We start from the raw sequence: 113122 nt of genomic DNA on the forward strand, positions 1-113122 counted from the left end.
GCCATGCCGGCGCCGGTGAGCGCGCGGACGAGGTTCATCGCGGCGCTGGCGTTCGCGTACGCGCGGACCAGGCGTGACGGGTCATGGACCCGGACGGACTCGTCGGCGACGATCGAGTTGACCATGTCGCCCCGGTACGACGGCAGGCCGAGCGCATCGGTGTTCGACGAGCGCGGCTTGGCGTACTGACCGGCGATGCGCGCGACCTTGACGACGGGCAGGCTCGCGCCGTAGGTGAGCACGACGGCCATCTGCAGCAGCGTGCGGATGTTGCCCTTGATGTGCGGTTCGGTGTTGTCCGCGAAGGTCTCCGCACAGTCACCGCCCTGCAGCAGGAAGGCCTCACCGCGTGCCACCTCGGCGAGCTTCGCCGACAGCGCCTCGACCTCGCTGGCCACCGTGATCGGCGGCACACTCTCGAGGACGGTGCGCATGGCCGACGCCTGGTCGGCGGGCCACTGCGGCTGCTGCGCGGCCGGCTTGGCGAGCGCGGCATCGAGCTGCTCGCGCATACCCGCGGGCAGCGGCGGAAGTTCGGGCAAGCGGTCGATCGGAACGTCGACAGTCCAGTTCACCACTACAGGATATTCGCCCCGTCGACCCCGGGTGACCGAAGGCCCCCTTTCGACAAGATCGACTCGGCACCCGGATGCCGCGGGGCGCCGGTGATACTCGTCACCGAACCGAGCGGAAGGCCTCGATCGCGTCGAACTTCGCGAGGTTGTGCCGGGCGTCCGCGAGGGCGTCGTGCGCGTCGTCGGGGACCGGCGGCAGCGGCGGGCAGCCGTGCACCTCCCAGTGCTGGCGGAGCTCACGCGTGTAGCGCGGCATGTTCGACGGCAGCTCGGTCATCGCACCCCACAGCTGGCAGAGCGCGACGTGGTCGTATGCCGCGACCCACGCCCACAGCTCGGGTTCGATGCCCGGGCGCGGCACGAGGAACTTCATCAGATCGTCACGGATGCGGGACCGGCTCTTCCACAGCGGCGACGACGGCGGCGGCAGCTTGGGCAGCACGTTCCGGCGTACCCATTTGCCGGCACGCTCGGGATCGAACTCGGTGGACACCGCGTAGTACTCGCGGCCGTCCTCGCAAACCACACCGATCGAGACGAGCTCGATTGTGCGACCATCCTCGATGAACTCACAGTCGTAGAAGTAGCGCACCGGGGGAGCTTATGCCCCGCGCGCCGGGGCACTCGACACCACGCCCCCTGTTCGTAGAAGGATGGCTTGGTGCGCACCCCCACCCCCGACTCCGCCGACCGGTCCCCCGCTGACGCAGCGGACTCGCCATCGGCGACGGTCCGACGGCGCTCACCGGTCGTCGTTCTCTCCCGCATCGCGATCGTGCTCGCGTGCGCGGTCGGCGCGGCGTACCACCTGTTCGGGATCCCCGGGCTGCGCGACGTCGGGTTCTACTACCGGATCGACCTCGACGTCTACCGGCTCGGCGGGTCGGTGTTCGCGGCCGGTGGTCCGCTGTACGGGGCGATGCCCCCGACCCAGTCCGGTATCGGGCTGCCGTTCACGTATCCCCCGCTCGCGGCCGTGGTGTTCAGCCCGATGTCGGCGATCTCGCTCGAGGCGGCGGGTGTGGTCCTCACGGCGCTGTCGCTGGTGGCCCTGTTCGCGACGCTGGTGCTGGCGCTCGCGTCCGTCGGGGTCTCGCCGCGCTCCACGCTGGTGTGGACGGCGCTGGCCGGCGCGGCCGCGGCCCTGACGTTGGAGCCGGTGTACTCGACGCTGGACTACGGCCAGGTGAACATCCTGCTGATGGTGTTCGTCGCCGCCGACTGCCTGGTGAAGAAGACGCCGTGGCCGCGGGGCATGCTGATCGGGTTCGTGGCGGCCGTCAAACTGACGCCCGCCGTCTTCGTCCTGTTCTTCCTGCTCCGCAAGGACTTCCGGGCGACGGTGACGACCGGTCTGAGTTTCGTCGGGTTCGGCGCGATCGGCTTCGTCCTGGCGCGGGCAGACTCGTGGAAGTACTGGACCGACACCCTGCTCGACTCGGGCCGGATCGGTGGACCCGCCTACCCCGCGAACCAGAGCATCACCGGCGTCCTCGCCCGGCTCGGTCTCGACCCGTCCGTCCGCAGCCTGCTGTGGCTGCTGCTGAGCGCCGCCGCGCTCGTGCTCGCCGGGTTCGCGATGTGGCGGGCGTTCGCTGCGGGCGCGACGGCGCTGGCGTTGTGCATCAACGCGCTGCTCGGCCTGCTGGTCTCACCCGTCTCGTGGTCCCACCACTGGGTCTGGGTGGCTCCGCTGCTGCTGCTCGTCGGCGTCGAGGCGTACCGGCGGCGGAGTCTCGTCCTCGGTGCCGGCGTGGTGGCCAGCTGGGCGTTGTTCGTGATCGCCCCGCACTGGCGCCTCGGTCACGGACGCTGGGAGGGTACCGGCTGGCCCGTGTGGGATCAGTTCGTCGCCTCGTCGTACGTGTGGTGGGCGCTCGCCGTCATCGTGGCGGTCGCCGTGTACCTCGGACGCCGTCGCGTCGGCGGTGGCACGGCCGTGACGGGCGCCCCGCAGCTGACCACCGTCCCCTGACGGTGCCGCGGCGGCGGAGGATTCCCACGCGGTGTCGCGCCACCAGCAGAACACGTACACCGTCAGCGAACCGACCAGCGTCACCACGACCCACATGGTCAGGGCGATGTCGACCCACGAGCCGATCGGCGGGTTGCCCGGCAGGATGCCCCGCAACGGGATGACCGCGAACAGCATCGCGGCCATCCAGCCGAGCATGTCGGTATGCATCCTGCGGCGCCGTCGCGCGGTCTGCACGGCGACGAAGGCCGCCAGCGCCGCGAGCACGATCATCATCAGCAGCAGGATCGTCGAGTACACGAGAGTGCCCCCGCCCCTGGCGAGTCGGACCGCCGTCCCCGTGCCGGTCGACGCGAACTCCGTTTCGATCGACACCGCTTCCGACTGGACCGTCCATCCTTCGATGTTGTCGGCGAGGTAGACGCGGCTGCGGTGGATCTCGACGCCGTCGCCGGTCCCGGTGTACACGTCGACCTCCATCGGCGTGACCTCGAACCGGTCGAGCGGCCACCGACCGGCCTGGCCCCGGACCATCAGCTGGGCGTCGACGGTGGTCGGAACGGAGCCGGCCGGGAACACCAATTCGGCGCGCGACGTGCTGGGCGCGAGATGCAGGCTGATCGGTACCGCGAGGGTTTCCCCGTCCGGACCGGTGAAGTCGGCGCCCGGATCGATGGTGACCTCGACGTCGAGTCGGCCGGTCGCGGGGTGCAGCGACGTCGGGGTGACGATCACGGACACCTCGTCGTGGCCGGTGTCGACCATGACGACCTCGTCCTGGTCCTCGGTGCTCGACGCGTACACGGCGAGGGAACCGCCGTAGAGGGCGGCCATCACGGCGACGACCAGCACCCAGAACAGCCGGGGCCGGTTTCGCCGGAAGGATGCGAGGGGCACGACTGGGAAGATACCGCGATCGCAAACCCGGAACCGTTCACCGCGCGAGCGCGTCGGCCACCGAATCCACCGGCGGGGAGCACACTTTCGGTCGGCGTCGGCTCATGACGTCGCGCGCGGCCTTCGGATACGCGGCCATCTCCCGGATCGTGTTCTTCACCAGCGTCGACCGACGGCCGCCGGCGCGGCCCGCGCGGGCACCGTCGACGTCGATGCCGGCGGCGCGTGCCAACGCGACGGTGCGCGGGAGGTGGAATCGTTGGGTGACGACGAGTGCGCGGCGGATCCCGAACGTGTGGGCGGCGCGCACGCACGTGTCGTAGGTGTCCAGTCCGTGTGGGTCCTCGACGATCCGGGCGGGGTCGACGCCCGCCGCGACGAGATAGCCGGTCATGGCCGAAATTTCGTCACCGGACTTCCCGTGGGCGTCGCCGGAGACCAGCACGACGGACGCGGTGCCGTCTGCGAGCACTCGCGCCGTTGCGTCCAGTCGCCCCTGGAGGAACTTCATCGGACGCCCGGCCCGTACCCGCGCGCCCAGCACGATCACGACCGGAGCGGCCGGCGCCTCCGACGGATCGTGCATCCGTCCGAGCGCGGCCACGCGAATCCACACGAACGGCAGACCCACGGCGACCACCGCAGCGGCCGCGGCGGCACGCATCACCGCGCGGGGAGTCAGGGTCGTGGGATCTCGGGGTTCGGACACACCCGGAGGCGACTATCCGGCGCGGGTGTCGGGCACGCGCGCGGCGTCGGCCGCGGACTCGGCAGCTGCCGGGGTCGGGTTCTTGAGCGTGGCGGCGTAGATGTCGACATACTCCTGACCCGACAGGCGCATCAGCTTGTACATCACCTCGTCGGTGACGGCCCGCTCCACGAAGCGGTTGCCGCCCATCCCCTCGAAGCGGGAGAAGTCGATCGGCTCGCCGATACGCACGGTCACCTTCGCCGGCTTCCACATGCGCGAGCCGATCGGGTTGACCTTCGCGGTGTCGATCATCGCGACCGGGATGACCTTGACCCCGGACTCGAGCGCGAGGCGGGCCATGCCGGTCTTGCCCTTGTAGAGGCGGCCGTCGGGCGAGCGGGTGCCCTCGGGGTAGATGCCGAGGAGTTTGCCCTCCCCGAGCACACGCAGACCCGCGTTGAGCGCGTCCTGCGCGGCGGAGGCGCCGGTCCGGTCGATCGGCACCTGGCCGACGGCCGAGAAGAACCACCGCTGGAATCGGCCCTTGAGTCCGTTGCCGGTGAAGTATTCGCTCTTCGCGAGGAAAGTGATGCGGCGATTGACTCGCAACGGAAGGAAGAAGGAGTCGAGCACCGCCTGGTGGTTGCTGGCGAGAATTGCCGGGCCGTCGGTCGGGATGTTCTCGGCGCCTTCGAGTTTCGGCCGCCCGAGGAGCAACAGCATCGGACCCAACAACACGTACTTAAACAGCCAGTACCACATGGCGTCCTTCCGTCCGAGCTCGATTCCCCCAGGTCTACCCAGGCCTCCACCTAGGGAATGACTGTACTCAGCAGTCCGGACCGCTGCCACACGCCGCCGCACGAGCCAGATCAGCCGCACCGATCATCCCGGCCGCCTCGCCGAGCAGAGTGTGCCGGATCCGCGCGAGCGGCCGGTGACCCGCACCGGTCGTCAGTCGCGCATAGTGCTCGCGGGCGTCGTCCAGGAACAGCGGTGCCGACATGCCGACGCCGCCGCAGATCACGATGAGGTCGGGGTCGAAGACATCCGAGACCGTCGCCAGTCCCACGCCGAGCCAGCGGGCGAAGTCGGCGAACGTCGCGAGCGCCAGCGGATCTCCGTCGGACGCGGCCGCCGCGATCCGTCGTCCCGTCAACGCGCCCGGATCGACCGCGACGGCGCGGGCCAGCACGGTCGACGACGACGGGTCCGCCGCGAGCAGTTCGAGCGCGGTGTCCACCAGCGCGGTCCCGCTGCAGTAGCGCTCCCAGCATCCCCGTTTCCCGCACGCGCACGCGCGCCCCTCGGGAACGACCTGCATGTGCCCCAGCTCGGGCGCCACACCGAAACTGCCCCGGTAGAGGCGGCCGTCGATCAGCAGCGCGGCGCCGATGCCGGTCCCGATCGCCACGATGACGACGTTGCGCCCGCCGGCGGCGGCACCGAACCGGCATTCCGCCCACGCGGCCGCGTTCGCGTCGTGCTCGAGGACGACGGGCAGACCGAGTCGCTGCCCCAACGTCCGGGCCACCGGCGCATCGACCCACGGCAGGTGCGGAGCGAATCGGACGGTGGTGCGGTCGGAATCGACGAACCCGGCGACCGCGAGACCGACTGCGGCGATGCGGTGCCGGTCGGTGAGTTCGCGAACGGCCCGCTCGATCCCCCGTTCGAGAGCGTCCGCCGCGTGCGGCGTCGGCGCGTGCGCCGTGTCGAGCACGTCACCGCTCGCGTCGACGACCGAGGCCCGGATGCTGGTACCCCCGACGTCGACGCCGACGGTGAGAAGTTCGGCGCTCTGCACACTGCCGATTGTGCCGACCGCACCCGTCGGGCGGTACGGCGGGTGCCGCGTGGCTAGTCCTTGATCGTGACGTCGATCGGCGTGTACGCAGAGGACGCAGGAGACCCGTAGGACCCGGACGACGGGCTCGACTCGGACGCTCCCGTGGTGGTGGGAGCGCCGGAGGCACCGGCCGCGGCCCGGTCGTGTTCGTCGAGGACCTGCCGCAGCACGATCAGCACCGCGGACCCCTGACCCGCCAGCAGGGTGACGAGGTCGTGCTGTTCGCCGCGGATCAGTGCGGCCAACGCGCAGAGCGGGCACCACGAGCAACTGCTACATGCGGGCTGGGCGCCGGCGTCCGGGCCACCGGAACCGGCCGAGCCCTCCGCGGCCTTCTGCAGGATCGGCTCGAGCCGATCGAGAACGGTCTCGGCGAGCGCCCTGAGTTCGGCTGCCAACTCGGCGTGCTCGCCGCTCACCGGGGCCACACCGCGGGGTCGGGAACGAACCGCACGACCAGGTCGGAGCCGTCGAAGTCGGCGTCGCGCACTGTGCAGCGACGCAGCACCGACGCCAGGCGCACGCGACGGCGTCGGCCGTCAGCCCCCACCAGCAAGTCGTCCTCCACTCGTCCCAGCGTCAACGTCCCGGGATCGACGAGCGGCAGGTGCATGCGCATCGCGTACACCGATTCGACGTCGCCCGAACCCGATTCGAGGGCGACGCGCACCGGGGCACAGTCCGTCCCGAGCACCTCGGACGGATCTGCCACACCCGCGTAGACCGCGCGCGCCACACCGCCGAGGGCATCCCACCCTATCGGCTCGCGCGCGAGGTGGTCGGCGGAGAGCACGGTCACCTCACCCGAGGCGGGCGCCAACTCGGCCAGAACCTCGCGCTCCGCGGCGCGGCGAGCGTCCCACCAACTCGCGGGCGCCTCGGACTGGCCATCGGAGTCCTGCTGGGGCGCAGTCTTGTTCACGACGATCGCATCGACGCGCAGCCCGGCGAGCGCGAGCGCGGACAGGGTCCGGCGCGTCTCGGCGAGCGCGACCCGCTCGGGAGTGGTCACCACCCGCACCGACGTCCGGTCGCGGTCCTGCAGCAGGTTCGCCGCCGCGGCGGTCGCGTCGAGCATCCGATCGAGCAAGGCAACGACGAAGGCCAGCCTGGCGTCGGTCGAGGTCGCGGCGGCGATACGCCGATGTTGTGGCCACACGCGGTCCACATATCCGGAGACCGATCCGGGAATCGCCAACGTACGCAGCGCATCCGCGGTCGGCGGACAGTCCACGACGACGACGTCCCACCGCGCCTGATCGACCAGGCGCACCACTTCGTCGAGTCCGAGCGCTTCCTCGACGCCGGGCAGCCCCGTCAACTCCTCGGGGGCCAGATCGGCGAACTGGGCGCCGTGATCGTGGGCACCGCCGAGGGCCAGCAATGCAGCGAGTCCGCGGTAGCGCTCCTCGAGCAGTGCCTGCGTGTCGATCTCGCGAGCATGTAGCCCGGGCCCGACCCGCACCTCCTCGCACCGCCTCACCGGTCGGCCGAGCACATCCGACAGCGAGTGCGCCTGGTCGAGGGACAACAGCAGGACCCGACGTCCCGCCTCGGCGAGCGTGACCGCCGTCGCCGCCGCCATCGTCGTCCGCCCGACACCGCCCTTGCCGACGAACAGTCGGACCTGGGTGACCCGGGCGGACCCGGCGGTGCTCAGCCCTCCACCCGCTTCTTCAGTTCCTTGAGCGCGGTGTCGGTGATGACCTTCTCAGCCTTGCGCTTGAACAGGCCGATCATCGGGATCGTCAGATCCACCGTCAGTTCGTACGTGACGCTGGTGGCGCCGCCGGGTTCGTGTTCGAGCGTGTAGGAGCCGAACTGCGCCTTCTGGATCTCACCGGACACCAGTTCCCAGCTCACCGACATCCCGTCGGGAGCCCACCGGTACCGGAGGACGTAGGTGTCCTTGACCATCCCGGCGTCCAGCACGAAACGGACCTGCTCGGCGCGGCCGTCGGGCCCCGTCGAGAGCACCTCGACGGACTTCGCGGCCTCCACCCATACCGGGTAGTCGTCGAAGTCCGCGATCACATCCATCACCCGCTCGGCGGGCGCGTCGACGGTGATCGACCTCTTGGTCTTCTCGGCCATGCCTCGGCGCTTCCTTTCAGAACGGCGCGACGTGCGCGTCACCGCACGTCCATCACACACGATTTCCGGCAGGACTCACAATCTCACTACTGCGGCGGTTCACCCGCGGCGCGTCCCGCCTCGAGCTGCTGCTTGAGCTCGAACGTCATCACCTTGCCAGCGAGCCGCCGGGCGTGGTTCATTCCGGCCAGGTCCAGGGATCCCACCGCCTGCGAGCTCACCCCGGTGGGCTCGGCGTGCAGGAAGTAGTGGACGACGGTGCCGTCCATCACCGGCTCGAGCCACACCTCCATCGTGCCGGTCAGGGGACCCGCCACCGTCCAGCGAACACCCTTCTCCGCACGATCCTCACGGACCTCGAGGACGAGGTCGGGCCACCACGCACGCCAGCGCGCGGGCACGGATACCCGGGCAGCCACCTTCTCCGGGGCTGCGGCGACAAATGTCTGGTCGGCGACCTGAATGCTGCTCACTCCCACAGCTTCACACACCGCTCTCGCGGCCCGTGATCTGGACTACACCTGGGTGGGATCGGATTCGCCAAGCCGCAGGTAGGTAGCCTTGCCGCGTGCTGCCCTCGGTCGGTCTATCGTGAGGACCAGCAAACCCTACTCGCCAGTATCCCTGCAGTGTCGGAGGTTGTCGTGCCCGAGTTCAGCGTTCCTGCCACGTTCACAATCCCGGAGGACGCATCCGCGGTCGACTCCGTCTTCGAATACTCGACGACCAGGCCCGGGCACGTCGTCTACCGGAGACTGGTCGGCGGGTCCTGGGTCGACGTCACCGCGCGCGAGTTCGCCGATCAGGTGACGGCGGTCGCGAAGGGTCTGATCGCCCGCGGCGTCCAGCCCGGCGATCGGGTCGCGCTGATGTCCGCGACCCGCTACGAGTGGTCGCTCTTCGACTACGCGATCTGGAGTGCCGGCGGCGTCACGGTGCCGATCTACGAGACCTCCTCGGCGGATCAGGTCAAGTGGATCCTCGAGGACTCGGGAGCTATCGGTCTCATCGTCGAGACCGGCGAGCATTCCGCGACCGTCGCGGAGGTTGCAGCTGCTGCACCCGCCCTGCGGGCCGTGCTCCAGATCGAGCCGTCCGGCACCGACGAGGGCGCGGTAGCGGTCCTCACCGAGCAGGGCAGCGACGTCCAGGACGGGGAGGTACAGGCCCGCGCGAAGGCACTGAAGGCAAGCGATCCGGCGACCCTGATCTACACGTCCGGCACCACCGGACGCCCCAAGGGCTGCCAGCTCACCCACTCGAACCTCATCGCCGAGTCCAAGGGCATCATCGATTCGAGCCTCGGCAAGCTGCTGACGACGCCCGGAGTGAGCACGCTGATGTTCCTGCCGCTGGCGCACGTCCTGGCGCGCGCGGTCAGCATCGCGACCTTCGACGCCGGCGCCACCCTCGGGCACACCAGCGACATCCCGAACCTGGTGCCGACGTTCGCCACCTTCAAGCCCGACTTCATCCTGTCCGTCCCGCGCGTGTTCGAGAAGGTCTACAACACCGCGCGCCAGAAGGCGCACTCGGAGGGCAAGGGCAAGATCTTCGACGCGGCGGCCACCACCGCGGTCGAGTGGAGCGAAGCCAAGGACAACGGTGGCCCCGGCCTGATCCTCAACCTCAAGCACACCGTGTTCGACAAGCTGGTCTACTCCAAGCTTCGGGCCGCGCTCGGCGGCAACTGCCAGCTCGCGATCTCCGGCGGCGCTCCCCTGGGCGCGCGCCTCGGCCACTTCTTCCGTGGCATCGGCGTCACGATCTACGAGGGCTACGGCCTCACCGAGACCACCGCCGCGTTCGCCGTCAACACGATCGGCAACCAGAAGGTCGGCACGGTCGGAAAGCCGTTGGCCGGCAACTCGGTTCGGATCGCCGAGGACGGCGAGATCCTGCTGTCGGGCCCGGTGGTGTTCTCCGGCTACTGGCGCAACGAGGAAGCGACGAAGGAGGCCATCGAGGACGGCTGGTTCCACACCGGCGACCTGGGCACCCTCGACTCGGCCGGCTACATCACCATCACCGGCCGCAAGAAGGAGATCATCGTCACGGCCGGCGGCAAGAACGTCGCCCCCGCGCAGCTCGAGGACCACCTGCGGGCCCACCCGCTCATCAGCCAGGCGATCGTCGTCGGCGACCAGAAGCCGTTCATCGGCGCGCTGATCACCATCGACGCCGAGGCGCTGCCCGGATGGAACGAGCGCAACGGCAAGGCCGCCGGAACCACGGTCGCCGAGCTGCTGAGCGACCCCGACCTGACCGCCGAGATCGACGACGCCATCGCCGAGGCCAACAAGCTCGTCTCGCACGCCGAGGCCATCAAGAAGTACCGCATCCTGCCGGTCGACTTCACCGAGGAGACCGGCGAGCTCACCCCGACGATGAAGCTCAAGCGGAACGTCGTGCACGAGAGCTTCGCGGACGACATCGAGCGGATCTACAGCAAGTAGTTTCCGCCACGACGAAGACCGACGCCCACCCTCCGCCCGGAGGTGGGCGTCGGTCTTCTCGTCGGATGGACGCGCCGTCAGCCCAGCAGGCGACGCAGCTTGCCCCCCAGCACGTCCCAGCGCCAGTTCGTCTTCACCCAGTCCCGCCCGGCCGCACCCATCGCGACGGCCCGGTCCCGATCCTCGAGCACCGAGATCACCGACTGCGCGACATCGTCCACGGACGTGCCGTCGACGACCAGCCCGGTCCGGTTCTCGACGACGGTCTCCGGCGCACCGCCGGAGCGGCCGGCGATCACCGGCACGCCGGTGGCCGACGCCTCGAGGTAGACGATGCCGAGTCCCTCGACGTCCAGCCCGGCGCCGCGGGTCCGACACGGCATCGCGAAGACGTCCGCGATCGTGTGGTGTGCCGCCAGCTCCGCGGCCGGCACGCCACCGGTGAACACGACGTGCTCGGCGACGCCGCACTCGTGGGCGAGCGCCTGCAGCCGCTCGGCGTAGGGCCCGCCGCCGACGATCACCAACACGGCGCCGTCGATGCGCCGCCGGATCGCGGGCAGCGCCCGGATCAACTGGTCCTGCCCCTTCCGCGGAACCAACCGCGACAGGCACAGGATCGTCGGCCGCTCCCCCAGTCCGTAGCGGGCACGCAGCTCCGCCCGCGCCGCCGGATCGGGCCGGAACAGGTCGGTGTCGACGCCGGACGGCAGGTGCTCGAGCGCCGCGTGCGACCCGAAGGCCGCCGCGAACCGACCCCGCGTGTACTTGCTGACGTAGGTGACGGCGTCGGTGTGGTCGCCGATGCGGCGCAGGGCCTGCCGCGCGCCGGGCAGCATGGACCAGCCCACCTCGTGCCCGTGGGTGGACGCGATCACCCGCTGCGCACCGGCCCGGCGGACCGTCGGAGCGAGCAGCGCCAGCGGTGCGGCGGCCCCGAACCACACGCTCGTGCACTCGTACTTCTCGACGAGCTTCGCCGCACGTCGCGCGACGAACGGCGTGGGCACCATCAGTGTCGTCGGGTGCCGCACCACCTCGTAGGGCTGCTCCGCGTCGAAACGGATGTGACTGTCGCCGCGCCATCTCGGCGCGTAGACGACCAGGTCGTCCGCGGGAAGCTGTGCCGCAAAGGCGTGCAGATACGACTGGATCCCACCGGGACGCGGTGGAAAGTCATTCGTCACCAACAGGGTTCGACGCATGTGTCCACCGTAGGTGCCGAAGTCCCGGGGTCAGGCGTCAGGGTCGGGCGTCAGGGTCGGGCCAACTGCCCCTTGATCCACGTGGCCCACGCCTGGACCAGACCGTCCGCCCCGGTGCCCAGGGTGGCACGGATCCGGCTGTCGAGATCGGCCGGGGTGACGGGCCCCTGGGCCAACTGCCGGTACAGCTCGTCCAGACGTGGTTCGCCGTACTCGGCAGCGATGAAAGTCGCCAAGGCCCAGGAGGACTCGTACGCCGCCCGGGCGGTGTCGCCGCCGGCACGGAAGTCCCCGTCCGCCGGCAGCGTCGTCGGCGGACCGGTCCGTGCGACCTCCGCCGCCAGGGTGGGCGCGAGTTCGGCGAACTGCGCCTCGATACCGCGGTAGCCGACGTAGTCGGCGTACCCCTCGAGCATCCACATCGGGGATCCGTCCTCGGTAGCGGGGCGGGCCGCGACGTGGGTGAGTTCGTGCCGCAGGACCGAGACCCGGGTCAGGTCCGTCAGTCGTCCCGCGGCCTCCGGGCTGAACACGATCCGCTGCCCGGACGCCGTGCCCGATCGACGATCCACCGCGTCGGACACCGCGACCGCCGCGATGTCGGCGCCACTGTGGTCCGAGCCGACGAGCGAGGAGAACTCCTCCTGCGAGCCGGCCACCACGACCACGGCCCTCCGCGACCAGCCGTCACCCCAGACGTCGGTCACGTGAGCGACGGCGTCGCCGAGGTCCGCCGCGATCAGGTCGATCATCGCCGACTGCTCGGGGTGACCGAGCACGATCGACGGGCGCCCCTCCTCGCCGGGCACCGTCCGGGTGATGACGGGACCGAAATCCCAAGGACCGCGCCATGTCTCACGGTCCGAGCCGGGCAAGGGCGCATCGTCCACGAGCTTCCACTCGTCGCCGCGCCGCGCCAGCAGCACCGAGACCGGCTTACGGGTCGACTGGGCGTCGGCGCCGGCGATTCCGTAGCGCAGGTACACCGCCGGGGCCCACACGTCCGAGGCGCCGAGCGCGTCGGCCACTCCCGACGGGACCGGCGTCTCGGGCCCGAGTCCGATGTCGTACGCGAACTCGGAGAAGGGCACCTGTGCAGCATTGTTCGCCCGCCGGACCTCCGAGTCGAGAAACCCGGGAGTCGCGTGCGGATCGAACAGCGCCGGAAGCGCCGCCGTGTCGCCCACCCGCACTGCACGCGCCCACTCGTCCAGCACTGCCTGGGCACCCACGCGGCGGCCCTCGTCGTACGGGTTCCCGACGGGCACCGCGGGGCCACGCAGCTCCGGCTCGTCGTCGCCACGGTCGAACATCGTCAGCGAGAGGACCAGCGCCACCGCGACGCCCAGCCCGACCAGACCCACCCACTCCCACCGACGCACACGCCGCCGGGGCGCGGGACTCGGTGAGTGATCTTCGTCGGACACGTCCGAGAGTCTAGGAGCCGCAGACGGGGATGGACCCGATACCCCTGGGTATCGGGTCCATCCGGCGTCGGTGTATCGAGTGCTCGGGCGGTGTTCTCAGTAGCGGCGGGCTCCGTAGAAGGGCATCGACGCCATGGAGTCGACCTTCACCGGGGTGCCGTACGTGGAGGCGTGCAGGACGTTGCCGTCACCGGCGTACAGGCCGACGTGCGAGGCGTCGCTGTAGAACAGCACGACGTCGCCCGGTTGCAGCTGACTCTTGTCGACCGGTGTGCCGCCGCCGGCCTGCGCCTGACTCGAGCGCGGCAACACCTTGCCGATCTGCTTGTATGCCCACACCACGAGCCCGGAGCAGTCGTACGCGTCGGGACCGGTCGCACCCCAGCTGTACGGCTTCCCCACCTGGGTGAGGCCGGCCTGCAACGCGGCCGATCCGGCGCCCGAGCCGAGGTTCGCCAGAATGCTCCCGGCGTCGACGCCCGGAGGGAAGGTCGAGCCGGCCAGTTGCGCACGCTCGGCGCCGGTGAGCTGGTCGAACGCCTCGGTCACCGAGTCGATCTGCTTCTGCAGCTCGCTCTGCTTGTTCTGGAGCTCGTCGCTGATCAGCTTGGCCTGCTCGGTCGCGGCGCGGGCCGCGTCGGCGGACGCCTGCGAGGCCTCGGCGGCGGCGGTTGCGTCGGCGGACGCCTGCTTGAATCCGGCGACGGCCTTCGAGGTCTCGTTCGAGATCGCGTCGAGCGCCGACATCTGATCGAGCAGTTGCTGCGGCGAGTCGCTCACCATCAGCGCGAACAGTCGGTTGGTGCGGGCACCCTGGTAGCTGGCGGCCGCGAGTTTGCCGACCGTGGGACGGAACTGGTCGATCCGGGATTCGGCGGCGGCCAGCAACTCACGGTCTCCGGCCAACCGCGCTTCGGCGTCCCGCTGGGCCGCCTGCTTACCGTCGAGGTCGATCTGCGCGTTGTGCAGCGCCTCGGTGGTCCGTTCCGACTCGCGCGACAGATCCGCGAGTCGCTCGAGAGCCTCGGTCGGATTGCTCATCACCGGATCCGCGCCGGCCGGGCCGGCGGGCAGTCCCACGAGGGTCAGGGAGAGCACTCCCGTCGCCATCGCGGCACACATCGAACGCTTCATCTTGTGGGAGGGCACAGCGGCGCGACTCTCCGTTTCTGGATTCGTCTCCACCACGCAGCGGTGGGGCCTGCACGGGATCCGTAAGGTCTCGAACAGGTTACGGAACGGCATATGTCCGTGTCTACCCGGGAGTAGGACAATTCGTACATCGTCGCGAAAGCCACGAACCGCCCGCGACGGACATGGGCAGAAACGAGTGCAGGGCGGACCCGACCACAGTCGGACCCACCCTGCACACGTCGAACGTCTAGCGCGTCACGCGTAGCGGCGTGCACCGTCGAACGGCATCGACGACACAGGCGCCAGCTTGACCGGCTGGCCCGCAGTCGATGCGTGGATGACATTGCCGTCGCCCGCGTAGATGCCCGAATGGCTTCCGCCGTAGAACGAGATCACGTCGCCGACCCGCAGATCCGACTGGGCGACGGCGAAACCGGCGGCAGCCTGGTCGTAGCTGGTCCGGGGAAGGTTCAGTCCGGCCTGCTTGTAGGCCCACTGGATCAGCCCCGAGCAGTCGAATGCGTCCGGACCCGCAGCGCCGTACACGTACGGTGCACCCAGCTTGGTACGGGCGGCCTCGAGGGCCTTCTCACCTGCAGTGACGATGGGCGCGAGCGGGGCCGGAACCGCCGCCGCACTGCCGGTCGCCACACCGGGAACGATGCCCTCGGGGATGGCCGGGGTGATGCTCGCGATCACGTCGTCGACCTGCTGCTGCGTCACGCCGGGGACCTCGACGGTGCCGACACCCGGGATGGCGATCGGGTCGGCAAGGGCGGGAGCAGCGGTGACCGTGACGGCTCCGACTGCGAGTGCGCCGGCAACGGCGGCGCGACGCGCGGAACGCGTGAAAGTAGATGACGCCACGAGAAAGGGAACTCCGTTTCTTCCGTTCATCCGCCGACCGAGTTAGCTGACGGGTTCGGGCTGGGAAGATCAGCCCTACCCGTCGACACCGCATCGCGGCTTCGACGGGATTCACCCCAGAAGAAACTTGGGTTCCCGGCTCGTTCCCTCCGGAGAGGTTCCGATTAGGCGGTCCCAGCGATGCCGTCCCGGGTGGGACGGCAAGACTCCGCTAGGTCTCAAGAAGATTACGAAAGCGCATCCACCGTGTCGACTCGAACGCGCGGAAATCGCCCCGTTTTTGCGATTTGCCGGGTTTGGACACGCTTCGATCGACACATGATCACGACGGGATAACGAGCGGTCCCTTTCGACTGGGCCGTCGACCGGATCCCGCGTTCGGCCCGGACCCGCCGGCACCCCGGACCGACCCCGCAGATCCGGCGTCCCCACTGGTCAACGCAGATCCACACGGTGCCGGCGGTGCGACCTCGCCGCCGCTGCCGCGCCGCCACACGGTGCGCGTGAGGCCGCCGAAACCGTAGTCCCGCAACGGAGATCACGCGCCGCGCCTGCGACGAGCCCGCAGGTCCGGTGTGATCCTCGTCTCTCTGCGCCGAATCGCATCCCCGATCCCCCGACTTCCGCTGTGCACCACCCACGTTCCGCGGGCGCTGTCGGTGGCGGTCTCTAGGGTCCCGAATCGTGAGTGCGCCGCGATCCGCCCGTTCGACGAACGGAACCCAACTGACGTTCGACGAGCTGGATACTCCGCTGCGCGAGACCACCTTCGTCGTCGTCGATCTCGAGACCACCGGTGGCAGCGCCGATACCGATGCCATCACCGAGATCGGGGCCGTGAAGGTGCGGGGCGGCGAGATCGTCGGCGAGCTCGGGACCCTGATCGACCCCGGACGCGCCATCCCGCCGTACATCGTCGAGATCACCGGCATCACCACCGCGATGGTGCGGGGCGCGCCCCGCATCGACGCGGTTCTGCCCGCGTTCCTCGAGTTCGCACGCGGCGCCGTGCTGGTCGCCCACAACGCGGGATTCGACGTCGGGTTCCTCAAGGCCGCAGCGGCCCGCCAGGACATCCCGTGGCCCAAGTTCCAGGTGCTGTGCACCGTGAAGCTCGCCCGCCGGGTCCTGAGCCGCGACGAGGCGCCGTCGGTGAAGCTCTCGGCGCTCGCGACCCTGTTCGGGGCCGAGACCACCCCGACGCACCGTGCGCTCGACGACGCCAAGGCCACCGTCGACGTCCTGCACGCCCTCATCGGCCGAGTCGGCAACCAGGGAGTGCACAGCCTCCCCGAGCTTCTCGACTACCTACCGCGGGTGTCGTCCGAGCAGCGCGCCAAACGCACTCTCGCGAGCCACCTCCCTCGTTCCCCCGGGGTCTACCTGTTTCGCGGCCCGTCCGACGAGGTCCTCTACGTCGGCACCGCGACCGATCTCCACCGCCGCGTCCGCACCTACTTCACCGGCTCGGAGACGCGGGGGCGGATGAAGGAGATGGTCGCCCTCGCCACCCGGATCGATCACGTCGAGTGCGCGCACCCACTCGAGGCCGGGGTCCGCGAGCTGCGACTGCTCAGCGCCCACGTGCCCCCGTACAACCGCCGATCCAAGTTCCCCATGCGCGGCTGGTGGGTCACGATCACCGACGAGACCTTTCCGCGCCTCTCGGTGGTCCGTACAGCGACGAGCGACGCGCTGGGGCCCTTCCGGTCCCGCACCGACGCCACGGACGCCGCGCAGACCGTGGCCGAGTTCTGCGGCCTGCGGACGTGCACGACGCGCATCCGCCGGGGGCAGCCGCACGGACCCAAGTGCCCGCCCCGCGACATCGGCGGGTGCCCCGCGATCTCCGACGACGAGGACGGATACGCCGTCGCGCCGACGCTGGCGCGGGCCTTGTTCCGCGGCACCGACGACACACCACTGCACCGCATGCGCGAGCGCATCGAGGAACTGGCGGCCGCCGAACTGTTCGAGAGCGCCGCCCGACTACGCGACCGCACCGCGGCCCTCGGCCTGGCCCTGCGGCGCATGCAACGGCTCGGGTCGCTCACCGCCGTCGACGAACTGATCGCGGCCCGGCGGGCCGCCGACGGCGGGTGGGAGTTCGCGGTGGTCCGCTGCGGCCGCCTCGCCGCCGCCGGTGTCGCACGACGTGGTGTTCCACCGATGCCGGTGGTCGAGGCGCTGGTCGCGTCGGCGGAAACCGTCCTGCCCGACCAGACCCCGCTGCGCGGCGCCTCTCCCGAGGAGGTCGGGCTCGTCGCACGGTGGCTGCACGCCGACGGCACACGCATCGTCCGCACCAGCGCGGGATACGGCGAACCGGCCGGCGGAGCGGGCTCGTGGGAGCACTGGTGCACGCTGGCGCGGGGTGCGGCACCGCCTACTGTGTTGGACGAACGACAGCACCGTGCCGCACCGGAGCACTGAAGGAGCACCATGATCAACGCCATCGTCATGATCCACGCCGAAGCCGACCGGATCCCCGAGACCGCACAGGCGGTGGCCGATCTCCCCGGCGTGTCCGAGGTCTACTCGTGCGCGGGCGACATCGACCTGATCGCGATCGTGAAGGTCCGCGACCACGCACAGATCGCCGAGGTCGTGACCGAACGGATCAACAAGGTCCCCGGTGTGCTCAAGACCGCGACGCACATCGCGTTCCAGTCGTACTCGAGCGCCGACGTGGAGGCGGCCTTCTCACTCGGCGAGTAGACCACCCGAGTCCCGGGGTTCCCGAGCCCCGGGACCATCAGGCTCGCCCGCTCAGCCGCGACTCAGCGCTGAGCGGCCAACTCCACGGTCAGCGCCGCCCAACGCTCCAGCAGGGCCGCCGCGGCACCGGAATCGATCGCCCGGGCGGCCTTCTCCATGCCCGCCGTCAGTGACTCCTCGAGGCTGCCGGACAGTCCGTCGTACGCGGCGATCGCGCCCGCCGCGTTGAGAAGCACCGCATCCCGCACGGGCCCCTCCTCGCCGGCGAAGATCCCGCGCGCCACCCGCGCATTGTCGACCGCATCGCCACCGCGCAGCGCGTCGAGCGGAACGCGGACGATCCCGAGGTCGGTCGGATCCAGCTTCTGGGCCCGCACGGTGCCGCCGGACACGACGTACACCTCCGACGTCGTCGATGTCGTGATCTCGTCGAGCCCGTCGTCCCCGCGCACCACCAGCGCCGAGTTCCCGCGTTCGGCGAGCACCCCCGCGACCACCGGAATCAGGTCGGGGAACGCGCACCCGATCAGGCCGGCCCGCGGGCGCGCCGGGTTGGTGAGCGGGCCGAGCACGTTGAAGACGGTGGGAATCCCGATCTCCTTGCGCGGTGCTCCCGCGAATCGCAGCGCCGGATGGAACACCGGGGCGAAGCAGAAGCCGATCCCGACCTCCTCCACGCACCGCGCCACCTCCCGGGCGCCGAGATTGATGTGCACGCCCAGGGCCTCGAGAACGTCCGCACCGCCACTCTTCGACGACGCGGCCCGGTTGCCGTGCTTGACCACCCGGACACCTGCCGCAGCGACGACGACCGACGCCATCGTCGAGATGTTGACCGTGTGCGAGCGGTCCCCGCCTGTGCCGACGACGTCGACGACGTCCGGCGAGACCGGCACGGTCTTCGCGTGCCCCAGCATCGCGTCGGCGAGACCGCGCAGCTCCGCGGGGGTGGCCCCCTTCATCTTCAGGGCGACGCCGAAGGCCGCGATCTGCGCCGAGGTCGCGGCGTCCGACATGATCTCGTCCATCGCCCACGCGGTGTCGTCGGCGGTGAGGTCACGACCGTCGGTGAGGGCTCCCAGGACCGCGGGCCAGCTCCGGTCAGTCGCGCCTGCCACTCGTTCCGTGCCTTGCGCTACTGCCTGCCGCACCATCACGACCCTTTCTGCCGGGCGCCCACCAACTGCCGGGTGGGCATGTCGATCCGCAGCTTAGTGCGCGTGCCACGGGTCACGACGCGGACGGCGGTTGCAGACCCTCCCAGCCGACCGCGGCACCGCCCCTGCGCTGTGCCAGTCCCGCCATTCGGGACCGCTCCTGCGAGCAGTGCAGGGCGTCGAGGATCTGGACGCGTTCGAGGACGACGGTGACCGTTCCGTCGCCGGCGGGTTCCGGATCGCCCGCCGGTTCGTAGCCGTCCTGGGCCGCAACGGCGACGGCATCCTGGACCTCGGCGTCGGGCAGTCGGAGATGGTGGCGGAGCACCGCCTCGGCCTCCGGGATCCACGCGGGGTCGCCCGCGGCGCCGCGTTCGAGGACCGTGGACGACGCCTCCGCGTCGTCGAACCCCGACACCACCACGACCAGATCCGGACGACTCCGATCGAGAGGGGCCGGCGAGCGCCGAGACAGAAGACCGTCAATCCAACGTGCGACGCCGCGCCTGAGTTCCATGCGCCTAGCCTGCCACGTTCACCGGGACCCGCCGACGCGAGCGGAGAACACCCTCTGACGTGGGCCGACGCGCCGAGGTAGGACCCGGGTACCCGCCTGTTACGACAAGGCGTCATACTTCTGAGCGTGACGAGCGCAGTAGGGACTTCAGGATCGGCAATCACCCAGCGCGTGCACTCGCTGAACCGGCCAAACATGGTCAGCGTCGGCACCATCGTGTGGTTGTCAAGCGAGCTCATGTTTTTCGCAGGGCTCTTCGCTATGTACTTCGTTGCGCGGGCGCAGGCGGGCGACAACTGGCCGCCGGAACCCGTGCATCTCAACCTGGCACTAGCGGTGCCGGTCACCCTCGTACTGATCGCCTCCTCCTTCACCTGCCAGATGGGCGTTTTCGCCGCTGAGAAGGGTGATGTCTTCGGACTGCGGCGGTGGTACCTGGTGACTCTTGCCATGGGCACGTTCTTCGTGCTCGGCCAGGGCTTCGAGTACGTCCAGCTCGTCAAGGAAGGGGTGACGATTTCGAGCAGCGTGTACGGCTCGGTGTTCTTCATGACCACCGGCTTCCACGGCCTGCACGTCATCGGCGGCCTCATCGCCTTCGTCTTCTTGATCGTCCGCACCAAGGTCAGCAAGTTCACGCCTGCACAGGCAACTGCGGCGATCGTCGTCTCGTATTACTGGCACTTCGTCGACATTGTGTGGATCGGCCTGTTCGCCACGATTTATTTCATCCGTTAGCCAGCTGGACGCCCAGGCAGCCCCCTGACGCTTCAGTCGTCCCGACATACCAAAGGGATACAGATGAGTTCATCCCCCCCTCCCGCAATCGAGGGTGACATGCCCCACCGTCCCGCAGCAGCTTCTGCCGCCAAGACGCGACGCCAGCGCAAGATGCGCCGTCGCGTCACCGGCGCGCTGATCCTCATGATGGGCCTGGTCAGCGCCGGCTTCCTCGCCTCCGCCTTGACGCCTGCACCGCAGGTCGCCACCGCGAGCGATGACTCTGCTGCACTGATCCGCGAAGGCAAGCAGCTCTACGACACCTCCTGCATCACGTGCCACGGCGCGAACCTGCAGGGTGTCCAGGACCGCGGCCCCAGCCTGATCGGTGTCGGTGAGGCAGCCGTGTACTTCCAGGTGTCGTCCGGCCGTATGCCTGCCGCACGCAACGAGGCCCAGGCCTCCCGCAAGACGCCGAAGTTCGATGCGCGCCAGACGGACGCCATCGGCGCCTACGTCCAGTCGCAGGGTGGCGGCCCCACCCTCGTCCGCGACGAGAACGGCGAGATCGCCCAGTCTTCGCTCCGCGGCAACGATGTTGCCCGTGGCAGCGAGCTCTTCCGGATGAACTGTGCCTCGTGCCACAACTTCACCGGTCGTGGTGGCGCACTGTCCAGCGGTAAGTACGCACCCATCCTGGACCCCGCCAACGAGCAGCAGATCTACGCTGCCATGGTCACGGGCCCCCAGAACATGCCCAAGTTCTCCGACCGTCAGCTGACGATGGAGGAGAAGGAGGACATCATCGCGTACATCAAGCATTCGGGCGAGGCGAAGAGCCCCGGCGGCTACGGCCTCGGTGGCCTCGGCACCTCGACCGAGGGCCTCCTTATGTGGGTTGTCGGCATCGTCGCTGTCGTCGGTGCAGCACTGTGGATCGGAGCAAGGTCATGAGCGACGCCGGCAGCGGCGATACGCCGAAGAAGTACGCGGACGACGAACTCGACCGGATGAGCCGGGACGAACTCGTCGAACTCGGTACCAATCTCGACGGCGTCGATGTCGCGTTCCGTCGGGATCGCTGGCCGGTCGAGGGCACCAAGGCCGAGAAGCGCGCCGAGCGCTCGGTTGCCCTCTGGTTCACGATCGCGGGCCTGGCTTCGATCGCGTTCATCGCGGTGTTCCTGTTCTGGCCGTGGCAGTACGTCGGTCAGGGCGACTCCCAGTACTGGGCGTTCAACCTGTACACCCCGCTCCTCGGCCTCACCATGGGTATCGCGATCCTCGGCATCGGTGTCGGCGCGGTGAAGTTCACCAAGAAGTTCGTCCCCGAAGAGATCTCGATCCAGGACCGCCACGACGGCGGCTCGGCGGAGGTCGACAAGAAGACCCTCGCCGCGCAGCTGAGCGACACCCTCGAGACGTCGACGATCGGTCGCCGCAAGGTCATCAAGCGCAGCCTGATCTTCGGCGGCGGCGCACTCGGCATCATGTCCGTCATGCCCCTCGGCGGCATGATCAAGAACCCGTGGGCCAAGGGCGACGACTCCCCGCTGTGGGTGTCGGGCTGGACTCCCCGCTACCCGGGCGAGACCATCTACCTGCGCCGCGACACCGGCCGTCCGCACGACATCGTGCTGGTGCGTCCCGAGGACCTCGACGCCGGCGGCATGGAGACGGTCTTCCCGTTCCGCGAATCCGAGCGTGGCAACGACCACGAGCTGTTCAAGGCCCTGCGTGGAATCCGAAACGCCGTCATGCTCATCCGTCTGCGCACCGCGGACACCGAGAAGGCTGTCAAGCGTAAGGGCCAGGAGAGCTTCAACTACGGCGACTACTTCGCGTACTCGAAGATCTGCACCCACCTCGGCTGCCCCACCTCGCTGTACGAGCAGCAGACCAACCGAATTCTGTGCCCCTGCCACCAGTCGCAGTTCGATGCGCTGCAGTACGGCAAGCCGATCTTCGGTCCCGCTGCTCGTGCTCTTCCGCAGCTGCCTATTACAGTGAACGAAGAGGGCTACCTCGTCGCCAACGGTGACTTCATCGAAGCCCTCGGCCCGGCATTTTGGGAGCGTCGACCGTGACCACTACCACTCAATCCCGAGTTGCCGCCCAAGCGGAGGCGGTCGACTCCCGCTACCATCTCGCCGCCGGAATGAAGCGACAGATCAACAAGGTCTTCCCGACCCACTGGTCTTTCATGCTCGGCGAGATCGCGCTGTACAGCTTCGTCATCCTGCTGGTCTCGGGTGTCTACCTGACACTTTTCTTCGATCCGTCGATGGCAGAGGTCGTCTACAACGGCGCCTACGAGCCGCTGCGCGGCATCACGATGTCGCGGGCGTACGCAACCACGCTCGATATCTCGTTCGAGGTTCGGGGCGGCCTGTTCGTCCGTCAGGTCCACCACTGGGCCGCGCTGATGTTCGCCGCGTCGATCATCGTGCACCTGCTGCGTATCTTCTTCACCGGCGCGTTCCGGCGCCCGCGTGAGGCGAACTGGGTCATCGGCTGCCTCCTGCTGATCCTGGCGATGTTCGAGGGCTTCTTCGGCTACTCGCTGCCCGACGATCTGCTGTCCGGCACGGGTGTCCGCGCGGCGCTCTCCGGCATCACGCTCAGTGTCCCGATCGCGGGTACCTGGCTGCACTGGATGCTCTTCGGTGGCGACTTCCCCGGCACCCTGATCATCCCGCGCATGTACGTCGCACACGTGCTCCTGCTGCCCGGCATCATCCTGGCCCTCATCGCCGCGCACCTCGCGCTGGTGTGGTACCAGAAGCACACGCAGTTCCCCGGCCCGGGCCGCACCGAGCAGAACGTCGTCGGCGTTCGCATCCTCCCGGTGTTCGCTCTCAAGGGCGGCGCGTTCTTCGCCTTCACGTTCGGCATCCTCGCGCTCATGGGTGGTCTGTTCGCCATCAACCCGGTCTGGAACCTCGGCCCGTACAACCCCTCGCAGGTTTCCGCGGGTGTCCAGCCCGATATCTACATGATGTGGACGGACGGCTTGGCGCGTCTGTGGCCGGCGTGGGAGATCTACCTGTTCGATCGCTACACGATCCCCGCGGTGTTCGCTGTCGCGGTGATCATGGGCCTGGTGTTCGCGGTGCTGATCGCCTACCCGTGGATCGAGAAGAAGTTCACCAAGGACGACGCACACCACAACCTGCTGCAGCGTCCGCGTGACGTCCCGGTCCGCACCGGCATCGGCGCGATGGCGATCTCGTTCTACGTCGTCCTCACGCTCTCGTGCATCAACGACGTCATCGCCTTCCACCTGGACATCTCGCTCAACGCGATGACCTGGATCGGCCGAATCGGCATGGTGATCCTGCCTCCGGTCGCCTACTACGTGGCCTACCGGTTCTGCATCGGTCTGCAGCGCAGTGACCGCGCAGTGCTCGAGCACGGTATCGAGACCGGCATCATCAAGCGCCTGCCGCACGGTGAGTACGTCGAGATCCACCAGCCGCTCGGCCCGGTCGACGATCACGGCCACCCGATTCCGTTGGAGTACCAGGGTGCCGCGATCCCGAAGAAGATGAACAAGCTCGGATCCGCCGGCAAGCCCGGCTCCGGTAGCTGGGTCTCCCCGGACCCGGTCGAGCAGAGCCAGGCCCTGGAGGCCGCCGAGCATGCTGCCGAGCACGAGCAGCTCAAGATGCTCACGGAGTACCAGGACCGCATCCGTGGAAACGGATCCGGAAACGGCTCCGGCGACGGCGAAGCGCACTAGTTCGCCGAGACCAACGGGAAAGGCCCCGAACCGATTACGGTTCGGGGCCTTTCCCGTTTCCGGCGGACGCCACTCCCCTACCCCGGCCGGGATGGCACGATCGGTAGGGTGACATCACATGGCCAGAAATCTCACGATCCGGCAAGCAACGACGGCTGACACCGCGAAGGCTGCCACGACCCTCGGTCGCGCCTTCGCCGACTACCCTTTCACCCGGCACACCGTCGATTACCGCGATCACGAGAAGCGTGTCCACACGTTGCAGCGACTCTTCCTGACCGAGATCGGCATGCGGTGTGGGAAGGTATGGGTGTCCGACGATGTGACCGCGGTTGCGGTGTGGACCACGCCGTCCTCGACGGGGCTGGATGTGGCGTTCGGATCGATCGCGGACGACGTCGCCGCACTGTACGGTGACCGAGCCGAGATCGCAGCCCGTGCGGACGAGGCTACCGAGATCCTGCGGCCGTCGGATCCGGTCTGGTTCTTGGCGACCGTCGGCGTCGATCCCGGGTCGCAGGGGCTCGGACTGGGACGGGCTGTACTCGAACCTGGTCTCCGAGAGGCGCGGCGGGAAGGCTTCGCGGCGTACCTGGAGACGTCGTCGCAGTCCAATGTCGGGTTCTACGAGAACCTCGGCTTCGAGGTGACGGGCAGTACGACACTGCCCCACGGTGGCCCGCAGGTGTGGGCGATGCTTCGCCCATGACGGGATGCGCTGTCCCGGCCGAGGGCCGGTGGACCGCGCCGTGGCCGTGTGTGCACGGCGAAGGAGTCGATCAAGCCCTGTCGACACTCGTGCAGAGTTCACCGATCCGGCAGATCACGCGATCGGTGTGCGGATCGATCCAGACGGGCACGCTGTCGGACCGACGGGGAACCAGCAGGTGACGACCGCGAGTGGGCCACTGGACGAACTCGTAGCCGGCCAACTCGGTCTGTGCCGTGTCCGCGACCCACACCGCCGCTTCGGCGAAAGAGGCGTCGATCGACAGGCCATTGCACACGCTGAACCCGCTTGTGCCGCCACTTCGATTCCACCCGATGGTGACGGCGTACTCGGCGCCGACGGACAGTTCCCACATCAGGCGAGCGGGCTGAACGTCCCGTCCGTGGCGCAGACAACGTAGGTCACGGGCAACCGCCGCGACAGCCTCCACCCACGCGCCTGGCGGGTCGATTCGCATCCCGGGGCTCTCGAAGTAGTCGGGTACGTCGTCGACGATCACGAAACGCCACAGGAGACGGTCCTCGCGCTCGAACTCGGAAATCGGCAAGCCTGCTCCTCCCGGATCCGATACGACTCGGATCCACCGGCATCGTCTTTCGGCGGTCGCGGACACCGCAACCGGACACCGAGTACACCGAAACGGCTGAAGGCGCCGAACCCGAAAAGGGTTCGGCGCCTTCAGCCGTAGTTGTGGAGCGTCCGAGCTAGTGCTTCTCCGGACCGAGGTGGTACTCGAAGACCAGACCAGCGGAGGACGCCAGAACCAGGATGACCGCAGCAACGATCATCCAGGGCTGGAAGAACGCCAGCGAGATCGCGGCGAACCCGGCGGCACCGGCCAGCAGGATGGGCCAGAAGCTACCCGGGCTGAAGAAGCCCAGATCGCCGGACCCGTCGGAGATCTCCGCCTCCTCGTAGTCCTCGGGGCGCGTGTCCAGACGACGGGCGACGAACCGGAAGTACGTGCCGACGATCAGGCTCAGTCCGGCCGAGAGAACGATTGCGGTCAGGCCGGCCCACTCGATTCCGGTCCGCGACATCGAGGTGAAGACACCGTAGACGATCGCGACGAGAATGAAGAACACCGTCAGGATCTCGAAGAGCTTGGCTTCGATCTTCATATCAGTTCTTGTCCTTGGTCAGAGATTCTCGGGATTCGCGGGTCAGTTACCGCTGGTCGATGCTTCGCGCACCGTGCGGTCGGTGTTGAACGGCGAGGTCGAGGTCGCGGTGGGCGACTCGCCGATCGATGCGAGCGCCTCGGCAGTGTTCAGACCCTTGCCGCCCTCCTCGACGGACTTACGAGCCTCGATGTACTGCTCGAACTTCTCCGGCGTCACAGCGCGGACCTCGAAGTTCATCATCGCGTGGAAGGTGCCGCACATCTCTGCACAGCGGCCCACGAACGCGCCTTCCTTCTCGATCTCACTGATCTGGAAGACGTTGTCCGAGTTGTTCTCCTTCGGGTTCGGGTTCACGTCACGCTTGAACAGGAACTCCGGAACCCAGAACGAGTGGATGACGTCCGAGGACGCGAGCACGAACTCGATGCGCTTGCCGGTCGGCAGGACGAGGATCGGAACCTCGTTGCTGGTGCCGACGGTCTCGATCTTGTCGTAGTGCAGGTAGGACAGATCCTGGGTGTTCTTCCCGTGGATCGGGCCCGTCTTCTCGCGGCCGTGCTCGTCGAGGCCCTCGGGCTTCGACGCCGCAAGCGCAGCAGCGGTGGCAGCCTCGTCGGTGCCCTCGTACTTCGCCGTGCCGTCGCCGAGATCGATCGTGCGGTAGCCGAACTTCCAGTTCCACTGGTACGCCGTCACATCGACGACGACGTTCGGATTGTCCTTCTTCTCCGTGACGTAGTTCTGCACGACCACGGTGAAGTAGAAGAGCACAGCGATGATCACGAACGGAACTGCCGTGTAGAACAGCTCCAGCGGCACGTTGTATGCCGTCTGACGGGGGAACTCGGGCGAGTTCTTCTTCTTACGGTGGAAGATGACCACCCAGAAGGTGAGACCCCACACGATGACACCCATGACGAGGGCGGCGATGACCGACCACGTCCAGAGTTCGCGCATGCGCTCTGCCTGCGGGGTAATTCCCGAGGGCCACCCGAAGCGAAGCACCGAGTTGTCGATTGAACATCCCGACAACAGCATGGCAGCTATGCCCAAAGATGCTGCCAGCCCGGCTCGCCGAAGGATCCGACCTTGCGCCACGTTCACGCCTTCCTGATCGCCGCAATTCCACTAGGGCACACCCGAAGGGAAGGCCCAATTACTACGCAGCGTAGACCAAAGGCGTCGATCCTCCACTGTCGGGTCGGCACCCGTGTTGCAGTCAGGACCATCGACCCTCCACCGTACGCGCGCGACCTGGGATTCAGCTGAGTTCGGAGACCGCGACGACGGTGCAGGCACGATCCGGGCACGGAAACTGCGGCATACTTCCCTGGGGAAAATCGGACCGTCTCCGGAAGGCCGACTCCCTACCCACAATCGACTCTGAATCGAGGTACTGGACGCCGTGTGCGGACTGCTCGGACTACTCACCACCGACGGCACCAGCGACGACGCCGTCGCGCGCGTCGATGCGGCCATGCACTGTCTGCGTCATCGCGGGCCCGACGAACACGGCACCTGGCACGACGACGACCTGGTGTTCGGCTTCAACCGGCTGTCGATCATCGACATCGAGCACTCGCACCAGCCGCTGCGGTGGGGTCCTCCGGAGAACCCGGAGCGCTATGCGCTGACCTTCAACGGGGAGATCTACAACTACCTGGAGATCCGCGCCGAGCTCGCAAAAGACCACGACGCCCGGTTCCGCACCGAGGGCGACAGTGAGGCCATCGTCGCCGCGTTCCACTACTGGGGCGCCGACGCCGTCCGCCGGCTGCGCGGCATGTTCGCCTTCGCGGTGTGGGACACCGAGACCCGTGAGCTGTTCGTTGCGCGCGACCCGTTCGGAATCAAGCCGCTGTTCATCGCCACCGGCACGGGTGGCACCGCGTTCGGCAGCGAGAAGAAGAGCCTGCTCGAGCTGGCGGACGTCATCGGTATCGGCACCGACCTGGATCCGCGGGCGATCGAGCATTACACGGTGCTGCAGTACGTGCCCGAACCGGAGACGCTGCACGCGCAGATCCGTCGACTCGAGTCCGGCTGCTACGCACGCCTGTCACCGGGCACGGCCCCCGAAGTGACCCGCTACTTCACGCCGAAGTTCCCGGCCGTGCCGTTCGCCGCCGGCGGCGAGCAGGCCCGCTACCGCGAGATCGCGGAGGCCCTCGAGGATTCGGTCGCCAAGCACATGCGCGCCGACGTCACCGTGGGCTCGTTCCTCTCCGGCGGCATCGACTCGACCGCGATCGCGGCGCTGGCGATGCGCCACAACCCGAACCTGATCACCTTCACCACCGGCTTCGAGCGGGAGGGCTACTCCGAGGTCGACGTCGCCGCGGAGTCGGCCGCCGCGATCGGCGCCCGGCACGTGGTCAAGGTGGTCTCCCCCGCCGAGTTCGCGGCCGCGATCCCCGAGATCATCTGGTACCTGGACGATCCGGTCGCCGACCCGGCGCTGGTGCCGCTGTGGTTCGTTGCGAAGGAGGCCCGCAAGCACGTCAAGGTGGTCCTCTCGGGCGAGGGCGCGGATGAGCTGTTCGGCGGCTACACGATCTACCGTGAGCCGCTGTCGCTGAAGCCGTTCGAGATGCTGCCCGGAGCGCTGCGCAAGGCGGCGGGCAAGCTGTCCGAGCGAATTCCCGAGGGCACGCGTGGCAAGAGCCTGCTACACCGCGGATCGATGACCCTCGAGGAGCGCTACTACGGCAATGCGCGCAGCTTCAGCGACGCCCAGCTCCGTGCGGTGCTGCGCGACTTCCGCCCGGAGTGGACACACCGGGACGTGACGGCGCCGATCTACGCGCAGTCCCGCGACTGGGATCCGGTGGCGCGCATGCAGCATCTGGACCTGTTCACGTGGTTGCGCGGGGACATCCTGGTCAAGGCCGACAAGATGACGATGGCGAACTCGCTCGAGCTGCGGGTGCCGTTCCTCGATCCCGAGGTGTTCGACGTCGCGTCACGCGTCCCGTTGGATCAGAAGATCACGAAGTCGACGACGAAGTACGCACTGCGCCAGGCACTCGAGGGCATCGTGCCGCCGCACGTGCTGCACCGCGCGAAGCTCGGTTTCCCGGTGCCGCTGCGGCACTGGCTCGCCGGCACGGAACTGTTCGATTGGGCACACCTGCAGATCGCCGAATCGCAGACCGACCACATCTTCGACAAGGCAGCGGTCACCCGGATGCTGAACGAGCACCGCGAGGGTGTGTCGGATCACAGCCGACGACTGTGGACGGTCCTGTGCTTCATGGTGTGGCACGGAATCTTCGTCGAGAAGCGCATCGTGCCGCAGATCCAGGAACCGGTCTACCCGGTCAGCCTGTAGGCGCTCCGCGCCCGTGCGCCTTTCCGGTAGCTGGAGCAACCAGAAAGGCGCACGGGTGGCGCAGCCGCCTTACGGGAGCAGCGTGGAGATCTCGTCGGCCGCGGCCTTGCCGTACGCCTCGGTGAGGCGCTTGATCGCGTCGTCGCGCTGGAACGTCCACTCCTGCGTGCCGACGGTCTCGAGGACGTAGACGGCCACCAGGGAGCCGAGCTGCGCGGACCGCTCGAGGCTCAGACCGACGGAGTGCGCGAGCAGGAAACCGGCGCGGAACGCGTCGCCGACACCGGTCGGGTCGACCTTCCCGCGCTCGGGCACGACACCGACGCGGACCCAGTTGCCCTCGCTGTCGACGATCTCCACGCCCTTGGAGCCGAGGGTGGTGACGCGCAGCCCGACCTGGGCGCGGATCTCTTCCTCCGACAGCCCGGTCTTCTGCTGCAGCAGGCCCCACTCGTACTCGTTGGTGAACAGGTACTTGGCACCGGCGATGAGCTTCTTCGCGTCGTCGCCGGACAGGCGGGCGAGCTGCTGCGACGGGTCGGCCGCGAACGGGATCCCGAGCAGGCGGCACTCGTCGGTGTGGCGGACCATCGCCTCGGGATCGTTGGCCCCGATCAGCACCAGGTCCAGACCTCCGGCGGACTTGGAGAGGGCGGCGAGTTCGATGTCTCGGGCCTCGCTCATCGCGCCCGGATAGAACGACGCGATCTGTGCCATGTCCTCGTCGGTGGTGCACACGAAGCGGGCCGTGTACGCCGTCTCGGACACCCGCACGCCGCCACAGTCGACGCCGTTGGATTCGAGCCACGCGCGGTACTCGGCGAAGTCGGCACCGGCGGCACCGACCAGCAGCGGCGAGCCCCCGAGCACACCCATCGCGTAGGCGATGTTGCCGCCGACGCCGCCCCTGCGGATCACGAGATCGTCGACGAGGAAGCTCAGCGAGATGTGCGCTAGCTGGTCGGCGAGCAGTTGCTCGGCGAAGCGGCCGGGGAACCGCATCAGGTGGTCGGTGGCGATGGAACCGGTAACCGCAATTGTCACGCGCGGATGCCTTTCAGCTCGGATGGCCTCGAATGGCCCCGTTGGGCGGAAACGCAGTCTGACGCGGAGCCCGCCGGTGAAGGCAGACTCCGCGTCAGAGTGCGTCGAGAGGGTTGTTCGGGACTCAGTTGAAGGAGTCGCCGCAGGCGCAGGACCCCGTGGCATTGGGGTTGTCGATCGTGAAGCCCTGCTTCTCGATGGTGTCGACGAAGTCGATCGAGGCGCCCTCGACGTACGGCGCGCTCATCCGGTCGACCGCGAGGTTGACGCCGCCGAAGTCGACGATCAGGTCACCGTCGAGGTTCCGGTCGTCGAAGAACAGCTGGTAGCGCAGTCCCGCACAGCCACCCGGCTGCACGGCGATGCGCAGCGCGAGGTCGTCGCGCCCTTCCTGATCGAGTAGTGCCTTCGCCTTGGCGGACGCGGCCTCGGTCATCTTGACGCCGTGGGTGGCGGTCTCGTTCTGCACAGTCATGGGCTCTCCCTGTCGCTCGTGCCAAACCCGTGATCGCTTCAACGGTACTCTGCGGACCTCTATTCCTCATGTATCGGCCCGATCCGAGTGAACCCCGACGCACCCCGCCGAGCGTCGGCAACGCGCGACGTCAATGCCTCGAGCAGGGGGCCGGCTCCGCTCATGGCGCGTTCGACGGACCCCGCGAACTCGGTGATCGAGAACGCTGCGACGATCCCGGCCGCGCGGACGGTGTCCCGGTCCACCGCGACCTGGCCGGCGATCACGACAGTCGGCACCCCGGTCCGGTTCGCTGCGGCGGCGAGCGCGGTGACGAGCTTGCCGCGCAGCGACTGGTGGTCGAACTTGCCCTCACCGGTGAGCACCAGATCCGCCGCCTCGAGCTGCCGCGCCTGTCCGGTGCACTGCGCGACGATCGCCGCGCCCGGTTCGCGACGAGCACCGAGCGCGAGGAGCGCCGCGCCCAGGCCTCCGGCCGCACCCGCCCCCGGCAGGTCGCGGACCGGGCCCGCGCCGGACGCGTCCAGCTCCGCCGCCCATGCGGTGTTGCGCCGCTCGAGTTCCTCGACGGCGCCGCGGTCGGCACCCTTCTGCGGACCGAAGACTCGCGCGGCTCCGTGCTCACCGAGCAGCGGGTTCTCGACGTCGGTGGCCGCCACCAGCTCGATCGTCGCGAGCCGCAGATCTGCCCCGTCCGGACCGCCCAGCGCGGCGATCATTCCGCGACCGCCGTCGGTGCAGCAGGACCCGCCGAGGCCGACCACGATCCGCCGGGCGCCCGCGTCGATCGCGGCCGCGATCAACTGCCCCACCCCACGACTGTGTGCGTCGAGGGCGCTGCGAGGGGACGGCGGACCGTCGAGCAGCCCCAGCCCGACGGCCTGCGCCGATTCGATGTACGCGGTGTCGTCGGCGAGGACCCAGCTCGCGTCGACCGGCCGGCCCAGTGGTCCTTCGACCCGAACGGACCTTGCTCCCCCGACGGTGGCAGAAATCACGTCCACGAATCCGGGGCCGCCGTCCGACTGCGGCGCGAGCACGACGACGTCGTCGGGCCGCGCGGTCGCCCACCCGGATGCCATCGCCGCGGCCGCCTGTACCGCAGTGAGGGTTTCGCCGAACGAGTCGGGGGCGATCAGCACACGCATCTGCGGAGTGTATGGCGCTCCCCCGACCTCGGCATTTCGGGGCCGCTCCTGGCGGTTCACAGGTGGTCGGTTTCGCCAGCGCGGCGGTTATCCCATAGCCTGGATGCGTGAAGCTGCTACGCCGAGGCGACTCTGACAATTCCGACAAACGCGATGATGCTGTCGCCGGAGAGATCATCGAGTCGACCGCGACGACCGCGGAGGCGATCGACACCCCCGGGGCCGAGACCCCCGGCAAGGGCCGCCCGACACCCAAGCGCCGCGAGGCCGAGGCCAAGCGCCGCGGCCCCGTCGCACCCGCTCCGCTCACCGCCAAGGAGGCCCGCGCCCGCCGCAAGGCCAACCGCGGTTCCAAGGAGGAGCGCAAGGCGGCCGCCGCAGAGCGTCGTGCCGACTCCGCCGATCGCCGCGCCCGCATGCTCGCCGGCGAGGACAAGTACCTGCTGCCGCGCGACAAGGGCCCGGTCCGCGGGTACGCCCGCGACCTCGTCGACAGTCGCCGCAATCTGGTCGGCTTGTTCATGCCGCTCGCGCTGGTGCTGATCATGGCGATGTTCCTGAGCCCGGTCATCCAGAACTACGTCACCCTCGCGATGCTGGTGATGATGCTGTTCATGGCCGGCGAGGGCTACTTCCTCGGCCGTATGATCAACAACAAGGTGCGCGAGCGCTTCCCCGACAGCGTCGACGGCGGGTTCAAGCTGGGCTGGTACGCGTTCGTGCGCGCCTCGCAGATCCGCAAGATGCGCGCCCCGAAGCCGCGGGTCGGCCCCGGCGACGCCGTCTGACCCACACGCCGTATCGGGCCGGTCCTCGCAGTGCGAGGACCGGCCCGAGTCGATTGGTAGCGTCTACCCCCGTGCCCTCCCCCGATTCGCCCCGCCCCCGCCGCACGCTCGTCCTCGGCGGCGCCCGGTCGGGCAAGTCGGCGCACGCCGAGGGCCTGCTCGACGACCTCGACGCGCCTGACGCCTACGCGCCGGTGCGGTACGTCGCGACCGCGCGCCGGTATCCGGACGACCACGACTGGGAGTCCCGGATCGACCAGCACCGCAGTCGTCGTCCGGCGTCGTGGACCACGGTCGAGACCGGCAGCGACGGCGACCTGATCGACGTCCTGTCCGATCGGGACCGGCACCCGCCGACGCTCGTGGACGACCTGGGTACGTGGCTCACCGGTGAACTCGACGACGCGAACGCCTGGGACGCCCCCCGCGGCACCGTCGAACCGAACATCGACGCACTGGTCCGCGCGGTCGCCGCGTATCCGGGCCGACTGCTGCTCGTGAGTCCCGAGGTGGGCCTGGGCGTGATCCCCGAGACCCGCTCGGGTCGGCTGTTCCGCGACGAGATCGGCGCCCTCAATTCCCGGCTGGCCGCAGTGTGCGACGACGTGATCCTCGTCGTCGCGGGCATCGCCATGACGCTCAAATGATCGGCGCTCAAATGAAAGGCCTAGCGTGACAAGCGAATTCGTGAGTCCATCCGCCCCCCACTTCGAACCTCCCGTCCCGCCGGACGCGGAGATCCGGGATCAGGCCCAGGCTCGCCAGTTGCTGCTGACCAAGCCGACCGGATCCCTCGGACGGCTCGAGGAACTGTCCGTGTGGGCGGCCGCCTGCCAGGGTGTCTGCCCGCCGCACGTCTTCGCCAATCCCCGTGTCGTCGTCTTCGCCGGCGACCACGGCATCGCCCGTGGCGGCGTCTCGGCGTACCCGCCGGAGGTCACCGCGCAGATGGTCGCGAACTTCCGTGACGGCGGGGCCGCCGTCAACGTCCTCGCGTCGATCGCCGGCGCCGCGGTCCGCGTGGTGGATCTGGCAGTGGACGCGGACACGGATCCGTCGGTGTCCGCCTACAAGGTCCGCCGCTCGTCGGGGTCGATCGACCGCGAGGACGCGATGACGCACGAGGAGACGCTGCGCGCGATCGCCGCGGGCCGCGCGATCGCGGACGAGGAGGTGGACTCGGGCGCCGATCTGCTGATCGCGGGTGAGATGGGCATCGGGAACACCACGCCCGCGACGGTCCTCATCGCCGCCCTCACCGACACCGAACCGGTCGCCGCCGTCGGACGCGGCACCGGCATCGACGACGCCGGTTGGATGCGCAAGACCGCCGCCGTCCGCGACGCCCTGCGCCGCGCCCGGCCCCACGTGCGAGACGCGGTCGGCCTGCTGCGCACCGTGTCCGGCGCCGACCTGGCGGCGATGGCCGGTTTCCTTGCGCAGGCCGCGGTCCGCCGCACCCCGGTGATCGTCGACGGTCTCGTCGTGACGTCGTCGGCGCTGGTGGCGGAGGAACTCGCGCCCGGTGCCCGGGAGTGGTGGGTGGCCGGCCACCGGTCCACCGAACCCGCCCACACGATCGCGTTGCGACACCTCGGACTCGACCCGATCCTCGGCCTGAACATGCGCCTCGGTGAGGGTTCCGGTGCCGTCGCGGCGCTGCCGGTCCTGCAGGGTGCGGTGGCGACGCTGGCCCACATGGCCACCTTCGACCAGGCCGGCGTGAGCAACAACACCGACACCGACACCGAACCGACGGAATCGAACTGATCGTGCGCGCCGCGGTGACCGGCCTGTCGCTGGCGCTGTCGTGGCTGACGGTGCTGCCGGTCCGCGGACCGCACGACATCGGCCACGACGAGGGTCGTCAGGCCATCGGTGCCGCACCGGTCGTCGGGGCGCTGCTCGGTGCGGCCGCGGCCGGTGTGCTCTGGATTCTGCTGTGGGCCGGACTCGATCCCGCACTCGCCGGACTGCTGACCGTCGGCGCGCTGGCCCTGGCAACCCGCGGCATGCACGTCGACGGACTGGCCGACACCGCGGACGGCCTCGGCTGTTACGGCGCGCCGGAGCGAGCCCGTGAGGTGATGCGCAGCGGCGGCGCCGGACCGTTCGGTGTTGCCGCACTGGTCGTGACGATCGGCGTACAGGCGCTGTCGTTCGGCACCCTGGCCGCGGCCCAGCAGTGGGTGGGTGTGCTCGTGGCCATCGCGGCGGGCCGGGTCGCGGTCGTGATCGCTTGCCGCCGTGGTGTTCCCGCCTCGAGCACCCGCGGCTTCGGGGCTCTGGTCGCCGACTCGCAGGGCCGGTGGGCCATCGGACTCTGGGGACTGGCACTTGCTGTCGCGGCCGTGTGGGCGGTTCCCGAGCGCTGGTGGCAGGGGCCCGTCGTGATCGTCGTGACCCTCGTCGGCGCGACCCTGCTGGTCCGCCACTGCGTCCGCCGATTCGACGGCATCAACGGCGACGTGCTCGGCGCCGCACTGGAATTCACCGCCTCGGCAACGGCGATCGGCTTCCTGCTCGGAGGCTGACGCCGAACGCGATCGGGCCCTCCCGCCGAAGCGGAAGGGCCCGATGTCGGTTCGATCGATTGCTCAGCGCAGCTTCGTCATCCAGCCGTGGGTGTCGGCGAAGGTGCCGCGCTGGATGCCGGTGAGGGTGTCGCGCAGCGCCATCGTGATCTTGCCCGGTTCGCCGTCGGCGATGGTGAACTCTCCCTCGGCGGACTTGACCCGGCCGACCGGCGTGATGACGGCGGCGGTACCGCACGCGAACACCTCGGTGATCTCGCCGGAGGCGGTCTTCTCGCGCCACTCGTCGGTACTGATCTTGCGCTCCTCCACTGCGAAGCCGGCGTCGGTGGCCAGCGTCAGCAGCGAGTTGCGGGTGATGCCCGGAAGCAGTGACCCGGACAGCGACGGCGTCACCAGGCGCGCATCGGGACCGGAGCCGAAGACGAAGAACAGGTTCATCCCGCCCATCTCCTCGACGTACTTGCGTTCGATCGCGTCGAGCCACACCACCTGGTCGCAGCCCTCGTCGGAGGCCTGCGCCTGTGCGAGCAGCGATGCCGCGTAGTTGCCGGCGAACTTGGCGGCACCGGTGCCGCCCGGTGCGGCGCGAACGTACTCCCGCGAGAGCCACACACTCACGGGCTTGACGCCGCGCGGGAAGTACGCACCGGCGGGCGACGCGATCAGCAGGTACCGGTACTCCTTGGCGGGGCGGACACCGAGTCCGGCCTCGGTGGAGAACAGGAAGGGGCGCAGGTACAGCGAGTCCTCGCCGCCGGCGGCGGGCACCCAGTCGCTGTCGACGTCGAGCAGCGCGTCGATCGAGGCGGCGAACAACTCGTCCGGCAGTTCCGGCATCGCGAGCCGGCGCGCCGACTGACGCAACCGCTCGGCGTTGGCCGTCAGACGGAACGACGCGATACCGCCGTCCGGCTGGCGGTACGCCTTGAGTCCCTCGAAGATCGCCTGCCCGTAGTGCAGCACCATGCCGGCCGGATCGAGCTCGATCGGCCCGTACGGCAGCACCTCGGCGTCGTGCCAGCCCCGACCCTCGGTGTACATGATCGACACCATGTGATCGGTGAAGTACCGACCGAACCCGGGCGCCTCCAGAATCTCGCGCCGCGCCTCTTCGGTCGCGGGAGAAGGATGCTGGATGCGCGCGAATTCGAGGCCGTCTGTCATAAGCCGTGATCCTATCTAACGGAGTTTCGCCGAGTTTCTGGTGTGAGCGTTACTTGGTGTGGACCGGCACGAACGGCGGCGTGACGACCTCGCAGCGCAGACTACGCCCGCGCACGTCGACGCTGACCTCGTCTCCCGCCTTCAACGCGGTCGCGGTGTCCAGCAACGCGAGTGCGATTCCCACCTTCAGCGTCGGGGAGAACGTCCCCGACGTCGTCTCACCGATCGGAGTGCCGTCGAGGGACACGGTCTGCCCCTGCCGCAGCACACCACGATCGAGGGCCTTGATCCCCCACAGACGCCGGACGGGTCCGGCCGCCTTCTCCGTGACGAGTGCCTCACGGCCCCAGAACTGCGGCTTGGACCACCCGATGGCCCACCCGCAGCGCGCCTGCAACGGCGAGATGTCCAGCGAGAGCTCGTGACCGTGCAGCGGGTAGCCGGCCTCGGTGCGCAGCGTGTCACGGGCGCCCAGGCCCGCCACCTCACCGCCCTCGGCCCGGACCGCGTCGACGAGTGCGCGGAACAGGGCCTCGCTGTCGTCCCAGCGAGGCAGCACCTCGAAGCCGCGCTCACCGGTGTAGCCGCTACGGCACACCCGGACCGGGACACCGTTCCAGTCGGTGTCGACGAAACCCATGTACTCGATGTCGGTCGGCAGCCCCAGTGCCGCAAGGACGTCCGCCGCCCTCGGTCCCTGCACCGCGAGCACGCCGTAGTCGCGATGCTGGTCGGTGACGGTGACGCCGGCGGGCGCCGCGGCCGCCAGACGAGCGACGACCTCGGCGGTGTTCGCCGCGTTCGGCACCAGGAATACCTCGTCGTCGGCCACGTAGTACGCGATCAGGTCGTCGACGACGCCGCCTGTCTCGGTGCAGCACAACGTGTACTGGGCCAGGCCTGGACCCACCTTCGCGAGGTCCGCGGTGAGCGTCGCGTTGACGAAGTCGGCCGCGCCCGCGCCCTTCACCAACGCCTTGCCGAGGTGGCTGACGTCGAACAGGCCCACCGATTCCCGGACCGCGGTGTGCTCGGCGACGGTGCCGGCGTACGAGACGGGCATCTCCCAGCCACCGAACGGCGCGAACGTGGCACCGAGGTCGACGTGGACGGAATGGATGGGACCCTGCAGCAGGCTCGCGTCGCTCATGAGGGACAACGCTAGCCGACGCCGTCGGCGAACTAACATCGGAATTCGGCCGTCGACTTCCCCGCGACATCGGCCTGTCGCAACCGGACAGTCGCAACCCGACAGTCGCAACCAACCACTCTGGAGATGCCGTGCCCGCAACATCCTCCCCCACCCGTCCCCTCGGACCCGACGTCGCGCTCGCCGGTTCCCTCGGCAAGCGCGTCGACGTACTCGTGATCGGTCTCACCACCGGTTCCGACGGCCCCGAGGCGCTCCTGGGCAGCGGGGTGGACGAGGACGTGCTGGCCACGCTGCTCGACGACCTGCAGGCTGTCGGCGCCACCGGCAAGGCCGAGGAGCTCACCCGTGTCCCGGCTCCGGCCGGACTGCCGGTCGCGAGCGTCCTGGCCGTCGGCCTCGGTGCCGCCGGCAAGATCGACGCCGAGCAGGTCCGCAAGTCCGCCGGCGTCGCGGCTCGTTCGCTGTCAGGTGTGGCCACCGCCGCGACGACGCTGTCCTCGGTCGACCTCGGCGCGGCCGCCGAGGGCTTCTTCCTGGGCGCGTACACGTTCACCGAGTTCAAGTCGGGCAAGTCGGCGCCGGGTCCGGATGCGCAGCCGGTCGGCCGCGTCGAGCTGCTCGTCGAGTCGCCCCGGGCGAAGGAGCCCAAGGCCGTCCTCGCCCGGTCGATCGCGATCGCGAAGGCCGTCGCGACGGCCCGCGAGTTCGTCAACACTCCGCCCAGCCACCTGTTCCCGGCCGAGTTCGCCGACCGCGCCAAGACCCTCGGCACCGCAGCCGGCCTGACGGTCAAGGTCCTCGACGAGAAGGCGCTCGCCAAGGCCGGCTTCGGTGGCATCGTCGGCGTCGGCAAGGGTTCGTCCCGTCAGCCCCGCCTGGTGCAGATGACGTACGCGAGCGGCAAGCGCCGCGGGGTCAAGAAGGTCGCACTGGTCGGCAAGGGCATCACCTTCGACACCGGCGGCATCTCCATCAAGCCGGCCGCCGGCATGGAGAACATGACCTCAGACATGGGCGGCGCCGCGGCCGTCATCGCGACCGTCGTGCTCGCGGCCGAACTGAAGCTGCCCGTCGACGTCACCGCATGGGTGCCGATGGCGGAGAACATGCCGTCGGCCACTGCGCAGCGTCCCGGCGACGTCCTGACCCAGTACGGCGGCACCACCGTCGAGGTGATCAACACCGATGCCGAGGGTCGACTGGTCCTGGCCGACGCGATCGCGCGTGCCTGCGAGGATGCACCCGACTACCTGATCGACACCGCAACGCTGACCGGCGCGCAAATGGTGGCATTGGGCAACCGCACACCCGGCGTGCTGGGCACCGACGAGTTCCGCGACCGCGTCGCGGCGATCTCCCAGGAGATCGGCGAGAACGCGTGGCCCATGCCGATGCCCGCCGAACTGCGGAGCGACCTCAACTCCCGCGTCGCGGACCTGGCGAACGTCACCCCGCACCGCTGGGGCGGCATGCTCGCGGCCGGCCTGTTCCTGAAGGAGTTCGTCGCCGAGGGCGTGCAGTGGGCGCACATCGACGTCGCCGGTCCGGCGTTCAACACCGGTGGACCCTTCGGCTACACGGGCAAGGGTGGCACCGGTGTCCCGGTCCGCACGATGATCTCGGTACTCGAGGACATCTCCGCCAACGGATAGGCGCTTCGCGCCCGTGCGCGCCTTTGGTAGTAGCTGCTACCAGAAGTGCGCACGGGCGGCGCAGCCGCCTAGAGCTCGCGTTCGCGCTCCCGCTTGCGCTCGATCCGACGCCGCGCGTCGAAGTCGCGCATCCGCTGCGGGTAGCCGGTCTTGCGGACGTCGTACACCGGGATGTGCAGGTCCTCGCCGAGCCGCCGGGCGCCGCGTTCGCCGCCGACCTTGCGGCGGGTCCACTCGCCGTCCGCCGCGACCAGCACCACCGTCACCTCCGTCACCGTGGTCTGGGGTTCGACGTAGGCCTCCACCCCGTGGTGCGAGCGAGCCCAGTCCGCGAGGTGGCGTGCGTCGGACTCCGCGTCGGACATCGGACGCGACGACCGCCCGCGCGTGAATCGGTCGAACAACCCCACGTGAACTCTCCTCCCTGCCCGCCGCGGACCTCCCCGCGACGATCTGTCCGATTTTGCCAGCAGAGGCGCTCGACGACGAGGAAATTCACATGACCCGCCCCTCGCAGGACGCGGTTCGAGCATCAATGAAAGGATGGGCGCAGCGCGCCGCACGACGGGTCCGAAGCGCAGCACACCACGGGAGTGAGGCGCCTCGGAAACGTCGTACTCCGCCGCAGGAACCGTGCATCTCGAGCACAATGGTTTTCGACCACAAGTCGACAAAACTCAACAACCCGAACACAACCGTCGAGGAGTCAAAAGAAATGGCCTTCTCCGTCCAGATGCCAGCCCTGGGTGAGTCTGTCACCGAGGGAACTGTCACGCGGTGGCTCAAGCAGGAAGGAGACACGGTCGAAGTAGACGAGCCTTTGCTCGAAGTCTCCACCGACAAGGTCGACACCGAGATCCCGTCCCCCGTCGCCGGCGTTCTGACCAAGATCGTCGCGCAGGAGGATGACACCGTCGAGATCGGTGGCGAGCTGGCCGTGATCGGCGACGCCGGTGAGGCTCCCGCACCCGCCGCCGAGGCCGCCCCCGCCGCCGCCGAGCCGGCCGCGGCTCCCGCTCCCGAGCCCGCCGCCGAGGCCGCTCCCGCACCTGCCGCGGCCCCCGCTGCTGCACCGTCTGCCGATGCCGCGTCGGGCACGCCGGTCACCATGCCGGAGCTGGGCGAGTCCGTCACCGAGGGCACCGTCACCCGCTGGCTCAAGGCCGTCGGTGACGAGGTCGCCGTGGACGAGCCGCTCCTCGAGGTCTCCACCGACAAGGTCGACACCGAGATCCCGTCGCCGGTCGCCGGCATCCTCCTCGAGATCAGCGCGCAGGAAGACGACACCGTCGACGTGGGCGGTCAGCTCGCCGTCATCGGTTCGGGTGCACCCGCCGCCGCGGCCCCCGCACCGGCTGCTCCGGCTCCGGCCCCCGCCGCCCCGGCCCCCGCCGCCCCGGCCCCCGCCGCTCCGGCTCCGGCGCCCGCTGCTGCACCGGCTCCGGCACCGGCCGCACCTGCTGCCGCCCCGGCGGCCGCTGCACCGTCGGGTGACGCGCCGTACGTGACGCCGCTGGTCCGCAAGCTGGCCGCCGACAACAATGTCGACCTGTCGAAGGTCACCGGCACCGGTGTCGGTGGACGCATCCGCAAGCAGGACGTCCTCGCCGCCGCCGAGGCCGCGAAGGCACCTGCTGCCGCGGCGCCGGCGCCCGCCGCCACTGCCACCGCCCCGGCGCCCGCCGCCACCGCCGGCGTGCGTCCGGAGCTCGCTCACCTGCGTGGCACCACGCAGAAGGTCAACCGGATCCGTCAGATCACGGCCGTCAAGACCCGCGAGTCGCTGCAGAGCACGGCACAGCTCACGCAGACCTTCGAGGTAGACGTAACCCGGATCGCCGCGCTGCGCGCCCAGGCCAAGGCCGACTTCGCCGAGCGCGAGGGCGTCAACCTGACGTTCCTGCCGTTCTTCGCGAAGGCCGTCGTCGAGGCGCTCAAGGTTCACCCCAACGTGAACGCGAGCTACAACGAGGGCGCCAAGGAGATCACCTACCACGCTGCCGAGCACCTCGGCATCGCGGTGGACACCGAGCAGGGCCTGCTCTCCCCGGTGATCCACAACGCGGGCGACCTGTCGCTCGCCGGTCTGGCCCGCGCGATCGCGGACATCGCCAAGCGTGCCCGCAGCGGTGGCCTCAAGCCGGACGAGTTGTCCGGTGGCACCTTCACCATCACCAACATCGGCAGCCAGGGCGCCCTGTTCGACACCCCGATCCTGGTTCCGCCGCAGGCGGCGATGCTGGGCACCGGCGCGATCGTCAAGCGCCCGGTCGTGGTCCAGGACGAGAACGGCAACGAGTCCATCGGCGTCCGTTCGATGTGCTACCTGCCGCTCACCTACGACCACCGTCTGGTCGACGGCGCCGATGCTGGTCGCTTCCTGACCACCATCAAGCAGCGCCTCGAAGAGGCGTCGTTCGAGGCCGATCTGGGCTTGTAGGGTCCACCGGATCTCGATCACGCGACACCCGTCGTAGCCAGGGGCACCATTTCCGCGAGGAGTGGTGCCCCTCGGTGTTTCGGTCACCGCCCGTCACCGTCGAAGGAGAAATGCCATGCGAATCGTCGTCGCCGGCTCGTCCGGAATGATCGGGCAGGCGCTCGTCGCGTCACTGCGCACAGGCGGCCACCACGTGACGAGACTGGTGCGCCGTCGTCCCTCGGCGGCCGACGAGGTCGCATGGGATCCGCAGCACGGCGTCGTCGACGCCGAGATCCTGCGCGGCGCCGATGCGGTCGTCAACCTGTGTGGGGCGGGCATCGGGGACAAACGCTGGTCGGGCGCCTACAAGCAGGCTATCCGGGACAGCCGACTCACCGCGACGGACGTCCTCGCCCATGCGGTCGCCGACGCGTCGGTGCCCGTTCTCGTCAACGGCAGCGCGGTCGGGTACTACGGCGATACCGGTGACCGGGTCGTCGACGAGGGTGCGTCGTCAGGCAGCGGATTCCTCGCGGAGGTGTGCCGGGACTGGGAGGCCGCGACGGCCCCCGCCCGCGACGCCGGTGTGCGGACGGTGTCGCTCCGCACCGCGACGGTGCTCGCTCCCACCGGCGGCATGCTCGGGAAGTTGCGGCCGCTGTACTCGCTCGGCCTGGGCGGGCGCCTCGGCAGCGGCCGCCAGTACATGTCGTGGATCTCCCTCCCCGACGAGGTCGCTGCCATCGAGTTCGTGATCGCCGACGGCGACATCCACGGTCCGGTGAACCTGTCCGCGCCGGAACCGGTCACCAACAGGCGCTTCAACGCCGCGCTGGGCGCAGCCCTGCATCGTCCGGCCCCGTGGGTGGTCCCGGGGTTCGCCGTCTCCGCGCTGATCGGCGAGTTCGCGCAGGAGGCGGTGCTGTCCGGGCAGCGCGCGGTGCCGACCGCCCTGAGCGACGCCGGATTCACGTTCCGGCACAGCACGATCGACGAAGCACTCGCATACGCGTGCGGGCACTGACTCTCCCCTGCCGGACCGCACGGTTCGGCAGAGCGCAACGGCAGGCGTAACGTCTCGGTCCATGAGCAGTGCCACCGCATCGGCCCGATTCAGCACAAAGCCGATGGCCGTCGAACATCTCGGACGCATCGACTACATGGCGGCGTGGGATCGCCAGCGCGATCTCGCCACGACCCGCGCCGACGATGTCGGCCCCGACACCCTGTTGCTGCTCGAGCATCCCGCGGTCTACACCGCCGGCCGTCGCACCGCACCCGAGGACCTTCCGGTGGACGGGACGCCGGTGATCGAGGTCGATCGCGGCGGCAAGCTCACGTGGCACGGGCCCGGCCAGCTGGTCGGGTATCCGATCGTCAAGCTTGCCGAGCCTGTCGACGTCGTCAGCTATGTGCGGCGCATCGAGCAGGCGCTCATCACCGTGTGCACCGATCTGGGGATCACGTGCGGACGCGTCGAGGGACGCTCCGGCGTGTGGCTGCCCGCAGCCCTGGTCGACGGCAACTGGCTGCCCGAACGAAAGGTCGCCGCGATCGGCGTCCGGGTGCAGCGCGGCGTGACGATGCACGGCTTCGCACTGAACTGCAATTCCGTCCTGGACGGGTTCGACAACATCGTGCCGTGCGGTATCAAGGACGCCGGTGTCACGACGCTGTCGCGTGAGCTGGGCCGCGAGGTGACGATCGACGACGTCACCCCGGCGGTGACGGTCGCGGTCATGGCGGCGCTCGACGGCGAGCTTCCGCTGACGGTCCACGACATCGAGCGCGTGAGTTTCGACACCGCAGTTCGGACGCCCGAGTTCACCACCGTCCGGTTCGGCTGAGCACCCCCGCCCAGCCCCGAACGGCGGATCGGTCAGGCGTACCATCGAGCACGTGACTGTCGCCCCAGAAGGACGGAAGCTTCTCCGCATCGAGATCCGAAACGCGGAAACGCCGATCGAACGCAAGCCCAACTGGATCCGAACCCGCGCCAAGATGGGTCCGGAGTACACCGAGCTCAAGGGCTTGGTGAAAAACGAAGGCCTGCACACGGTCTGTGAAGAAGCCGGCTGCCCCAACATCTACGAGTGCTGGGAGGACCGGGAGGCGACGTTCCTCATCGGTGGCGAACAGTGCACGCGCCGTTGCGATTTCTGCCAGATCGACACCGGCAAGCCCACCGCGCTCGACCGTGACGAGCCGCGTCGGGTCGCCGAGAGCGTCCGCTCGATGGGGCTGCGCTACTCCACGATCACCGGCGTCGCGCGCGACGACCTGCCCGACGGTGGTGCGTGGCTGTACGCGGAGACGGTCCGGCAGATCCACGCCCTCAACCCGGGCACCGGCGTCGAGAATCTGGTCCCCGACTTCAACGGCAAGCCGGACCTGTTGGCCGAGGTGTTCGAGTCCCGCCCGGAGGTGCTCGCGCACAACCTGGAGACGGTGCCGCGGATCTTCAAGCGGATCCGGCCGGCGTTCCGCTACGAGCGCTCGCTCGGTGTCCTCACCGCGGCCCGCGACTTCGGACTGGTCACCAAGTCGAACCTGATCCTCGGCATGGGCGAGACCCCCGAGGAGGTGCAGCAAGCCATGGTCGATCTGCACGAGGCCGGCTGCGACATCCTCACCATCACGCAGTACCTGCGCCCGTCGCCGCGGCACCATCCGGTCGAACGTTGGGTCAAGCCGGAGGAGTTCGTCGAGCACTCCAAGGCCGCCGAGGAGATCGGATTCGCCGGCGTGATGGCCGGTCCGCTGGTGCGTTCGTCGTACCGCGCCGGTCGCCTGTACGCGCAGGCGATGGCGCACCACGGTCGCGCTCTTCCCGAGGGCCAGGCCCACCTCGCCGAGGCGGGTAGCGCCTCGCAGGAGGCCAGCTCGGTCCTCGAGCGCCTCGCCGCCCGCGCCTGACGTGCTCGGTCCCCTCACCGCGCGCGGAGTCGGGCGCGGTGAGGGTCGTATCCTGTGAGGTATGGCGAACGGCAGTAAGTCCGGAAAAGCGGGCAAACCAAGCAAGGAAGCGAAGGCTGCGGCGAAGGCGGCCCGCAAGCAGGCGTCGAAGGAACGTCGGACTCAGCTCTGGCAGGCGTTCCAGATGCAGCGCAAGGAAGACAAGCTGCTGCTGCCGCTGCTGATCGGCGCGCTGGTGCTCAGCGCCGTCGTGTTCTTCCTGATCGGCCTCATCTTCGGGATCCAATGGTTCCTGCTGCCGATCGGCATCCTCATCGGTGTCCTGCTCGGCTTCATCATCTTCGGCAAGCGTGTCCAGAAGACCGTCTACGGCAAGGCCGAGGGACAGGCCGGCGCGGCCGCGTGGGCGCTCGAGAACATGCAGGGCTCGTGGCGCGTGACGAACGCGGTCACCGGCACCACCCAGCTCGACGCTGTGCACCGCGTGATCGGCCGCCCCGGCGTGATCCTGGTCGCCGAGGGTTCGCCGCAGCGCGTCAAGGGACTGCTCGCGCAGGAGAAGAAGAAGACCGCGCGACTGGTCGGCGACACCCCGATCTACGACTTCATCGTCGGCAACGAGGAGGGCCAGGTTCCGCTGTCCCAGCTGACCAAGCACCTGAACAAGCTGCCGCGCAACATCGACACCAAGCGGATGGACTCCATCGAGTCGCGTCTCGCCGCCCTCGGCAGCCGCAGCGGTTCGGCGCTGCCCAAGGGCCCGCTGCCGCCCGGCGCGAAGATGAAGGGCATGCAGCGCACGATCCGTCGTCGCTGACACCCTCCCCCGTGTGACCGAATGTCACATCGGTTCAGGCCAGCTGAACCGATGTGACATTCGGTGTTTCAGGGGTGGTTCCGGCGGGAAGGCCGCTCAGCGGGTGCGGACGAGCGCGGTGCCGGTGGCGCGGTCGTGCATGCCGCGGCCGTCGATGTCGGTGATGACGGCGGGCGCGATGAACACGATGAGGGCCTGCCGGGCCAGGGCACGCAGGAAGCCGACGCGTACCGGAGCATCGACGCGGGCCACCTGCAGTCCCATCATGTACTGACCCGGGGTGAACGAGAACAGCGAGACGCACACGACGCCGACCGCGAACCACAGCATCAGCGTGTAGGTGCCGACGAGGGAGTTCTCGAGGGGAGCCTCACCGATCAGCAGCAGGACGACGCCGGCCGCGGTGAACCAGTCGATCGCCAGTGCCGCGAGACGGCGGCCGATCGAGGTCAGAGCACCGGGTCCGTCGGCCGGCAACCCCAGCAGTTCACCGCGGTAGGCCTGCGCCTGCGTCTGATTCTCGGGAAGAGCCGCGGAAGGTCCGGAGAGCCAGGAGCCGGTCATACGTGACATGCCGTCCAGGATAGGCGTCGACGTGCGGATACCGGCGGGCCGTCGCCGGATCGGTGCCGCTCGTCACATCCGGGACCGGTGTATCTGGTCACATTCGCCGTGCGTACGTCAGCGAACGCCGACGTGTAACACCCGCGAAACATAGGCTTGATTAACGGGCAACACCGGCTCTCTACCGTCTTGCCTCGACGAAACCGCCGAAACCCAACCGGCAGGTAACCGACTGAAGGAGCACCAACGTGGCTTTCACCACGGCCGAAGAGGTCATCAAGTACATCGCCGACCAAGAAGTCGAGTACGTGGACATCCGATTCAGCGACCTGCCCGGCGTTCAGCAGCACTTCTCCATCCCCGCATCCGCGTTCAACCAGGACGTGTTCGAGGACGGCCTCGCGTTCGACGGCTCCTCGGTCCGCGGCTTCCAGTCGATCCACGAGTCCGACATGATGCTGCTGCCCGACGTCTCGACGGCACGGATCGATCCGTTCCGCAAGGCGCGCACGCTGAACATGGACTTCTTCGTCCACGACCCCTTCACCCGTGAGGCCTACAGCCGCGACCCGCGCAACGTCGCCCGCAAGGCCGAGGAGTACCTGATCAGCACCGGCATCGCCGACACCGCATTCTTCGGTGCCGAGGCCGAGTTCTACATCTTCGACTCGGTCCGTTACGACTCGGCGATGAACGGCGCGTTCTACGAGCTGGACTCGATCTCGGGCGCGTGGAACACCGGTGCCGAGGTCAACGCCGACGGCAGCCCGAACCTCGGTTACAAGGTCCGCGCCAAGGGTGGCTACTTCCCCGTCGCACCGTACGACCACTACGTCGACCTGCGTGACGCGATCTCGACCAACCTCACCAATGCCGGCTTCGAGCTCGAGCGCGGCCACCACGAGGTGGGCACCGGCGGCCAGCAGGAGATCAACTACAAGTTCAACACGCTGCTCGCCGCTGCCGACGACCTGCAGCTGTTCAAGTACATCGTGAAGAACACCTGCTGGCAGTACGGCAAGTCGGCCACCTTCATGCCGAAGCCGCTGTTCGGCGACAACGGCTCGGGCATGCACGTGCACCAGTCGCTGTGGAAGGACGGCAAGCCGCTGTTCCACGACGAGGCCGGCTACGCGGGCCTGTCGGACCTGGCTCGCTGGTACATCGGCGGCATCCTGCACCACGCGCCGTCGCTGCTGGCGTTCACGAACCCGACGATCAACTCGTACCACCGTCTGGTTCCGGGCTACGAGGCCCCCATCAACCTGGTGTACAGCCAGCGCAACCGCTCCGCCGCGGTTCGCATCCCGATCACGGGCAACAACCCCAAGGCCAAGCGCATCGAGTTCCGCGCGCCGGACTCCTCGGGCAACCCGTACCTGAACTTCGCGGCTCAGATGATGGCCGGCCTGGACGGCATCAAGAACAAGATCGAGCCGATGGCTCCGGTCGACAAGGACCTCTACGAGCTCCCGCCGGAGGAGGCCCGCAACATCCCGCAGGCCCCCACCAGCCTGAGCACGGTCATCGATCGCCTCGAGCAGGATCACGACTACCTGACCGAGGGTGGCGTCTTCACGTCCGACCTGATCGAGACCTGGATCGCGATCAAGCGCGAGCAGGAGATCGCCCCGGTCAACCTGCGTCCGCATCCGTACGAATTCTCGCTGTACTACGACTGCTGAGTCGTACAGCGCGCTGACCTGCTGCGCTACGTGACGCCACCCGCATCACGGCCGCAGCTCGTCGGCAGCACTTCCCGAGTCGACCCGCTCGGCGATCACTCGACCGATCGCCGAGCGGGTCGACTCGTCTGTATCGGGCCCAGAACCGGTCGACGACGATCCGGTTCGTGTTAGATCTGAACCATGTGAGCCGATCGGTCCACATGGAGAGGATGCCGTGCCTGCCCCCATCGCCACCGCAAATCCCGTCACCCACGCGGCCCTACTGGGCCTCGGCGTGTACCGGCCCCGACGCGTCGTGCCGAACTCCGAGATCGTCGATCGCATCGACTCCTCCGACGAGTGGATCCGGACCCGTTCCGGCATCGCGGCCCGTGGCTGGGCCGAGCCTGACGAGACCATCGTCTCGATGAGTGTTGCGGCCGCCCTCGACGCGCTCGCCGCGGCGGGTCTGGTGGCCGAGCAGATCGACGCTGTCGTGCTGGCCACCTCGTCGCAGATGGTGCTCGGGCCGTCGGCTGCGGCGGTGGTGGCAACCGAACTCGGTATGCACGACACCGCCGCCTACGACGTCTCCGCCGGCTGTGCCGGCTTCTGCTACGCGCTCGGCAACGCCGCGAGTCTCGTCCGTGCAGGGCAGGCCCGTCATGTCCTGGTGATCGGTGTGGAGCGGCTGTCCGACCTGCTCGATCCGACGGACCGGACGTGCGCGTTCATTTTCGCCGACGGCGCGGGCGCAGTCCTGGTCGGACCGTCCGACTCCGAGGGGATCGGTCCGGTCGCGTGGGGTTCGGACGGAAGCCAGACCGCGGCGATCAAGCAGGACAAGGATTTCAAGCAGTACTTCGCCGAGGTCGCGGCAGCCGAAGCCGAAGGTGGCAGCACCCAGCGGCCGTACATCCGGATGGACGGTCAGGCCGTCTTCCGTTGGGCGATCACCTTCCTGGAGAAGGCGTGCCGCGACGCTCTGGAGAAGGCAGGTGTCATTGCCGACGACCTGGACGCCTTCGTGCCACACCAGGCGAACAGTCGCATCACCGACGCCTTGGTCCGGACGCTGGGACTACCCGACACCGTCGCTGTCGCTCGCGACATTGCCGAAAGCGGCAACACCAGTGCGGCGTCGATTCCGATGGCCATGGAACAGCTCCTGCGTTCCGGAGAGGCCCGCCCCGGCGACACCGCGCTGCTACTCGGCTTCGGTGCCGGACTCGCCTATGCCGGGCAGGTCGTCCAGCTGCCCGCGATCACCTCGTAGGACGGGCTTCGGACAGCGACGAGCCCGCCACTCCGAACTGGAGTGACGGGCTCGTTCGCGTAGGTGCCGAGCCGGTGGCTCAGTAGCGGCTCGCGCCGGAGAAGGGCATGGAGTCGACGGGCGAGACCTTGACGACGTCACCCTCGGTGGGCGCGTGGACGACGCTGCCGTTGCCGATGTAGATGCCGACGTGGTCCGAGCCGTAGAAGCCGATGACGTCACCGGGCTGCAGGTTCGACTTGGAGACGGGGGTGCCGCCTGAGACCTGGTCGTAGCTGGTTCGCGGAACCGACTTGCCGGCCTGCTTGTAGGACCACTGGATGAGCCCGGAGCAGTCGAACGAGTTCGGGCCGGTGGCGCCCCACACGTAGGGCGAGCCGACCTTGGACTGGGCGGCGTTCGCGGCGGCCTGGCCGGTCGAGCCGGCGACCGGGGTGACCTCGACCGAGCTGCTGCCCCAGCTGGGCGCCGTGAACGGCTGCGCCATAGCGGGAGCGGCGGGGATCATGATGGCGCCGGCGGCGACGGCGCCGAGCAGCAGGCCGCGGGTGGTACGGGTCAGGCGGGTGTTCTTCAGGGCCATTCGAGGGTCCTCCGAGTCTTGCTGTGGTCCGACACTTGGTCTGGCATCGGTGTTCGGGCACAACCCAGAGTTCCGTCGTTACCGGATCGATACACCGGTAGATCTACCCGCATGGGTACCTGTTTCGACACCCGGCTACCTACGCGCCCCGAAACACCCCTCTGACCAGCACATACGCCTCGGACTACGTGTGTCGCCGGTCACCCTCGGAGCCGTAACGGCGCTGTGACGGGGGTCATCACAGCGCCGTTACGTAGTCGCCGGGCGGGAATCGGTCGGTCAGGAGGCGGATCCACCGAGCGCCGGCAGGCACCGGTAGGTCGCCAGCACGGCCTTGTGATCGGTGGGCCACGGCAGCGGCGAGTCGACGAACTTGTCCTGCGTGTTCTCGGCGACCCGTTCGTTGCGGACGATCGTCTCCCGCGGTCCGACGATGCCGGCGGAGACGAGACGCAGGCGGGTGTTCCTGCCGGCGAAGACGTAGTCGATCCGGTCCCGCTCGTCGGCGTCGGGCGCCCACGTGAGCTCGGAGACCGGGGCGTCGGGATTGCTCGCGGGCCAGGTGAAGCCTGGATGGGTCACCGGGTTCGGGTACATCCGCCGGTAGGCGTCGACATACCCGGCCTCCTGCAGCAGCCGGGTCGACTCCCACGGCAGCACGACGCCGTTGTGGTCGAACAGGTCCTTCGCCTCCTCGGTCCAGTCCAGGTTCGACGGCTCGTTGAAGTCGCCACCGAGGATCACCGCCCGCCCCTTCTCCTGTTCTCGCGCGGCGTCGTCGAGGAACGCGGAGATCACCGCGGGACGACCGGACTCGATGTTGACGCGCTGGACCGCGGCCGCATCGGTGACGGGAGCGGGCATCTTGTTCCAGCCGAACTCGGAGAACTCCCCCGGGCTGGGGATCCCGCCGCCGTAGCCGCGCGGGAGGTAGGTCGCGTACCACCGGTACTGCAGGTGCGCCGAGTACACGGCCATCTGCATGCCCGGCACCGACACGACCGCCTTGACCATGTAGTCCAGCGTCGCGGTCTCCTCGATCGGGAACCGGGACAGGATCCCGGTGTCCGACGACGTGGCGGCATGGAACCGGGTGCCCCGCCGACCGAGCATGTCGGCGAGGGCGGTTGTCGCGTCGCCCGACTCGGAAAGCAGCACGATCGATGCCCGGGTGGACTCGATGATGTCGGCGACCCGCTCGAGACCGTTGGGGATCTTGCTCCCGCTGTGCCAGATATTGATGGACAGGACGCGAACTTCCTGGAACGGGAACGCTCCGGCGGACGCTGCCGTGCCGATCGCCCCCGCACCGAGGGCCGCCGTTCCTGCCGCCACCGTAAACGCCTTCATCGCCTGACGCCGTGTCAACGAAGTCATCACACCACACTCCTCATCATCTGCCGCTTTGGCGCAGTGATGAGATCAGGCGGAACTGAACGGCCCGGGAACCGGACATTGCCGGCACACGGGCGGAAGGTGACCGGGCCGGGTGGTGGTGGAACCCGGCGGGTGCGGCGTCAGCCCGGGAGCTTGCTCGCCAGGACGTCGACCTTGCTGATGTGGGGGTGCCCGACGAACAGTTCGTCGGCCCGCGCCATGAGCGCGGCAGCGACCTTGCCCGCGAGATGGGCCTGACGACCGGTGTCGTCGGGGAAGGCGTCGAAGATACCGAAGGTGGCGGGTCCGAATCGGAGGGCGAACCACGCGGTCGTGTCGGGCTCCTCCTGTACCAGCGTCAGCGCGCTCTCGAGAAACTGCGCCACCTCGGTTTCCTTGCCGCGTTTCGCCTCGACGCGGACCAGCAGTGCGGCGGTGACCATCGGATACCTCCAGCGGTCGTGCGGAACGAACCAGTTCTCACTGTTCTCGCATGCCCCGACCACGTCAACGACGACGGGAGGCCACGCGACGCGTGGCCTCCCGTGGCGTGCGATTTCGATCAGTCGATGTCGGCGAACCGCGGAATCAGGTGCTCGGCGACCTGCTTCGCCTCGTCGAGCAGCGGCCAGCCGGCGAGGATCAGGCCGGTCAGCCCGGTGCGCTGCCGCAGGGTCCGGACGTGACCGGTGATCTCGTCCGGCGCGCCCACGTAGTACACCGCCGAGGATCCGGTCGCGAAGATGTCCAGCGGTGACCACGCGGTGATGCCCGCGTACAGGCCGTCGCCGAGGTACAGGTCGTCGGGTTCGGGGATCTTGCCGGCGACGATGGTATCGACCCACCCCTGCCGCTGGGCGTCCCGCGCGGTGAAGGTGCGCAGATCTTGCTGCCCACCGGTACGCCGGCGCACGGCCTTGTCCAAGACGTCGCCGATCTGGTCGATTCCGGCCTTCTCGAACAGCGACCGGAACCGCTCCATCGCCTCGTCGCGGGTCGCGCGGACGATGACGCCGGACAGCGCACCGAAGTCGGTGAACTCGCGACCGGCCGCGGCCGCCGCCCTGCGTGCACCGTCGAACTTGTCCTCGATGAACGACGTCTCGCGCAGCATCGCGAGGTACGCGTCGAGCACCTTGCCCGAGTTCTCCAGTCCCGCAGGCGAATCACCGGTACCCCACAGCGGCACCTGATGGTCGGCGAGCGGATCGATGCGCAGCGGCGTGTTCGGGAAGTTCGACTCGCTACCCTCGCGGTAGTACCGGCGGAAGTCCGCCCAGTACTGCTCCCCCAACTCGTAGCGGCGGTCGTGATCGACGTTCATGTCGTACTTGGTGAGGATGTTGTCGCGGCCGTTGACCGAGTTGATCATCAGGCGCCCGCCGCTGAACGCGTCGAACGTGAGCGCCTTCTCGGCGAGCAACCGGGCCGGGATCATGTTCGCGTACACCGCGACGAGGAACTTCATCCGCGAGGTGTGCGACGCCGCCCACGTGGCCGACACGAACGGGTCGTTGGGCCACGTCGCGACCAGCGCGCCGTCGAATCCACCGTCGTCGATGGTCTTCGCAAGCTCGATCTGACGCTGCCCGTCCACCGGATACAGCCCACCCGGACTCCACGGGTAGTCACCGTCGGCCTGCGTGAGATACCAGAAAGTCTTGACGCTCATCGGTTTCCAGCCTCCACGGCGATTGCGGTCAGGTCGATCGACTCGATGCGAACGCGACCTGCGAGGGTGGCGGCATCGACGAAACTCAGGGCGTCGAGGTAGGCGACGGCGAACGAGCCCGGACCCGACGATTTCTCCTCGGCGATCTCGGACGCGACCGCGACGTGGGCGTGCGCGGCCGCGAGCCCGATCAGTGGCGTCGGCGCCACCGCCAGGTAGGCCGCGACCAGTCCGCCGAGCGAGCAACCGGTGGAGGTCACCCGCGGCAGCATGTCGCTGCCACCGCCGATGCGGACACCGACCGCGTTGCCGTCGCGGTCCCGTCCGACGAGGTGGTCGACCGCACCGGACGCCGAGACCGCGTCGGCATGGGCGAGCAGCGCGACGGCGGCGGGAACCGCGGCGGCCGGGTCGTCGGAGCTGTCGACGCCCCGGGTGTCGCCGCCCAGGCCGGCGAGCGCGATGATCTCGGACGCGTTGCCGCGGATCGCGGTGGGCCGATGCTTCAGCAGATCGACGGCCAGCCCACTGCGCCACGGCAGTCCACCGACGCCGACGGGATCGAGCACCCACGGGGTACCGGCATCGTGCGCAGCCTCCGCTGCGAGCGTAAACGCCGCCGCGGTGCCGTCATCGGGCGTGCCGAGATTGATCAGCACTCCGCCGGCGATGCGTGCGAAACCGGCCGCCTCGTGCGCGTTGTCGATGTGGGCGTTGCTGGCGCCCGCCGCGAGCACGACGTTGGTGAGGAAGTTCGCGGAGACGATGTTGGTGAGCGAGTGGACGAGAGGCACCTGGGCACGCAGCGCGTCCAGAGCGGCGGCGAGCTGGTCGCCGGTGACAGGTTCGGTCATGAAGAATCCTTGGAGAGGGCGTGATTCGGGCGAGCGCGGATCAGGACCTACGACATCGGTTCACTGATCACCGCCGGGCAGTGTCACGAGGGGCAGCGTCGAATCGGCGGTCCACTCCTCGAGGGAGCCGTCGTAGATCTTGATGTCGTCATATCCGGCGAGCACCAGGCCGAGCGCGGACAGACACGCCGAGATTCCGCCGCCGCAGTACACGACGAGCGGGTCGACGGTGCCTGCCAACGCGTCGGAGGCGAGGACACGTAGCTCGTCCACGCCGCGCACCCGGCCGGAGTCGTCGAGCAGGCTCTTCGCCGACAGGTTCCGACTTCCGGGGATGTGCCCGCGACGGGAGTAGCGGGTCTTCTCTGCGCCCGAGAACTGGCCCGGAGCGAGGGCGCAGACCAGCGTGCCGGGGGCCCGACCCTCGCTGATCGCCACCACGTCGTCCCGGTCCACCCACAGTGGGCGGTACCCGGCCACCACCGCGGTGGACAGAACTGCACGGGGCGGGACGTCGTCGCCGGATTCGACGGGCAGTCCCGCGGCACGCCACCGGACCAGTCCGCCGTCGAGGACGCGGGCATGGATGCCGACGCTGCGCAACAGCCACCAGAATCGCGATGCCCACGTCATCGAACCCTGGTCGTAGACAACGATGTCGGTGCCGGACGAGATGCCGAGTTCGGCGAGCTCGTCCGCGAGCCTGTCCACGGGTGGCCGGCTGAAATGCAGCTCGTCGGTGGTGTCGGAGAAGCTGGTGAGCAGGTCGATGTGCCGCGAACCGGGTACGTGCGACTCGCGCCAGACCGATGCACCGGACTCGGGCCGGTAGTCGCCGTCGAACCGGGCCGGTGCGAGCAGGACCGTGACGTCGAGCACGACGGGCGCATCCTCCGCCCCCAGAAGGGGAGCAATTTCCTCGGCCTGAACCAGGGGCCACACCGCGCTATGCAACTTCCACATCCTCACTACGACGATCAGCGACCACGAACCTAAATGACGACATGCGTATACGCAAGTATGCGACTGCCGTCAGTGGCATAATCAGCGGGTCCGACGCAGAACACGACAGATGGGGGCACCGATGACATACGGGGACGACCTGACGGAACTCGGCGCGCTCATACCTTCCGATGCCGCCGGCCGCTCCGATCAGACGTCCAGGCAGTACCTGCACCTGCGCGCCGACATCCTCGCCGGCAAGTTCCCGCAGGGTGCGGCACTGCACGAGACGCAGCTGAGTGAGAAGTACGGCGCGTCCCGCACCCCGATCCGCGAGGCACTGAACTGGCTGGCGCACGACGGCCTGCTCGAACGCGCAGCACGCGGCTTCCGCGTCCGTTCCGGCACCCCCGAGGACGTCATCGAGATCTACGCCGCGCGCGTCGCCCTCGAATCGGAAGCCGCAGGCGCCGCCGCGATTCGGCACACCGACCTCGACATGGCTCGCCTCGACCGGTTGCACAACTCCTGCTGCGGAGCCAAGGACGACGCCGAGGTCCGCACCGACAACTTCCGCTTCCACGAGGCGCTGTGGCAGGCCGCGCACAATACGACGATCATGACGCTCCTGGTCCGGCTCACCACGCAATTGCGGATCTACGACAGCGGGCCGCCGTCGAACTACGGCGAGCCCGACCTGCTCAATGCCGAGCACAGCAACATCCTCGAGGCCATCCGCGCACGGGACGAGCGGGCCGCGCGCGAACACATGCGGACCCATCTCGAGCGCAGCCGCGAACAGCGGATCCACCTGTTCGCCAACGGCTGACGCGCCGCCTCGACGTCGAAACCTCAGGTCCGCGGGCAATTTCGCCCGCGGACCTCGTCGTCTCCGCCACCTCACGCGACCCTCGTGAAGCGATGCGGTGCCCTCATCGGACTTCCCACGCAGCGGGAGAGCGGCTGACATGTGATCTGCCCCACTTCACCATGTAGGAGCGGACAGCGCGGCCCGGCTCGATTGCGCCCGTTGCCCGTTGCCCGTCGTGTCGGTTCGCCGACCGCCACTCGACCGAAGGAACCCCACCGTGCGATTCACTTACGCAGAGGCCATGACCGACCCCGCCTTCTACGTCCCGCTCGCGCAGGCGGCCGAACGCGTCGGATTCGACTCGATGACCGTCGCGGACAGCATCTGCTATCCGGAGGAATCCGATTCGGTCTACCCGTACACACCCGACGGGAGCCGTGAGTTCCTCGAGAACAAGCCGTTCGTCGAGGCGATGATCCTCGCGATGGCGTTGGGCGCGGCGACGAGCACACTCCGGTTCACGACCTTCGTACTCAAGCTCCCCATCCGCCCACCGGTGCTCGTCGCCAAGCAGGCCGCGTCGATCGCATATCTGACGAACAACCGACTGCGACTGGGTGTCGGGGTGAGCCCGTGGCCCGAGGACTTCCAGGTGATGGGTGTGCCGTGGGAGCGGCGCGGCAGGCGGACGGACGAGGCGATCGACATCGTGCGCGGACTCACCAGCGGCGGCTACTTCGAATACCACGGCGAGATCTACGATGTGCCGTCGATCAAGCTGAATCCGGTACCCACGCAACCGATTCCCATCCTGATCGGTGGGCACAGCGGTGCAGCACTGCGCCGGGCCGTCGTGCGTGGCGACGGGTGGACGCACGCCGGCGGCGACCCCGCGGAACTCGATCGCATGCTGGACACGCTGCAGAAACTGCGCGCCGCCGAGGGCAAGGCGGACACCCCCTTCGAGATCCACGTCGCGTCGGCGGACGCGTTCACGGTCGACGGCGTCAGGCGACTCGAGGACACGGGCGTCACCGACGTGATCGTGGGCTTCCGGAACTCGTACGAGGTCGCGCCCGACCTCGAGCCACTGGATCGGAAGATCGCGAACCTCGAGCACTACGCAGAATCGGTGATCGCCAAGATGTCCTGACCCGACAGGAACGACCGACCCGCGACCACTCACGCGGCATCCGATGGTGACCCCGCCGGATGCCGCGTCGTCGTTGCGGATCAACTCGCGCCGGGCCGCGCGCGGCGGGACATCGAGGTCCCACACAGGTTACGCTTACCTTAGTTATTGTATGCTCACCTAACCGTCCGGCCCGGATGGTTGCTGCCGTTCGTGAACGGCCACCGCGCCAGAGCATCTCTGCCTTTGCCTTTCGGAGCCTCATGTCGACCCCTCCCCGCCCTCTGAATCCGACCGCCGCGCTCACGCGCCGAGACCTCATGCGCTCGATGGGGGTCGCAGCGCTCGCCCTCGGCGCGCTCGGCATCACCGCGTGCTCGAGCCGCGAGGCCGTGTCCGACGCGGCCCAGACCACCACCACCGGTGGCCCGATCACGATCGTGGACCAATACCAGAACACCGTCACCTTCGACACCCCCGTCGGACGGATCGCGTCGACGATCATTCCGGTCCCGTCGATGATCATCGGGGCCGACCAGTCCGCCGCTCGCAACGTCGGCGTCAACCAGGTCGCGATCTCGATGGCCTCGAAGGGCATGCTGGGCACGATGTTCCCGCAGTTCCTCGACACCCCGGTGGTGGCGGGCAACGACTTCGTGCCGAACGTCGAGCACATCCTGACGCTGAACCCGGACGTCGTGATCCAGTGGGGCGACAAGGGTGACGACATCGTCGCGCCGCTGCGCAACGCCGGCCTGAAGGTGATCCTGCTCAAGTACGGCACGCAGGAGGACCTCGAGGCCTGGATCACGATCTTCGGTGACCTGCTCGGCAAGAAGGCCGAAGCCGACGCGGTGCTCGCGAAGATGGCGGACGACCGCGCGCTGGTCGAGAAGACCGCCGCGGCTCACGCCGCCACCGCCCCGCGCGCGATGTACCTGTACAACGCACCGGAGATCAAGGTCGGCGCCGACAACAGCTACATGGACTTCTGGATCAAGCTCGCGGGCGGCACGAACGTCGCGTCGGGCGCCGGCAGCGGATCGAGCCTGGGCGTCACCCGCGAGCAGGTGCTCGGCTGGGACCCGGAGATCCTGATCCTCGGCAACTTCGAGCCGACTACCCCCGCCGACATCTACGCCGACCCCAAGTGGGCGTCGCTCTCGGCGGTGAAGAACGAGCGGGTCTACAAGGCACCGATCGGCGGATTCTCGTGGGATCCGCCGTCCAACGAGGCCAACCTGATGTGGCTGTGGGTGAGCTCGGTGTTCTTCCCCGACGTGAACCACGAACTGCGCGAGCGGATCCGGGAGACGTACCGCACGCTGTACGCGTACGACGTCACCGACGCGGACGTCGACCGCATCCTGCACATGCCGGCCAACTCGGAAAGCGCCGGCTATGACGCCTTCCGTGCTTGACACCGCCACCGAGCAGCAGCGGCGACGGTCGTCGCACATTCTGGTCCCGGTGGTCCTGACCGTCGGGATCGTCGCGGTCGGGCTGATCTCGCTGTCCGTCGGCCGCTACACGGTCCCGGTCAACGAGGTCGCGCGCATCCTGATCAACGAGGTGGTCTCGCTCCCCCGCACCTGGACCGACGCCGAGTCCAACGTCGTACTGGGCGTGCGGCTTCCGCGGGTGCTGCTCGGCATGCTCGTCGGCGGCGGCCTCGCGCTCGGCGGTGCCGCACTGCAGGCCGCCTTCCGCAACCCGCTGGTCAGCCCGCAGATCCTGGGTGTCTCCTCGGGTGCGTCGTTCGGTGGAGTGCTGGCCTTGATGTTCGGGCTGGGGTCGACCTTCCTCGTCGGGGGCGCGTTTCTGTTCGGACTCGTGGCGCTCGGCATGGTGCTGCTGATCGGACGAACCCGGTCCGGCGGCGCGATCCTGATGATCGTCCTCGGCGGCGTCGTCACCAGTGCGTTCTTCTCGGCACTGGTCTCGTTCATCACGTACGTCGCCGACCCCTACTCGACCCTACCGTCGATCGTGTTCTGGCTCATGGGTTCCCTGGCCACCGCGGACATGGCGAAGGTACTGATCGCGGCGGTGCCCATCCTCGCCGGTTCCGCCGTCATCATCGGCCTACGGTGGCGGATCAACATCCTCTCGCTCGGCGACGACGACGCCGCCTCGCTCGGGGTGAACCCGGGACGGCTGCGGGGCGTGCTCCTGACGATGGTGGCGCTCATGACCGCCGGCGCGGTCGCCGTGTCGGGCGTGATCGGCTGGGTGGGCCTGGTGGTCCCGCACATCGCCCGGCTGTGGGTCGGCCCGGATCACCGGATCTCGATGCCGACGACGTTCGTCCTCGGTGCCGCGTACCTGACGATCATCGACACGCTCTCGCGCACCGTGAGCTCCGGCGAGATTCCGCTCGGCATTCTCACCGCGATCATCGGCGCTCCGGTGTTCGTTCTGCTGCTTCGGAATTCGCGTAGACAGGCCTTCATCGATGCTTGAGAGCAATGCCCGACTCGAATTGCGGGACGCCGGATTCCACTACCCGCGGCGCGACTGGGTGTTCCGCCACGCGAACCTGCGAGTCGACGATGGCATCACGTCGATCCTCGGACCCAACGGTCAGGGCAAGACGACGCTGCTGCGGTGCATCGCCGGGCTGACCCCGCTACGCGAGGGCAGCGTCGAGCGCGACACCGCCATCGGCTACGTCCCGCAGGCCAGCCTGTCGAGCTTCGCGTACTCGGTGTTCGACATGGTCCTCATGGGCCGGGCGAAGAAGGTGTCGGCGTTCGCGACGCCTGGCCGCGCCGACATCGCCCGCACCCGCGAGGTCCTCGACCGGGTCGGGATCGCCGACCTCGCGCAGCGCAGCTTCGCCGAACTGTCCGGCGGCCAGCGCCAGCTCGTGCTGATCGCGCGGGCACTGGCGTCGGACGCCGCATTCATGATCCTCGACGAACCGGTGTCCGCCCTGGACCTGCGTAATCAGGCCCGGGTGCTGGAATTGTTGCGCGACCTGGCTGCCGACGGCATGGGAATCCTCCTCACGACCCATCACCCCGACCACGCGCTGCATCTCGGCGGGCGCGCGATCGTGATGCGTTCGTCCGAGGACATCCGTGTCGGTCCCGTCACCGAACTGGTCACCGACGCCATGCTCACCGAGCTGTACGGCATCGAGGTGGTGAGCGCCACCGTCGACGACCGCGGCGCCCCGCGCACCGTCCTCTACACCCGTTTCGACACATTCACGGCCACCGAATCCCTGGCCACCCTCCAGAAGGCGTCACGATGACTCTCGACTCGACTGCACCGCAGTCACTTCCACCGGTTCTGCACCTGGTGATGGGCACGAACACCGGCATGTCCGGCGGCACCACCGCCGCACGCCGGGTGCAGCAGGTCGACCTGTACGAGCTCGACATCCTGAACCTCGACGGTGTCCGCGGCCTGCTGGTCAACGGCAACTGCGACCAGATCTTCCTCGAGCGCCGCCGCGACGTGCTCGACGACTTCGTCACTGCCGGTGGCCGGATCGCGATCATGGGCCATCCACTGACGGATTTCCTCCCCGGCCTCGGTCAGTGGCGCAAGCTGCAGTACTCCGGTCCGAAGGATCTCGCGATCACCGCCGGCGACCCACACCCTGTGTGGGAGGGGGTGGACCCCGCCGACGTCAGCTTCCGGCGCGGCGTGTCCGGCTTCTACGGCCGCGGCTACAGCCAGAAGCTGCCCGACGGCGCCGTGGTCACCAACCGCATCGGCCGCCACGCGCTGCCCGTCGACTACGTGTACCCGCTCGGCGCCGGTCAGGTGCTGGTCCACGGCGGCATCGATCTGGCCGTCTACCAGGAGGATCCGAACACCTCCGCGCGCATCTTCCCGCAGCTGCTGACGTGGCTGGCCCAGCAGGAGGCACAGGCATGACCACCATCGAACCGGCCATCGAACCCTTCGCCCGCACCGACCGCGCGCCCCGCTCGCGCCGCCGACTCGCACTCGTGCACGGCGGATCCCACTTCCACCTGCAGACGCTGAAGGATCCGGCGGTGATCGCCCACCAGCCCGATTTCCTGTATCTCGCGGATCTCGCCGACGGCGATCTCGACGCGTTCGACGCCGTCATCCTTGCCGACCGCCTGCACCCCGAACTGCTCCGCAGGCACACCGCGCAGATTCTCGCGGTGGCCGAGCGCGGCGGCACGCTCGTGGTGCTGGGTGAGAACGCCGCGCACACGTGGTTGCCGGCGGTTTCGTGGACGGCGCGGCCCACCAACTTCTGGTGGTGGCTCGAGGGCGAGGATCCGCTGATCCGCACCCGCAGCCCCGAACACGAGGCGTGGGAATACCTTTCGACCAAGTCGGTGATCTGGCACCACCACGGCCTGCTGCACACCGATGCGGACGTCGTGCCGCTGCTGGTGTCGGAGGAGCCGGACGAGAAGGGCGACCTGCGCGACGCCGGCATGATGCTGTTCGAGGACACCGCCACCACGTCGGGCCGGATCATCGCGACCACGCTCGACCCGACGTACCACCACGGCAACAACTTCATGCCGGGGTCCACGCGCTTCCTCTACGCGCTGCTGCGCTGGCTGGACAACACCGGCAGCTGACTGAGGTGGCTGAAGGGTCCCTTCATGCGCTCGCAGGAGCCGAAGGGGCCCTTCAGCTGTCACGCGGGGAGTGACAGGGGTGTCACACGGAGGGTGCCGTCAGTCGACGTCGTACACCTCGGTCGCCGGCACCGCCGGCAGACGGTCCGTCATCTCCTGCTCGAGCACGACCAGCCGCGCCTCGTCGGCGTCGGTGCGACCGCTCTTGTTCACGAGTTCGATGAACTCGTCGACGACGAAGCCCTCACGCACCTGAACCGGCACCGAGTTTCCGCGATAGGTGAGCCGGAAGACGTAGTCGGCCAGGGTGTTTCCCCGCTCCGGCCGGGCAAGATCGGGGTCCACGACGTACCGGCCGCCGGTGACCGCGCGCGTCACCATCTCGAACGTGTCCCGCACACCCGGTCCCCCGTGCGCCGTGGCGATCTCCACCTCGCGACGCTCGATCGGCACCCCGCCGGCCAGCAGCGGCAGCGCACGACACCGCACCTTGAACGCGTGCGCGACTCCGCCCGGCGCGTTCGGGCCGTGATACTTCATCAGGTCGTCGAACGTGTAGACGATGGGGCGGCCGCCCTCGACGACCGATACCTCCGAGCTCACGTCACTCCCCTCCGAACACGCGCTGCACCACGGCCTTGGCGCGCCGGGTGACGCGCAGGTAGTTGTCGAGGAACTCGTTGGCGTCGCCGCCCGGCCAGCCGGCCACCTGCGCGACGGCCGCGAGGACCTTGCCCGGTCCGGGCAGTTGATCGGTCGGCTTGCCGCGCACCAGCACCAGCGCGTTGCGCGCCTTGGTCGCGGTGAGCCACGCGTCGCGCAGCAACTCGATATCGGTCTCGCTCAACAGTTCCGCCGCGCCGATCGCGTCGAGCGTCTCGAGTGTCGAGGTGTTGTGCAGCGACTGGATCTCGTGGGCGTGCCGCAACTGGATCAGCTGCACCGTCCATTCGATGTCGGCGAGGCCCCCGCGGCCGAGCTTGGTGTGGGTGGCCGGATCCGCCCCGCGCGGGAGGCGTTCGGAGTCGACACGCGCCTTGATGCGACGGATCTCGCGCACCGCCTGCTCGGAGACGCCGCCCTCCGGGTAGCGAGTCTTGTCGATCATGTGCAGGAACCGCAGGCCCAGATCGGCGTCGCCCGCGACGGCATGAGCCCGCAGCAGCGCCTGGACCTCCCACGCCTGGGCCCACTGCGCGTAGTACGCCTCGTACGACGTCAGAGTCCGCACCAGTGGGCCGCTCCGCCCCTCGGGCCGCAGACCGATGTCCACCTCGAGCGGCGGATCGGTACTGGCCGCGCCGAGCAGGGTCCGGACGCGGTCACCGACGATGTTGGCCCACTTGACCGCCCGGGTCTCGTCGACGCCCTCGCGGGGCTCGCACACGAACAGCACGTCGGCGTCCGAGCCGTAGCCCAGTTCGCCGCCGCCGAGCCGGCCCATGCCGATCACGGCAAAGGTCGCGGGTGCGGGCGCGCCGGTCTCGGCCTCGCTCGACCGGATGACGGCCGCGAGCGACGCATTGAGCACGGCCGCCCACACCGACGACAGCGCCCGGCACACCTGCGGGACGTCGAGCATGCCGAGGATGTCGGCGCTCGCGATCCGCGCCAGTTCGTAGCGGCGCAGCGATCGCGCCGCCCCGACCGCACGGGCGGGGTCGACGTACCGCGAGGACGACGACAGGATGCCCCGCGCGACGTCCTCGGGGCGGGGGTCGAGCAGACGCGGACCGGAGGGACCGTCCGCGAACAGCCGGATCACGTCGGGCGCCTTGATCAGCAGGTCCGGGATGTAGGCGGACGAGCCGAGCACCGTCATCAGTCGCTGCGCCACCGACGCCTCGTCGCGCAGCAGACGCAGGAACCACGTCGCGTCCACGAGCGCGTCCGACAGGCGCCGGTAGGCCAACAGGCCCGCATCGGGATCCGGCGTGTCACTGAGCCATTCGAGCAAAGTCGGCAACAGCAGCGCCTGGATGCGCCCCTTACGGGAGGCACCGCCGGTGAGTGCGGTCAGGTGACCGAGCGCGTTCTCCGGCGCCGAGTAACCGAGGGCCGCCAACTGGCGGACCGCGGCATCGGGGCTCAGCCGCAGCGCCTCCTTGTCGATCCGGGCGACCGACTCGAGCAGCGGCCGGTAGAACAGCTTGGCGTGCAGCCGCCGCACCCGGTGCGAGTTGCGCTTGATCTCGGCGCCCAGCACACCGAGCGCGTCGTTGCGGCCGTCCGGTCGCATGTGTGCGGCGCGGGCGAGCCAGCGCAGCGCCTCCTCGTCCTCCGGCGGCGGCAGCGTGTGCGTGCGCTTGAGCTTCTGCAACTGCAGCCGGTGCTCGAGCAGGCGCAGGAACTCGTACGACGCGGTCAGGTTCGCGGCGTCGTCGCGCCCGACGTAGCCGCCGGCCGCGAGCGCGGTCAGGGCATCGACGGTGCTCTTGACCCGCAGCGACGTGTCGGCGCGGCCGTGCACCAATTGCAGGAGCTGGACGGCGAACTCGACGTCGCGGAGGCTGCCGCGACCCAGCTTGAGCTCCCGCTCGCGCAGTTCCGGAGGCACCGAGTCCTCCACCCGGCGACGCATCGCCTGCACCTCGGGCACGAAGTCCTCACGCTCGGCCGCCGTCCACACCATGGGGCCCAGCGCGTCGGTGTACTGCCTGCCCAGCGCGAGGTCGCCGGTCATGGGCCGGGCCTTGAGCAGTGCCTGGAACTCCCATGTCTTGGCCCACCGCTTGTAGTAGGCGACGTGCGAGTCGAGGGTTCGGACCAGCTCACCGCGCTTGCCCTCCGGACGCAGCGCCGCGTCCACCTCGAAGAAGGCCGACGATCCGATGCGCATCATCTCGCCGGCGATACGGCTCGACACTGCGTTGGACGGCTCGGCCACGAACACGACATCGACGTCGCTGACGTAGTTCAGTTCGCGCGCACCGCACTTGCCCATCGCGATCACTGCGATCCGGACCGGACACGGCTCGTCCGGGCACACCGCGGCCACGGCCACCGACAGTGCCGCCGTCAGTGCCGCGTCCGCCATGTCCGAGAGCTGGTGCCCCACGGTCTGGTATGGGACCACCGGCTCGTTCTCCACCGTCGCGGCGAGGTCCGCCGCGGCCAGGACCATCATCTGATTGCGGTAGCAATCCCGCAGGGCCGCAACCGCTTCGGGCCCGGTAATGGCAGCACGATAGAACATCGACGACGCGTTGGGGCCGGTCTCGGGCACCGCGCCGACACTCGCCAGCAGGCGCCGGGTCAGCTCGTCCTTCGACGGCAGCGTCACGTCACCGGCGAGCAGCTTCCACGACGTCGGGTGGGCGACGAGGTGATCGCCGAACGCGCTGGAGGCGCCGATCAGCCCCAGCAGCCTGCCACGCAGACCCTTGTCGGTGTGCAACGCAGCGTCGAGCTCGGTCCACCCGTCGCCCAGGCTCTCCTGCAGCCGTACCAGCGTCCGCAGTGCCAGGTCCGCGTTCGCGGCCCGCGACAGCGACCACAGCAGTTCCACGCCGTCGATGGTGGACCAGCCCAGCGCCTTCAGCTCGTCCGGGGCGGTCGGCTCGACCAGGCCCAGCCGACCCGCGCCGGGCACCGCCGAGCGGGCGTACGGAGGCTTCACCGGATCACCCCCACCCAGATGTCGTCACGATCGGAACGTGGACTGACCGGACAGGGCACGCGTGTCACCTCTTCGGGGATCGGACGGTTCGGGTGGGCCGTTCTAAAGGCCCAGGTACGTCTTCAGTTCGAACGGCGTCACCTGGCTGCGGTAGTCCTCCCACTCGCGGCGCTTGTTGCGGAGGAAGAAGTCGAAGACGTGCTCACCCAGAGCCTCCGCCACCAGCTCGGACTTCTCCATCTCGATCAGCGCCTCCTGGAGGCTGCCGGGCAGCGACTTGTAGCCCATGGCCCGACGCTCGGCGTTGGTCAGCGACCACACGTCGTCCTCGGCCTCGGCGGGCAGCTCGTACCCCTTCTCGATGCCGCGCAGACCGGCCGCGAGCAGCACCGCGAACGCCAGGTAGGGGTTGCACGCCGAATCGGGGCTACGGATCTCGACGCGACGCGAGGACGCCTTGTTGGGCGTGTACATCGGAACCCGGATCAGCGCCGAACGGTTCGACGGCCCCCACGTGGCCGCGGTGGGCGCCTCGCCGCCGTGCACCAGACGCTTGTAGGAGTTGACCCACTGGTTGGTGACGGCACTGATCTCGTTGGCGTGCTCGAGGATGCCGGCGATGAACGCCTTGCCGGTCGCCGACAACTGCATCGGATCGTCCGGGTTGTGGAACGCGTTGGTGTCGCCCTCGAACAGGCTCATGTGCGTGTGCATCGCCGAGCCGGCCTGATCGCTGAACGGCTTCGGCATGAACGACGCCCGCACGCCCTCGTCGATCGCGACCTCCTTGACGACGTACCGGAACGTCATCACGTTGTCGGCCATCGACAGCGCGTCCGCGTAGCGCAGGTCGATCTCCTGCTGGCCGGGCGCGGCCTCGTGGTGGCTGAACTCCACCGAAATGCCCATCGACTCGAGCGCGTCGATCGCGTGGCGCCGGAAGTTCGGCGCGCGGTCGTGCACGGCCTGGTCGAAGTAGCCGCCGCTGTCGGCGGGCACCGGCGGGGTGCCGTCGATCGGCCCGTTCTCGAGCAGGAAGAACTCGATCTCGGGGTGCACGTAGCACGAGAATCCGAGGTCGCTGGCCTTGCTCAGCTGACGGCGCAGCACGTGCCGCGGGTCGGCCCACGACGGCGTGCCGTCGGGCATCGCGATGTCGCAGAACATGCGCGCGGAGTGCTGCGCGCCGTCCTTGTGCGCCCACGGCAGGATCTGGAACGTCGACGCGTCCGGCTTGGCGACGGTGTCGGCCTCCGAGACGCGGGAGAAGCCCTCGATCGCCGAGCCGTCGAATCCGATGCCCTCCTCGAAGGCACCCTCCAGTTCCGCGGGCGCGATCGCCACCGATTTGAGGTACCCGAGCACGTCGGTGAACCACAACCGCACGAACCGAATATCGCGCTCTTCGAGGGTGCGAAGCACGAACTCCTTTTGGCGATCCATGTCCGCGAGACTAAGCAAACCGCGTTAAATCTGTGTTACATCGTGAAATCGGTCTCGTCCGGCCGGCTCAACACGTCAGGTCCGGGTCGGGAACGGTGAGGTCGACGAAGTACGCCGAGACCGGGTCGTCGACGCAGCCGACGCCGTCGAACACCGCGGTGTGCTGGGTCCCGCGGTACGTGATCAGCGCACCGTCGAGCTGCTTGGCCAGATTCACGCCCGCCTGGTAGGGCGTCGCCGGGTCCTCGGTGGTCGAGACCACGACCACCGTCGGCAGGCCCGCGAGTGCCGCCGGGTCGATCGTGTGCGGCGCACCCGTGTTCGGCACCGGCCAGAACGCGCACACGTCGAGCGGGGCGTTGCCGGTACCGCGACCGTCGTCGAGGAACGGCGCAGCCTGCCGGTACCGCATGTCGGCCTCGCCCTCGATCGCCCGATCGGTGACCGGCGGATCGTCGACGCAGCGGACCGCGTTGAACGCGTCCTCGAGGTTCGAGTAGCTGCCGTCGTCCAGACGGCCCTCGTACATGTCGGCGAGCAGCAGCAGCTCGTCCCCGCGCCCCGCGGCGAGTTCCGTCAGCCCGGCACGCAACGGCCGCCACAGGCTCGGCGAGTACAGAGCCTGCTGCACGCCGGTGATCGCGTCGTCGTAGCTCAGGCCGCGCGGGTCGGTGGTCGCCGCCGGGCGATCCACCAGCGGGTCGACCAACGCCCGGAACCGGGCGTCGGCCAGGCTGGGGTCGGCCCCCAACGGGCATTCCGCCGATCGTGCGCAGTCGGCGGCGAACCCGTCGAACGCCTGCTGGAAGCCGGCGCCCTGCAACACCACTTCCTCGACCGGATCCTGCTCCGGATCGAGCGCACCGTCGAGCACCATCGCGCGCACGTTGCCGGGGAAAGTCTCCGCGTACGCCGTGCCGATGCGGGTGCCGTACGAGAAACCGAGGTAGTTCAACTGGGGGTCGCCGAGCACCGAGCGGATGACGTCCATGTCGCGGACCACCTCGCGGGTTCCCACGTGCGCGAGCAGCGGAATCCCGGACCGTTCCGCACACCGCGCCGCGTAGAGGCGGTTCTCGTCCTCGGCCCGCGCGATACCCGCCGGACTCATGTCGACGTTCGGCTCCCGGCGCTCGGCGTCGGTCTCCTGCGGGGTCTGACACCGCACCTGCGGGGTGGACGCTCCGACGCCCCGCGGATCGAACCCGATGACGTCGAAGCGTTCGGCCACCTCGGTGCCGTCGGCGACGGACGCCGTGCTCAGCCCCGATGCCCCGGGACCTCCCGGATTGACCAGCAGCGACCCCAGCCGCGCACCGGTCGCGCCCGACCGCGAGATCGCGATCTGGGCGGTGTCGCCGCCCGGATTGCCGTAGTCGAGGGGCACGGTGACCCTCGCGCACTCGAGTGTCGGGCTCAGTTCGCCGCCGTCGGTCGCGAAACCGTCGCACGAGCCCCAGGCAATCTGCTGGGTGTAGAACGATTCGAGGCCCGGAGGAACGGCCCCCGCGCCCGCCTGACCCGCCTCGGCTGCGACCGGGGTGCCGGAGACGGTGCCGCTCGACGGTTCCGTCGTGCAGCCGACGGCCGAGACGGTCACCGCCGCGATCGTGGCGACGAGCAGGGTTCGGCGTCCGGTCCGCATACCTCCGATCGTGCCACGCCCGGTCGAACGCCCAGGACACACCGCATCCGAGGCGCCCTGTGCGCACGCCCACGGCACACACTCCGATGTGACGAACTGCACTGGAACCGCACTTCGTGGGCCCCGGTCGCGGTGGCAGACTGAAGGCGTCATCACCCAACCCGGGGACCCGCACAGGCGGGCCTCGAGGCGAGAAAGGGACAACGATGTCCGAGACCGCTCCGTACGGCTCAACCAGCTCGACATCCTCCGACACCCCCAAGCGCAAGACCCGGATCCATCACCTGCAGGCGATGAAGGCCGAGGGCACCCGCTGGGCCGAACTGACCGCCTACGACTACTCCAGTGCCCGCCTCTTCGAGGAGGCCGGAATTCCCGTCCTGCTCGTCGGCGACTCGGCCGCCAACGTCGTCTACGGCTACGACACCACCGTTCCAGTCACGATCGACGAGATGCTTCCGCTCGTGCGCGGTGTCGTCCGCGGCGCACCGCACGCCCTCGTCATCGCCGATCTCCCGTTCGGCACGTACGAGGCGTCACCGCAGCAGGCACTCGAGACCGCCTTCCGGTTCATGAAGGAAGGCCAGGCGCACGCCGTCAAGCTCGAGGGCGGCGAGCGCGTTGCCCCGCAGATCGCGGCGCTCACCGCGGCCGGGATCCCGGTCCAGGCGCACATCGGCTTCACCCCCCAGTCGGTCAACAGCCTCGGCGGCTTCCGCGTGCAGGGCCGTGGGGACGGCGCCGAGCAGCTCGTCGCGGACGCCATCGCGGTGCAGGAGGCCGGCGCGTTCTCCGTCGTCATGGAAATGGTGCCCGCCGAGCTCGCCGGTCAGGTCACCCGCAAGCTCACGATCCCGACCGTCGGCATCGGTGCGGGTCACGAGTGCGACGCGCAGGTCCTGGTGTGGCAGGACATGGCGGGCTTCACCAGCGGCAAGACCGCCAAGTTCGTCAAGCGCTTCGGCGAGGTCGGCGGCGCCCTGCGTGACGCAGCCACGGCGTACGCCGCCGAAGTCGGTGCCGGGACGTTCCCCGGTCCCGAGCACAGCTTCTGACGCCACCGCGTTCCGGCTCCGACATCGGGGGCCCCGGTCGAGAAATCGGCCGGGGCCCCCGATGTTTGGCACACTCGACATTCCGGGCTCCCCGCGAGCCGGCCCCGACAGAAAGCTCAGGTGCACCATGCTCCAACGCCGAGGACGTCTCGTCGCCACCGTCGCCGCGACCGTTGCCGTGGCCGCGCTGATCGGCGGGTGCAGCAGCACCGAGTCCCCGACGCCTGGGCAGAGTGCCCATACCGCGGAGTCGACGTCGGCGTCGAAGACGCCACCGACGACCTCCGGGAATTCGGACGCGAGCGGCGGTGCCGTCGCAGGCGTGACGGCCGAGCAGGCCGCACAGCTGTGCTCGGACATCGACGCGCAGCTGCAGAGCTGGCGCACGTACACCCCGACCATCGGGAAGGGCGGCCTCAACACCGTCGTCGTGACGTGGGCCACCTCCAACGGGATGAACCTGATCGAGCTCGCGGGTGATCGCGATCGGATCGACGCGATCACCACCGCGCAGTGCCCGCAGGTGCGGGACGGGGCGCTGTACGCGCTCGAGCTGCCCTCGCTCGCGGCCGGGCTGATCGGGTTCTGATCGACGTGCGCACCCTGTACCCCGAGATCGTCCCGCACGAGACCGGTTTTCTCTCCGTCGGTGACGGCCAGCTCGTGTACTGGGAGGTGAGCGGGAACCCGCACGGCAAGCCGGTGGTGTTCCTGCACGGCGGGCCCGGTGGCGGCACCGACCCGGCCCACCGGCGGTTCTTCGACCCCGACGCCTATCGGATCGTGCTGTTCGATCAGCGGGGCTGCGGCCGCTCCACCCCGCACGTCGCCGACGGGGCGGACCTGTCGGCGAACACCACCGGCCGCCTCGTCGCCGACATCGAGTCGTTGCGTGAGCATCTCGGCGTCGAGCGGTGGCAGGTGTTCGGCGGGTCCTGGGGTTCGACGCTGGCACTCACGTATGCCCAGCGGTTCCCGCGGCGCGTCACCGAGCTGGTGCTGCGCGGCATCTTCCTGCTGCGCCGCAGCGAGATCGACTGGTACTACAACGGCGGCGCCGGGCACATGTTCCCGGAGCGGTGGGAGGAATTCCTCGCGCCGGTGCCGGTCGCCGAGCGCGGCGACGACCTGGTGGAGGCCTACCACCGGCTGCTGCACTCCGACGACCCGGACACCGCGCTGCGTGCGGCGATCGCATGGTCGAGCTGGGAGGGCGCGACCAGCTCGTTGCTGCCCAAGCCGGAACGGGTCGCCGAGACGTCCGAGCCGCGGTTCGCGCTGGCGTTCGCGCGGATCGAGAACCACTACTTCCGCAATGCAGGCTTCATCGACGAGTCGCAGCTGCTCCGCGACGCCGGCAGCATCGCTTCGATACCCGGGGTGATCGTGCAGGGCCGCTACGACGTGGTGTGCCCCGCGACCAGCGCGTGGGAACTGCACCGGGCGTGGCCGGCATCGGAACTGCACATCGTCGACGACGCCGGACACGCGGCCGCCGAGCCCGGGATCACACATCACCTGGTGCAGGCGACGGACCGCTTCCGCGGCTGACGGTTTCGGTCCTCGACTGAACCTGCGTGCACTGGTAGACCTGAATCGTGGCAGCACGGAAGCACGGCTCCGGCAGTACCGTCACCGACGTGATCGTCCCCGCGGCACGGGGCCACTACGAGCGGTTGGTGTCACTCGCCGCCGACGTCCGGGAGGATGCGGACGACTCCGTGCACCAGATGCGGGTGTCCGCGCGCCGGCTGCGCAGCCTGCTGGGCACCTATCGTGACGCCTTTCCCCCGGACGCGACCGCCGACGCCCGATCCGAACTACGGTGGCTCGGATCGGTTCTCGGGAAGGCCCGCGACGCGGAGGTGCTCGCGGCCCGGTTCTGCGAACTGATCGACGCCGAGCCCGCCGATCTGGTGGTCGGCTCGGTCCACCAGCGACTGGTCGGGACCCAGGAGGACCTGTACCGCGCGGCCCACGCCGACGCCGTCGAGGAGTTCACCCGTCCCCGCTACGCGGCGCTGTGCGCTCTGCTCGACGAGGTCACCACCGGAGGCGCACCGGCGCCGACGGATCCGACGCTGCGCGACGGCCTCGACAAGGCGTACCGGCAGCTGCGGAAGGCGGCGAAGAACGTTCGGGCGCTGCAGCGCGAGGACGGCACGGATCTCGGGCCCGCCCTGCACCGGGTCCGCAAGCGCGCCAAGAAGCTGCGCTATGCCGCGGAGGCGGTCGCGACAGCCGAGCCGTCCGCCGCGGACCTCGGATCGGCGGCCAAGGCCCTGCAGTCGATGCTCGGGGACCATCAGGACGGCGTCCTCGCGCGCGGCTGGATCATCGATGCCGTCGCGCAGGCGCGCATCGACGACGAGGACACCTTCACCTACGGACTCCTGTACGCCGGAGAGGAATCCCGCGCGGCCCGAACCACGAGCGAGCTACCCCGGCTCGTCAAGGCGATCGAGAAGGCCCACCGCAGGCTCGAGTTCGGGACGTGATCTAGGCGGGAAAGGCGAACTGCACCGACCGCCCCGCGACGTCGGCGGCCACCAGTCGCACCTTCACCTCGTCGCCCTCGGCGGTGTCGCCCGCGCACTTCGCGATGACCGACACCGCGGGCACGAACACCTCCGCTCCCCGCTTGTCCCCCGCGGCGCGCAGCACGGTCGCGTCGAACACCTCACCGACCCGGCCCGCCAACAGCGTCGCCTCGGTGAGGTCCACGCACGCCCGGTCGACCTTGCCCGCGCGGGTGTCCGACGCCCGCATCAGCGCGGGCAGCGTCGGCAACGCCTCCCGAACCCACTCCGGCACCGGCTCCCCCGCCGAGACCGCCAGGCACACCTCGGTGGTGAACCGGTCCGACAGACGGCGCAGCGGCGCGGTGACGTGCGCGTAGGGTCCACCGATCCCGGAATGCGCCACCACGTCGGGAAGTTCGCCGTCGAACGCCATGTAGTCGGCGCCGCGCATCAGCGAGGTCGCCTCGGTCATCATCACCAGCGACGCCGCGGCGTTCGGGTCGAGCCCGGCGAGCACCTCGCCCACCCGGGCACCGTCGGCCCAGGCGACGCCGAGCGCACTTGCGGTGCGCCGCAGCGACTCCACCGCGCGCGTCGCGGGCGGCGGCATCGTCCGCAGCAACCCGACACCGGCGTCGAGCATCAGTCGCGCGGCGCACATCCCGGTCAGCAACGACACCTCGGCGTTCCAGTCGTCGGCCTCGGTGCGTGGCTCGATCTCGACCCGCCAGCCGTTGCCGTGACGCACCACTCGCTGCTCGGGCAGTCGCAGTTCGATCGCGCCGCGCGCCGTCGCGGCGACCGCCCGCAGCCTGCCGAACGCGGGCAGGGCGGCGATCGACGGATGCAGTGTCCCCTCCTCGGAATGCGCCTGCACCGTGGCGTAGTCGAAGCGGGCGACCGACCGCACCGACGCCCGCGTGACCGCCACCCGGACCGGTTCGGCGTGCTCGTCCAGCTCGATCCGCCACAACACCGCGGGACGCACGACGTCGGGCAGCAGACTCGCCGCGTCCTCCGAAAGTGTCCGCGGATGCAGCGGCACCGAACCGTCGGGGAGATAGAAGGTCTGGCCGCGATCACGCGTCTCGCGGTCCAGTGCGCCGGCCGGACGCACCACCGCGGCCACGTCGGCAATCGCGTAGTGCAGCACGAAGCCGTCGCCGCTGCGCTCGAGGTGCAGTGCCTGGTCGAGATCCATCGACCCCGGTGGGTCGATCGTCACGAACGCGAGGTCGGTCCGGTCCTCCCGGTCGCCGGCACGCGTGTCCACGGCGGCGGCCGCCTCCGCCAGCACGGCCGCCGAGAATCCGTCCCGGAGCGCGAATTCGGCTCGCACCGCGTCGAAGTCGACGCCGTGCGCGATGACCCGGGCCATCCCGACCGGCCGCGGGCTTCCGTTCAGTCGTTCCACTCGGCGTCGGAGTCGTCGGCCGCCTTGTTGCGTTCGGCGGCGATCTGCAACGCGCGTTCGGCGCTCTCGCGGTCGGGATACGGCCCCATCCGGTCGAAGACGTTGCTCGCCTTGCCCTGACTCACCGAGCCGTCGGACGGGCTGAAATACCACTGCTGGTCGTCGTCACTCATGTCCTCAGTGTGCCCCGGACGCGGCGTCGTCACCATCACAACACGAGCGATGGGGCGTAGGTCTGTGACATCGACGCTCAGACTGCTAATCTCTGCGCGTACCGCGCATTCTCGTCGACGCACCGCGTCACCGAACCATCGACGCGCTGCGTCAAAGATCGGAGCCCCGCATGTCCTACATCCTCTTCGATACGCTCCTCCCCGTCCTCGGTAAGACGGGCGCCGAATACTGGGCCAAGCTGCTGATGATCAACCCGCTCAGCGGCATCGAGGCGTAGTACCCGCAGACCACGAGAAAGGCCCCCGGCATCGCCGGGGGCCTTTCTCGTTGTGTGATTCGGGCGGACGAGTTGGCGTGTAAGCCGGATCCTGTCCCCGACGCGAGCGCCGGGTGGCGACCATCCATCTGGGCACACCGTTGCCGGGTACCTCGAGCGGTTCACCCGCAGGCTCGGGCGAGCAGCCCTCGAACACCTGCGCAGCCGCACCATATCCCGGAGGACACCGGTGCGGCCTTCAACCTTGCTCCGGGCGGGGTTTACCTAGCCACCCCAGTCACCTGAGGCGCTGGTGCGCTCTTACCGCACCTTTTCACCCTCACCGATCGCTGTGTCACGAGGACACAGCTGCATCGGCGGTCTGTTTTCTGTGGCACTGTCCCGCGAGTCACCTCGGGTTGCCGTTAGCAACCGCCCTGCTCTGTGGAGTCCGGACTTTCCTCGGCACCGGGCCTGACACCTCGAGGATGTCGGTTCCCGTCGCCGCGGCCGCCCGGCCAACTCGTCCGCACGGTAAGACTACTGGGTCGCCGGGCCGGGTCCGAACCGGCGGTGTCGGAATGCCGCGTTAGGGTCCCGGACATGACCCGATACGTGTCGCTGCTGCGAGGCATCAATGTCGGCGGTATCAACATCAAGATGGCGGATCTGAGCCGGGTGTTCACCGAGTTGGGCTTCGACGACGTCAAGACCGTGCTGGCGTCCGGGAACGTGCTGTTCTCCAGCGACTCGACCGACATCCCGGCGCTCGAGTCGGATATCGAGGCTGCGTTGCGCGCCGCATTCGGCTACGAGGCGTGGGTGTTCGTGCTGAGCACCGAAACCTTGGCCCGAATCGTTGCGTCCTACCCGTTCGACCCCGAGCACGACGGGTGGCATCCGTACGTGATGTTCACGGCGGAGCCGACGGTGCTCGCGGGTCTTCTCGCGGCACACACCGACCTCGATCCGGCGGTCGAGCAGATCCGCGGCGGCGACGGCGTCCTGTACTGGGAAGTCGAGCGCGGGATGACGCTGAAGAGCAGCTTCGGCAAGAACACCGACAAGCCGAAACTGAAGGCGGTCACCACCACTCGCAACCTGCGAACCCTGGTGAAACTGCTGAAGTGACCGCGGCGACGCTCGCAGCGGCGACGCTCGTGGCCGCCGTGCTGATCTTCCGCGATCGTGCGGCCGCACGGTCTGCCGGAGATCGTCGTCGCGACACCTGCTGCCCTGCTGGCGATCGTCCTCGGGGTGGTCACGCCACAGCAGGCGTGGAGCGAGATCGTTACGCTGGCACCGACCGTCGGCTTCCTCGCCGTGATCCTGGTCCTCGCTCACCTGGCCGACGCGCTGGGTGTGTTCTCGGGGCTCTCCGCCGTTCTCACCCACGGCGGACGTAGGGGTCCGCGGCGACTGCTGGCACTCGTGTTCGCGACGGCGGCCGTCACCACCGCGGTGCTGAGCCCTGGACGCGACGGTGGTGCTGCTGACCCCGGTGGTGATCCGGGCGGCCGGGGCCTTGCGGATGCCGGTCCGGCCGCACGCGTATGCGACCGCGCACCTCGCCAACTCTGCGTCGACGCTGCTGCCGGTGTCGGATCTGACGAACCTCATCGCCTTCGCGGCCACCGGCCTCACGTTCGTCCATATGTCGGGTCACTCGCGACGATGCTGTGGCGCCGCGTTTGCACCGGAAACGGCTACCGGCCCGAGCTCGGCCTGTTCACCCAGCTCGGGCTGGTCACCACCCCACTGACGATCCTCGGCGCGGTCACAGCACTGTGGGCGGTGCTGTAGGCGCCGTGACTGTCAGCTCCGGGTCGGTTCGAGGGACTCGTCCGCGAACGGATCGCCCTGGCGGGGCGCGTTGTACAGCTCCTCGTTCAGGATCTTCTCGCGCTTGGACACGATCGTCGGGACCAACGCCTGGCCCGTGACGTTGAGCGCGGTGCGGCCCATGTCGACGATCGGCTCGACCGCGAGCAGCAGGCCCACACCGGCCAGCGGCAGACCCAGTGTCGACAGCGTCAGCGTGAGCATCACCGTGGCGCCGGTGGTGCCGGCGGTGGCGGCGGAACCGATCACGGAGACGACGACGATGAGCACGTAGTCGGTGACGCTCAGCTCGATCCCGTAGAACTGGGCGACGAAGATCGCCGCGATCGCCGGGTACACCGCGGCGCAGCCGTCCATCTTGGTGGTCGCACCCAGCGGCACCGCGAACGACGCGTACTCGCGCGGCACGCCCAGATTGCGCTCGGTGACCCGCTCGGTGAGCGGCAGGGTGCCGATCGACGAGCGGGAGACGAACCCGAGCTGGGTGGCGGGCCACACACCGGAGTAGAAGTTCTTCACCGACAGCCCGTGCATGCGGATGATGATCGGGTACACGACGAAGAACACGATCGCCAGGCCGATGTACACGGCGACGGTGAACACTCCGAGCTGACCGATCGCATCCCAGCCGTAGGTGGCGACGGCCTTGGCGATCAGTGCCGCGGTGCCGATCGGTGCGAGGCGGATGATCCACCACAGCACCTTCTGCACGATCGCGAGCAGCGCGGCATTGAAGTTCAGGAACGGCTCGGCCTTCTCGCCCACCTTGAGGGCGGCGATGCCGATCGCGATCGCGACGACGAGCAACTGCAGCACGTTGAAGCTGAGCGACGTGGTCGCCGAGAAGCCGGAGGCGGCGTCACCGGTGACGGTGGTCCGGGCACCGAGGCCGAGGAAGTTCTGCGGCACCAGACCGGTGAGGAATGCCCACCACGATCCGGAACTCTTGGGCTCGGAGGCCGTCGTCGCGTCCACCGTGGTGTTCGCACCGGGCTGCATGACCAGGCCGACGACGATTCCGACGAGAACCGCGACGAACGCGGTGATCGCGAACCACAGCAGCGTCTGCACCGCGAGCCGCGCGGCGTTCGCGACGTTCCGCAGATTCGCGATGGAGCTGACGATCGCGGTGAAGATCAGCGGGATCACCGCCACGGTGAGGAGGGCGACGTAGCTGGAACCGATGGTCTTGACGGTGCCGACGAGCCAGTTCTCGTTGCCGTCGGCGGCGTCGGGCATGGACCGGGCGATCAGCCCGATGACGACACCGAGGATCAGACCGGCGACGATCTGCGGGCCGAAGGAGGTTGCCCACTTGGGCAGGGAGCGCCGGGGCGCGTCGAGGGTGGGGGCCGACATGAGGGCCTTTCGGGTGGAGATGTGGAGACGGCGGCGCACGACGCGCGCGCGACCGAAGGGGACGCACGGAGGACTCGGTGGAACGAGTCGTCCCGGGACTGGAGATGTCTACCGGGGTGTCAGGCGTGACAGACCGCGCTCGCCTGCAGACAGTTGTCGACGTAGCGGCGACAGGTCAGCAGGGCGTTCACAACGAGGAAGGGTACGCCCATACCGGGCATCGACTCCAACCGGGCACCACCGGCGACGGAATCGGCGGACAATGGGGCCACGATCGACGACACCGGCCGCGGAAGATCGCGGCCGCCGGAGGAGCGATTGTCATGGACGAGTCCGAGGGCTTGGCCCGGACCACGACTCAACTGGCGGCGACGGTCGTCGCCGCGTTCATCCTGTCGATAGGCATCGTCGGGTTCGTTCCGGGTATCACGTCCGACGTCGGCGGCATCACCTGGGCCGGCCCCGGGACCGACGCGCAACTGCTCGGCATCGTGGAGGTGTCGATCCTGCACAACCTCGCGCACATCGCGGCCGGCGCCGTCGGCCTGGCGATGTCCCGCACACTGGCCTCCGCCGAGATGTTTCTCATCGGCGCCGGATTCCTGTCGGCGATGCTCGCGGTGTACGGATTGGTCATCGACGCCGAGACTGCGTCGAACTTCATGCCGATCGACACCGTCGGGAACTGGCTGCATCTGCTCGCCGGCGTCGTACTGGTGTTCCTGGGCGTCGCGCTGCCGCGACACGACGACGGACCTACAGATGCGACGTATCGTTGACCAGCCGCACCGACGAGCCACCGTCCGGATAGAACTCCGCGATGCTCAGCGACGCCAGATCCAGGTGCAGGCGGTACAGCAACGACGGACCCACGTCGAGCGCCAGTTGCAGCAGCGTCTTGATCGGCGTCACGTGCGTGACCACCAGGATGTTCGCCCCCGCGTACGACGCGGTGAGCTCGTCGCGTACCCGCTCGATCCGGGACCGGACCTCGTCGAAGCTCTCGCCCTCGGGCGGGCACACCGACGTGTCCGACAGCCACCGGCGATGCAGGTCGGGGTCCCGTTCGGCGGCCTCGCCGAACGTCAGGCCCTCCCACTTGCCGAAGTCCGTCTCGGTGAGCCCCTCGTGCACCGTGACCGGTAGCCCCAGTGCGCGGGCGGCCGCGTCGGCCGTCTCGCGCGCCCGTCCGAGCGGCGACGACACGACGGCGGCGATCGCGCCGCGCTCGGCGATGCGTGCCGCCGCGGACCGTGCCTGTGACCGGCCGAACGCCGTGAGTTCCGGATTGCCGCGGCCCGAGTACCGCCGTTCGACGGACAGCTCGGTCTGGCCGTGCCGCAGCAACAGCATCCGAGTGGGGGCACCCACCGCTCCGGTCCAGCCGGGAGCGGTGGCCGCGGCCGACTCCGGCGCGGATTCCTCGATGGCCTCGGCGACGGCACCGGAGGTGATCGCGTCCTCCCCGTCCATCGCCTCGTTCGCGAGCCGGTCGGCGTGGGAGTTCTCGGCGCGCGGGATCCACGAGTACGTGACCCGCTCGAACGATCCCGCCAGCGTCCGCGCCTGCTCGGCGAGCGGAATCATGTCCGGGTGCTTGATCTTCCAGCGCCCGGACATCTGCTCGACGACGAGCTTGGAGTCCATCCGGACATCCACCTCGCGTGCGCCGAGGTCACGGGCCGCAGTCAGGCCCGCGACGAGACCGCGATACTCCGCGACGTTGTTGGTGGCGACACCGAGGAACTCGCGGCGCTCGGCGAGCAACCGGTTCCGGTCGGCGTCGAACACCACCGCGCCGTACCCGGCCGGGCCCGGGTTACCCCGCGATCCGCCGTCGGCCTCGACGACGACCCGGTCGCGAGTCACAGACCGGACTCCTTGGTGCGCACCATGATTGCGCCGCATTCGGGGCAGCGGACGACGACGTCCGCGGCGGTGCCGGCGATCCGGGAGATCTCGCCGCGGTCGATCTCGATGCGGCACGCGCCGCAGCGACGGGCCTGCAGCAGGGCCGCGCCGACACCGCGCTGCTCGCGCTGCTTCTCGTAGATCGCGAGCAGGTCCTCGGGGAACTGACCGACCAGGGCGGCGCGGTCGGTGTCGCACCGCTGCTGCGTCTTCTCCAGGTCCGCGACGGCGTCGTCGCGGCGCCGCTCGGCGTCGATCAGCTCGTCCTCGACCTGCGTCAGGCGGGCGCCGGCGTGGTCGTGATCGGCCTGCGACGCCTCCCGACGCTCCATGACCTCGAGCAATTCGTCCTCGAGCACACTCTGCCGCCGCTCCAGGCTGGTGAGCTCGTGCTGCAGCTCCGACAGCTGCTTCGCGCCGACGGTGCCGCCCTCGAGCAGCTTCCGGTCCCGAGTCTCGCGCTGGCGGACCGCGTCGACCTCGCCTTCGAGCTTCTTGATGTCCCGGTCGAGGTCGTCGAGGACGATCTCGACGGACACGGCCGCATCCTTACGGGAGAGCCGCTCGGCTTCGAGTCGCTCCACTTCCTGCTGCTCGGGCAGGGTCGAGCGACGGTGCGCGAGCCGGGCCAGCTCGGTGTCCACACCCGCGAGCTGGAGAAGCTTGGACTGCACTGAGGGATCGACGTTCACGCGTGGAAGCTCCTGCTGTGTTCTTGACGTTCGTGGGTCGGATCGGTGGTCGTTCGCCGTGGTCGACGAACTCGTACCGGCCGAGATCAGGTGTCAACCGTACCCCGACAGTGCGGTGCGCCGACCACATCAGCCACCGCTTCGCCGGCACCCGTCAGTGGCATGCGACGGTCCACGGGTCGGTGCGCAGTTCCGTCACCCGCACGTCCCAACCGTCGACGCCCGCGAACCGCTCGTCGAGCACGCCCTTCGCCTGTGCGCACCACGGTTGTTCGCTGGCCCAGTGCGCCACGTCCACGAGCGCCGGCCCGCCCCGGCGCAGATGCTCGTCGGCGGGATGGTGCCGCAGGTCCGCGGTGACGTAGGCGTCGGCGCCGAGACCGGTGACGGTGTCGAGCAGCGAGTCGCCCGAGCCGCCGCACACCGCGACGGTGCGCACGATCCGGTCGGGATCTCCGGCGGCGCGCACACCCCATTCGGTGCGCGGCAGTGCCGCCGCGACCCGCGCGGTGAACTCCCGCAGTGTCTGCGGCTCGGGCAGCTCACCGATGCGGCCCAGACCCCGGCTGCCGGGGAAGTCCGCGGTCTCGAACACGTCGAACGCCGGTTCCTCGTACGGATGCGCGGCCCGCAGCGCCGCCAGGATCCGGGCCCGCGACCTGCGCGGCGCGATCACCTCGACGCGGTCCTCGCGCACCGCCTCGACCTCGCCGACCGCCCCGAGTGCCGGGGTCGCGCCGGGCAGCGGCCGGAACTGGCCGTCCCCGGTCACTGTCCAACTGCATTCCCGGTAGTCGCCGAGTTCGCCGGCCCCGGCCGTGAACAGCGCCTCGCGGACCCGGGCGGTGTCGGTGGTCGGCACCATCACCACCCACTTGTCGGTGACCGTGTCGGGGATCGGGATCAGCGGGCGGGTCGCGACGAGTCCCAGCGCACCGGCGAGCGCGTCGGAGACGCCCGGGTCGGCGCGATCGGCGTTGGTGTGGGCGCTGTAGAGCGCGCAGCCGCCGCGGATCAGTCGGTGCAGCAGCGCCCCCTTCGGGGTGTGTGCGCCGACGGTGTCCACGCCGCGGAGCAGCAGCGGATGGTGCACCAGCAGCAACTGCGCGCCGGTCGCGAGCGCCTCGTCCACGACCGCGGCGGTCGCATCGACGGCGACGACCACCCCGCGGACCTCGTCGGCCGGGTCGCCGGCCACGAGCCCCACCGAGTCCCACGACTCGGCGAGGGCCGGCGGATAGGCGGATTCGAGGGCCGCGATCACGTCGGCCAGGGTCGGTGCTCTCACAGGTTCTCCCTCATCGTCGCGATCAGTTGCTCGGCCTGCGCGCGCGGCCGGACCGCGACGCGCAGGAAGTCCGGACCCAGGCCCGGGAACGTGTCGCAGCGGCGGACCGCGATCCCCCGCTCGCGCAGACGGGTCCGCATGCGCTCGCCCTCCGGAAGTCGCAGCAGCAGGAACGGCGCCGACGCCGGCCCGTGGACGTCCACGCCGGCGTCGCGCAGCAGGTCGACCATGACCGCGCGGTCGGCGGCGATCCTGTGCGCCATCTCGTCGGTCTGCGCGACGGCCGCCGGTTCACTGCACGCGGTGATCGCCTCGAGCTGCAGACTGCCCACCGGCCAGTGCGCGCGCCCGTGCCGCAGCCGCGCCAGCACGTCGGGATGTCCCAGCGCGTATCCGCACCGCAGCCCGGCCAGCGCCCACGTCTTCGTCAGGCTGCGCAGCACCAGGACGTCGGGCAGCGAGTGGCCGGCCACCGACTCGGTCTCGCCCGGCACGGCATCCATGAACGCCTCGTCGACGACGAGGATCCGGCCGGGCCGGCGCAGCGCCAGCACGTCGTCGGCCGCGTGCAGCACCGACGTCGGATTGGTGGGGTTGCCGAGCACCACCAGGTCGGCAGAGTCCGGCACCGCGGTCGGATCGAGGCGGTACGGCGCCTCCAGCGTCACGTGCGTCACCGGCACCCCCGCCTCGCGCAACGCCAGTTCGGGCTCGGTGAACGACGGATGGATCAGCGCGGCCTCGCGCACCCCGAGACGGGGCAGCATCGCGAAGCCCTCGGCGCCGCCGGCCAGCGGCAGCACCTCCTCCGGTGCCCGGCCGTGCCGGGCCGCAACCTGCTGGCGGGCGCGCCGGTCGGCGTCGGCGGCCGGGTACCTCCCGAGGCCGGCCAGCGCGTCGGCGAGTCTGCGCCGCAACCACTCCGGTGGCCCGTCTCCCTGCACGTTGACGGCGAAGTCGAGCAGTCCGGGGCCGGTCTCGGCGTCGCCGTGATGCCGCAGGCGCGCGAGGGTGTCCGTCACCGTTCCCGAACCGAATTCCATAGCCGTCGAGCCTACGGGCCGTGAGGTGCAGCACCTGCCCGGGCGTCCGGTGGCCGCGGCAGCACAATGGAGACGTGACACTTTCCTCGCCCGGCCTCGCCTCGTCCCCCACGACACCGATCGCCCCGGTCATGCTGTTCGACCTCGACGGCACCCTCACCGACTCCGCGCTCGGCATCCACAACGGCTTCCGGTATGCCCTCGCAGCGGTCGGCCTCCCCGAGCCCACCGCAGACATGCTGGCGACGGTGATCGGCCCGCCGCTGACGGACTCGATGCGCGGGATGGGACTCGACGAAGACACCACCGCGGCGGCGCTGGCCGCGTACTTCGAGCGGTACGACGCGATCGGCTGGTCGGAGAACGAGGTGTACGACGGCATCGAGCCGATGCTGTCGGCTGCCCGGGACACCGGTGCCCGCCTCGCGGTCGCGACGTCGAAGACCGAGAAGTTCGCGATTCGCATCCTCGAGCACTTCGGCCTCGCCGACTACTTCGAGGTGATCGGCGGCGCCAGCAGTGACGGGTCCCGCCGCGCGAAGGCCGACGTCGTCGAGCACGTCCTCGGTGGGCTGGGTCTGCCGGCGACCATGGGCGGCACGGCCGACGTCGTCATGATCGGTGACCGCGAGCACGACGTGCACGGTGCGGGGCACTGGGGCATCCCGACGGTGTTCGTCGAGTGGGGATACGGCAATGAGGACGAGGCGGCTGGCGCGCACTGGCGGGCGTCGACCGTCCCGCATCTCGAGCAGATCCTCACGCGGGCCGGGTGAACCCGACATGATTCACGTCACCTTCGTGTGCACCGGCAACATCTGTCGGTCCCCCATGGCGGAGCGCATCTTCGCCGAACACGTGCGGCGCGCCGGCCTGGACGATCGGGTGCGGGTGAGCAGTGCCGGCACCCACGGTTACCACGTCGGCGACGGCGCCGACCGGCGCACCGACCGGGTGCTGACCGATGCCGGCTATCCGACCGGTCACCGCGCCGAGCAGGTCGGGGACGACCATCTGGCCGCCGATCTGGTGGTCGCGCTCGACCGCGGACACGAACGCACCCTCGCCCACCTCGGGGTGCCCGCCGAGCGACGCCGACTGCTGCGCAGCTTCGACCCGGACGCGGACGGTAGTTCGGTGCCCGATCCGTACTACGGCGACATGGCCGGTTTCGAACTCGTCCGGGACCAGATCGAGGCGGCGGTCCCCGGGCTGCTGGCCTGGGTGCGAGAGAGGTGACCTGCGCCGAACCAGTACCGTAGAGGCCGTGGGCAGGCTCAAGTTTCTATTGCGACCCGGTTGGCTGGTGCTGGCAGCCGTCGTCGTCGGCTTCGCGTACATGTGCTTCGCGGTGTTGGCGCCGTGGCAGCTCGGCAAGAACACCCGGACCGAGGAACGCAACGGGCTGCTCGAACAGTCCATCAACGCCGACGCGGTGTCGATCGACACCCTGCTCGGTGGCACCGGCCCGGCTCCGGCCGACGAGTGGCGCAAGGTCGTCGCGACGGGCACCTACGTTCCCGACAGCGACATCCTGGTCCGGCTCCGGTCGGTCGAGGACGCGCCCGCGTACGAGGTGCTCACCCCGATGCGGCTGAGCGACGGCGGCAACCTGCTCGTCAACCGCGGCTACGTGCGCCCCGTGCAGGGCACCGAGGCGCCGCCCATCCCGGCACCGCCCACCGGCGAGGTGTCCGTCGAGGGCCGCGTCCGCATGTCCGAGGGCACGGTTCCCGGCAAGGAGCCGATCGACGAGGCGGGCACCAGGCAGGTGTACTTCATCGACTCGGGCCAGATCGGGCAGTTCATCGGCACCGACCTGATCAACGGCTACCTGCAGCTCGACGACGCCCAGCCGGGCGGGCTCGGCACCATCCCGCTGCCGATGCTCGACGCCGGACCGTACCTGTCGTACGGCCTGCAGTGGCTCGCGTTCGGCATCATGGCGCCGCTGGGTCTGGCCTACTTCGTCCGCGCCGAACTCCGCGAGCGACGCAAGTCCAAGGCGGCTGTCGCGGCACCGCCGACGCCGGAACCGTCCGACGAACCCGCGCCCCCGACACCATCGGCCGCAGCGACACCGACCGCCGCACCCGAACCGACCGTCGACGAGTTCTCGCTGCCGCCCCGCCGCCGCGGACTGCGCAAGAAGGAGACGACCCCCAGCGCGCCGCTGTCCGCGAGTGAGGCCAAGCTGGCCGACCGCTACGGCAAGCGGCACTGACGGTCGACGAACCGACACGACGAAGCCGCCGGCCCCTCGCGGGTATCGGCGGCTTCTTCATGTCACAACGCCACCGGGCCCCGGGTATTCCGGTCGCCGTCGCGGCTCGCGACGTCAGGGCCTTTCGCCGGTGCCCCCGGCGCCGGTGTCACAGTCGAACTCGCCCACCTGCGCCTCGACGATCCGGGCACCGAGATCCTCACCGGACCCGCCACCACGAAAGGCCGCGAGGATGTCGCGGTCCCGCCACCGTTCGAGGATGTTGATCCGGTCGGGTTCGACCGGATCGGGGCTGAGTGCGAAGTCGAGGCATCCGTCCGTGCCGCGCGCATCGATCACCACCTGTCGGCACGCGTCGAGGTAGGACTCGCGGTCTCCAGGCCGGACCCTCAGATACCCGGCGACGATGATCATGCTTTGTTCTCTCCGTTCGTTGTCTGTCCTGCAGGACAGACTCCGCCGGGCGCGGGAACTCATCGCGCGACTCGTGTCGGGCCGACGTTCAGCGGCGACGGCCGCCACGCCCCCCGACGACGAGGGCCAGGGCCGCGGAGGTGACGACCGCGCCCGCCTGGACGATCGACGACAGCCGTGCCGCGCGCTCGAGGTCGACGACGACCGGAGCCCGACCCGAGCCGAGGGTGGGCCGCATCTCGACGCCGTGCGCGTACTCGGTGCGTCCACCCAGCTGGATTCCGAGCGCGCCGGCCGTGGATGCTTCGGCGACGCCGGCGTTGGGGCTCGGATGGTTCGCGGCGTCGCGCCGCCACGCGTCCAGCGCCCCGCGGGCGGAGCCCCCGACGAGCGGCGCCGCGGCCACGGTGAGCGCGCCGGTGAGACGGGCGGGCGCCAGGTTCACGACGTCGTCCCAACGCGCGGCGGCCCACCCGAAGCGGTTGTACTTCGCCGAGCGGTAGCCGATCATCGCGTCGAGTGTGTTCGACGCGCGGTACGCCAGTAGCCCCGGCACCCCGGCCACGGCACCCCAGAAGAGTGCTCCGACGGTCGCGTCCGACGTGTTCTCGGCGACCGATTCGAGGCTCGCGCGGGCCAACCCGTCGGCGTCGAGCACGCTGGGATCGCGCCCGCACAACGAGGGCAGCAACGCGCGCGCCGCGTCCAGGTCTCCGGATCCGAGGTACCGGGACATCGCACGTCCCGTGCCGGCGAGTGAGGTGCCGCCGAGCACGGTCCACGTCGCCGCCGCGGTCACCGCGGCCTCCCCGATCCAGCCGCACGTAGCGCCCACGCGCTGCGCGAGCACCCCGCTGGCGGCCGCGACGCCGACCAGGATCGCGGTGTGCGCGGTCCCGGACAGTCGGCTGTCGGCGTACGTCCGCTTCTCCAATTCCATTGCAGCCAGACCGAATCCCGCGACCGGATGCCACCGCTGCGGGTCCGCGAACACGCGATCCGCGGCGTAACCGAGGAGAAGCCCGGCAGCGCGAGCGCTGGGGCGCGGACGGCGAACCGTGGTCACCCGGCTGAGATTGCGAAACACGACGGTAGTTCTATCACCGCGACCGTCAGCGCTCGAACCCGCGACGCATGTCGTCGACGATGCGCGGCCGGTCGAGGGTCGACGGCTCGAGGTCGCGGCGCTGCCGGTCGAGCGAGAACACCGACGCGGCCGCGAGCGTCGCCGGGTCCAGGAATCGGCGCGCCGCCGCGGTCGGCGACAGTTCCAGCCGCGGTGCGGGGCCCGCCTGCGCGAGGACGTATCCCCAGTCGCCGAAACTCGGCACGTGCACGTGATACGGCGTCACACCCAGGCCCACCGATTCCACGGTGGACACCGTGCGCCAGAAGGCATCCGGGGTGGAGTACGGACTGCCCGACTGCACGACGAGCAGCCCACCGGGAGCGAGCACCGCCGATACGAGCCCGTAGAACTCGGTCGAGTACAGCCGCCCCAGCGTCGGAGTGTCCGGGTCGGGCAGGTCGACGATAACCGCGTCGTAGCCGTCCCCGGACTGTTCACGCAGCCAGCGGAACGCGTCCGCGACGACGACCGTCACCCGCTCGTCCTCGAGCGCACCGCCGTTGAGGTCCCGGAGCCGGGTGTTCCCGAGGTCGAGAACGGCTGGATCCAACTCGACCTGGACGACCTCACGGATCCCGTCCTGCCGCAGCACCTCCCGTGCCGCGAGCCCGTCGCCGCCGCCGAGGATCAGGACCCGCTCCGGGTCCCGCGCGAGGGCCGGGTACACGAGGGCCTCTGTGTATCGGTGTTCGTCGCGGCTCGAGAACTGCAGGTCGCCGTCGAGGTACAGCCGGACGTCCCCGGACCGTTCGGTGACGACGATCTCCTGGTACTGCGACCGCTGCGCGTACACCACCGGGTCGGGGTAGAGCCGCTGCCGTGACGTGGTCTCGATGTCCGACGCGCGCACCAGCAGCGTCGCGAGTAGTGCCGCAGCGAGGAGCAACGCCACCATCGACACGGCCCGCGCCAGCGGTCGCAGGTGCCCTCGCAGCAGGAACAGAGCCGCGACGGCGGCGGCGACCAGGTTCACCATGCCGGTCAGCGCGGTCCCGCGGATCAGGCCCGCGGCCGGCAGCAGCAGGAACGGCCAGGCCAGACCGCCGACCAGTGCGCCCGCGTAGTCGGCCGCATTGAGGTTGGCCAGGACCTTGCCGGTGTCGGCGGCGTCGCCGCGGCGCCCGGTCTGCAGCAGCGTCATGAGCAGCGGCACCTCGGCGCCGACGAGCATGCCGATCGCCGCGGTCGCGAGCACCAGCACCCACGTCGACGAACCGAGGAACGTGAACGCCACGTACAGCGCGGCGGCACTGACACCGCCGACGAGTCCGAGCACCACCTCGACCGCCACGAAGGCGGGTGCGGCCCGGGTCAGTAGCGGCTTGGCGGCGAGGGCACCGAGTCCGAGCGCCGCCACGAAACCCGCCACGATCAGCGAGGTCTCGGTGATGCCGCCGCCGGTGAGGCTCGCCGACAATGTGAGCAGCGCGAGCTCGTACACCAGTCCGCACGCCGCGCAGGCCGCGACGGCCGCCAACAGCAGTACCCGGGAACGCCGGCCCAGCACGGGGGCGACCGCCACCGACTCCGGGTCCGGGTCCGCCGTCGCGGTCACGACAGAGCTGCGGCGTTGACCAGGCCCACCGAGAACAGTGTCACCGCAACCGCCCACGCCGCACCGCACATGCGCGGCTCGGCCACCAGAGCGACGAGACGCCCGGGCAGCAGCACGTTCATGATCGCCAGCGCGGCCGCCTGCAGCACCACGCCGACGACGCCGTACACCAGCGAATCGACCAGTCCCTGCGCGAATCCGTCGGAACTGGTGAGGATCGCGGTGACCACGATGACCGCCAGCGCGAGGTGGTTGGCACCGAGCAGCAGGGCGGCGTTGGGGTTCTTCTCGACGTACACCTGGTGGCGCAGATTGCCCGGGGTGAGGGCGTCGAGCATCGCGAATCCCGCCGCCAGCACGCCGATTCCGACGACGAAGAAAGCGAGCGTCGCGAGGACGCCGCCGACAATCGGCAGGAGCTCGACGGTGCCGATTTCGGTCGCGGCGGCCAGGTTCGTGACAGTCATGTTCGCGCTCCCCGATAGGTGTGTGGTGGAAGTCATTTCGCACCTCCGGAACCGCCGGAGGTGTTGCCCGCTGCCGGTGATCCCGGTGTGAATCCCGGACCGAGGTAGACGAAGTGCCCGCTGCGGTAGCGCCCGTCGAGGTCCTCGACCGCGATGTTGCTGCCGCCTTCCGCGGCCGGGCCGACGGTGACGATGTCGTCGTTGTAGCGCAGGTATTCGTTGTTGCCGTCGGCTTTCCGCGCCGCCGGGTCGTCGTGCTCGATGATGCGGTTCACCGTGGTACCCACCGGGTCCGGTGAGTAGTAGGTGGTGACGTCGCCCTGCGTGCCCCGGCTCTCGAACTTGTCGGCGAGGTGATCGCGAACGCTGCCACCGCATCCCGCGGTGAACAGCACCGTGGCGGCGAGGACCGCACCGACCGCGCCGCGCCTCACGGACGCCACCGACTCTCGGTCTCGACGACCGTGCCGACCTCGGCGCCCGGGTACAGATGCCAGGTGCGCCAGCGCCACTCGCCCGAGTCGGCGCGCCCGGTCAGCACCGTGAGGGCGTCACCGTCGCCGGGAAATGCCGCACACAACCAGTTGTCGCGTGCCGACTGTTCCCGCAGGCTCTCCGCCCGACGCCGCAGTTCGTCGGCACCGATGCGGTCGGTGCGCGAGGTGAACCGATAGCCCCGCCGCTCCTCGAGAGCAGGCAGTCGGCTGCCGCCGGACCGGATCGCGTCGCACGAGACCTGTTCGGTCAGGGTGGCACTCGCGGACACGGCGGTGACGACGTGTGAGGCACCGAGAATGCCGAGCGTCAACTCCCCCGCGTCCGCGTCGCGCAGTCGCAACTCCACGAGAGTCTCCGGCGCCGGCGCATCCAGCACGAGACCGAGCGCATCGGCGGAGACGTCGGTCGGGAGCACGTCGAGTAAGTGGACGCTCACTGCGCGGGACCGGAGTGGATCACGGTGAGCTCACCGCGGGTGACGGCCCGACCGGTCGACACCTCCCACGACGCGGTCCTCGCCCAGCGCTCGAACGCGAGCAGGCCCGTCTTGTCGGCCGTCTCGTAGTCGGCGTAGTCCATCGATCCGGACGGTGCCGTGCCGGTGGTGCCCTCGGCGGTGAAACGAGCAGTTCCGGACTCGATCTTCCGGTAGACGCGATCGTCGAGGATCACGTCACCACCGGGTTCGAGGCCGGTGCCCTCACGCCGCATCCACAACGTCATCTCGAGGTCGCCCTCGTCGTCCTCGACCGTGAGCCAGCGACGACCGGTCGAACCGTCGAGCAGGTGCTCGCGCCACTGGTAGCCCTCCTCGTCGAGGACGATCGTGCCGCGCACGACGTGGTCGATGCCCGCGTACGTGATGATGTCGCCGACACCGATCTTGTGAGGGTCGTAGACCTCCGGGTAGTCGGCGAGGGGGTCGACCCGCTTCGCCGGGCCCGAGGGCGTGCGGGTACGGAGGTAGAACACGACGACACCCGCCACGACCACCAGAAGCAGCAAGACAATCAGGACAACGGTCAGCACGGATCTCCCCACGGTTCGTTTCGGTGCGAGCGCAACTTTACCGAGCGGTACCGGTCGGTCCGCCCTCGCCCGATCACGGCTCCTCTCCGTCACCGCGCGGCCCGCGACCGCTGGATTCACCGCCGAGCAGCCAGGCCTCGAACGACGGGTTGCACAGGCAGGCCGGCGACCGCCGCGCCCGCAGCAACGCCACCGCACCGGCGGGGTCCGCCTCGCCGGACAGCACCATGGCCCGAGCCGCGATCAGACTCGACCGGTTGAGCCCCACCTGACAGTGGACGAGGACCGGACCCGTCTTGCGGCACGCGTTCACCCAGTTCGCAAGGGCGTCGACCTGTTCGAAACCCTGTTCGGCGCTGTCGTACATCCGCACGTAGGCCTCCGAGTCGACGTTGTGCGCGATCTCGTACTGCTCCCACGGGTACAGCGACACGAGGTGGGTGACGAACGCCGGCAACAGCAATCCGTCGCGGCACCCTCCCTGCCACAGGTTCGTGGCGATCTCGCTGATCACCGGAACGTCGAAGGGCAGGTGCCCGTGCGCCGTGATCCCGACGAGATGCTGCCGCATCGGGTCCAGCTCGATGTCGATCGCGGTGGGATCGACGGAATCGTCGTTCACGCTCGGTGTCCGTTCGGTTCGCGGCCAGAGATTCCAGTATCGCCCGGTTCCCGCTCACCGCGATGCGTGTCGGACCGAGCAGCAACCAGCAGATTCCACGGTACGCATGGGACCGACTCGTCCGCTTCGTCTGCTATCCATCGGCACCGCGTCGAACACCGGCGCCCGCCCCGTCGACCTCGAAATCTCTCGAGGTCCGGGGTCGTCGTTTCGGCGGCCCGGTGGTCCGGTTCGGGCTACGATCCCCCGGACGCGCGGCCTGAGCGCGCGAAACTACTTGGGGGAGGTTCCGACATGCTTGATCGATCGGTCATGTCCGTGCGCAAGCCGACGAATTGGGTTGCGGGAGCGGTCGCCGCAGCGGCCACCGTCGCGATTGCGGCGGGCGGGGCCGGGGTGGCATCGGCCGCCGAGGCCGGCTCCTCCGGATCTCTGGGCGCAACCTCGACGAGGATCCTGACCGACGGCATCTACATCGTCGGCACCGATGTCCAGCCGGGGACCTACACCACGGCCGGCGCCTGGCCGGGCAGCCCGCTTCCCTGCATGTGGACCCGCATCGAGAGACTGCCTCTCGGCGGCATCAACGCGATCGAACGCAAGGTTTCCTACGGATCGACCACCGTCACGATCGCGCCGGACGACGACGCGTTCGAGACCTCCGGCTGCCGCGGATGGCGTCCCGTCGTCGAGTCTGGCACCGGCGACGCCGGATCCTCGGGTGGATCGCTCGACTTCGGGTCGCTGGGCACGGGCTCGCTCGGCTCCTGAGCGACGTCGGTTTCCGGCCACGACGCCTTCGTGTCGAGATCCGTGGACCGACCGATCGAACTCCCCGGAACGCCCCGCCCTGTGTGGGGCGTTCTGCGTTTCATCTACGGATGCGTCGACCACTCCGACCCGATACCGGGTCTTACTGAAATGACGTCTTACTGCAATGACACTGGTGGGCGCGGAGGGTTTCGAACCCCCGACCGCTGGTGTGTAAAACCAGAGCTCTACCACTGAGCTACACGCCCGAATTCCGGCGGTGGAGTTCCGCCGGAATCGCCTCAGGACTTTAGCGCGGTGAGCGCTTTCTCCCAAGCTGCCTGGTCACGGGGCTCGCCGGGGCCGTTCATCTCCGCGAAGCGGACGATGCCGTCCTTGTCGATCGCGAACGTGCCGCGGTTGGCGAATCCGAGCTTGTCGTTGAACACCCCGTACGCCTCGGCGACTGCGCCGTGTGGCCAGAAATCGGACAGCAGCGGGAAGGTGTAGCCCTGCTCGGCGGCCCAGATCTTGTGGGTCGGCGACGGGCCCACCGAGATCGCGAGGATCTCGGCGTCGTCGTTCTGGAACTTCGGCAACTCGTCCCGCACACGGCACAGTTCGCCCTGGCAGACACCCGTGAACGCGAGCGGGTAGAACACGAGCAGCACGTTCTTCTTGCCACGGAAGTCGGACAGCGTGACTTCCTGGTTGTTCTGGTCCTTGAGGGTGAAATCGGGCGCAGTGGCGCCCACTTCGAGAGGCATGCCTGGTCCTTACATCGGGTACATCGGCGCATCCGTCACGACAAACGTACGCCGCACGGATGAACCGAATGTGGTGTGGGCGCGATCAGCGCTTGGGGGCGCGAGCCTTCGGCTGCACCAGTCGGCTACCGCTCCACATCCCGAGGTTCGCGGCCGACGTCTGGGTCAGACCCGCCGTCGGCGCGGACTCGGCGATCTCGCTGGGTTCGACATGCCCGGACTGGCCGGTCTTGGGGGTGAGTACCCACACGAAGCCCTCGTCGGACAGCGGTCCGATCGCGTCCATCAGGGCGTCGACCAGGTCACCGTCGCCGTCGCGCCACCACAGCAGCACGACGTCCATGACCTCGTCGGAATCCTCGTCGACCATCTCGCCACCGATGGCCTCCTCCACCGCCGAACGAATGTCGTCGTCGGTGTCCTCGTCCCAGCCCAGTTCCTGAACCACCATGTCGTGGGTAATGCCAAGCTTCTGAGCGTAGTTCTGAGCGTCCGCCGCGGCGACCACGGTGGTGTCCTCCTCTGTTCGGTGGGTGGCAGACCCGAATGGGCCGTACCGACTCCAGTGACGATCGAGCGTGTGTCGATCAATAGGTGAAAGCGAACATGGTCGAAGCCGTTCGCGCAAGCCGACGTCCCCGAAAATCTCGAGAAAGTGTGATCGGCACCGCGTCGACGACGGCTGCCGGGACGAATTCAGACCCCTACCGTATCCCGCGACGCGCCGGTGCCCGCACACCAGGAGCGGGGGTGCCTCCGCACGCGGGATGGTGAAAGATGAGGGCTGCGCCATATTCATATGGAAACTCGGGCGGTCCTAACAAGGACCGTCCGGATGGAGCGGACGCGACACCGCGCGTCCCACCACAATGAGGAGCACACCTTGTCAGACCTGATCCAGGGGCCCGCGTCTCAACCGAACGCCGACACACCAGGCGTCACCGGAGCGGCCTCGTCACCCGCAGCGAACGCGCAACCCGGCACAGACGGCCGGGTCCGCGTCATCCGCGAAGGCGTGGCTTCCTACCTGCCGGACATCGATCCGGACGAGACCACCGAATGGCTCGAATCGTTCGACGGCCTGCTCGACCGTTCGGGAGCCGCCCGCGCCCGCTACCTGATGCTGCGCATGCTCGAGCGCGCCGGCGAGAAGCACGTGGCGATTCCCGCACTCACCTCGACCGACTACGTCAACACCATCCCGACCGAGAACGAGCCGTGGTTCCCCGGCGACGAAGAGGTCGAGCGCCGCTACCGTGCGTGGATCCGCTGGAACGCCGCGATCATGGTGCATCGCGCGCAGCGGCCCGGGGTCGGCGTCGGTGGCCACATCTCGACGTACGCGTCGTCGGCCGCGCTGTACGAGGTCGGTTTCAACCACTTCTTCCGCGGTAAGGACCACCCGGGCGGCGGCGACCACATCTTCGTGCAGGGCCACGCCTCGCCGGGCATCTACGCCCGCGCGTTCCTCGAGGGCCGCATCCCGGCCGAGCAGCTCGACGGCTTCCGGCAGGAGGCCAGCCACGCCCAGTCCGGCGGCGGCCTGCCGTCGTACCCGCATCCGCGTCTGCTGCCCGACTTCTGGGAGTTCCCGACGGTGTCGATGGGCCTCGGCCCGATGAACGCCATCTACCAGGCTCGCTTCAACCACTACCTGCACGACCGCGGCATCAAGGACACCGCGGATCAGCACGTGTGGGCGTTCCTCGGCGACGGCGAGATGGACGAGCCGGAGTCGCGCGGCCTCGCGCACGTCGCGGCCACCGAGGGCCTCGACAACCTGACGTTCGTCGTCAACTGCAACCTGCAGCGTCTCGACGGCCCGGTCCGCGGCAACGGCAAGATCATCCAGGAGCTGGAGTCGTTCTTCCGCGGCGCCGGCTGGAACGTCATCAAGGTCGTCTGGGGCCGCGAGTGGGACTCGCTGCTGCACGCCGACAAGGACGGCGCGCTCGTCAACCTGATGAACGAGACGCCCGACGGCGACTTCCAGACCTACAAGGCCAACGACGGCGCGTTCGTCCGCGAGCACTTCTTCGGACGCGACCCGCGTACCAAGGCCCTGGTCGACAACCTGACCGACCAGGAGATCTGGAACCTCAAGCGCGGCGGCCACGACTACCGCAAGATCCACGCGGCGTATGCGGCGGCGATGGCACACAAGGGCCAGCCGACGGTGATCCTGGCGCACACCATCAAGGGCTACACGCTCGGCAAGCACTTCGAGGGTCGCAACGCCACGCACCAGATGAAGAAGCTGACGCTCGACGATCTCAAGCGGTTCCGCGACATCCAGCGCATCCCGATCTCCGACGAGGAGCTCGAGAAGGATCCGTACCTGCCCCCGTACTACCACCCCGGTACGGACGCCCCCGAGATCCAGTACATGCTGCAGCGACGCAAGGCGCTCGGTGGCTTCCTGCCGTCCCGCCGCACCGACTCCCCGCCGCTGGCGCAGCCCGCGGACAAGACGTACGACGTCGTCCGCAAGGGCTCCGGCAAGCAGGAGGTCGCGACCACGATGGCGGTCGTGCGCATCCTCAAGGAACTGTTGCGGGACAAGGAGATCGGCAAGCGGATCGTGCCGATCATCCCCGACGAGGCCCGCACGTTCGGCATGGACTCGTGGTTCCCGTCGCTGAAGATCTACAACCGCAACGGACAGCTGTACACGTCCGTCGACGCGGAACTGATGCTCGCCTACAAGGAGAGCGAGATCGGCCAGATCCTGCACGAGGGCATCAACGAGGCCGGCTCCACGGCATCGTTCACCGCGGTGGGCACGTCGTACGCCACGCACGGCGAGCCGATGATCCCGGTGTACATCTTCTACTCGATGTTCGGCTTCCAGCGGACCGGCGACGGCCTGTGGGCGGCGGCGGACCAGATGGCCCGCGGCTTCGTCCTCGGCGCCACCGCCGGCCGGACCACGCTCACCGGTGAGGGTCTGCAGCACGCCGACGGGCACTCGCTGCTGCTGGCCTCCACCAACCCGGCCGCGGTGTCGTACGACCCGTCGTTCTCGTACGAGATCGCACACATCGTCAAGGACGGTCTGCGCCGGATGTACGGCGGCACCGACGGTGTCGAGGGATTCGGTGGAGAGAACATCTTCTACTACCTCACCGTCTACAACGAGCCGTACCAGCAGCCCGCCGAGCCGGAGAACCTCGACGTCGACGGCCTGCTCAAGGGCATCTACCTGTTCAAGCCGGCCGAGAACAGCGGTCCGCGTGCCCAGATCCTGGTCTCGGGTGTCACGATGCCGGACGGTCTGCGCGCCCAGCAGATGCTCGCCGACGAGTGGGGCGTGGCCGCCGACGTGTGGTCGGTGACCTCGTGGGGCGAGCTGCGCCGCGACGGCATCGAGTGCGAACGCGAGGCGCTGCGCAATCCGGGTGTCGACGCGCCGGAGCCGTATGTCACGAAGGCGCTGTCCCAGGCGCAGGGTCCGTTCGTGGCGGCGTCGGACTGGATGCGTGCGGTCCCGGACCAGATCCGTCAGTGGGTCCCCGGCTCGTACACCACGCTCGGCACCGACGGGTTCGGTTTCTCCGATACCCGCCCGGCGGCTCGACGTTTCTTCAACGTCGATGCCGAGTCGATCACCGTCGCGGTGCTCTCGGCGCTGGCGAAGTCCGGTGAGATCGACCGCTCCAAGGCCGCCGAGGCGGCTGCCCGCTACCGGATCGACGACGTGCTCGCCGCTCCGAAGCAGACGTCGGATCCCGGCGTCGCCTGAGTCCGTCCGATCGGCATGCTGATCGACAACTGATCGCGCCCGCCGCCTGCACCAGCGTCCCGGAGACGCTGTGCAGGCGGCGGGCGTAAGTTCCTTTCATGGCCGAGGACCAGCCCGAGACGTCGAACAGCCCGTCGGAGCCGCCCGCGCTGCGCGAGGCACCGACCCCGAACTCGCCGCGTCGCGTCCGCTACCGACCACCGGCCGCCGGGACGGGCGGACGGCCCACTCGCGATTCACTGCCCGATGCGCTGCTGCGCCGGGTCAAGCAGTTCTCCGGGCGGCTGTCCACCGAGGCGGTCGCCTCGATGCAGGACCAGCTGCCGTTCTTCGCCGATCTCGACGCCGAGCAGCGTGCAAGCGTCCAGATGATCGTCCAGAAGTCGGTGGTCAACTTCCTCGAGTGGCTCACCGACTCCGACAGCGACATCCGATTCACCATCGACGCGTACCAGGTGATTCCGCAGGACCTCGCCCGCCGACTGACGCTGCGGCAGACCGTCGACATGGTCCGAGTGGCCATGGAGTTCTTCGAACAGCGTCTCCCGGCGCTGGCCCGCAACGACCGCCAGCTCGTCGCGCTCACCGAGTCGATCCTGCGCTACGGGCGGGAGCTCGGCTTCGCGGCCGCCTCCGTCTACGCCAGTGCGGCGGAGTCCCGCGGCGCGTGGGACACCCGACTGGAGGCGCTGGTCGTCGACGCCGTCGTGCGCGGTGACACCGGTGCGGACCTGCAGTCCCGGGCGGCGACCCTGAACTGGGACGCCACCGCGCCGGCGACCGTCATCGTCGGGACCCCGCCCCCGGAGGTGGGCGTGTCGGTGATCGGCACGGTGCACAGCGCGGCGCAGCGCCACGGGCGCGGCGCCCTCGCGGTGATCCAGGGCGACCGGCTCGTCCTCGTCGTCAGCGGCGAGCTCCACGGCAGCAAGGCGGCGCGGGAGTTCATGACCGATCTCATGGCGAAGTTCTCGGACGGCCCGGTGGTCATCGGACCGACCACCCCGAGTCTGGGGGCCGCACACTTCAGTGCGGTCGAGGCGCTGGCCGGCATGGAGGCCGTCGCGGGGTGGCGTGGTGCTCCGCGGCCCGTCTTCGCAGCCGATCTCCTTCCCGAACGCGCCCTGCTCGGCGACTCCGCGGCCGTCGCGGCCCTGAACGAACGTTTGATCCAGCCGTTGTCGGCCGCCGGCTCGTCACTCTCCGACACGCTCGACGTGTACCTCGATTCCGGTGGGGCCGTAGAGGCTTGTGCCCGTCAGCTGTTTGTTCATCCAAATACTGTCCGTTATCGCCTGAAGCGAATTGCCGAGGTCACCCGCCGAGATCCGACGAATGCCAGGGACGCCTATGTGCTCCGAGTCGCAACTACCGTGGGCCGACTTGCCCAAACACGTCACGAAACATCGACTTCTGACACATCAGTCACAAAATTCACATTCCGGAATGTCGGGACGTAACACGGGAGCGCCCGATTTCGATAGCGGCGCCCGACGTGCTTTTTTGTAGGAAACCTACAAAACACGTGTCCAGGATTCATCCCCGACAACATCTCGCCGACGGACGCAACGGTGTTCCCTTGAATGCGTGATTTCGTTGCTAGCCCCGGGTCAGGGCTCTCAGACCCCCGGCATGCTCAGCCCATGGCTGCAGCTGCCGGGCGCACACGATCGCATGGCTCTGTGGTCCAAGGCCTCCGGCCTCGATCTCGTACGCCTGGGCACCACCGCCTCGGCCGACGAGATCACGGACACCGCAGTGACCCAGCCGCTGGTCGTGGCTGCCGCGCTCCTCGCGTACGAGGAGCTCGAACGTCGCGGCCTGATCCCCTCCGACACCATCGCCGCCGGCCACTCCGTCGGCGAACTCGCCGCGGCCGCGGTCGCCGGCGTGCTCTCCTCCGACGACGCGGTGATGCTTGCCGCGATCCGTGGTCGCGAGATGGCGAAGGCGTGTGCGTTGGAGCCCACCGGAATGTCGGCGGTGCTCGGCGGGGACGAGGACGCCGTCCTGTCCCGGCTCGAGGAACTCGATCTCACACCGGCCAACCGCAATGCGGCGGGTCAGATCGTGGCGGCCGGGCGACTCGACGCGCTCGAGCAGCTCGCCGCGAACCCGCCGGAGAAGACCCGTGTGCGGGCACTTCCGGTGGCGGGTGCGTTCCACACCCGGTTCATGGCGCCCGCTCAGGACGCCGTGGCCGAGGCCGCGTCGCGGATCACACCCAACGATCCGTCACGCACACTGCTCTCCAACTCGGACGGCGCGCCGGTGACCTCCGGTGCCGATGCCCTGACTAAGCTGGCCGCGCAGGTGACCCGACCTGTGCGCTGGGACCTGTGTACCGCGAGCTTGCGGACCGCGCAGGTCTCGGCGATCGCGGAACTCCCCCCGGCAGGCACCCTGATCGGGATCGCCAAGCGCGAGATGCGCGGCACCCCGAACGCGGTGCTCAAGGAACCCGGGGATCTCTCCGCACTGACCGAGTTCACCGAAGTCGGTTAGCTTGCTGCGCGCTCACGATGCGCGCACCGGGTCGACCCCTGTCGACCCGGACCACCGAAGACGACACATCGAATGAAGAAGGGAGCCACGTAGTGGCCACCAACCAGGAAGAAATCATCGCCGGCCTCGCTGAGATCATCGAGGAGGTCACCGGAATCGAGCCGTCCGAGGTGACCATCGACAAGTCCTTCGTCGACGACCTCGACATCGACTCGCTGTCCATGGTCGAGATCGCGGTGCAGACCGAGGACAAGTACGGCGTGAAGGTTCCGGACGAGGATCTCGCGGGTCTGCGCACCGTCGGCGACATCGTCGCGTACATCCAGAAGCTCGAAGCCGAGGGCGGCGAGGCTGCGGAGACCGTCAAGGCCAAGCTCGAGGCCGCCAAGAACGACGACGAGTGAGCCAACCGTGACTTCCGCTTCTACCCGAGGGAGTTTCCCCAACATCGTCGTCACCAGCCTTGCGGCTACGACGTCGGTCGCCGGAGATGTGGATGGCACGTGGAAGGGCCTGCTGGCCGGTGAGAGCGGCATCGACGTTCTCGACGGCTCGTTCGTGGAGGAATTCGATCTACCAGTGCGTTTCGGTGGCCAGTTGAAGGTCCCGTTCGACGACGCGCTGTCCAGGGTCGAGATCCGCCGGATGAGCTTCGTCGAGCGTCTCGCACTCGTACTGGGTCGTCAGGTCTGGCAGAACGCCGGCAGCCCCGAGGTCGACAAGGATCGCCTCGGGGTTGTCATCGGCACCGGGCTCGGCGGCGGCGAGGCACTCGTCGACGCCGTCGACAAGCTGCGCGCAGGCGGATACCGCAAGGTGTCCCCGTTCGCGGTTCAGATGGTGATGCCGAACGGACCCTCGGCCACCGTCGGACTGGAACTCGGCGCGCGCGCCGGTGTCATCACGCCGGTCTCGGCGTGCTCGTCCGGCTCGGAGGCCATCGCGCATGCGTTCCGCATGATCGCGATGGGCGACGCGGACATCGTCGTCGCGGGCGGAGTCGAGGGCAACATCGACTCCGTGCCGATCGCGAGCTTCGCAATGATGCGCGCGCTCAGCACTCGCAACGACGACCCGAAGGCGGCTTCCCGCCCCTTCGACAAGGACCGGGACGGTTTCGTCTTCGGCGAAGCGGGCGCGATGATGATCCTCGAGACGGAGGAGCACGCGAAGGCACGGGGGGCGACGATTCACGCCCGCCTGCTGGGTGCCGGCATCACCTCGGACGGATTCCACATCGTTGCACCCGATCCGGAAGGCACGGGTGCGGCACGCGCCATGACCCGGGCCATCGAGACCGCAGGTCTCACCAAGTCCGACATCAAGCACATCAACGCACACGCGACCGCGACCCCGATCGGCGACATCGCCGAGAGCATCGCCATCAAGGCGGCGGTCGGCACGCATCCTGCGGTGTATGCGCCCAAGTCGGCACTGGGCCACTCGATCGGCGCCGTCGGCGCCCTCGAGGCCGTGCTCACGGTCCTGAGTGTGCGTGAGGGCGTCATTCCCCCCACGCTCAATCTCGACAATCAGGATCCAGAGATCGACCTGGACGTCGTGAAGGGTGAACCCCGATACGGCGACATCGATTTCGCGATCAACAACTCGTTCGGTTTCGGTGGGCACAACGTCGCGCTCGCCTTCGGCCGGGCTTGACCCCAGCCGAACTCGCTGGACTGCCAGGTGGGGACCCCGCACCCGGGGTCCCCACCCCGAACCCTCGCCCCATTTGGGCTCGCTCAAGGAGGACTCGATGACCGTCATGGCCCCCGCGACGAACACCGAAGCATCAACCGATCCGCGCGATCCGCTTGCGCGGCTCGCCAAGCTGTTCGATGCCGGTACCGTCGTGCCACTACATACCCGCGACAAGTCCGGAGTGCTCGCCGCATCCGGTGAGATCGACGGCGTTCGCACCATCGCCTACTGCTCCGACGCCACCGTGATGGGCGGCGCCATGGGCATCGAGGGCTGCAAGCACATCGTTGCGGCCATCGACACCGCCATCGCCGAGAAGGCGCCCGTCATCGGACTGTGGCATTCCGGCGGAGCACGGCTGGCCGAGGGCGTCGAGGCACTGCACGCCGTCGGACTGGTCTTCGAGGCCATGGTCCGTGCGTCGGGCCTCGTCCCGCAGATCTCGGTCGTCCTGGGCTTCGCGGCCGGCGGCGCCGCCTACGGTCCCGCGCTCACCGACGTCGTGATCATGGCCCCCGAGGGCCGCGTGTTCGTCACCGGACCCGACGTCGTCAAGAGCGTGACCGGCGAGCAGGTCGACATGGCCACGCTCGGCGGCCCCGACACACACACCAAGAAATCCGGCGTCGCACACATCGCCGCGAACGACGAGGACGACGCGTACCACCGCGCCCGTCGTCTGGTGTCGATGTTCTGCGAGCAGGGCGAGTTCGATCTCGCTGCCGCCGAGCACGGCGACACCGACCTGAGGGCCCTCATGCCCGAGTCGGCCAAGCGCGCCTACGACGTGCGTCCGATCGTCCACGAGTTCCTCGACAACGTCGAGGGCGAGTCGAGCTTCGAAGAGCTGCAGGGCAATTGGGCACGCAGCATCGTCACCGGCATCGGCCGTCTCGGCGGCCGCACGGTCGGCGTGATCGCGAACAACCCTCTGCGCCTGGGCGGGTGCCTCAACTCGGAGAGCGCCGAGAAGTCGGCCCGCTTCGTCCGCCTGTGCAACGCCTTCGGCATTCCTCTGGTCGTCATCGTCGACGTCCCCGGCTACCTGCCCGGCGTCAGCCAGGAGTGGGAAGGTGTCGTGCGCCGCGGCGCGAAGCTGCTGCACGCGTTCGCCGAGGCCACGGTCCCCCGCGTCACCTTGGTGACCCGAAAGATCTACGGCGGCGCCTACATCGCGATGAACTCGCGTGCCCTCGGTGCCACCGCGGTGTACGCGTGGCCCGAGTCCGAGGTTGCGGTCATGGGCGCCAAGGCTGCCGTCGGCATCCTGCACAAGCGCGCCCTGGCCGCCGCACCGGAGGAAGAGCGTGAGGCGCTGCACGATCGCCTCGCCGCCGAACACGAGGCCATCGCCGGCGGCGTCGGCCGTGCGATCTCCATCGGTGTCGTCGACGAGACGATCGATCCGGCCAAGACGCGCAGCGTCATCACCGCGGCACTCGCCGCGGCGCCGGCAGCCCGTGGACAGCACAAGAACATCCCGCTGTGACACGTCGACGCTGAGCGAAGAGGCCCCGCATCTGCGGGGCCTCTTCGCTTTCGCGTGGCCGCGTCCTGAGGACCGGAGATCAGCTGCCGAAGCTGCCCGACAGGCTGCCGCCGGCACTGCCGGTGGAACTGCCCGGGCCGCCGGAGCTTCCGAGCCTTCCCCTGGAGCCGAGGCTGGACCCCCGTCATCACCGCTGCCCTCGCTGCCGTCCCCGCGAAAACTGTACGCAATTCGGTCGTTCCACGCCCCTCCGAAATGTTCGAGAAGTCATCGAACTGTCGAGTCGCACGTCGACAACCCGACAAGACCTCGACAGTCGGGCTGCGACGTTCCACGCACTTCCGACCACGCGCGAGACGGGACACTATCGGGACAAACGCCCACCCGTCACCCGAATCGGGGATCTGACAGTTGTTGACATCTCGGCACCTTCACCGAGTGGCGGCGAATTAAACTCCAGTACAACGCCGTTCGCGGAATGGAGGGAAGAGCGCTCGCCCTCTGCTAGCCGACGTCGCGGCGCAGCCAGGTCACCTCGGCACCCTCTCCGCCGCTGCGGTACGGCTCGAGCACCTCGTCCCACGGCGTGCCGAGGGCGTGCTCGACGGCGGCCGCGAAACCGTCGGCCCCCTTCGCGAGCAGCGCCCGCAGTCGCATCTCACCGACGACGACGTCACCGTTCGCGCTCGTCGACCCCCGCCACAGCCCGAGGCCCGGTACGTGGCTGAATCGTTCACCGTCCACGCCGTCACTCGGATGCTCGGTCACCTCGAAGTACAGGAGGGGCCAGGCCCGCAGGGCCGCCGCGAGCCGCGAGCCGGTCCCGACGGGGCCGGCCCAGTCGCAGGTTGCTCGCAGTGTGCCGCCGACAGCGGGCTGAGCTGTCCAGCGCAGGTTGGCGCGGGCATCGAGAATCGAGGTGAGCGCCCACTCGACGTGTGGGCAGACGGCGGCGGGCGACGAGTGGACGTAGATCACTCCGGTCGTCGCATCCGCGAACTGGTTCAACGAGCGCACTGCAACACCTCCAGCTTCGACGAGGGACGTCTTCCCCAACGACCTCGGTCCAGCGGAGCCGGTTGTGTCGCAATCGCGACTTCACGCCGCGACACAACGACGACCAGTGTGCCCTGTGATGCCACTGTTACGCCAGTGGTAGCAGTAAATTGATCTATCGACGGGCACGCAACTCGGCGACGACACCGTCGCTCAGCGTCGGCCACAACGGCTTGGCCCAGTCCCCGAAGGCACGATCCGTGAGCACGACACACGCGGCGTCGACGGCCGGGTCGACCCAGAGGAAGGTCCCGGACTGGCCGAAGTGCCCGTAGGTGGCCGGAGAGTTGCCCGAGCCGGTCCAGTGCGGGCTCTTGGCGTCCCGGATCTCGAGGCCGAGCCCCCAGTCGTTGGGGCGCTGCGGGCCGTAGCCGGGCAGCAGGCCCGCCAGTCCGGGGAACTGCACGCTGGTGGCCTCGGCGTGGGTCTGCGGCGAGATCAGGGTGGGGCGCAGCAGCTCGGCCGCGAACCTCGCGAGGTCGGCGGTGCTCGCCTGTCCCCCGTGCCCGGCGGGGCCGACGAGGGCGGAGTTCACCATGCCCAACGGCGCGAACACCGCCTCGGCGACGTAGTCGGCGAACCCGATGCCGGACTCGGCCTCGACGAAGTCCGCGAGCACCTCGAACCCAGCGCTCGAGTAGATGCGCTTGGCGCCCGGCTCCGCCTGCACCTTGCGTTCACCGAAGGCGAGACCCGACGTGTGCGCGAGCAGGTGCCGCACCGTCGCGCCGGGCGGGCCGGCGGGCTGGTCGAGGTCGATCGCGCCCTCCTCGACAGCCACGAGGGCGGCGTACGCGCACAGCAGCTTCGTGACGGATGCGAGTGGATACACCCGCTCCTGGTCACCGAAATGCGCAACGCCTCGGCTGCCGTCGACGACGGCAGCCGAGGCGTTGTCCACCGGCCATTGCCCGATCCGATCGAGAGTCTGCACCCGATCAGACTACGAGGGCCACTGGATCAGAAAATCACCAGTCCGCCTCGGTGTAGCGGATGACACCGCGGATGTTCTTGTTGTCGAGCATGTCCTGGTAGCCCTCGTTGACCTGCTCGAGTGAGTAGGTGTTGGTCACCATGTCCTCGAGATTGAGCAGGCCTGCACGGTACAGGTTCAGCAGGTTCGGGATGTCGACGCGGGCATTGCAGCCACCGAAGATGTTGCCCTTGAGATCCTTCTGCAGCATCGACATCAGGAACGTGTTGAGCCTGACGTCCATGTCGGCCATGTGGCCCATGGCGGTGACGACGCAACGGCCGTTCTTCGCGGTGAGCGTCATGGCGGGATCGATGTATTCGCCCTTCATCTCACCGACCGTGATGATCGTCTTCTGGCACATGCGACCCCACGTGATCTCCATGATCGGCGCGATCGCTTCTTCCATCGACGGGAAGGCATGCGTGGCACCGAACTTGAGCGCCTGCTCACGCTTGAAGGGCGACGGGTCGATCGCGAACACGTGGCGGGCACCCGACGCGACGGCGCCCTGCAGCGCGCTCATGCCGACGCCGCCCACGCCGATGATGGCGACCGACTCACCCGGCTTGACCTCAGCGATGTGCGTCGCCGAGCCCCAACCGGTCGGGACACCACAACCGACGAGGGCCGCGAGCTCGAACGGGATGTCCTTCTCGATCTTTACGACGGAAGACTCGTGCACGGTCATGTAGGGCGCGAACGTGCCGAGCAGGCACATCGGGATGACGTTCTCGCCGCGAGCCTGGATGCGGTAGGTGCCGTCGGCGATGGCCTGACCGCTCAGCAACCCCATGCCGAGGTCGCACAGGTTCGAATGACCCTCGGAACAGGACGGACAGCGTCCACACGCCGGGATGAACGAGAGGACGACGTGATCGCCCACCTCGACGCCCGTGACGCCCTCGCCGACCTTGGTGATGACACCCGCGCCCTCGTGGCCACCCATCGCGGGGTAGGACGGCATCGGGGTCGCGCCGGTGACGATGTGGTGGTCGGAGTGGCACATACCGGCGGCTTCCATGCGGATCTGCACCTCGCCGGCGACCGGGTCACCGAGTTCGATCTCTTCGACCGACCACTTCTCGTTCACGCCCCACAGCAACGCGCCCTTGGTCTTCATTCCAACCGCCTTCCGTACCTGACTACCGATTGTTGTGACGATAGCCACAAATCTTTCAAATTGGAACACGTTCTAGGAGTCGAGTAGCAAACCGGCCCACTCAGTGGGAGAACTTCGCTGGTCACGGCCACTTCGCGCCGCCTGATTCCCGCCTCGAGGTCGCGGCCCGACCGGACATTGGACCAGATTGTCGGTGTCCCGTGAGAAGTTCCCGGCGTCGAACTGGCATCAGGGGGAGGAACTCCGCGCTTCGTGTCCGACATCGTCTCCGTTCTCGTCCTCGCGCTCGTCGTGACATCGATGGGCCTCACCGTCAGGCAGCTGGCGCGCAGCAGCACCCGTCGCGCCGCGTACCTGCGGACCGTCCGCGCCATCCGGTGGTGGATGGTGCCCGCCGCGGCCGTGCATCTCACCGTTGTCGCGGGCACGTTCCGGGCCCTGTCCGAGGCCGTGCCGGTCCTCGGGTTCGGGTGGTGGTCGGCGCTCGGCGGCAGTGGCAACATCGCGCTGGGGCAGACCGGGAACAACGGATTCGGGTGGTCGGCCCTGTCCCTCGCGATACCCGCGGCGCTCGTTGTGCTGGTGCCGTTCCTCGCCCACGACGAGGAGCGCCTCTTCCGGGCCGGGGCCGAGGAGTGGACGCCGGCCACCCGAGTCCGTACCCAGGTCACGTTCGGGCTGATCCACCTGGCGATGGGGATCCCCGTGGCGGCCGGCATCGCCCTGATCGTCAGCGGGTTCTACTTCGAGCGCGTCTATCTGATCGCGGTGCGCGGGAACCGGGAGCGAATCGCGGAGCTGCGCGATGTGCCACCGCCGGACGAGATCGTCTGTCCCCCGCTTCCCGTCGGCGCTCCCTACGATCCGCACCACTGGGATCGGGTACAGGCCCAAAGGGCAGCCGTGCGAGCCGAGAACGCGCGTCTGCGGCTCGCCTGGGAGGAGGGGGACGACGAGTCGAGCCGACGCGCCCGTGCCCACAGGGCCGAACTTCGCGCGCCGGCCCTCGCGACGGCGGCCGCGGCCCATGCGGTCTCGAACTGGGTCGTCTGCGCGATGCTGTTCGTGTTCCTGCTCGCGGCGTAGCGACACGACGGCGAACGGACAAGGCCGCGTGGGGTCGGTCACCGAGAACTTCTGGGCCGAGATGAAGAAGAACACGTGGGTGCGGGACCGCGATGACGTCGCATGGCCACACGGTCACATCGCCCACACGAAGGCCGTCGTGGCCGCTCCGATCGCGGCCAGTGTGACCAGTCCCCAAGCACGGAGACCGCGCCGGAAGGACCAGGCCGCCGCCGCGAGCCCGACGCACCACGCGATCGCGCGGGCCGCGTCGACTGCGATCGGGACGCTCCTTCGAACGTGCGCGTCATGCGAGCCGTCGGACGAGTCCCACCCCGGTGTGTCCATTGCCTGATTGTCGGTCACCCCGACGAATCCGATAGGTCGCTATGACCCGAACGAGTGGAAGAGCGCTTCGATCTGGAGCGACAGCGCCCGAGTGAAGTCCGTGAAGTCGTTGCTCCAGTTCTGGAGATCGATGGTGCTGACTGCAGCCTTCATGGCGAGCTCCTCGCGAGCGAGTGGCCCCGCTCCACGGGCGGGCGGGGCTGGCGCTGTATCTCGCCCCGGCAGAAGCACCCGTTACGCCGACGTCTGTCGGTCGACGGCCCCGGGGCGGGGCAAGCGCGCCGATGCCGGCCGGAGACCACTCGCGGCAGGGTTGGGGGTGTCGAGCCGTACCGACACGAGTGAGACGGGGGCCGCCCTCCTACATGTTGAGATCGCCCGTTTCTGAAATTCAGATCCATGGCGCCGCTGTGGGCGACCGACCGTGCTGCGTCTTTCGGGACGGAGTCACGTTCCGGCGCTGCGGGCTGATTGGTCGATTGTTTGAAATTCCTTCTGACCTGCGGCTACTCGTAGAGAACGATAGCGATTGGGCGTGACTTCCGAGGCGCATCCCGCCTAGTCTCAATGAGCCGCCCTCCCCCGGGGCGGCAACCCGTGGCCCCATCCCCCCCTGTGCGGGGCCACGCGGGCGGCGCATCTCGTTTCGCGAGTGCTCTACACCGCCCTACCACTGACTGATCGCCCCGCCGCCGCTGTGACCAGGTGGGGCGATCAGTCACCGTTCGTCCCCTGGCCGCCACGAGTGCGGTGTCCAGTGGATGTGGTGTCCGTGGGTCCGCATGCGACACCGGGTTGAGCGGGCCGGCGTTTCACAATGTCGTCCCGCTCCACCGAACACCATTCGAAGGGCGGAGCTCGGTGTTCACGACGATCGTCCTCATGGCCGCCCTCATCCTGGCCATCGGCGGCGTTGCCGCGCTGGCGATCGCAGCATCCCCGCAAAGGCCGAAACCGCGGAGGTGCTCCGAACACCGGAACAGGTACACGAACAGGTAGAAATGCCGCGTTGTCGACGACTCAGATCGGTCAAGCTGGATCAATCCTGATCCAGTCGACGTCACGAGGAAGCGAGGCACCATGAGCGGCGGACTCCTGACCTTGATCATCCGCGCATGGCGCCGGGCCGGCACGGGACGGCGCCGACGATCCGCCGCCGCCCCGCCCCCGCATCGACCCGTACACCAGCTGTACGAGTACGACAGCCTCGGCCTGTAGCGGGCGCCGATCATCCTGGGCACCAGCACGTGTCGATGACTCGGGACCAGCGATGAAGAACAACGAATGCCCCTTCCTCGACATCGAGTAAGGGGCATCGACGTGGGGCGGGCGGGGCTCGAACCCGCGACCAATGGATTATGAGTCCACGGCTCTAACCGACTGAGCTACCGCCCCGCGCCGCGGCGGTGCGTCGCGGACAGCCGAATGTTACCGCCCACCCCCGACGGTTCCCGTCTGCGGGGTGGCGCATGTCGCGTGCCCGCCAGGGCGTGTCGGTGCCTGCCCGCAGACTGAGCGGAGACACGATCGAACAGCACGATCCCGCGACACCCGAAGGACCCCGAATTGACGAACTGGACCACTCGACCGATCTGCGCGTTCGATCTGGAAACTACTGGCCGAGACCCGCTCTCGGCGCGAATCGTCACCGCGTGTGTGGTCACGGTCGAGAGTGGTCGGCCCCGCTCGCGCAACTGGATCGTCGATCCGGGTGTCGACATCCCCGAGGACGCCAGCGCGATTCACGGCATCTCGACGGCCCACGCGCGCGAAAACGGCACGAATTACGCCGTCGGGTACCGGGAGATCCGCCGGGCCCTCACCGACGCGTGGGCGGCAGGCTACGCCGTAGTCGCCTTCAACGCCTCGTACGACCTCACCGTGATGGACGCCGAGGGCCGACGCCTCGGGCTGCCGCCGATGAACGACTACGGGCTCGTCGTCGACCCGTACGTGATCGATCGGGAGGTCGACCGCCACCGCCGCGGCAAGCGCACGCTGGGTGCGCTGTGCGAGCACTACGGAATCGAGTTGGGGTCGGCGCACGAGGCGGAGTCCGATGCCCTCGCCGCCGCCGAACTGGCGCGGATCCTGCCGGAGCGGTTCCCCGAACTCGCCGCGCTCGACGACGTGATGACGAGCCAGGCCGGCTGGCATGCCGAGCGCCAGCGCGACTTCGCCGAGTACCTGCAGCGCGAGGGCCGCGATGCGTCGGACGTCGACGGGCAGTGGCCGATCCGGATCGCGGCCTGACACCACCGCGACCCGACCACTCCCCGGTCTGCGATGATGCCGTCGATCAGCACTCACGGACCGGGGAGGGTTCATGGCGCGTCTGTCGTGGCGGGGAACGGATATCGGCGAACTGCTTCGCACGTGGTGGGACTACGAGCGGTACCGGATGAAATGGGGGCTGCCGATCCTCGCCGTCGCACTCACGGCGGCGGCGTTGGTTCTGGTAACGGGGCGCTGAGACCGCCACGATCTCGTGACGCCGGGGCCACCGGGGCCTGTTCGGAGTCCTGCACCGACTGATCGGCATCCCGCAACGCAGAAGGCCCCTCACCCGTTAGGGTGAGGGGCCTTCTGTTCGGCTCCCCCGGCTGGACTCGAACCAGCAACCGTTCGATTAACAGTCGAATGCTCTGCCAATTGAGCTACAGGGGATTACCTGGGCGGCACTGCCGTTTCCCGCGGTGCCTGGAAAACTGTAGCCCATACCCCCACCCAAGTACCAAATCGCCTGAACACAGACGGATCAGGCAGGATGTATGCAGGCAGTTCGACGGGAGGAATCCGGAAATGTTGCGGTTGTTGGTAGGCGTTGCGGCGGGTTACGTGCTGGGCACCCGAGCGGGGCGGGCCCGGTACGAACAGATCAGCAAAGCCGCAAAGGCCGTGGCAACCAGTCCCGCCACCAAGAAGGTCATCGAGACGGGCCGGCAGAAGCTGTCGGATTCGCTGAGCACGCAGCCCAAGCTCGAGCCGATGAAGCCGATCGACGAGCGGACCACGATCCTGGTCCCCCACGACCAGTTGCGGCAGAACTAGCGACACCCCGACTCGATTCCGGCGGCACCGACGATCAGGCGATACCTTCGCCGCTGGTGTCGCCGATCGCCTGGTCCAGCAGGCTACGCCGGTACTGCTCGAGCGCGACCAGATCACCGAGCAGCGAGTGGAACTCGTCGGAGTCGGTGGTCGGCGAGACCCGCTGCAGTTTGGACTTGAGCTCTGCGACCTGTTCGCCCACCCAGACCTCCTGCAGGCGCGCCAGCACGCCGCGGATGTAGCGAGGGGCGGTGTCGTCGTCGGTGGGCAGTGGCTCGACTGCGAGTTCCATCACGATCGACTGCACGACGAGGTCCGCGGCATTGCGCCCGACCGCGTCCACCCATTCACCACCGCCGAGACCGGCAGAAGTCCCGCCGGCCGCGGCGACCGCCTCCCGCACGGCCGCATACGCCGGATGGGTGAACGTCTCCCCCGGCAGCGAATCGAAGACCGTGCCCGCGATGGCCGGGTACTGCAGCGCGGCCTTGAGGGCGTCGCGCTGCGGCCACAGGGCCGGGTCGTTGGGCCGTGGGCGGGACACACCGGGCGCCGAAGCCGGGGCGGCCGCGGGGGCGTCGACGACGGGACGGCGCTTGGACGGCGCACCCCCTCCGCCGCGCGCGAACTTGCGCGCCTCGTCGCGCACGCGGCGACGCACTGCGGGGATGTCGTCCCAGCCGATCCAGCCGGACAACTGCACGGCGTACCCGTCGCGCAGCGTTGGTTCCTTGATCCGGGCGACCACCGGCACGGTGCGGCGCAACGCCTCCACCCGCCCCTCCGCGGTGTCCAGATCATGTTCGGAGAGAAGCGATTTGACGACGAACTCGAACATCGGGGTGCGACGTGCGACCAGATCGCGGACAGCCGCGTCACCCGACTGCTGACGCAACTCGCACGGATCCATCCCGTCCGGTGCGATCGCGACGAACGTCTGTCCCGCCATCTTCTGGTCGCCCTCGAACGCCTTGAGCGCGGCCGCCTGGCCGGCGGCGTCGCCGTCGAAGGTGTAGATCACCTCACCGCGAAAGTAGCTGTCGTCCATGAGGAGTCGACGCAACATCGCGAGATGCTCGTCACCGAACGCGGTGCCACAGGATGCAACGGCGGTCTTGACGCCGGCCAGGTGCATCGCCATCACGTCGGTGTAGCCCTCGACGACGACCGCCTGGTGCCCCTTGGCGATGTCCCGCTTGGCCAGGTCCAGACCGAAGAGCACGTTCGACTTCTTGTACAGGATCGTCTCGGGTGTGTTGACGTACTTGCCGGGCATGGTGTCGTCGTCGAACAGCTTGCGGGCACCGAACCCGATCACGTCGCCGGACAGATTGCGGATGGGCCACAGCAGGCGCCGATGGAACCGGTCGATCGGTCCGCGTCGGCCCTCCTTGGACAGCCCGGCCGCCTCGAGCTCCTTTGCCTCGAACCCCTTGCCCATCAGATGCTTGGTCAGGGTGTCCCAGCCGTCCGGGGCATAGCCGCAGCCGAACTGTGCGGCCGCGGCCGCGTCGAAGTTGCGTTCGGTGAGATAGTCGCGGGCCGCCTGCGCGTCGGGCTCCTTCAGACGCGCCGCGTAGAACTCCTGTGCCGCCGCGTTGGCGGCGACCAAGCGCGCCCGGGTACCCCGGTCGCGCTGCACGGACGTGCCACCGCCCTCGTACGAGATCTGGTAGCCGATCCGATCGGCGAGCTGCTCGACGGCCTCGACGAAACTGACGTGCTCGATCTTCTGCAGGAACGAGTAGACGTCACCGCCCTCGCCGCAACCGAAGCAGTGGAAGTGCCCGTGATTGGGCCGGACGTGGAACGAGGGCGACTTCTCGTCGTGGAAGGGGCACAGCCCCTTCATCGAATCGCCGCCCGCGCGCTTGAGCGAGACGTACTCGCCGACGATGTCCTCGATCCGAGTGCGTTCGCGAACGGCCGCGATGTCTCTGTCAGGGATTCGGCCGGCCACGAAGGCAGTCTAGGCCCTCACCGCAGGCGAACGACTATCCCCAGCTCGCCTGGGCGCCCAGGCTCTGCTTGTCGATCCGCTCCAGACGGCTCTCGGTGCACGACGCGATCTGGTCGACGATCACCCGCACCCGCGCGGCATCGTCGTCCGCGGCCTGCCACGCGGGCAGGAACAACGGATCCAGACCGGACGGTGCGGTGCGCAGCAGCCACTCCGCGACCCGGTGCACCCGATCCCGCTGCCGGTCCTGACGGTTCCGGTGGCCGGCGTCGGACATCACATAGTGCAGGGCGACGGTCTTGAGCAGCGCCACCTCGGCCGCCACGATCGGGGGCACGACGAGGTCGGCCCGATACCGCGTGAACGGACCAAGGCCGATCGCCTCCCGGGTGCCACCGACGGCCGCCGACGCGAACCGGCCCACCAGCTCGCTGGTGAGGTTCTTCAGCGCCACCGAACTGGTGAGCGTCCCGTCGTAGTCACCGACAGAAGTCACCACCGGCAGCCGCGACAGCCGTTCGGCCGCCTCCGCCAGTTCGTCGACGACGAGGCCCGGGAACTGCCTGGCCCCCAGTTCGGCCAGCGCGCGGACCTCCACCGCATCGCCCAGCACGCGCAGGTCGATGCGGCCGGCGATCACACCGTCCTCGACGTCGTGCACCGAGTAGGCGACGTCGTCGGCCCAGTCCATCACCTGCGCTTCCATGCACTGCCGCCCCTCGGGCGCGCCCTCTCGCACCCACGCCAGCACCGCGGCATCGTCGTCATAGGCACCGAACTTCGCTCCGGGCCGCGGCCGGGTCCACGGGTACTTGATCGCGGCGTCGAGCGAGGCCCGGGTGAGGTTGAGTCCGACGCTGCGTCCCTCCGCGTCGAGGACCTTGGGTTCGAGGCTGGTGAGGATACGCAGGTTCTGCGCGTTGCCCTCGAAGCCGCCGCAGTTCGCGGCGACCTCGTCGAGGGCCTTCTCGCCGTTGTGCCCGTACGGCGGGTGCCCGATGTCGTGGGCCAGCCCCGCCAGGTCGACGAGGTCGGGGTCGAGTCCCAGGCCGTCGGCGATGCCACGGCCGATCTGCGCCACCTCGATCGAATGCGTCAGCCGGGTCCGCGGGGTGTCACCGTCCCGCGGACCGACCACCTGGGTCTTGTCGGCGAGACGCCGCAGTGCGGCCGAGTGCTGGACGCGGGCGCGGTCCCGGGAGAACGCCGAGCGGTGCTGCGCCGACTCCTCGGCGGCGACCAGTCCCGCGGTCTTGGGCGCCTCGGACACGCGGCGGTCGAGATCGTGCGGGGTGTACGGCGCACGGGCGTCGCGGTCGGTCACTGGCCGGCCGTGTACTGGAAGTCGGCCGAGAAGTGGGTGAGCTGATACCACAGCAAAGCACCTGTCTCCCTAGTGATTCCGTGCAGCTGCGACTCCCGGGTGATCACCGCGGGACCTTGACGGGTAGGCGCGGTCCACGCCTCGAGACCCGCGTCGCGGGCCATCGTGCGGGTCCGCAGCGAATGCCACGGATCGCTCACCAGCACCGCCGACCGCATGCCCTGCTGCCCCATCTCCCGGCTGACCGCCTCGACGCTGAGCAGCGTGTCGGAGCCTTCCTCGACGGCGGTGATCCGATCCCCGGGCACGCCCTGGTCCATCAGGTAGTTCCGGCCCGACGCCGCCTCGGTGTACTCGTCACCCTCCTGCTTGCCACCGACCGTGACGATCGCCGGCGCCACACCCTGTTCGTAGAGCTTGCGGGCCTGGTCCAGGCGGGCCTCGAACACCGACGACGGGGTGCCCGCGTACTGCGCGGCGCCGAGCACGACGATCGCGTCGGCAGGCGTGGTGTCGGTGACCCGCGCCACCTGCCACACCCGGAACGCGGTGCCGCCGACGAGAACGAGGCCGATCAGCACGGCGCCGAGCGCGGCCCGACCGGCCCAACGAGCCACGGCGGCACCGAACGAACGGCGCGGCACGGGTCGGGGCGACAGCTCCGGGGGGTCGTAACTGGGGGCGGTACTCACTCCCCGATTCTGCCAGTCGCCCGCCCGGGGCGCCGATGACGACGCGCGGCACCGGATAGATTCGTCGCATGGCACACGCACCGTCGCGTTCACACGCTCGCCAGTTCACGCCGCGCCGATCGGTGGCCACGACGGCCGTCGCCGCGCTGCTCGCGCTGGGCGCCCTCCTGTTCGCGCCCGCGACCGCGACGGCGGAGGCCCCGCTGCGGCTGCCCGACCACGTCACCGACCTGTCCGGGGTTCTCGACGCCGGTCAGCGCTCGGACGTCCAGGACGCGCTCGACACGCTCTACGACGAGCACAAGGCCGCGCTGTGGGTGGTGTACGTCGCCGACTTCGACGGCCTGTCCGAGAAGGCGTGGGCGGAGCAGACCGCGACGCTGAGCGGACTCGGGAACAAGGACGCACTGCTCGCCGTCGCCACGACCGACCGTGCGTACTACTTCGATGTCCCCCAGGGGCTCTCGGAGGTCTCCGACGCGGAGGTCACCTCGATCCGCACCGACTCGGTGGAACCGGCCCTGCGGGACCGGGACTGGTCCGGGGCCGCGATCGCCGCGGCGGGTGGACTCGGGGATGCGATGACCGCTTCGGGCACGTCGTGGACGATTCTCGGCGTCGGGCTCGGCGTGGTGGCAGTGGCCGGCGGCGGCGTCTACCTCTACTCCCGAAAGAAGCGGGGCGACCGCCTCGACGCGACCGTCGCCGCAGCCCGGCAGGTCGACCCCACCAATCCCGAAGCTCTTGCCGCACTGCCCGTTCCCGCCCTCGATGCGCTGGCGAAGGACGCGCTGGTCGAGATGGACAACGCGATCCGCACCAGCGAGGAGGAACTGAACCTGGCCGTCGGCGAATTCGGCGCCGACGCCACCGCGCCGTTCACGGCCGCCTTCGAGCAGGCCCGTGGGACGCTGGCGTCCGCGTTCACGATCCGCCAGCGACTCGACGACGACATTCCCGAGACGCCGCAGCAGCAGCGCGAGATGCTCACCGAACTCATCACGACCTGTGGCCGCGCCGACCGCGAACTCAATGCCCGGGTGGCGGAGTTCGACGCGATGCGCGACCTGCTGATCGACGCCCCGTCCAGGCTGGATGCACTCACCCAGGACGTCGTCGCACTCACCGTCCGCGTCCCGTCCGCCGACGCGACGCTCGCGTCGCTGCGGGGCGAGTTCCCGGACTCCGTCCTGGCGACCGTCGAGAAGAACACCGATATGGCGCGCGAACGGATCACGTTCGCGGAGCAGAACATCGCGGCCGGACGCGACGCCACGGCGCTCCCGGCCGGAAAGCAGGGTCCGGCGGTGGTCGCGATCCGCGCGGCGGAGGGCGCGCTGAACCAGGCCCGTCAACTGCTCGACGCCGTCGCACGGGCGGACACCGACATCCGGCACGCCATCGCGACCCTGCCTGCGGCGATGGCCGACGTACAGGAGGGCATCACCGCCGCGACCGCCCTCGCCCAGCAGGGCGGACAGAGTCTCGCCGACGCGAAGGCCGCCGCCGAGGAGGCGCTGCGGAACGCGCAGTCCGCGAAGGACACCGACCCGCTGGGCAGCTTCACCAAGGTCGTCGACGCGGACGCGAAG

111 protein-coding genes, 3 tRNA genes, 1 other RNA gene, 2 pseudogenes and 1 riboswitch (2 of these 118 only partly in view) are annotated in these 113122 nt (G+C 69.0%); of the genes and pseudogenes, 52 read left to right on the top strand and 65 right to left on the bottom strand.

The window, feature by feature from the left end; genetic code table 11:
• Together AC1RIF_RS13775 and AC1RIF_RS13780 are read right to left on the bottom strand one after the other, a co-directional pair.
• Positions 1-575 carry the start of a class II 3-deoxy-7-phosphoheptulonate synthase gene (locus tag AC1RIF_RS13775; RefSeq protein WP_114719430.1) on the bottom strand. Its footprint begins 811 nt before the window's first position, so the window shows 575 of its 1386 coding nt (coding positions 1-575); the start codon lies at positions 573-575; its stop codon lies beyond the left edge, outside the window.
• Positions 576-675: 100 nt separating this feature from the next.
• Positions 676-1167, bottom strand: coding sequence for a polyadenylate-specific 3'-exoribonuclease AS (locus AC1RIF_RS13780; protein ID WP_492601939.1), 492 nt, complete (start codon positions 1165-1167; stop codon positions 676-678).
• 69 nt (positions 1168-1236) lie between these two features.
• Between AC1RIF_RS13780 and AC1RIF_RS13785 the strand changes: the two genes are divergently transcribed.
• Entirely contained in the window at positions 1237-2550 is a 1314-nt protein-coding gene (locus AC1RIF_RS13785) for a glycosyltransferase 87 family protein (protein ID WP_492601940.1), read from the top strand.
• 48 nt (positions 2551-2598) lie between these two features.
• Here AC1RIF_RS13785 and AC1RIF_RS13790 read toward each other — a convergent pair.
• The 8 genes and pseudogenes from AC1RIF_RS13790 to AC1RIF_RS13825 all read right to left on the bottom strand — a co-directional run.
• Positions 2599-3384: pseudogene (locus AC1RIF_RS13790) on the bottom strand (DUF8686 domain-containing protein); the annotation flags it as partial.
• A 100-nt stretch (positions 3385-3484) separates the two neighbouring features.
• Positions 3485-4111 carry a SanA/YdcF family protein gene (locus AC1RIF_RS13795; RefSeq protein WP_492602352.1) on the bottom strand — a complete coding sequence of 209 codons (627 nt, stop codon included), beginning with the start codon at positions 4109-4111 and terminating at the stop codon, positions 3485-3487.
• Positions 4112-4168: 57 nt separating this feature from the next.
• The gene (locus AC1RIF_RS13800) at positions 4169-4900 is read right to left on the bottom strand and encodes a lysophospholipid acyltransferase family protein (protein ID WP_492601941.1); all 732 of its coding nucleotides are present in this window, start codon (positions 4898-4900) and stop codon (positions 4169-4171) included.
• Positions 4901-4967: 67 nt separating this feature from the next.
• Positions 4968-5945 carry an ROK family protein gene (locus tag AC1RIF_RS13805; RefSeq protein WP_492601942.1) on the bottom strand — a complete coding sequence of 326 codons (978 nt, stop codon included), beginning with the start codon at positions 5943-5945 and terminating at the stop codon, positions 4968-4970.
• Positions 5946-5998: 53 nt separating this feature from the next.
• Positions 5999-6406, bottom strand: a complete 408-nt coding sequence (locus AC1RIF_RS13810) for a hypothetical protein (protein ID WP_492601943.1) — start codon at positions 6404-6406, stop codon at positions 5999-6001.
• Positions 6403-7647 carry an ArsA family ATPase gene (locus AC1RIF_RS13815; RefSeq protein ID WP_492602353.1) on the bottom strand — a complete coding sequence of 415 codons (1245 nt, stop codon included), beginning with the start codon at positions 7645-7647 and terminating at the stop codon, positions 6403-6405. Before AC1RIF_RS13815 ends, AC1RIF_RS13810 begins: the two co-directional genes overlap by 4 nt.
• Positions 7644-8081: an SRPBCC family protein gene (locus AC1RIF_RS13820; protein WP_492601944.1), complete on the bottom strand. Its 438-nt coding sequence runs from the start codon at positions 8079-8081 to the stop codon at positions 7644-7646. The genes AC1RIF_RS13815 and AC1RIF_RS13820 overlap by 4 nt, the downstream gene beginning before the upstream one ends.
• Positions 8082-8167: 86 nt before the next feature.
• A complete protein-coding gene (locus AC1RIF_RS13825) occupies positions 8168-8554 on the bottom strand; it encodes a polyketide cyclase / dehydrase and lipid transport (protein WP_492601945.1) in 387 nt (128 codons plus the stop codon).
• Positions 8555-8725: 171 nt separating this feature from the next.
• Here AC1RIF_RS13825 and AC1RIF_RS13830 point away from each other — a divergent pair, with 171 nt between their 5' ends.
• Positions 8726-10537 (top strand): AMP-dependent synthetase/ligase, encoded by a 1812-nt coding sequence (locus AC1RIF_RS13830; RefSeq protein ID WP_492602354.1) that lies wholly within the window; start codon positions 8726-8728, stop codon positions 10535-10537.
• A 77-nt stretch (positions 10538-10614) separates the two neighbouring features.
• Here AC1RIF_RS13830 and AC1RIF_RS13835 read toward each other — a convergent pair whose 3' ends face one another.
• The 4 genes from AC1RIF_RS13835 to AC1RIF_RS13850 form a co-directional block, all read right to left on the bottom strand.
• Positions 10615-11742 carry a glycosyltransferase family 4 protein gene (locus AC1RIF_RS13835; protein WP_492601946.1) on the bottom strand — a complete coding sequence of 376 codons (1128 nt, stop codon included), beginning with the start codon at positions 11740-11742 and terminating at the stop codon, positions 10615-10617.
• Positions 11743-11792: 50 nt separating this feature from the next.
• Complete coding sequence (locus AC1RIF_RS13840; protein ID WP_492602355.1) at positions 11793-13055, bottom strand: hypothetical protein; 1263 nt, start codon at positions 13053-13055, stop codon at positions 11793-11795.
• 210 nt (positions 13056-13265) lie between these two features.
• A complete protein-coding gene (locus tag AC1RIF_RS13845) occupies positions 13266-14318 on the bottom strand; it encodes an NlpC/P60 family protein (protein ID WP_492601947.1) in 1053 nt (350 codons plus the stop codon).
• A 240-nt stretch (positions 14319-14558) separates the two neighbouring features.
• Positions 14559-15170: a C40 family peptidase gene (locus AC1RIF_RS13850; protein ID WP_492601948.1), complete on the bottom strand. Its 612-nt coding sequence runs from the start codon at positions 15168-15170 to the stop codon at positions 14559-14561.
• 15 nt (positions 15171-15185) lie between these two features.
• A riboswitch (cyclic di-AMP (ydaO/yuaA leader) is annotated at positions 15186-15351 on the bottom strand.
• A gap of 503 nt (positions 15352-15854) precedes the next feature.
• Here AC1RIF_RS13850 and AC1RIF_RS13855 point away from each other — a divergent pair.
• Positions 15855-17603 (top strand): DEDD exonuclease domain-containing protein, encoded by a 1749-nt coding sequence (locus tag AC1RIF_RS13855; protein WP_492601949.1) that lies wholly within the window; start codon positions 15855-15857, stop codon positions 17601-17603.
• Positions 17604-17612: 9 nt separating this feature from the next.
• Entirely contained in the window at positions 17613-17888 is a 276-nt protein-coding gene (locus AC1RIF_RS13860; RefSeq protein WP_492601950.1) for an Lrp/AsnC family transcriptional regulator, read from the top strand.
• Between the two features lie 62 nt (positions 17889-17950).
• On the opposite strand, the gene trpD is transcribed toward AC1RIF_RS13860, so the two are convergent.
• A complete protein-coding gene (trpD, locus tag AC1RIF_RS13865) occupies positions 17951-19042 on the bottom strand; it encodes an anthranilate phosphoribosyltransferase (RefSeq protein ID WP_492601951.1) in 1092 nt (363 codons plus the stop codon).
• A gap of 76 nt (positions 19043-19118) precedes the next feature.
• Positions 19119-19562: a hypothetical protein gene (locus AC1RIF_RS13870; protein WP_492601952.1), complete on the bottom strand. Its 444-nt coding sequence runs from the start codon at positions 19560-19562 to the stop codon at positions 19119-19121.
• Positions 19563-19688: 126 nt separating this feature from the next.
• On the opposite strand from AC1RIF_RS13870, the gene ctaE reads away from it, so the two are divergent.
• From ctaE to AC1RIF_RS13895, 5 genes are all read left to right on the top strand, one after another.
• Positions 19689-20300, top strand: a complete 612-nt coding sequence (ctaE, locus tag AC1RIF_RS13875; protein WP_492601953.1) for an aa3-type cytochrome oxidase subunit III — start codon at positions 19689-19691, stop codon at positions 20298-20300.
• A gap of 63 nt (positions 20301-20363) precedes the next feature.
• Positions 20364-21236 (top strand): cytochrome bc1 complex diheme cytochrome c subunit, encoded by an 873-nt coding sequence (gene qcrC, locus AC1RIF_RS13880; RefSeq protein WP_492601954.1) that lies wholly within the window; start codon positions 20364-20366, stop codon positions 21234-21236.
• Positions 21233-22369 carry a cytochrome bc1 complex Rieske iron-sulfur subunit gene (gene qcrA / locus AC1RIF_RS13885; RefSeq protein ID WP_492601955.1) on the top strand — a complete coding sequence of 379 codons (1137 nt, stop codon included), beginning with the start codon at positions 21233-21235 and terminating at the stop codon, positions 22367-22369. Before qcrC ends, qcrA begins: the two co-directional genes overlap by 4 nt.
• The gene (gene qcrB, locus AC1RIF_RS13890; protein WP_492601956.1) at positions 22366-24024 is read left to right on the top strand and encodes a cytochrome bc1 complex cytochrome b subunit; all 1659 of its coding nucleotides are present in this window, start codon (positions 22366-22368) and stop codon (positions 24022-24024) included. Before qcrA ends, qcrB begins: the two co-directional genes overlap by 4 nt.
• 118 nt (positions 24025-24142) lie before the next feature.
• The gene (locus AC1RIF_RS13895; protein WP_492601957.1) at positions 24143-24733 is read left to right on the top strand and encodes a GNAT family N-acetyltransferase; all 591 of its coding nucleotides are present in this window, start codon (positions 24143-24145) and stop codon (positions 24731-24733) included.
• 70 nt (positions 24734-24803) lie between these two features.
• Here the strand turns inward: AC1RIF_RS13895 and AC1RIF_RS13900 are convergent, their stop codons facing one another.
• From AC1RIF_RS13900 to ctaC, 3 genes are all read right to left on the bottom strand, one after another.
• A complete protein-coding gene (locus AC1RIF_RS13900) occupies positions 24804-25301 on the bottom strand; it encodes a hypothetical protein (RefSeq protein ID WP_492601958.1) in 498 nt (165 codons plus the stop codon).
• Positions 25302-25458: 157 nt separating this feature from the next.
• A complete protein-coding gene (locus tag AC1RIF_RS13905; protein ID WP_492601959.1) occupies positions 25459-25875 on the bottom strand; it encodes a cytochrome c oxidase subunit 4 in 417 nt (138 codons plus the stop codon).
• 42 nt (positions 25876-25917) lie between these two features.
• Complete coding sequence (ctaC, locus tag AC1RIF_RS13910; RefSeq protein ID WP_492601960.1) at positions 25918-26982, bottom strand: aa3-type cytochrome oxidase subunit II; 1065 nt, start codon at positions 26980-26982, stop codon at positions 25918-25920.
• Positions 26983-27283: 301 nt separating this feature from the next.
• Here ctaC and asnB point away from each other — a divergent pair, with 301 nt between their 5' ends.
• Positions 27284-29209, top strand: a complete 1926-nt coding sequence (gene asnB / locus AC1RIF_RS13915) for an asparagine synthase (glutamine-hydrolyzing) (protein ID WP_492601961.1) — start codon at positions 27284-27286, stop codon at positions 29207-29209.
• A gap of 69 nt (positions 29210-29278) precedes the next feature.
• On the opposite strand, the gene AC1RIF_RS13920 is transcribed toward asnB, so the two are convergent.
• The 3 genes from AC1RIF_RS13920 to AC1RIF_RS13930 form a co-directional block, all read right to left on the bottom strand.
• Positions 29279-30253 carry a carbohydrate kinase family protein gene (locus AC1RIF_RS13920; RefSeq protein ID WP_492601962.1) on the bottom strand — a complete coding sequence of 325 codons (975 nt, stop codon included), beginning with the start codon at positions 30251-30253 and terminating at the stop codon, positions 29279-29281.
• A 124-nt stretch (positions 30254-30377) separates the two neighbouring features.
• Positions 30378-30728: a HesB/IscA family protein gene (locus tag AC1RIF_RS13925; RefSeq protein WP_114719248.1), complete on the bottom strand. Its 351-nt coding sequence runs from the start codon at positions 30726-30728 to the stop codon at positions 30378-30380.
• A gap of 59 nt (positions 30729-30787) precedes the next feature.
• The gene (locus tag AC1RIF_RS13930) at positions 30788-31876 is read right to left on the bottom strand and encodes a glycerate kinase family protein (protein ID WP_492601963.1); all 1089 of its coding nucleotides are present in this window, start codon (positions 31874-31876) and stop codon (positions 30788-30790) included.
• Positions 31877-31983: 107 nt separating this feature from the next.
• On the opposite strand from AC1RIF_RS13930, the gene AC1RIF_RS13935 reads away from it, so the two are divergent.
• From AC1RIF_RS13935 to AC1RIF_RS13950, 4 genes are all read left to right on the top strand, one after another.
• Complete coding sequence (locus tag AC1RIF_RS13935; RefSeq protein ID WP_492601964.1) at positions 31984-32664, top strand: DUF3043 domain-containing protein; 681 nt, start codon at positions 31984-31986, stop codon at positions 32662-32664.
• 71 nt (positions 32665-32735) lie between these two features.
• Positions 32736-33311, top strand: coding sequence for a bifunctional adenosylcobinamide kinase/adenosylcobinamide-phosphate guanylyltransferase (locus AC1RIF_RS13940; RefSeq protein WP_492601965.1), 576 nt, complete (start codon positions 32736-32738; stop codon positions 33309-33311).
• A gap of 25 nt (positions 33312-33336) precedes the next feature.
• Entirely contained in the window at positions 33337-34434 is a 1098-nt protein-coding gene (gene cobT, locus AC1RIF_RS13945) for a nicotinate-nucleotide--dimethylbenzimidazole phosphoribosyltransferase (protein WP_492601966.1), read from the top strand.
• 14 nt (positions 34435-34448) lie between these two features.
• Positions 34449-35198 (top strand): adenosylcobinamide-GDP ribazoletransferase, encoded by a 750-nt coding sequence (locus AC1RIF_RS13950; protein ID WP_492602356.1) that lies wholly within the window; start codon positions 34449-34451, stop codon positions 35196-35198.
• A gap of 63 nt (positions 35199-35261) precedes the next feature.
• Here AC1RIF_RS13950 and AC1RIF_RS13955 read toward each other — a convergent pair whose 3' ends face one another.
• Together AC1RIF_RS13955 and gcvT are read right to left on the bottom strand one after the other, a co-directional pair.
• The gene (locus tag AC1RIF_RS13955) at positions 35262-36365 is read right to left on the bottom strand and encodes a branched-chain amino acid aminotransferase (protein ID WP_492601967.1); all 1104 of its coding nucleotides are present in this window, start codon (positions 36363-36365) and stop codon (positions 35262-35264) included.
• A 49-nt stretch (positions 36366-36414) separates the two neighbouring features.
• A complete protein-coding gene (gene gcvT, locus AC1RIF_RS13960) occupies positions 36415-37515 on the bottom strand; it encodes a glycine cleavage system aminomethyltransferase GcvT (RefSeq protein WP_492601968.1) in 1101 nt (366 codons plus the stop codon).
• A 131-nt stretch (positions 37516-37646) separates the two neighbouring features.
• Here gcvT and AC1RIF_RS13965 point away from each other — a divergent pair, with 131 nt between their 5' ends.
• Positions 37647-39170 (top strand): leucyl aminopeptidase, encoded by a 1524-nt coding sequence (locus AC1RIF_RS13965; RefSeq protein WP_492601969.1) that lies wholly within the window; start codon positions 37647-37649, stop codon positions 39168-39170.
• Between the two features lie 68 nt (positions 39171-39238).
• On the opposite strand, the gene AC1RIF_RS13970 is transcribed toward AC1RIF_RS13965, so the two are convergent.
• Positions 39239-39580 carry an oxidoreductase gene (locus tag AC1RIF_RS13970; RefSeq protein ID WP_492601970.1) on the bottom strand — a complete coding sequence of 114 codons (342 nt, stop codon included), beginning with the start codon at positions 39578-39580 and terminating at the stop codon, positions 39239-39241.
• Positions 39581-39885: 305 nt separating this feature from the next.
• On the opposite strand from AC1RIF_RS13970, the gene sucB reads away from it, so the two are divergent.
• The 5 genes from sucB (at position 39886) to AC1RIF_RS13995 (ending at position 45325) form a co-directional block, all read left to right on the top strand.
• Positions 39886-41610, top strand: a complete 1725-nt coding sequence (gene sucB / locus AC1RIF_RS13975) for a 2-oxoglutarate dehydrogenase, E2 component, dihydrolipoamide succinyltransferase (RefSeq protein WP_492601971.1) — start codon at positions 39886-39888, stop codon at positions 41608-41610.
• A gap of 115 nt (positions 41611-41725) precedes the next feature.
• Positions 41726-42616 carry a TIGR01777 family oxidoreductase gene (locus tag AC1RIF_RS13980; RefSeq protein ID WP_492601972.1) on the top strand — a complete coding sequence of 297 codons (891 nt, stop codon included), beginning with the start codon at positions 41726-41728 and terminating at the stop codon, positions 42614-42616.
• Positions 42617-42677: 61 nt separating this feature from the next.
• Complete coding sequence (gene lipB, locus AC1RIF_RS13985) at positions 42678-43439, top strand: lipoyl(octanoyl) transferase LipB (RefSeq protein ID WP_492601973.1); 762 nt, start codon at positions 42678-42680, stop codon at positions 43437-43439.
• Between the two features lie 52 nt (positions 43440-43491).
• The gene (gene lipA, locus AC1RIF_RS13990) at positions 43492-44508 is read left to right on the top strand and encodes a lipoyl synthase (protein WP_492601974.1); all 1017 of its coding nucleotides are present in this window, start codon (positions 43492-43494) and stop codon (positions 44506-44508) included.
• 61 nt (positions 44509-44569) lie between these two features.
• A complete protein-coding gene (locus AC1RIF_RS13995; protein WP_492601975.1) occupies positions 44570-45325 on the top strand; it encodes a DUF4191 domain-containing protein in 756 nt (251 codons plus the stop codon).
• Between the two features lie 96 nt (positions 45326-45421).
• Here AC1RIF_RS13995 and AC1RIF_RS14000 read toward each other — a convergent pair whose 3' ends face one another.
• Positions 45422-45898, bottom strand: a complete 477-nt coding sequence (locus AC1RIF_RS14000; RefSeq protein ID WP_492601976.1) for an RDD family protein — start codon at positions 45896-45898, stop codon at positions 45422-45424.
• Between the two features lie 239 nt (positions 45899-46137).
• On the opposite strand from AC1RIF_RS14000, the gene glnA reads away from it, so the two are divergent.
• Together glnA and AC1RIF_RS14010 are read left to right on the top strand one after the other, a co-directional pair.
• A complete protein-coding gene (glnA, locus tag AC1RIF_RS14005) occupies positions 46138-47574 on the top strand; it encodes a type I glutamate--ammonia ligase (RefSeq protein WP_492601977.1) in 1437 nt (478 codons plus the stop codon).
• Between the two features lie 217 nt (positions 47575-47791).
• Positions 47792-48832: a beta-ketoacyl-ACP synthase III gene (locus AC1RIF_RS14010; protein ID WP_492601978.1), complete on the top strand. Its 1041-nt coding sequence runs from the start codon at positions 47792-47794 to the stop codon at positions 48830-48832.
• Between the two features lie 79 nt (positions 48833-48911).
• On the opposite strand, the gene AC1RIF_RS14015 is transcribed toward AC1RIF_RS14010, so the two are convergent.
• The 6 genes from AC1RIF_RS14015 to AC1RIF_RS14040 form a co-directional block, all read right to left on the bottom strand.
• A complete protein-coding gene (locus AC1RIF_RS14015; RefSeq protein ID WP_492601979.1) occupies positions 48912-49415 on the bottom strand; it encodes a C40 family peptidase in 504 nt (167 codons plus the stop codon).
• A gap of 279 nt (positions 49416-49694) precedes the next feature.
• Positions 49695-50792: an endonuclease/exonuclease/phosphatase family protein gene (locus AC1RIF_RS14020; RefSeq protein ID WP_492601980.1), complete on the bottom strand. Its 1098-nt coding sequence runs from the start codon at positions 50790-50792 to the stop codon at positions 49695-49697.
• Between the two features lie 140 nt (positions 50793-50932).
• A complete protein-coding gene (locus tag AC1RIF_RS14025) occupies positions 50933-51235 on the bottom strand; it encodes a putative quinol monooxygenase (protein WP_492601981.1) in 303 nt (100 codons plus the stop codon).
• 119 nt (positions 51236-51354) lie between these two features.
• Positions 51355-52464: an LLM class flavin-dependent oxidoreductase gene (locus AC1RIF_RS14030; RefSeq protein WP_492601982.1), complete on the bottom strand. Its 1110-nt coding sequence runs from the start codon at positions 52462-52464 to the stop codon at positions 51355-51357.
• The gene (gene thiM, locus AC1RIF_RS14035; protein ID WP_492601983.1) at positions 52461-53318 is read right to left on the bottom strand and encodes a hydroxyethylthiazole kinase; all 858 of its coding nucleotides are present in this window, start codon (positions 53316-53318) and stop codon (positions 52461-52463) included. The genes AC1RIF_RS14030 and thiM overlap by 4 nt, the downstream gene beginning before the upstream one ends.
• 60 nt (positions 53319-53378) lie before the next feature.
• Positions 53379-54281 (bottom strand): sulfurtransferase, encoded by a 903-nt coding sequence (locus AC1RIF_RS14040; protein WP_492601984.1) that lies wholly within the window; start codon positions 54279-54281, stop codon positions 53379-53381.
• 121 nt (positions 54282-54402) lie between these two features.
• Between AC1RIF_RS14040 and AC1RIF_RS14045 the strand changes: the two genes are divergently transcribed.
• The 7 genes from AC1RIF_RS14045 (at position 54403) to AC1RIF_RS14075 (ending at position 60783) form a co-directional block, all read left to right on the top strand.
• Complete coding sequence (locus tag AC1RIF_RS14045; protein WP_492601985.1) at positions 54403-55089, top strand: GntR family transcriptional regulator; 687 nt, start codon at positions 54403-54405, stop codon at positions 55087-55089.
• A 259-nt stretch (positions 55090-55348) separates the two neighbouring features.
• Entirely contained in the window at positions 55349-56224 is an 876-nt protein-coding gene (locus AC1RIF_RS14050; RefSeq protein WP_492601986.1) for a TIGR03619 family F420-dependent LLM class oxidoreductase, read from the top strand.
• Between the two features lie 242 nt (positions 56225-56466).
• Positions 56467-57624, top strand: a complete 1158-nt coding sequence (locus AC1RIF_RS14055) for an ABC transporter substrate-binding protein (RefSeq protein ID WP_492601987.1) — start codon at positions 56467-56469, stop codon at positions 57622-57624.
• Positions 57605-58666 (top strand): FecCD family ABC transporter permease, encoded by a 1062-nt coding sequence (locus AC1RIF_RS14060; protein WP_492601988.1) that lies wholly within the window; start codon positions 57605-57607, stop codon positions 58664-58666. The genes AC1RIF_RS14055 and AC1RIF_RS14060 overlap by 20 nt, the downstream gene beginning before the upstream one ends.
• Entirely contained in the window at positions 58659-59462 is an 804-nt protein-coding gene (locus AC1RIF_RS14065; protein WP_492601989.1) for an ABC transporter ATP-binding protein, read from the top strand. Before AC1RIF_RS14060 ends, AC1RIF_RS14065 begins: the two co-directional genes overlap by 8 nt.
• Positions 59459-60094, top strand: coding sequence for a hypothetical protein (locus AC1RIF_RS14070; protein ID WP_492601990.1), 636 nt, complete (start codon positions 59459-59461; stop codon positions 60092-60094). The genes AC1RIF_RS14065 and AC1RIF_RS14070 overlap by 4 nt, the downstream gene beginning before the upstream one ends.
• Complete coding sequence (locus tag AC1RIF_RS14075) at positions 60091-60783, top strand: hypothetical protein (protein ID WP_492601991.1); 693 nt, start codon at positions 60091-60093, stop codon at positions 60781-60783. Before AC1RIF_RS14070 ends, AC1RIF_RS14075 begins: the two co-directional genes overlap by 4 nt.
• A gap of 99 nt (positions 60784-60882) precedes the next feature.
• Here the strand turns inward: AC1RIF_RS14075 and AC1RIF_RS14080 are convergent, their stop codons facing one another.
• The 4 genes from AC1RIF_RS14080 to AC1RIF_RS14095 form a co-directional block, all read right to left on the bottom strand.
• Positions 60883-61386 carry a hypothetical protein gene (locus AC1RIF_RS14080; protein ID WP_492601992.1) on the bottom strand — a complete coding sequence of 168 codons (504 nt, stop codon included), beginning with the start codon at positions 61384-61386 and terminating at the stop codon, positions 60883-60885.
• A gap of 1 nt (position 61387) precedes the next feature.
• On the bottom strand, positions 61388-64402 hold the full coding sequence (locus tag AC1RIF_RS14085; RefSeq protein WP_492601993.1) for a bifunctional [glutamine synthetase] adenylyltransferase/[glutamine synthetase]-adenylyl-L-tyrosine phosphorylase: 3015 nt from the start codon (positions 64400-64402) through the stop codon (positions 61388-61390).
• Positions 64403-64504: 102 nt separating this feature from the next.
• Positions 64505-65845, bottom strand: a complete 1341-nt coding sequence (locus tag AC1RIF_RS14090) for a glutamine synthetase family protein (RefSeq protein WP_492601994.1) — start codon at positions 65843-65845, stop codon at positions 64505-64507.
• Between the two features lie 67 nt (positions 65846-65912).
• The gene (locus tag AC1RIF_RS14095; protein WP_492601995.1) at positions 65913-67490 is read right to left on the bottom strand and encodes an alpha/beta hydrolase; all 1578 of its coding nucleotides are present in this window, start codon (positions 67488-67490) and stop codon (positions 65913-65915) included.
• A 206-nt stretch (positions 67491-67696) separates the two neighbouring features.
• Here AC1RIF_RS14095 and panB point away from each other — a divergent pair, with 206 nt between their 5' ends.
• From panB to AC1RIF_RS14115, 4 genes are all read left to right on the top strand, one after another.
• On the top strand, positions 67697-68545 hold the full coding sequence (gene panB / locus AC1RIF_RS14100; protein ID WP_492601996.1) for a 3-methyl-2-oxobutanoate hydroxymethyltransferase: 849 nt from the start codon (positions 67697-67699) through the stop codon (positions 68543-68545).
• A 127-nt stretch (positions 68546-68672) separates the two neighbouring features.
• Entirely contained in the window at positions 68673-69134 is a 462-nt protein-coding gene (locus tag AC1RIF_RS14105; RefSeq protein ID WP_492601997.1) for a hypothetical protein, read from the top strand.
• Positions 69131-70096 carry a prolyl aminopeptidase gene (gene pip, locus AC1RIF_RS14110; protein ID WP_492602357.1) on the top strand — a complete coding sequence of 322 codons (966 nt, stop codon included), beginning with the start codon at positions 69131-69133 and terminating at the stop codon, positions 70094-70096. The genes AC1RIF_RS14105 and pip overlap by 4 nt, the downstream gene beginning before the upstream one ends.
• Positions 70097-70143: 47 nt before the next feature.
• Positions 70144-71043 (top strand): CHAD domain-containing protein, encoded by a 900-nt coding sequence (locus tag AC1RIF_RS14115; protein ID WP_492601998.1) that lies wholly within the window; start codon positions 70144-70146, stop codon positions 71041-71043.
• Position 71044: 1 nt separating this feature from the next.
• On the opposite strand, the gene AC1RIF_RS14120 is transcribed toward AC1RIF_RS14115, so the two are convergent.
• The 3 genes from AC1RIF_RS14120 to rnpB all read right to left on the bottom strand — a co-directional run bounded on the left by AC1RIF_RS14120 (position 71045) and on the right by rnpB (position 73437).
• Complete coding sequence (locus AC1RIF_RS14120; RefSeq protein ID WP_492602358.1) at positions 71045-72445, bottom strand: RNB domain-containing ribonuclease; 1401 nt, start codon at positions 72443-72445, stop codon at positions 71045-71047.
• A gap of 23 nt (positions 72446-72468) precedes the next feature.
• The gene (locus AC1RIF_RS14125) at positions 72469-72654 is read right to left on the bottom strand and encodes a hypothetical protein (protein WP_492601999.1); all 186 of its coding nucleotides are present in this window, start codon (positions 72652-72654) and stop codon (positions 72469-72471) included.
• 342 nt (positions 72655-72996) lie between these two features.
• An RNA gene (gene rnpB / locus AC1RIF_RS14130) (RNase P RNA component class A) lies at positions 72997-73437 on the bottom strand.
• 77 nt (positions 73438-73514) lie between these two features.
• Between rnpB and AC1RIF_RS14135 the strand changes: the two genes are divergently transcribed.
• Positions 73515-74042, top strand: coding sequence for a DUF1697 domain-containing protein (locus tag AC1RIF_RS14135; protein WP_492602000.1), 528 nt, complete (start codon positions 73515-73517; stop codon positions 74040-74042).
• Positions 74039-74571 (top strand): annotated as a pseudogene (locus AC1RIF_RS14140) (SLC13 family permease); the annotation flags it as partial. The gene AC1RIF_RS14135 and the pseudogene AC1RIF_RS14140, both read left to right, overlap by 4 nt.
• A 155-nt stretch (positions 74572-74726) precedes the next feature.
• Here AC1RIF_RS14140 and AC1RIF_RS14145 read toward each other — a convergent pair.
• Positions 74727-76112 (bottom strand): dicarboxylate/amino acid:cation symporter, encoded by a 1386-nt coding sequence (locus tag AC1RIF_RS14145; protein ID WP_492602001.1) that lies wholly within the window; start codon positions 76110-76112, stop codon positions 74727-74729.
• 119 nt (positions 76113-76231) lie between these two features.
• Entirely contained in the window at positions 76232-76375 is a 144-nt protein-coding gene (locus AC1RIF_RS14150) for a hypothetical protein (protein WP_492602002.1), read from the bottom strand.
• Positions 76376-76435: 60 nt separating this feature from the next.
• Here AC1RIF_RS14150 and AC1RIF_RS14155 point away from each other — a divergent pair, with 60 nt between their 5' ends.
• On the top strand, positions 76436-76891 hold the full coding sequence (locus AC1RIF_RS14155) for a DUF4383 domain-containing protein (RefSeq protein WP_492602003.1): 456 nt from the start codon (positions 76436-76438) through the stop codon (positions 76889-76891).
• Here AC1RIF_RS14155 and AC1RIF_RS14160 read toward each other — a convergent pair.
• The 4 genes from AC1RIF_RS14160 to cobC form a co-directional block, all read right to left on the bottom strand.
• On the bottom strand, positions 76869-77981 hold the full coding sequence (locus AC1RIF_RS14160) for a bifunctional RNase H/acid phosphatase (protein ID WP_492602004.1): 1113 nt from the start codon (positions 77979-77981) through the stop codon (positions 76869-76871). The two genes, AC1RIF_RS14155 and AC1RIF_RS14160, sit on opposite strands and share 23 nt — an antisense overlap.
• A complete protein-coding gene (locus AC1RIF_RS14165) occupies positions 77978-78715 on the bottom strand; it encodes a zinc ribbon domain-containing protein (protein ID WP_492602005.1) in 738 nt (245 codons plus the stop codon). The genes AC1RIF_RS14160 and AC1RIF_RS14165 overlap by 4 nt, the downstream gene beginning before the upstream one ends.
• 154 nt (positions 78716-78869) lie before the next feature.
• Complete coding sequence (locus AC1RIF_RS14170) at positions 78870-80003, bottom strand: Nif3-like dinuclear metal center hexameric protein (RefSeq protein ID WP_492602006.1); 1134 nt, start codon at positions 80001-80003, stop codon at positions 78870-78872.
• A complete protein-coding gene (gene cobC / locus AC1RIF_RS14175) occupies positions 80000-81046 on the bottom strand; it encodes an Rv2231c family histidinol phosphate aminotransferase CobC (RefSeq protein WP_492602007.1) in 1047 nt (348 codons plus the stop codon). Before cobC ends, AC1RIF_RS14170 begins: the two co-directional genes overlap by 4 nt.
• 131 nt (positions 81047-81177) lie before the next feature.
• Between cobC and AC1RIF_RS14180 the strand changes: the two genes are divergently transcribed.
• The 3 genes from AC1RIF_RS14180 to AC1RIF_RS14190 are packed head-to-tail and all read left to right on the top strand — an operon-like array spanning position 81178 to position 83270.
• Positions 81178-81822: an HAD hydrolase-like protein gene (locus AC1RIF_RS14180; protein ID WP_492602359.1), complete on the top strand. Its 645-nt coding sequence runs from the start codon at positions 81178-81180 to the stop codon at positions 81820-81822.
• Positions 81823-81829: 7 nt separating this feature from the next.
• The gene (locus AC1RIF_RS14185; protein ID WP_492602008.1) at positions 81830-82285 is read left to right on the top strand and encodes a low molecular weight protein-tyrosine-phosphatase; all 456 of its coding nucleotides are present in this window, start codon (positions 81830-81832) and stop codon (positions 82283-82285) included.
• 28 nt (positions 82286-82313) lie between these two features.
• Positions 82314-83270: an SURF1 family cytochrome oxidase biogenesis protein gene (locus AC1RIF_RS14190; protein ID WP_492602009.1), complete on the top strand. Its 957-nt coding sequence runs from the start codon at positions 82314-82316 to the stop codon at positions 83268-83270.
• Positions 83271-83384: 114 nt separating this feature from the next.
• On the opposite strand, the gene AC1RIF_RS14195 is transcribed toward AC1RIF_RS14190, so the two are convergent.
• The 8 genes from AC1RIF_RS14195 to AC1RIF_RS14230 all read right to left on the bottom strand — a co-directional run bounded on the left by AC1RIF_RS14195 (position 83385) and on the right by AC1RIF_RS14230 (position 88984).
• Positions 83385-83684 carry a putative quinol monooxygenase gene (locus AC1RIF_RS14195; RefSeq protein WP_492602010.1) on the bottom strand — a complete coding sequence of 100 codons (300 nt, stop codon included), beginning with the start codon at positions 83682-83684 and terminating at the stop codon, positions 83385-83387.
• Positions 83685-83772: 88 nt separating this feature from the next.
• Positions 83773-84750, bottom strand: coding sequence for a cobalamin biosynthesis protein (locus AC1RIF_RS14200; RefSeq protein ID WP_492602011.1), 978 nt, complete (start codon positions 84748-84750; stop codon positions 83773-83775).
• A 46-nt stretch (positions 84751-84796) separates the two neighbouring features.
• Positions 84797-86368 (bottom strand): polyamine aminopropyltransferase, encoded by a 1572-nt coding sequence (locus AC1RIF_RS14205; protein ID WP_492602012.1) that lies wholly within the window; start codon positions 86366-86368, stop codon positions 84797-84799.
• Positions 86365-86835, bottom strand: a complete 471-nt coding sequence (locus AC1RIF_RS14210) for a DUF350 domain-containing protein (protein ID WP_492602013.1) — start codon at positions 86833-86835, stop codon at positions 86365-86367. The genes AC1RIF_RS14205 and AC1RIF_RS14210 overlap by 4 nt, the downstream gene beginning before the upstream one ends.
• A gap of 32 nt (positions 86836-86867) precedes the next feature.
• On the bottom strand, positions 86868-87278 hold the full coding sequence (locus AC1RIF_RS14215; RefSeq protein WP_492602014.1) for a DUF4247 domain-containing protein: 411 nt from the start codon (positions 87276-87278) through the stop codon (positions 86868-86870).
• Positions 87266-87769, bottom strand: a complete 504-nt coding sequence (locus tag AC1RIF_RS14220) for a DUF2617 family protein (protein ID WP_492602015.1) — start codon at positions 87767-87769, stop codon at positions 87266-87268. Before AC1RIF_RS14220 ends, AC1RIF_RS14215 begins: the two co-directional genes overlap by 13 nt.
• A complete protein-coding gene (locus AC1RIF_RS14225; RefSeq protein WP_492602016.1) occupies positions 87766-88362 on the bottom strand; it encodes a DUF4178 domain-containing protein in 597 nt (198 codons plus the stop codon). The genes AC1RIF_RS14220 and AC1RIF_RS14225 overlap by 4 nt, the downstream gene beginning before the upstream one ends.
• A gap of 73 nt (positions 88363-88435) precedes the next feature.
• Positions 88436-88984 carry a protein-tyrosine phosphatase family protein gene (locus AC1RIF_RS14230; protein WP_492602017.1) on the bottom strand — a complete coding sequence of 183 codons (549 nt, stop codon included), beginning with the start codon at positions 88982-88984 and terminating at the stop codon, positions 88436-88438.
• 294 nt (positions 88985-89278) lie between these two features.
• Between AC1RIF_RS14230 and AC1RIF_RS14235 the strand changes: the two genes are divergently transcribed.
• Positions 89279-89755, top strand: a complete 477-nt coding sequence (locus AC1RIF_RS14235; protein WP_492602018.1) for an Rv1352/Rv1906c domain-containing protein — start codon at positions 89279-89281, stop codon at positions 89753-89755.
• A 173-nt stretch (positions 89756-89928) separates the two neighbouring features.
• On the opposite strand, the gene AC1RIF_RS14240 is transcribed toward AC1RIF_RS14235, so the two are convergent.
• The 3 genes from AC1RIF_RS14240 to AC1RIF_RS14250 all read right to left on the bottom strand — a co-directional run bounded on the left by AC1RIF_RS14240 (position 89929) and on the right by AC1RIF_RS14250 (position 91009).
• A tRNA-Val gene (locus AC1RIF_RS14240) sits at positions 89929-90003 on the bottom strand.
• 33 nt (positions 90004-90036) lie between these two features.
• Positions 90037-90501, bottom strand: coding sequence for a peroxiredoxin (locus tag AC1RIF_RS14245; protein WP_280758877.1), 465 nt, complete (start codon positions 90499-90501; stop codon positions 90037-90039).
• An 85-nt stretch (positions 90502-90586) separates the two neighbouring features.
• Entirely contained in the window at positions 90587-91009 is a 423-nt protein-coding gene (locus AC1RIF_RS14250) for a DUF3052 domain-containing protein (RefSeq protein WP_492602019.1), read from the bottom strand.
• Between the two features lie 375 nt (positions 91010-91384).
• On the opposite strand from AC1RIF_RS14250, the gene aceE reads away from it, so the two are divergent.
• The 6 genes from aceE to AC1RIF_RS14280 all read left to right on the top strand — a co-directional run bounded on the left by aceE (position 91385) and on the right by AC1RIF_RS14280 (position 99938).
• Entirely contained in the window at positions 91385-94243 is a 2859-nt protein-coding gene (aceE, locus tag AC1RIF_RS14255; protein ID WP_492602020.1) for a pyruvate dehydrogenase (acetyl-transferring), homodimeric type, read from the top strand.
• A gap of 98 nt (positions 94244-94341) precedes the next feature.
• A complete protein-coding gene (locus tag AC1RIF_RS14260; protein ID WP_492602021.1) occupies positions 94342-95703 on the top strand; it encodes a PucR family transcriptional regulator in 1362 nt (453 codons plus the stop codon).
• Positions 95704-95830: 127 nt separating this feature from the next.
• On the top strand, positions 95831-96748 hold the full coding sequence (locus AC1RIF_RS14265) for an ACP S-malonyltransferase (RefSeq protein ID WP_492602022.1): 918 nt from the start codon (positions 95831-95833) through the stop codon (positions 96746-96748).
• Between the two features lie 92 nt (positions 96749-96840).
• Positions 96841-97152: a meromycolate extension acyl carrier protein AcpM gene (gene acpM, locus AC1RIF_RS14270; RefSeq protein WP_492602023.1), complete on the top strand. Its 312-nt coding sequence runs from the start codon at positions 96841-96843 to the stop codon at positions 97150-97152.
• Between the two features lie 7 nt (positions 97153-97159).
• The gene (locus tag AC1RIF_RS14275) at positions 97160-98407 is read left to right on the top strand and encodes a KasA/KasB family beta-ketoacyl-ACP synthase (RefSeq protein ID WP_492602024.1); all 1248 of its coding nucleotides are present in this window, start codon (positions 97160-97162) and stop codon (positions 98405-98407) included.
• 97 nt (positions 98408-98504) lie between these two features.
• Positions 98505-99938 carry an acyl-CoA carboxylase subunit beta gene (locus AC1RIF_RS14280; RefSeq protein ID WP_492602025.1) on the top strand — a complete coding sequence of 478 codons (1434 nt, stop codon included), beginning with the start codon at positions 98505-98507 and terminating at the stop codon, positions 99936-99938.
• A gap of 504 nt (positions 99939-100442) precedes the next feature.
• Here AC1RIF_RS14280 and AC1RIF_RS14285 read toward each other — a convergent pair.
• From AC1RIF_RS14285 to AC1RIF_RS14295, 3 genes are all read right to left on the bottom strand, one after another.
• Positions 100443-100955 carry a DUF3145 domain-containing protein gene (locus AC1RIF_RS14285; protein ID WP_492602026.1) on the bottom strand — a complete coding sequence of 171 codons (513 nt, stop codon included), beginning with the start codon at positions 100953-100955 and terminating at the stop codon, positions 100443-100445.
• 154 nt (positions 100956-101109) lie between these two features.
• Positions 101110-101928: a serine hydrolase domain-containing protein gene (locus tag AC1RIF_RS14290; protein WP_492602027.1), complete on the bottom strand. Its 819-nt coding sequence runs from the start codon at positions 101926-101928 to the stop codon at positions 101110-101112.
• 34 nt (positions 101929-101962) lie between these two features.
• Positions 101963-103090 (bottom strand): NDMA-dependent alcohol dehydrogenase, encoded by a 1128-nt coding sequence (locus tag AC1RIF_RS14295; RefSeq protein WP_492602028.1) that lies wholly within the window; start codon positions 103088-103090, stop codon positions 101963-101965.
• Between the two features lie 252 nt (positions 103091-103342).
• Between AC1RIF_RS14295 and AC1RIF_RS14300 the strand changes: the two genes are divergently transcribed.
• Positions 103343-104176 carry a hypothetical protein gene (locus AC1RIF_RS14300; RefSeq protein ID WP_492602029.1) on the top strand — a complete coding sequence of 278 codons (834 nt, stop codon included), beginning with the start codon at positions 103343-103345 and terminating at the stop codon, positions 104174-104176.
• A 114-nt stretch (positions 104177-104290) separates the two neighbouring features.
• Here AC1RIF_RS14300 and AC1RIF_RS14305 read toward each other — a convergent pair whose 3' ends face one another.
• Positions 104291-104503 (bottom strand): hypothetical protein, encoded by a 213-nt coding sequence (locus tag AC1RIF_RS14305; RefSeq protein ID WP_492602030.1) that lies wholly within the window; start codon positions 104501-104503, stop codon positions 104291-104293.
• A gap of 1080 nt (positions 104504-105583) precedes the next feature.
• On the opposite strand from AC1RIF_RS14305, the gene AC1RIF_RS14310 reads away from it, so the two are divergent.
• Entirely contained in the window at positions 105584-105721 is a 138-nt protein-coding gene (locus AC1RIF_RS14310; protein ID WP_492602031.1) for a hypothetical protein, read from the top strand.
• Positions 105722-105824: 103 nt separating this feature from the next.
• Here AC1RIF_RS14310 and AC1RIF_RS14315 read toward each other — a convergent pair.
• Positions 105825-105898, bottom strand: a tRNA-Ile gene (locus AC1RIF_RS14315).
• A gap of 171 nt (positions 105899-106069) precedes the next feature.
• On the opposite strand from AC1RIF_RS14315, the gene AC1RIF_RS14320 reads away from it, so the two are divergent.
• Complete coding sequence (locus tag AC1RIF_RS14320) at positions 106070-106756, top strand: 3'-5' exonuclease (protein WP_492602032.1); 687 nt, start codon at positions 106070-106072, stop codon at positions 106754-106756.
• Positions 106757-106829: 73 nt separating this feature from the next.
• The gene (locus AC1RIF_RS14325) at positions 106830-106976 is read left to right on the top strand and encodes a hypothetical protein (protein ID WP_492602033.1); all 147 of its coding nucleotides are present in this window, start codon (positions 106830-106832) and stop codon (positions 106974-106976) included.
• A 121-nt stretch (positions 106977-107097) separates the two neighbouring features.
• Here AC1RIF_RS14325 and AC1RIF_RS14330 read toward each other — a convergent pair.
• Positions 107098-107170 (bottom strand) — tRNA-Asn (locus AC1RIF_RS14330).
• 135 nt (positions 107171-107305) lie between these two features.
• Between AC1RIF_RS14330 and AC1RIF_RS14335 the strand changes: the two genes are divergently transcribed.
• Positions 107306-107554, top strand: coding sequence for a hypothetical protein (locus AC1RIF_RS14335; protein ID WP_492602034.1), 249 nt, complete (start codon positions 107306-107308; stop codon positions 107552-107554).
• Between the two features lie 34 nt (positions 107555-107588).
• Here the strand turns inward: AC1RIF_RS14335 and dnaG are convergent, their stop codons facing one another.
• From dnaG to AC1RIF_RS14350, 3 genes are read right to left on the bottom strand one after another with little or no spacing between them, the layout of a single operon-like run.
• On the bottom strand, positions 107589-109514 hold the full coding sequence (dnaG, locus tag AC1RIF_RS14340; protein ID WP_492602035.1) for a DNA primase: 1926 nt from the start codon (positions 109512-109514) through the stop codon (positions 107589-107591).
• Between the two features lie 34 nt (positions 109515-109548).
• On the bottom strand, positions 109549-110838 hold the full coding sequence (locus AC1RIF_RS14345) for a deoxyguanosinetriphosphate triphosphohydrolase (protein ID WP_492602036.1): 1290 nt from the start codon (positions 110836-110838) through the stop codon (positions 109549-109551).
• A complete protein-coding gene (locus AC1RIF_RS14350) occupies positions 110835-111530 on the bottom strand; it encodes a YdcF family protein (RefSeq protein ID WP_492602037.1) in 696 nt (231 codons plus the stop codon). The genes AC1RIF_RS14345 and AC1RIF_RS14350 overlap by 4 nt, the downstream gene beginning before the upstream one ends.
• A 68-nt stretch (positions 111531-111598) precedes the next feature.
• Here AC1RIF_RS14350 and AC1RIF_RS14355 point away from each other — a divergent pair, with 68 nt between their 5' ends.
• Positions 111599-113122, top strand: the 5' portion of a protein-coding gene (locus AC1RIF_RS14355) for a TPM domain-containing protein (protein WP_492602038.1). Its footprint extends 537 nt past the window's final position; the window shows 1524 of its 2061 coding nt (coding positions 1-1524); it begins with the start codon at positions 111599-111601; its stop codon lies off the right edge, out of view.

The organism is Prescottella sp. GW823-FHT02E09 (assembly GCF_058797375.1).

Excerpts from the sequence above, each read along its gene's own strand:
- AC1RIF_RS14120 (WP_492602358.1), bottom strand. The coding sequence starts at position 72,445 with ATGGCCCGGGTCATCGCGCACGGCGTCGACTTCGACGCGGTGCGAGCC.
- AC1RIF_RS14305 (WP_492602030.1), bottom strand. The coding sequence starts at position 104,503 with ATGGACACACCGGGGTGGGACTCGTCCGACGGCTCGCATGACGCGCAC.
- trpD (WP_492601951.1), bottom strand. The coding sequence starts at position 19,042 with ATGGTGCGGCAGGCAGTAGCGCAAGGCACGGAACGAGTGGCAGGCGCG.
- AC1RIF_RS14015 (WP_492601979.1), bottom strand. The coding sequence starts at position 49,415 with ATGGCCCTGAAGAACACCCGCCTGACCCGTACCACCCGCGGCCTGCTG.
- AC1RIF_RS14260 (WP_492602021.1), top strand. The coding sequence starts at position 94,342 with ATGGCCGAGGACCAGCCCGAGACGTCGAACAGCCCGTCGGAGCCGCCC.
- AC1RIF_RS14280 (WP_492602025.1), top strand. The coding sequence starts at position 98,505 with ATGACCGTCATGGCCCCCGCGACGAACACCGAAGCATCAACCGATCCG.
- AC1RIF_RS13980 (WP_492601972.1), top strand. The coding sequence starts at position 41,726 with ATGCGAATCGTCGTCGCCGGCTCGTCCGGAATGATCGGGCAGGCGCTC.
- AC1RIF_RS14195 (WP_492602010.1), bottom strand. The coding sequence starts at position 83,684 with ATGATCATCGTCGCCGGGTATCTGAGGGTCCGGCCTGGAGACCGCGAG.
- panB (WP_492601996.1), top strand. The coding sequence starts at position 67,697 with ATGTCCGAGACCGCTCCGTACGGCTCAACCAGCTCGACATCCTCCGAC.
- AC1RIF_RS14090 (WP_492601994.1), bottom strand. The coding sequence starts at position 65,845 with ATGGATCGCCAAAAGGAGTTCGTGCTTCGCACCCTCGAAGAGCGCGAT.
- AC1RIF_RS14335 (WP_492602034.1), top strand. The coding sequence starts at position 107,306 with ATGTTGCGGTTGTTGGTAGGCGTTGCGGCGGGTTACGTGCTGGGCACC.
- AC1RIF_RS14105 (WP_492601997.1), top strand. The coding sequence starts at position 68,673 with ATGCTCCAACGCCGAGGACGTCTCGTCGCCACCGTCGCCGCGACCGTT.
- AC1RIF_RS13905 (WP_492601959.1), bottom strand. The coding sequence starts at position 25,875 with ATGAAGATCGAAGCCAAGCTCTTCGAGATCCTGACGGTGTTCTTCATT.
- AC1RIF_RS13895 (WP_492601957.1), top strand. The coding sequence starts at position 24,143 with ATGGCCAGAAATCTCACGATCCGGCAAGCAACGACGGCTGACACCGCG.
- AC1RIF_RS14065 (WP_492601989.1), top strand. The coding sequence starts at position 58,659 with ATGCTTGAGAGCAATGCCCGACTCGAATTGCGGGACGCCGGATTCCAC.
- AC1RIF_RS13840 (WP_492602355.1), bottom strand. The coding sequence starts at position 13,055 with ATGTTCGACCGTGGCGACGACGAGCCGGAGCTGCGTGGCCCCGCGGTG.
- AC1RIF_RS14325 (WP_492602033.1), top strand. The coding sequence starts at position 106,830 with ATGGCGCGTCTGTCGTGGCGGGGAACGGATATCGGCGAACTGCTTCGC.
- AC1RIF_RS13995 (WP_492601975.1), top strand. The coding sequence starts at position 44,570 with ATGGCGAACGGCAGTAAGTCCGGAAAAGCGGGCAAACCAAGCAAGGAA.
- AC1RIF_RS14210 (WP_492602013.1), bottom strand. The coding sequence starts at position 86,835 with ATGACTGTCACGAACCTGGCCGCCGCGACCGAAATCGGCACCGTCGAG.
- AC1RIF_RS14310 (WP_492602031.1), top strand. The coding sequence starts at position 105,584 with ATGAGCGGCGGACTCCTGACCTTGATCATCCGCGCATGGCGCCGGGCC.
- AC1RIF_RS14025 (WP_492601981.1), bottom strand. The coding sequence starts at position 51,235 with ATGGTCACCGCCGCACTGCTGGTCCGCGTCGAGGCGAAACGCGGCAAG.
- AC1RIF_RS14295 (WP_492602028.1), bottom strand. The coding sequence starts at position 103,090 with ATGAAGACCAAGGGCGCGTTGCTGTGGGGCGTGAACGAGAAGTGGTCG.
- AC1RIF_RS13870 (WP_492601952.1), bottom strand. The coding sequence starts at position 19,562 with ATGGAACTCAGGCGCGGCGTCGCACGTTGGATTGACGGTCTTCTGTCT.
- AC1RIF_RS13955 (WP_492601967.1), bottom strand. The coding sequence starts at position 36,365 with ATGACAGACGGCCTCGAATTCGCGCGCATCCAGCATCCTTCTCCCGCG.
- AC1RIF_RS13835 (WP_492601946.1), bottom strand. The coding sequence starts at position 11,742 with ATGCGTCGAACCCTGTTGGTGACGAATGACTTTCCACCGCGTCCCGGT.
- thiM (WP_492601983.1), bottom strand. The coding sequence starts at position 53,318 with ATGACCGAACCTGTCACCGGCGACCAGCTCGCCGCCGCTCTGGACGCG.
- AC1RIF_RS13800 (WP_492601941.1), bottom strand. The coding sequence starts at position 4,900 with ATGTGGTACTGGCTGTTTAAGTACGTGTTGTTGGGTCCGATGCTGTTG.
- cobC (WP_492602007.1), bottom strand. The coding sequence starts at position 81,046 with ATGGAATTCGGTTCGGGAACGGTGACGGACACCCTCGCGCGCCTGCGG.
- AC1RIF_RS14145 (WP_492602001.1), bottom strand. The coding sequence starts at position 76,112 with ATGTCGGCCCCCACCCTCGACGCGCCCCGGCGCTCCCTGCCCAAGTGG.
- AC1RIF_RS14245 (WP_280758877.1), bottom strand. The coding sequence starts at position 90,501 with ATGCCTCTCGAAGTGGGCGCCACTGCGCCCGATTTCACCCTCAAGGAC.
- AC1RIF_RS14060 (WP_492601988.1), top strand. The coding sequence starts at position 57,605 with ATGACGCCTTCCGTGCTTGACACCGCCACCGAGCAGCAGCGGCGACGG.
- AC1RIF_RS14185 (WP_492602008.1), top strand. The coding sequence starts at position 81,830 with ATGATTCACGTCACCTTCGTGTGCACCGGCAACATCTGTCGGTCCCCC.
- AC1RIF_RS13820 (WP_492601944.1), bottom strand. The coding sequence starts at position 8,081 with ATGGCCGAGAAGACCAAGAGGTCGATCACCGTCGACGCGCCCGCCGAG.
- AC1RIF_RS14030 (WP_492601982.1), bottom strand. The coding sequence starts at position 52,464 with ATGAGCGTCAAGACTTTCTGGTATCTCACGCAGGCCGACGGTGACTAC.
- AC1RIF_RS14180 (WP_492602359.1), top strand. The coding sequence starts at position 81,178 with ATGCTGTTCGACCTCGACGGCACCCTCACCGACTCCGCGCTCGGCATC.
- gcvT (WP_492601968.1), bottom strand. The coding sequence starts at position 37,515 with ATGAGCGACGCGAGCCTGCTGCAGGGTCCCATCCATTCCGTCCACGTC.
- AC1RIF_RS13860 (WP_492601950.1), top strand. The coding sequence starts at position 17,613 with ATGATCAACGCCATCGTCATGATCCACGCCGAAGCCGACCGGATCCCC.
- AC1RIF_RS14235 (WP_492602018.1), top strand. The coding sequence starts at position 89,279 with ATGCTTGATCGATCGGTCATGTCCGTGCGCAAGCCGACGAATTGGGTT.
- AC1RIF_RS14135 (WP_492602000.1), top strand. The coding sequence starts at position 73,515 with ATGACCCGATACGTGTCGCTGCTGCGAGGCATCAATGTCGGCGGTATC.
- AC1RIF_RS13930 (WP_492601963.1), bottom strand. The coding sequence starts at position 31,876 with ATGCGTGTGCTGATCGCCCCCGACTCGTTCGGCGAAACCCTCACTGCG.
- AC1RIF_RS14000 (WP_492601976.1), bottom strand. The coding sequence starts at position 45,898 with ATGTCACGTATGACCGGCTCCTGGCTCTCCGGACCTTCCGCGGCTCTT.
- qcrC (WP_492601954.1), top strand. The coding sequence starts at position 20,364 with ATGAGTTCATCCCCCCCTCCCGCAATCGAGGGTGACATGCCCCACCGT.
- AC1RIF_RS14070 (WP_492601990.1), top strand. The coding sequence starts at position 59,459 with ATGACTCTCGACTCGACTGCACCGCAGTCACTTCCACCGGTTCTGCAC.
- AC1RIF_RS14125 (WP_492601999.1), bottom strand. The coding sequence starts at position 72,654 with ATGAGTGACGACGACCAGCAGTGGTATTTCAGCCCGTCCGACGGCTCG.
- AC1RIF_RS14095 (WP_492601995.1), bottom strand. The coding sequence starts at position 67,490 with ATGCGGACCGGACGCCGAACCCTGCTCGTCGCCACGATCGCGGCGGTG.
- AC1RIF_RS14040 (WP_492601984.1), bottom strand. The coding sequence starts at position 54,281 with ATGTGGAAGTTGCATAGCGCGGTGTGGCCCCTGGTTCAGGCCGAGGAA.
- qcrA (WP_492601955.1), top strand. The coding sequence starts at position 21,233 with ATGAGCGACGCCGGCAGCGGCGATACGCCGAAGAAGTACGCGGACGAC.
- AC1RIF_RS14055 (WP_492601987.1), top strand. The coding sequence starts at position 56,467 with ATGTCGACCCCTCCCCGCCCTCTGAATCCGACCGCCGCGCTCACGCGC.
- AC1RIF_RS14020 (WP_492601980.1), bottom strand. The coding sequence starts at position 50,792 with ATGACTTCGTTGACACGGCGTCAGGCGATGAAGGCGTTTACGGTGGCG.
- AC1RIF_RS14045 (WP_492601985.1), top strand. The coding sequence starts at position 54,403 with ATGACATACGGGGACGACCTGACGGAACTCGGCGCGCTCATACCTTCC.
- AC1RIF_RS14075 (WP_492601991.1), top strand. The coding sequence starts at position 60,091 with ATGACCACCATCGAACCGGCCATCGAACCCTTCGCCCGCACCGACCGC.
- AC1RIF_RS13925 (WP_114719248.1), bottom strand. The coding sequence starts at position 30,728 with ATGACTGTGCAGAACGAGACCGCCACCCACGGCGTCAAGATGACCGAG.
- sucB (WP_492601971.1), top strand. The coding sequence starts at position 39,886 with ATGGCCTTCTCCGTCCAGATGCCAGCCCTGGGTGAGTCTGTCACCGAG.
- AC1RIF_RS14155 (WP_492602003.1), top strand. The coding sequence starts at position 76,436 with ATGGACGAGTCCGAGGGCTTGGCCCGGACCACGACTCAACTGGCGGCG.
- lipB (WP_492601973.1), top strand. The coding sequence starts at position 42,678 with ATGAGCAGTGCCACCGCATCGGCCCGATTCAGCACAAAGCCGATGGCC.
- AC1RIF_RS13795 (WP_492602352.1), bottom strand. The coding sequence starts at position 4,111 with ATGCGTGCCGCCGCGGCCGCTGCGGTGGTCGCCGTGGGTCTGCCGTTC.